General features: G+C 61.2%; 106 protein-coding genes, 1 pseudogene and 1 riboswitch (2 of these 108 only partly in view). Of the genes and pseudogenes, 41 read left to right on the forward strand and 66 right to left on the reverse strand.

What is annotated here, in order from left to right:
* Positions 1-578 carry the 5' portion of a YjbE family putative metal transport protein gene (locus M2360_RS13095; RefSeq protein ID WP_280775594.1) on the reverse strand. Its footprint begins 112 nt before the window's first position, so the window shows 578 of its 690 coding nt (coding positions 1-578); it begins with the start codon at positions 576-578; its stop codon lies off the left edge, out of view.
* 153 nt (positions 579-731) lie between these two features.
* On the opposite strand from M2360_RS13095, the gene M2360_RS13100 reads away from it, so the two are divergent.
* Positions 732-1,259, forward strand: a complete 528-nt coding sequence (locus tag M2360_RS13100) for a gamma carbonic anhydrase family protein (RefSeq protein ID WP_280775595.1) — start codon at positions 732-734, stop codon at positions 1,257-1,259.
* 4 nt (positions 1,260-1,263) lie between these two features.
* On the opposite strand, the gene M2360_RS13105 is transcribed toward M2360_RS13100, so the two are convergent.
* The 5 genes from M2360_RS13105 to M2360_RS13125 all read right to left on the reverse strand — a co-directional run bounded on the left by M2360_RS13105 (position 1,264) and on the right by M2360_RS13125 (position 9,129).
* Complete coding sequence (locus M2360_RS13105; RefSeq protein ID WP_280775597.1) at positions 1,264-4,296, reverse strand: EAL domain-containing protein; 3,033 nt, start codon at positions 4,294-4,296, stop codon at positions 1,264-1,266.
* 271 nt (positions 4,297-4,567) lie between these two features.
* Entirely contained in the window at positions 4,568-6,916 is a 2,349-nt protein-coding gene (locus M2360_RS13110) for a heavy metal translocating P-type ATPase (protein WP_280775724.1), read from the reverse strand.
* A gap of 92 nt (positions 6,917-7,008) precedes the next feature.
* Positions 7,009-7,410, reverse strand: coding sequence for a Fur family transcriptional regulator (locus M2360_RS13115; RefSeq protein ID WP_280775598.1), 402 nt, complete (start codon positions 7,408-7,410; stop codon positions 7,009-7,011).
* Entirely contained in the window at positions 7,410-8,222 is an 813-nt protein-coding gene (locus tag M2360_RS13120; protein ID WP_280775599.1) for an iron chelate uptake ABC transporter family permease subunit, read from the reverse strand. Before M2360_RS13120 ends, M2360_RS13115 begins: the two co-directional genes overlap by 1 nt.
* Positions 8,215-9,129 (reverse strand): metal ABC transporter ATP-binding protein, encoded by a 915-nt coding sequence (locus M2360_RS13125; protein ID WP_280775600.1) that lies wholly within the window; start codon positions 9,127-9,129, stop codon positions 8,215-8,217. The genes M2360_RS13120 and M2360_RS13125 overlap by 8 nt, the downstream gene beginning before the upstream one ends.
* A 116-nt stretch (positions 9,130-9,245) precedes the next feature.
* Here M2360_RS13125 and M2360_RS13130 point away from each other — a divergent pair, with 116 nt between their 5' ends.
* From M2360_RS13130 to M2360_RS13150, 5 genes are all read left to right on the forward strand, one after another.
* Positions 9,246-10,283, forward strand: a complete 1,038-nt coding sequence (locus M2360_RS13130) for a zinc ABC transporter substrate-binding protein (protein ID WP_280775601.1) — start codon at positions 9,246-9,248, stop codon at positions 10,281-10,283.
* Between the two features lie 86 nt (positions 10,284-10,369).
* On the forward strand, positions 10,370-11,575 hold the full coding sequence (locus M2360_RS13135) for a GTP-binding protein (RefSeq protein ID WP_280775725.1): 1,206 nt from the start codon (positions 10,370-10,372) through the stop codon (positions 11,573-11,575).
* The gene (locus M2360_RS13140) at positions 11,572-11,766 is read left to right on the forward strand and encodes a hypothetical protein (RefSeq protein ID WP_280775602.1); all 195 of its coding nucleotides are present in this window, start codon (positions 11,572-11,574) and stop codon (positions 11,764-11,766) included. Before M2360_RS13135 ends, M2360_RS13140 begins: the two co-directional genes overlap by 4 nt.
* Before the next feature lie 59 nt (positions 11,767-11,825).
* Positions 11,826-13,721 (forward strand): hypothetical protein, encoded by a 1,896-nt coding sequence (locus M2360_RS13145; protein ID WP_280775603.1) that lies wholly within the window; start codon positions 11,826-11,828, stop codon positions 13,719-13,721.
* 198 nt (positions 13,722-13,919) lie between these two features.
* Positions 13,920-14,159 carry a hypothetical protein gene (locus M2360_RS13150; protein ID WP_280775605.1) on the forward strand — a complete coding sequence of 80 codons (240 nt, stop codon included), beginning with the start codon at positions 13,920-13,922 and terminating at the stop codon, positions 14,157-14,159.
* A gap of 60 nt (positions 14,160-14,219) precedes the next feature.
* Here the strand turns inward: M2360_RS13150 and M2360_RS13155 are convergent, their stop codons facing one another.
* The 9 genes from M2360_RS13155 to M2360_RS13195 all read right to left on the reverse strand — a co-directional run bounded on the left by M2360_RS13155 (position 14,220) and on the right by M2360_RS13195 (position 26,260).
* Positions 14,220-15,833: a glycoside hydrolase family 43 protein gene (locus M2360_RS13155; RefSeq protein WP_280775607.1), complete on the reverse strand. Its 1,614-nt coding sequence runs from the start codon at positions 15,831-15,833 to the stop codon at positions 14,220-14,222.
* 201 nt (positions 15,834-16,034) lie between these two features.
* Entirely contained in the window at positions 16,035-17,087 is a 1,053-nt protein-coding gene (gene mgrA, locus M2360_RS13160; RefSeq protein WP_280775608.1) for an L-glyceraldehyde 3-phosphate reductase, read from the reverse strand.
* Positions 17,088-17,243: 156 nt separating this feature from the next.
* Entirely contained in the window at positions 17,244-18,377 is a 1,134-nt protein-coding gene (locus M2360_RS13165) for a Gfo/Idh/MocA family oxidoreductase (RefSeq protein WP_280775609.1), read from the reverse strand.
* 12 nt (positions 18,378-18,389) lie between these two features.
* A complete protein-coding gene (locus M2360_RS13170; RefSeq protein ID WP_280775610.1) occupies positions 18,390-19,151 on the reverse strand; it encodes a sugar phosphate isomerase/epimerase in 762 nt (253 codons plus the stop codon).
* A 218-nt stretch (positions 19,152-19,369) separates the two neighbouring features.
* A complete protein-coding gene (locus tag M2360_RS13175) occupies positions 19,370-21,811 on the reverse strand; it encodes a glycoside hydrolase family 2 protein (RefSeq protein ID WP_280775611.1) in 2,442 nt (813 codons plus the stop codon).
* A gap of 188 nt (positions 21,812-21,999) precedes the next feature.
* Entirely contained in the window at positions 22,000-23,082 is a 1,083-nt protein-coding gene (locus tag M2360_RS13180) for an ABC transporter ATP-binding protein (RefSeq protein WP_280775612.1), read from the reverse strand.
* Positions 23,083-23,086: 4 nt separating this feature from the next.
* Complete coding sequence (locus M2360_RS13185; protein ID WP_280775613.1) at positions 23,087-23,977, reverse strand: carbohydrate ABC transporter permease; 891 nt, start codon at positions 23,975-23,977, stop codon at positions 23,087-23,089.
* Positions 23,978-23,981: 4 nt separating this feature from the next.
* The gene (locus tag M2360_RS13190; RefSeq protein WP_280775614.1) at positions 23,982-24,875 is read right to left on the reverse strand and encodes a sugar ABC transporter permease; all 894 of its coding nucleotides are present in this window, start codon (positions 24,873-24,875) and stop codon (positions 23,982-23,984) included.
* A 140-nt stretch (positions 24,876-25,015) separates the two neighbouring features.
* Positions 25,016-26,260: an ABC transporter substrate-binding protein gene (locus M2360_RS13195; RefSeq protein ID WP_280775616.1), complete on the reverse strand. Its 1,245-nt coding sequence runs from the start codon at positions 26,258-26,260 to the stop codon at positions 25,016-25,018.
* Between the two features lie 431 nt (positions 26,261-26,691).
* Between M2360_RS13195 and M2360_RS13200 the strand changes: the two genes are divergently transcribed.
* On the forward strand, positions 26,692-27,732 hold the full coding sequence (locus tag M2360_RS13200; RefSeq protein ID WP_280775618.1) for a LacI family transcriptional regulator: 1,041 nt from the start codon (positions 26,692-26,694) through the stop codon (positions 27,730-27,732).
* On the opposite strand, the gene M2360_RS13205 is transcribed toward M2360_RS13200, so the two are convergent.
* The 7 genes from M2360_RS13205 to ccoG all read right to left on the reverse strand — a co-directional run bounded on the left by M2360_RS13205 (position 27,720) and on the right by ccoG (position 35,229).
* Positions 27,720-28,532, reverse strand: a complete 813-nt coding sequence (locus tag M2360_RS13205; RefSeq protein WP_280775619.1) for a helix-turn-helix transcriptional regulator — start codon at positions 28,530-28,532, stop codon at positions 27,720-27,722. The genes M2360_RS13200 and M2360_RS13205 overlap by 13 nt on opposite strands.
* Positions 28,533-28,581: 49 nt before the next feature.
* On the reverse strand, positions 28,582-29,118 hold the full coding sequence (locus tag M2360_RS13210; RefSeq protein ID WP_280775620.1) for a YbhB/YbcL family Raf kinase inhibitor-like protein: 537 nt from the start codon (positions 29,116-29,118) through the stop codon (positions 28,582-28,584).
* 91 nt (positions 29,119-29,209) lie between these two features.
* Entirely contained in the window at positions 29,210-30,652 is a 1,443-nt protein-coding gene (gene gndA, locus M2360_RS13215) for an NADP-dependent phosphogluconate dehydrogenase (protein ID WP_280775622.1), read from the reverse strand.
* Between the two features lie 78 nt (positions 30,653-30,730).
* Positions 30,731-30,886 (reverse strand): cbb3-type cytochrome oxidase assembly protein CcoS, encoded by a 156-nt coding sequence (ccoS, locus tag M2360_RS13220; protein ID WP_137157384.1) that lies wholly within the window; start codon positions 30,884-30,886, stop codon positions 30,731-30,733.
* The gene (locus M2360_RS13225; RefSeq protein ID WP_280775624.1) at positions 30,883-33,162 is read right to left on the reverse strand and encodes a heavy metal translocating P-type ATPase; all 2,280 of its coding nucleotides are present in this window, start codon (positions 33,160-33,162) and stop codon (positions 30,883-30,885) included. The genes ccoS and M2360_RS13225 overlap by 4 nt, the downstream gene beginning before the upstream one ends.
* A gap of 1 nt (position 33,163) precedes the next feature.
* Positions 33,164-33,649, reverse strand: coding sequence for a FixH family protein (locus tag M2360_RS13230; protein ID WP_280775625.1), 486 nt, complete (start codon positions 33,647-33,649; stop codon positions 33,164-33,166).
* Positions 33,646-35,229 (reverse strand): cytochrome c oxidase accessory protein CcoG, encoded by a 1,584-nt coding sequence (gene ccoG, locus M2360_RS13235; RefSeq protein ID WP_280775627.1) that lies wholly within the window; start codon positions 35,227-35,229, stop codon positions 33,646-33,648. Before ccoG ends, M2360_RS13230 begins: the two co-directional genes overlap by 4 nt.
* Positions 35,230-35,808: 579 nt before the next feature.
* Between ccoG and M2360_RS13240 the strand changes: the two genes are divergently transcribed.
* The 3 genes from M2360_RS13240 (at position 35,809) to M2360_RS13250 (ending at position 38,542) form a co-directional block, all read left to right on the forward strand.
* Positions 35,809-36,528, forward strand: a complete 720-nt coding sequence (locus M2360_RS13240) for a hypothetical protein (protein ID WP_280775628.1) — start codon at positions 35,809-35,811, stop codon at positions 36,526-36,528.
* Between the two features lie 15 nt (positions 36,529-36,543).
* The gene (locus tag M2360_RS13245) at positions 36,544-37,419 is read left to right on the forward strand and encodes a hypothetical protein (protein WP_280775629.1); all 876 of its coding nucleotides are present in this window, start codon (positions 36,544-36,546) and stop codon (positions 37,417-37,419) included.
* Between the two features lie 292 nt (positions 37,420-37,711).
* Positions 37,712-38,542: a sulfotransferase gene (locus tag M2360_RS13250; RefSeq protein ID WP_280775631.1), complete on the forward strand. Its 831-nt coding sequence runs from the start codon at positions 37,712-37,714 to the stop codon at positions 38,540-38,542.
* Positions 38,543-38,558: 16 nt separating this feature from the next.
* Here the strand turns inward: M2360_RS13250 and M2360_RS13255 are convergent, their stop codons facing one another.
* From M2360_RS13255 to ccoN, 7 genes are all read right to left on the reverse strand, one after another.
* Positions 38,559-39,554, reverse strand: a complete 996-nt coding sequence (locus M2360_RS13255) for a glycosyltransferase family 2 protein (RefSeq protein ID WP_280775633.1) — start codon at positions 39,552-39,554, stop codon at positions 38,559-38,561.
* Between the two features lie 37 nt (positions 39,555-39,591).
* Positions 39,592-41,343, reverse strand: coding sequence for a beta-1,6-N-acetylglucosaminyltransferase (locus tag M2360_RS13260; protein WP_280775726.1), 1,752 nt, complete (start codon positions 41,341-41,343; stop codon positions 39,592-39,594).
* A gap of 233 nt (positions 41,344-41,576) precedes the next feature.
* On the reverse strand, positions 41,577-42,569 hold the full coding sequence (locus M2360_RS13265) for a hypothetical protein (RefSeq protein ID WP_280775634.1): 993 nt from the start codon (positions 42,567-42,569) through the stop codon (positions 41,577-41,579).
* Between the two features lie 65 nt (positions 42,570-42,634).
* On the reverse strand, positions 42,635-43,495 hold the full coding sequence (gene ccoP, locus M2360_RS13270) for a cytochrome-c oxidase, cbb3-type subunit III (RefSeq protein WP_280775635.1): 861 nt from the start codon (positions 43,493-43,495) through the stop codon (positions 42,635-42,637).
* 3 nt (positions 43,496-43,498) lie between these two features.
* Positions 43,499-43,651 (reverse strand): cbb3-type cytochrome c oxidase subunit 3, encoded by a 153-nt coding sequence (locus M2360_RS13275; RefSeq protein ID WP_280775636.1) that lies wholly within the window; start codon positions 43,649-43,651, stop codon positions 43,499-43,501.
* Positions 43,652-43,661: 10 nt separating this feature from the next.
* Positions 43,662-44,399: a cytochrome-c oxidase, cbb3-type subunit II gene (gene ccoO, locus M2360_RS13280; protein WP_280775637.1), complete on the reverse strand. Its 738-nt coding sequence runs from the start codon at positions 44,397-44,399 to the stop codon at positions 43,662-43,664.
* Positions 44,400-44,411: 12 nt separating this feature from the next.
* Entirely contained in the window at positions 44,412-46,034 is a 1,623-nt protein-coding gene (gene ccoN / locus M2360_RS13285) for a cytochrome-c oxidase, cbb3-type subunit I (protein WP_280775638.1), read from the reverse strand.
* A 199-nt stretch (positions 46,035-46,233) separates the two neighbouring features.
* Here ccoN and M2360_RS13290 point away from each other — a divergent pair, with 199 nt between their 5' ends.
* Positions 46,234-46,737, forward strand: coding sequence for a hemerythrin domain-containing protein (locus M2360_RS13290; RefSeq protein WP_280775640.1), 504 nt, complete (start codon positions 46,234-46,236; stop codon positions 46,735-46,737).
* A 348-nt stretch (positions 46,738-47,085) separates the two neighbouring features.
* Here the strand turns inward: M2360_RS13290 and M2360_RS13295 are convergent, their stop codons facing one another.
* From M2360_RS13295 to hemN, 3 genes are all read right to left on the reverse strand, one after another.
* The gene (locus M2360_RS13295; RefSeq protein WP_280775641.1) at positions 47,086-48,009 is read right to left on the reverse strand and encodes a glutaminase; all 924 of its coding nucleotides are present in this window, start codon (positions 48,007-48,009) and stop codon (positions 47,086-47,088) included.
* A gap of 128 nt (positions 48,010-48,137) precedes the next feature.
* Entirely contained in the window at positions 48,138-48,812 is a 675-nt protein-coding gene (locus M2360_RS13300; RefSeq protein ID WP_280775643.1) for a PAS domain-containing protein, read from the reverse strand.
* Between the two features lie 217 nt (positions 48,813-49,029).
* Positions 49,030-50,379, reverse strand: a complete 1,350-nt coding sequence (hemN, locus tag M2360_RS13305) for an oxygen-independent coproporphyrinogen III oxidase (protein WP_280775644.1) — start codon at positions 50,377-50,379, stop codon at positions 49,030-49,032.
* A gap of 185 nt (positions 50,380-50,564) precedes the next feature.
* Here hemN and M2360_RS13310 point away from each other — a divergent pair, with 185 nt between their 5' ends.
* The gene (locus M2360_RS13310; protein WP_280775645.1) at positions 50,565-51,293 is read left to right on the forward strand and encodes a Crp/Fnr family transcriptional regulator; all 729 of its coding nucleotides are present in this window, start codon (positions 50,565-50,567) and stop codon (positions 51,291-51,293) included.
* A 10-nt stretch (positions 51,294-51,303) separates the two neighbouring features.
* Here M2360_RS13310 and M2360_RS13315 read toward each other — a convergent pair whose 3' ends face one another.
* Positions 51,304-52,272, reverse strand: coding sequence for a quinone oxidoreductase (locus tag M2360_RS13315; protein WP_280775646.1), 969 nt, complete (start codon positions 52,270-52,272; stop codon positions 51,304-51,306).
* A 99-nt stretch (positions 52,273-52,371) separates the two neighbouring features.
* Between M2360_RS13315 and M2360_RS13320 the strand changes: the two genes are divergently transcribed.
* Entirely contained in the window at positions 52,372-53,289 is a 918-nt protein-coding gene (locus tag M2360_RS13320; RefSeq protein ID WP_280775647.1) for a LysR family transcriptional regulator, read from the forward strand.
* On the opposite strand, the gene cbiB is transcribed toward M2360_RS13320, so the two are convergent.
* From cbiB to M2360_RS13360, 8 genes are all read right to left on the reverse strand, one after another.
* The gene (gene cbiB / locus M2360_RS13325; protein ID WP_280775648.1) at positions 53,240-54,220 is read right to left on the reverse strand and encodes an adenosylcobinamide-phosphate synthase CbiB; all 981 of its coding nucleotides are present in this window, start codon (positions 54,218-54,220) and stop codon (positions 53,240-53,242) included. The two genes, M2360_RS13320 and cbiB, sit on opposite strands and share 50 nt — an antisense overlap.
* The gene (gene cobD, locus M2360_RS13330) at positions 54,221-55,240 is read right to left on the reverse strand and encodes a threonine-phosphate decarboxylase CobD (RefSeq protein WP_280775649.1); all 1,020 of its coding nucleotides are present in this window, start codon (positions 55,238-55,240) and stop codon (positions 54,221-54,223) included. It abuts the gene before it with no gap.
* A 3-nt stretch (positions 55,241-55,243) separates the two neighbouring features.
* The gene (locus tag M2360_RS13335; protein ID WP_280775651.1) at positions 55,244-56,527 is read right to left on the reverse strand and encodes a cobyrinate a,c-diamide synthase; all 1,284 of its coding nucleotides are present in this window, start codon (positions 56,525-56,527) and stop codon (positions 55,244-55,246) included.
* Positions 56,524-57,363 (reverse strand): uroporphyrinogen-III C-methyltransferase, encoded by an 840-nt coding sequence (cobA, locus tag M2360_RS13340; RefSeq protein WP_280775653.1) that lies wholly within the window; start codon positions 57,361-57,363, stop codon positions 56,524-56,526. Before cobA ends, M2360_RS13335 begins: the two co-directional genes overlap by 4 nt.
* 662 nt (positions 57,364-58,025) lie before the next feature.
* A complete protein-coding gene (locus tag M2360_RS13345) occupies positions 58,026-58,631 on the reverse strand; it encodes an amino acid transporter (RefSeq protein WP_280775654.1) in 606 nt (201 codons plus the stop codon).
* 307 nt (positions 58,632-58,938) lie between these two features.
* Positions 58,939-59,889 (reverse strand): nucleoside hydrolase, encoded by a 951-nt coding sequence (locus M2360_RS13350; RefSeq protein ID WP_280775655.1) that lies wholly within the window; start codon positions 59,887-59,889, stop codon positions 58,939-58,941.
* Positions 59,890-59,965: 76 nt separating this feature from the next.
* A complete protein-coding gene (locus M2360_RS13355) occupies positions 59,966-60,355 on the reverse strand; it encodes a cobalamin biosynthesis protein (RefSeq protein WP_280775656.1) in 390 nt (129 codons plus the stop codon).
* 1 nt (position 60,356) lies between these two features.
* A complete protein-coding gene (locus M2360_RS13360) occupies positions 60,357-61,286 on the reverse strand; it encodes a hypothetical protein (protein WP_280775657.1) in 930 nt (309 codons plus the stop codon).
* 152 nt (positions 61,287-61,438) lie between these two features.
* On the opposite strand from M2360_RS13360, the gene M2360_RS13365 reads away from it, so the two are divergent.
* Genes M2360_RS13365 through M2360_RS13375 form a run of 3 tightly spaced genes read left to right on the forward strand, consistent with a single transcriptional unit; the run spans position 61,439 to position 62,828 of the window.
* Complete coding sequence (locus tag M2360_RS13365; RefSeq protein ID WP_280775658.1) at positions 61,439-62,224, forward strand: TSUP family transporter; 786 nt, start codon at positions 61,439-61,441, stop codon at positions 62,222-62,224.
* Between the two features lie 53 nt (positions 62,225-62,277).
* A complete protein-coding gene (locus M2360_RS13370) occupies positions 62,278-62,538 on the forward strand; it encodes a type II toxin-antitoxin system ParD family antitoxin (RefSeq protein ID WP_280775659.1) in 261 nt (86 codons plus the stop codon).
* Positions 62,535-62,828, forward strand: coding sequence for a type II toxin-antitoxin system RelE/ParE family toxin (locus tag M2360_RS13375; RefSeq protein WP_280775661.1), 294 nt, complete (start codon positions 62,535-62,537; stop codon positions 62,826-62,828). The genes M2360_RS13370 and M2360_RS13375 overlap by 4 nt, the downstream gene beginning before the upstream one ends.
* 11 nt (positions 62,829-62,839) lie before the next feature.
* Here the strand turns inward: M2360_RS13375 and M2360_RS13380 are convergent, their stop codons facing one another.
* Positions 62,840-63,262: a helix-turn-helix domain-containing protein gene (locus M2360_RS13380; protein WP_280775662.1), complete on the reverse strand. Its 423-nt coding sequence runs from the start codon at positions 63,260-63,262 to the stop codon at positions 62,840-62,842.
* A 69-nt stretch (positions 63,263-63,331) separates the two neighbouring features.
* Between M2360_RS13380 and M2360_RS13385 the strand changes: the two genes are divergently transcribed.
* A complete protein-coding gene (locus M2360_RS13385) occupies positions 63,332-64,003 on the forward strand; it encodes a cation transporter (protein WP_280775663.1) in 672 nt (223 codons plus the stop codon).
* Positions 64,004-64,023: 20 nt separating this feature from the next.
* Here M2360_RS13385 and cobO read toward each other — a convergent pair whose 3' ends face one another.
* The 9 genes from cobO to M2360_RS13430 all read right to left on the reverse strand — a co-directional run bounded on the left by cobO (position 64,024) and on the right by M2360_RS13430 (position 74,174).
* Complete coding sequence (cobO, locus tag M2360_RS13390) at positions 64,024-64,659, reverse strand: cob(I)yrinic acid a,c-diamide adenosyltransferase (RefSeq protein ID WP_280775664.1); 636 nt, start codon at positions 64,657-64,659, stop codon at positions 64,024-64,026.
* A gap of 137 nt (positions 64,660-64,796) precedes the next feature.
* Positions 64,797-65,066, reverse strand: coding sequence for a type II toxin-antitoxin system prevent-host-death family antitoxin (locus M2360_RS13395; protein ID WP_280775665.1), 270 nt, complete (start codon positions 65,064-65,066; stop codon positions 64,797-64,799).
* Positions 65,067-65,098: 32 nt separating this feature from the next.
* Positions 65,099-69,271, reverse strand: a complete 4,173-nt coding sequence (gene cobN / locus M2360_RS13400; RefSeq protein WP_280775666.1) for a cobaltochelatase subunit CobN — start codon at positions 69,269-69,271, stop codon at positions 65,099-65,101.
* 110 nt (positions 69,272-69,381) lie between these two features.
* Positions 69,382-69,606: a hypothetical protein gene (locus M2360_RS13405; protein ID WP_280775667.1), complete on the reverse strand. Its 225-nt coding sequence runs from the start codon at positions 69,604-69,606 to the stop codon at positions 69,382-69,384.
* Positions 69,607-69,659: 53 nt separating this feature from the next.
* Positions 69,660-70,709: a cobalamin biosynthesis protein CobW gene (gene cobW / locus M2360_RS13410; RefSeq protein WP_280775668.1), complete on the reverse strand. Its 1,050-nt coding sequence runs from the start codon at positions 70,707-70,709 to the stop codon at positions 69,660-69,662.
* 3 nt (positions 70,710-70,712) lie between these two features.
* Complete coding sequence (gene cobU / locus M2360_RS13415) at positions 70,713-71,228, reverse strand: bifunctional adenosylcobinamide kinase/adenosylcobinamide-phosphate guanylyltransferase (protein WP_280775669.1); 516 nt, start codon at positions 71,226-71,228, stop codon at positions 70,713-70,715.
* On the reverse strand, positions 71,225-71,950 hold the full coding sequence (locus M2360_RS13420; RefSeq protein WP_280775670.1) for a CbtA family protein: 726 nt from the start codon (positions 71,948-71,950) through the stop codon (positions 71,225-71,227). The genes cobU and M2360_RS13420 overlap by 4 nt, the downstream gene beginning before the upstream one ends.
* A 101-nt stretch (positions 71,951-72,051) precedes the next feature.
* Positions 72,052-72,228: a CbtB domain-containing protein gene (locus M2360_RS13425; protein WP_280775671.1), complete on the reverse strand. Its 177-nt coding sequence runs from the start codon at positions 72,226-72,228 to the stop codon at positions 72,052-72,054.
* A gap of 37 nt (positions 72,229-72,265) precedes the next feature.
* A riboswitch (cobalamin riboswitch) is annotated at positions 72,266-72,640 on the reverse strand.
* Positions 72,641-72,716: 76 nt separating this feature from the next.
* Positions 72,717-74,174, reverse strand: a complete 1,458-nt coding sequence (locus M2360_RS13430) for a cobyric acid synthase (protein ID WP_280775672.1) — start codon at positions 74,172-74,174, stop codon at positions 72,717-72,719.
* Positions 74,175-75,112: 938 nt separating this feature from the next.
* On the opposite strand from M2360_RS13430, the gene M2360_RS13435 reads away from it, so the two are divergent.
* From M2360_RS13435 to M2360_RS13460, 6 genes are all read left to right on the forward strand, one after another.
* Complete coding sequence (locus M2360_RS13435; RefSeq protein WP_280775674.1) at positions 75,113-76,708, forward strand: ABC transporter substrate-binding protein; 1,596 nt, start codon at positions 75,113-75,115, stop codon at positions 76,706-76,708.
* Positions 76,709-76,826: 118 nt separating this feature from the next.
* Entirely contained in the window at positions 76,827-77,783 is a 957-nt protein-coding gene (locus M2360_RS13440; RefSeq protein ID WP_280775676.1) for an ABC transporter permease, read from the forward strand.
* A gap of 1 nt (position 77,784) precedes the next feature.
* Positions 77,785-78,618 carry an ABC transporter permease gene (locus M2360_RS13445; protein ID WP_280775677.1) on the forward strand — a complete coding sequence of 278 codons (834 nt, stop codon included), beginning with the start codon at positions 77,785-77,787 and terminating at the stop codon, positions 78,616-78,618.
* Positions 78,619-78,621: 3 nt separating this feature from the next.
* Entirely contained in the window at positions 78,622-80,232 is a 1,611-nt protein-coding gene (locus M2360_RS13450) for an ABC transporter ATP-binding protein (RefSeq protein ID WP_280775678.1), read from the forward strand.
* Positions 80,233-80,537: 305 nt separating this feature from the next.
* Complete coding sequence (locus M2360_RS13455) at positions 80,538-81,524, forward strand: aldo/keto reductase (RefSeq protein ID WP_280775680.1); 987 nt, start codon at positions 80,538-80,540, stop codon at positions 81,522-81,524.
* 373 nt (positions 81,525-81,897) lie between these two features.
* A complete protein-coding gene (locus M2360_RS13460) occupies positions 81,898-83,733 on the forward strand; it encodes a calcium-binding protein (protein ID WP_280775681.1) in 1,836 nt (611 codons plus the stop codon).
* A 60-nt stretch (positions 83,734-83,793) separates the two neighbouring features.
* Here the strand turns inward: M2360_RS13460 and M2360_RS13465 are convergent.
* Both M2360_RS13465 and M2360_RS13470 read right to left on the reverse strand, forming a co-directional pair.
* Positions 83,794-84,082, reverse strand: a pseudogene (locus M2360_RS13465) (ISAs1 family transposase); the annotation flags it as partial.
* Positions 84,083-84,152: 70 nt separating this feature from the next.
* Positions 84,153-84,998 carry a DUF3313 domain-containing protein gene (locus M2360_RS13470; RefSeq protein ID WP_280775682.1) on the reverse strand — a complete coding sequence of 282 codons (846 nt, stop codon included), beginning with the start codon at positions 84,996-84,998 and terminating at the stop codon, positions 84,153-84,155.
* A gap of 354 nt (positions 84,999-85,352) precedes the next feature.
* Here M2360_RS13470 and bmt point away from each other — a divergent pair, with 354 nt between their 5' ends.
* The 3 genes from bmt to M2360_RS13485 all read left to right on the forward strand — a co-directional run bounded on the left by bmt (position 85,353) and on the right by M2360_RS13485 (position 88,553).
* On the forward strand, positions 85,353-86,360 hold the full coding sequence (gene bmt, locus M2360_RS13475; protein ID WP_280775683.1) for a betaine--homocysteine S-methyltransferase: 1,008 nt from the start codon (positions 85,353-85,355) through the stop codon (positions 86,358-86,360).
* A gap of 162 nt (positions 86,361-86,522) precedes the next feature.
* A complete protein-coding gene (locus tag M2360_RS13480) occupies positions 86,523-88,190 on the forward strand; it encodes a hypothetical protein (RefSeq protein ID WP_280775684.1) in 1,668 nt (555 codons plus the stop codon).
* Between the two features lie 15 nt (positions 88,191-88,205).
* Positions 88,206-88,553 (forward strand): hypothetical protein, encoded by a 348-nt coding sequence (locus tag M2360_RS13485; protein WP_280775686.1) that lies wholly within the window; start codon positions 88,206-88,208, stop codon positions 88,551-88,553.
* 35 nt (positions 88,554-88,588) lie between these two features.
* On the opposite strand, the gene M2360_RS13490 is transcribed toward M2360_RS13485, so the two are convergent.
* Together M2360_RS13490 and M2360_RS13495 are read right to left on the reverse strand one after the other, a co-directional pair.
* On the reverse strand, positions 88,589-90,616 hold the full coding sequence (locus tag M2360_RS13490) for a VWA domain-containing protein (RefSeq protein WP_280775688.1): 2,028 nt from the start codon (positions 90,614-90,616) through the stop codon (positions 88,589-88,591).
* 11 nt (positions 90,617-90,627) lie between these two features.
* Positions 90,628-91,143, reverse strand: coding sequence for an RNA polymerase sigma factor (locus tag M2360_RS13495; RefSeq protein WP_280775690.1), 516 nt, complete (start codon positions 91,141-91,143; stop codon positions 90,628-90,630).
* Positions 91,144-91,306: 163 nt separating this feature from the next.
* Between M2360_RS13495 and M2360_RS13500 the strand changes: the two genes are divergently transcribed.
* The gene (locus M2360_RS13500) at positions 91,307-92,182 is read left to right on the forward strand and encodes a DMT family transporter (RefSeq protein ID WP_280775691.1); all 876 of its coding nucleotides are present in this window, start codon (positions 91,307-91,309) and stop codon (positions 92,180-92,182) included.
* Entirely contained in the window at positions 92,179-93,057 is an 879-nt protein-coding gene (locus M2360_RS13505; RefSeq protein ID WP_280775693.1) for a DMT family transporter, read from the forward strand. The genes M2360_RS13500 and M2360_RS13505 overlap by 4 nt, the downstream gene beginning before the upstream one ends.
* On the opposite strand, the gene M2360_RS13510 is transcribed toward M2360_RS13505, so the two are convergent.
* The 6 genes from M2360_RS13510 to M2360_RS13535 all read right to left on the reverse strand — a co-directional run bounded on the left by M2360_RS13510 (position 93,058) and on the right by M2360_RS13535 (position 98,619).
* Positions 93,058-93,387 carry a DUF5615 family PIN-like protein gene (locus tag M2360_RS13510; RefSeq protein ID WP_280775695.1) on the reverse strand — a complete coding sequence of 110 codons (330 nt, stop codon included), beginning with the start codon at positions 93,385-93,387 and terminating at the stop codon, positions 93,058-93,060. It lies immediately after the preceding gene.
* A complete protein-coding gene (locus M2360_RS13515) occupies positions 93,387-93,611 on the reverse strand; it encodes a DUF433 domain-containing protein (protein ID WP_280775696.1) in 225 nt (74 codons plus the stop codon). Before M2360_RS13515 ends, M2360_RS13510 begins: the two co-directional genes overlap by 1 nt.
* A gap of 55 nt (positions 93,612-93,666) precedes the next feature.
* Positions 93,667-94,350: a ferredoxin gene (locus M2360_RS13520; protein WP_280775697.1), complete on the reverse strand. Its 684-nt coding sequence runs from the start codon at positions 94,348-94,350 to the stop codon at positions 93,667-93,669.
* A 98-nt stretch (positions 94,351-94,448) separates the two neighbouring features.
* Complete coding sequence (locus M2360_RS13525) at positions 94,449-96,017, reverse strand: trimethylamine methyltransferase family protein (RefSeq protein WP_280775699.1); 1,569 nt, start codon at positions 96,015-96,017, stop codon at positions 94,449-94,451.
* 152 nt (positions 96,018-96,169) lie between these two features.
* Complete coding sequence (locus tag M2360_RS13530) at positions 96,170-98,152, reverse strand: bifunctional diguanylate cyclase/phosphodiesterase (protein ID WP_280775700.1); 1,983 nt, start codon at positions 98,150-98,152, stop codon at positions 96,170-96,172.
* On the reverse strand, positions 98,149-98,619 hold the full coding sequence (locus M2360_RS13535; protein WP_280775701.1) for a hypothetical protein: 471 nt from the start codon (positions 98,617-98,619) through the stop codon (positions 98,149-98,151). Before M2360_RS13535 ends, M2360_RS13530 begins: the two co-directional genes overlap by 4 nt.
* A 208-nt stretch (positions 98,620-98,827) precedes the next feature.
* Between M2360_RS13535 and M2360_RS13540 the strand changes: the two genes are divergently transcribed.
* Entirely contained in the window at positions 98,828-99,529 is a 702-nt protein-coding gene (locus M2360_RS13540; RefSeq protein ID WP_280775702.1) for a B12-binding domain-containing protein, read from the forward strand.
* Positions 99,530-99,609: 80 nt separating this feature from the next.
* Here the strand turns inward: M2360_RS13540 and M2360_RS13545 are convergent, their stop codons facing one another.
* Entirely contained in the window at positions 99,610-99,756 is a 147-nt protein-coding gene (locus M2360_RS13545; protein ID WP_280775703.1) for an EncA/B family entericidin, read from the reverse strand.
* A 128-nt stretch (positions 99,757-99,884) separates the two neighbouring features.
* Here M2360_RS13545 and M2360_RS13550 point away from each other — a divergent pair, with 128 nt between their 5' ends.
* From M2360_RS13550 to M2360_RS13580, 7 genes are all read left to right on the forward strand, one after another.
* Positions 99,885-100,490, forward strand: a complete 606-nt coding sequence (locus M2360_RS13550; protein ID WP_280775705.1) for a DUF1638 domain-containing protein — start codon at positions 99,885-99,887, stop codon at positions 100,488-100,490.
* 91 nt (positions 100,491-100,581) lie between these two features.
* On the forward strand, positions 100,582-101,256 hold the full coding sequence (locus tag M2360_RS13555; RefSeq protein WP_280775706.1) for an exopolysaccharide biosynthesis protein: 675 nt from the start codon (positions 100,582-100,584) through the stop codon (positions 101,254-101,256).
* 180 nt (positions 101,257-101,436) lie between these two features.
* On the forward strand, positions 101,437-101,739 hold the full coding sequence (locus tag M2360_RS13560; protein ID WP_280775707.1) for a virulence factor: 303 nt from the start codon (positions 101,437-101,439) through the stop codon (positions 101,737-101,739).
* Between the two features lie 29 nt (positions 101,740-101,768).
* The gene (locus M2360_RS13565) at positions 101,769-102,638 is read left to right on the forward strand and encodes a methylenetetrahydrofolate reductase (RefSeq protein ID WP_280775708.1); all 870 of its coding nucleotides are present in this window, start codon (positions 101,769-101,771) and stop codon (positions 102,636-102,638) included.
* 19 nt (positions 102,639-102,657) lie between these two features.
* The gene (locus tag M2360_RS13570) at positions 102,658-103,626 is read left to right on the forward strand and encodes a methyltetrahydrofolate cobalamin methyltransferase (protein ID WP_280775709.1); all 969 of its coding nucleotides are present in this window, start codon (positions 102,658-102,660) and stop codon (positions 103,624-103,626) included.
* 181 nt (positions 103,627-103,807) lie between these two features.
* On the forward strand, positions 103,808-104,221 hold the full coding sequence (locus tag M2360_RS13575) for an MbcA/ParS/Xre antitoxin family protein (RefSeq protein ID WP_280775710.1): 414 nt from the start codon (positions 103,808-103,810) through the stop codon (positions 104,219-104,221).
* Positions 104,215-104,913 carry an RES family NAD+ phosphorylase gene (locus tag M2360_RS13580; protein WP_280775711.1) on the forward strand — a complete coding sequence of 233 codons (699 nt, stop codon included), beginning with the start codon at positions 104,215-104,217 and terminating at the stop codon, positions 104,911-104,913. The genes M2360_RS13575 and M2360_RS13580 overlap by 7 nt, the downstream gene beginning before the upstream one ends.
* Positions 104,914-105,061: 148 nt before the next feature.
* Here M2360_RS13580 and M2360_RS13585 read toward each other — a convergent pair whose 3' ends face one another.
* On the reverse strand, positions 105,062-105,988 hold the full coding sequence (locus M2360_RS13585; RefSeq protein WP_280775712.1) for a manganese catalase family protein: 927 nt from the start codon (positions 105,986-105,988) through the stop codon (positions 105,062-105,064).
* Between the two features lie 210 nt (positions 105,989-106,198).
* On the opposite strand from M2360_RS13585, the gene M2360_RS13590 reads away from it, so the two are divergent.
* On the forward strand, positions 106,199-108,238 hold the full coding sequence (locus M2360_RS13590; protein WP_280775713.1) for an ASKHA domain-containing protein: 2,040 nt from the start codon (positions 106,199-106,201) through the stop codon (positions 108,236-108,238).
* A gap of 253 nt (positions 108,239-108,491) precedes the next feature.
* Here the strand turns inward: M2360_RS13590 and M2360_RS13595 are convergent, their stop codons facing one another.
* Positions 108,492-109,268 (reverse strand): hypothetical protein, encoded by a 777-nt coding sequence (locus M2360_RS13595; protein WP_280775727.1) that lies wholly within the window; start codon positions 109,266-109,268, stop codon positions 108,492-108,494.
* On the opposite strand from M2360_RS13595, the gene M2360_RS13600 reads away from it, so the two are divergent.
* A complete protein-coding gene (locus M2360_RS13600; RefSeq protein ID WP_280775729.1) occupies positions 109,177-109,470 on the forward strand; it encodes a hypothetical protein in 294 nt (97 codons plus the stop codon). The genes M2360_RS13595 and M2360_RS13600 overlap by 92 nt on opposite strands.
* A gap of 239 nt (positions 109,471-109,709) precedes the next feature.
* Here M2360_RS13600 and M2360_RS13605 read toward each other — a convergent pair whose 3' ends face one another.
* Positions 109,710-111,782: a calcium-binding protein gene (locus M2360_RS13605; RefSeq protein WP_280775714.1), complete on the reverse strand. Its 2,073-nt coding sequence runs from the start codon at positions 111,780-111,782 to the stop codon at positions 109,710-109,712.
* Between the two features lie 149 nt (positions 111,783-111,931).
* A complete protein-coding gene (locus M2360_RS13610) occupies positions 111,932-112,846 on the reverse strand; it encodes a LysR family transcriptional regulator (RefSeq protein ID WP_280775715.1) in 915 nt (304 codons plus the stop codon).
* 271 nt (positions 112,847-113,117) lie between these two features.
* On the opposite strand from M2360_RS13610, the gene M2360_RS13615 reads away from it, so the two are divergent.
* From M2360_RS13615 to M2360_RS13625, 3 genes are all read left to right on the forward strand, one after another.
* Positions 113,118-114,557 carry a coniferyl aldehyde dehydrogenase gene (locus M2360_RS13615; RefSeq protein ID WP_280775716.1) on the forward strand — a complete coding sequence of 480 codons (1,440 nt, stop codon included), beginning with the start codon at positions 113,118-113,120 and terminating at the stop codon, positions 114,555-114,557.
* A 125-nt stretch (positions 114,558-114,682) separates the two neighbouring features.
* Positions 114,683-114,883, forward strand: a complete 201-nt coding sequence (locus M2360_RS13620) for a hypothetical protein (protein ID WP_280775717.1) — start codon at positions 114,683-114,685, stop codon at positions 114,881-114,883.
* A 237-nt stretch (positions 114,884-115,120) separates the two neighbouring features.
* Positions 115,121-115,343, forward strand: partial view of a GlxA family transcriptional regulator gene (locus M2360_RS13625; RefSeq protein ID WP_280775718.1) — the start only. 824 nt of this gene lie beyond the right edge of the window; only the first 223 of its 1,047 coding nucleotides appear in the window; the start codon lies at positions 115,121-115,123; its stop codon lies beyond the right edge, outside the window.

The following is a 115,343-nucleotide window of genomic DNA, read 5'->3' on the forward strand; positions in this document are numbered from 1 at the left end:
ACCAGCAGACCGACCCAGGCGATCCAGCGGAAGCGGTGCAGCAGCTTGGCGATGGCGGCGGAGGCGGCGCCCATCAGCACCACGGACAGACCGAGACCGAAAATCAGCGCGGTCATGTGGTCGCGGGCGGCGCCGGCGACGGCGAGCACATTGTCGAGCGACATCGACACGTCGGCGACGATGATCTGGAACACCGCGTCGCGCAACGACTTGCGCGGCTTGCCGCCCACCACGCCATCGGCGTTCTGGTCGCTGTCCGTCAACGCCTCTTCGGCGTTGACCACCTCTTCTTCCTTGACCGTGAGTTCGCGATACATCTTCCAGCTCACCCACAACAGCAGAATGCCGCCAATCAGGATGAGGCCGATGATCTGCAGGAGCCAGGTCGTCGCCAGGGCGAAGACGATGCGGAGCACCGTGGCGGCGAGAATGCCGATCAGGATCGCTTTCTTGCGCAGATCGGGCGCGAGCCCGGCCGCTGCCATGCCGATGACAATGGCGTTGTCCGCAGCAAGAACGAGGTCGATCATCACGACCTGGGCGAAGGCGGCGAATGCCGCATAGTCGATGCCAAACATCTGAACTCCGGTTTCGGGATCACGTCAATGGGATGGCTTGCTGATTGGACGCAAACGGCTGGACTGTCAACCTCGGGCGCGTTCAAAGGCTTGCATTACCGGCTACCTAACGAAAAACTACGCGCATGAGTTCAAAAGGAATCGGAGGATGCAATGCCCATTTACGCGCTGGACGAGGAAACGCCTGTCACCCCGGCGGCGGGACGCTTCTGGATCGCCCCCGATGCGCATGTCATCGGCCGGGTGACGCTGGGCGAAGATGTGGGCGTCTGGTTCGGCGCGGTGCTGCGCGGCGACAATGAACGCATCAGCGTGGGAGCGCGCACCAATATCCAGGAAGGCGCGATGATCCATACCGATTGGGGCCATCCGGCGACGATTGGCGAAGGCTGCACCATCGGCCATCACGCCATCGTCCATGGCGCGGAGATCGGCGACAATTCGCTGATCGGCATGGGCGCGACGATCCTGAACGGCGCGAAGATCGGCCGCAATTGCCTGGTGGGCGCCAATGCGCTGGTGACGGAGGGAAAGGTTTTTCCCGACAACTCTCTCATCGTCGGCTCCCCGGCCCGCGTGGCGCGGACGCTCGATGAAAAGGCGGAGGACGGCCTGCGCCGCTCCGCCGACAGCTATGTCGAAAACTGGAAACGTTTCGCCAAGGGGCTCATGACGCTTTGACGGCTCAGGCGATCTTGCGCTTGTCCGGCTCGACGAGTTCGAAGGTCGCATCGCCAGGCGTCGGCCGGCCGAAGAAGTAGCCTTGCGCCATCTCGCAGCCGATAGACCGCAGCATCGCCGCCTGCTCGGCGGTTTCCACCCCTTCGGCGGTGGTCATCATGCCAAGGTCGCGGCAGAGATTGGTGACGGCCCTGATGATGGCGATCGATTCCGGATCGGCGTCCATCCCGCGCACGAAACTCTGGTCGATCTTGATCTTCTGGAATGGAAATTTGCGAATATAGCTGAGCGACGAATAGCCAGTGCCGAAATCGTCCATGGCGAAGGCCACGCCCAGGGCCTTGAGTTCGTTGAGCACCGCCATGGTGGCCTCGGTGTCGTTGAGAAACACGCCTTCGGTGATTTCGAGCATCAGCCGGTTCGGGGCCAGGCCTGCCCGCTCGAGCGCGCCGGCGACCACCGCTGGCAGATCGCCCGCATCGAATTGCAAGGGAGAGATGTTGACGGCCACCACCACATCCTCGGGCCAGCGCGTCGCCATCTGGCAGGCGGCGTCGAGTATCCAGGCGCCGAGTTCGCAAATCAGGCCCGTCTCCTCGGCCACCGGAATGAATTCCGCGGGCGACACGAAACCGCGCCGCGGATGCTTCCAGCGCGCCAGCGCCTCGAAACCGACGATCCTCTCGCCTTGCAACATCACCAGCGGCTGGTAATGGAGTTCGAACTGGCGGGCGCTGATAGCCTCGCGCAGATCATGCTCCATTTCGCGCCAGTCGCGCATCCGCCGGTCCATGTCGGGCTCGAAGAAGCGATGCTTGCCACGCCCTTCCTGCTTGGCGCAATACAGCGCGAGGTCGGCGTTTTTCGCCAATTCGTCCGCATCGGCTCCATCGCGGGGCGCAAGCGCGATCCCGATCGACGTGCCGATGACGATGTGGTGACCGTCGATGTCGAAGGGCGCGTTGACAACCGCAATGATTCTTTCGGCAAGCGCCCGCGCGCCTTCCGGCTGGGCCACGCCCGTCTGCAGGATGGCGAATTCATCGCCGCCGAGCCGGGCGGCAAAGCAGCCGCCGCCCAGGGCGCCGCGCAGCCTGTCGGCCACTTGGACGAGAAGCACGTCGCCGACCGGATGGCCCAGCGTGTCGTTGACGATCTTGAAGCGATCGAGATCGAGGTAAAGCAGCGCCGCGTCCCGAGCGTCGGCGGCGTCGAGCTTTTGCGCCATGACATGACTGCGAAACAATGTGCGGTTGGCGAGATTGGTCAGCGCGTCATGCAGCGCCATATGGGTGATCTTCTGCTGCGCCGCCTGCTTTTCCGTAATGTCCTCATGGGTGACGACGTGACCGCCATCCGGCAGGCGGGTCACCGTCATCGTCATGATGCGGCCGTCCTCGAGTTCCACCATGCGCTGGGAATGCTGATAGCCCTTGCGGAGATCTTCGGCTTCGCCCAGCACGTCGTCCGACAGCGTGCGCTTGATCCCGACGCCGTTGCGGCGGCAAATAGCGATGAAATCACCGACGGGCATGCCGACGAGATCGATCTCCTCGCCCCTCATATAAAATTCATGCAGGCGGCGGTTGGCGACGATGATCTTGCCGTCGTGATCGAGCATGAACAGAGCCTGCGGCATGTTTTCGACCGCGCCATAGAGACGGTCGCGCTGGATCGACAATTCATGCCGGCTCGCTTCCTGCAATTGGCTTCGCGCCTTGGCCAGCGCCTGGAATGTAGAGGCGAACTTTTTGGCGAGATCGCCAATTTCATCCGCCCGCGACAACAGCGCCGGATCGATCGGGTCCGCGTCGAAATCTTCCTTATTGGCGAGGGCGCTGACATCCGCAGTCAAGGCTTCAAGCGGCTCGGTGACCGCGCGGCGGAAATACATGCCGGTGATCAGCAAAAGCGTCGCGCTCAGGAAAACGCTGAGCGCGATTTCCCAGGAGGCTGCAATCGACTGCTGTTCGGTTCTGAGCTGTGCGTTGCGGTTGATCCGCTGCGCGACATCCATGATGTTCAGCAGAGCGACCGAATATTGTCCCTGCTCGCGCTGGAGCCGCGACACCAGCGCCTGCTTGGCGATCTCGCTCTGCACCACACTGGTTTGCGCATTGAAGATCGAGGCCGGCGCAGTGTGGGACACCAGTTTCGCCTTGGCCACCAATGCATTCAGCCGGTCGAATTCCTCAATCCTGCCTTCGCGCTCAAAATGGCCGCGCGCATCGGTGAGCACCCGTTGTATCGCCTCAAGCCGACCCCAGAAACTCTTGCGCAACCGGTTGAGATCGTAGAGCCGCGGCGCGTTGGCGAATTTGGTGTTGATGCCGCCCAGTTCGATCGCCAAAATCTTGAGCTTGTAGAAATTTCGCAGATCGCCGGAAACCGTGCGGCTGGCGGGATCTTGCGGCGCGGACGATCCGATCGCCGGATTGCGGATCGCGCCTTCATAGCTGAGTTCGGGGCCCCAGGAATCGGCGGCCTTTTTTTCGATTTCCATGATTTCGGTCGAAACCTCGACCTCAAGGAGATTGACGATGCCGCGCAACGCGTTTTCGCCGATCGCCACCTGCGCCTTGCCCGCCGTCACGCGATGGCAGACATCGAGCAGGGCGCTGCGTGTCTTGAAGATTTTCGAACCCGAAAACTCGTAGCGCCGCAATTCCTGCGCCGCATCGGCCTGCTCGGCCATGGTGGTGAGAAATTTCAGCTTGCGGGTCTGGTTTTCGGAGGATTGCTTGAGATAGCGCTCGGCGCCTTCAAGGCCCACGCAGTTCTTCATCACCGGATCAAAAACGCTTTGCAGCTTCTGATAGCTCTCAGACAGCGAAATGACGCCGATCAACAAGGGAGACGCAGCGGCCGACGAGAACTTCACCGCATCCTCGACCTTGTTGATGTTGTAGATGGCGTTGACGCCGCCGGCGAGCGAGGCGATCACGCTCAGCCCGACGCCGAACATCACCTTCTTGCGAAAGCGTATGTTCGTCTCCAGGGAAAAACTGAGAAACCTCTTGGCGAAAGAGCGTTTCATCAACGGCGCATCCTCATCTCTCACGTAGCGGCATCCTATGCGCCACTACTTGAAAATGAATTAAGCGCGAGGCAAACTTTCACGCGACCTTAAGAAAGCGCTGACTTTCATTCACGCACAGGCATGCACGAGATTTCGTCGCCATTTTTCTGGATTCTTGGTGTTTTCCTCGAATTTTGACCGCGTATTGCCATCCCGATCCCGGGCTTTGGAATGCACAAAGCTCCCGCGCGAGACTTAAGCATGTGTAAACTGCGTCATTTTCAGACAGTCAGACAGGCGTGCGTTTCAACCTCAAGGCGTTGCCGATGACCGAAACGGACGACAGGCTCATCGCCGCCGCCGCCGCCATGGGAGACAGAAGCGAACCGGTGAAGGGGTAAAGCAAACCCGCCGCCAGGGGTACGCCGACCGCATTATAGGCGAAGGCGAAAAAAAGATTCTGGCGGATATTGGCGAGCGTCGCCCGCGCCAGCCTGCGCGCCCGCCCAAAGGCGGCAAGATCGCCCTTGACCAGAGTGACGCCGGCGCTTTTTAGCGCGACATCGGAGCCCGCGCCCATGGCGAGACCGACATGGGCGGCGGCGAGCGCAGGCGCGTCGTTGACGCCATCGCCGGCCATGGCGACGATGAGCCCCTCGGCGCGCAGGGCGTCGACCAAAGCCTTCTTGTCTTCCGGCGACTGCCCGGCGCGAACATCCTTGATTCCCAGCGCGGCGGCGACATATCGCGCTGCAGGCAGGCTGTCTCCGGTCGCCATGACAACACGCATGCCCTCCGCTTCAAGACGGCGGATCATCTCGGCGGCTTCGGGTTTGATCGGATCTCGCACTGAAACAAGCCCCGCGAGCCGACGCTCGACAACCAGAAACACCACCGTGTCGCCCTTGCCGGCGAGATCGTCGGCAATTTTGGCGAGAGGATCATCCTTGCCGAGATATTCGCCGGCCAACGCCGCATTGCCGAGCCCCAGCGCCTGGCCCTCGACCTGGCCCGTCACGCCCTTGCCGGCCAAGGACGAGAAATCCGTCGCGGCCAGACGGGCGAGCCCCCGCGCTTCAGCGCCTTTCACGATTGCCGAGGCGATCGGATGTTCCGATCCGGCCTCGAGCGCGGCCGCGAGCTGCAGGATGCGATCCGCGTCGAAACCCGTATTGGCGACGACATCGCCGAGCGCGGGCCGCCCTTGCGTCAGCGTGCCGGTTTTGTCGATCACCAGGCAGTTGGCGGCGGCAAGCGCTTCGAGACTGGCTGCGTCACGCACCAGCACGCCCGCCGCAGCGCCTCGCCCCGCCGCGATCATCACCGACATCGGCGCAGCAAGGCCGAGCGCGCAGGGGCAGGCGATGATCAGTACGGAGACAGCGGCGATCAGAGCGTAGATCAGGCTGGGTGACGGGCCGTAGATCAGCCAGGCGCAAAAAGCGACCGCCGCCACCGCGACAACTGTCGGCGCGAACCAGGCAGAAACGCGATCGGCCAGCTTCTGGATCGGCGCGCGCGAACGTTGCGCCTCCGCCACCAACGCGACGATGCGAGACAGCAGCGTGTCCGCGCCGACATTCGAGGCCGTCATCACGAATGTGCCGGATCGATTGACCGTGCCGCCGGTGACCGTCGAACCCGGCTCTTTGTCGACCGGAATGGGTTCGCCGGTGAGCATGCTCTCATCGACCGACGATCGCCCTTCGATCACGACGCCATCGACCGGCGCCGCCTCCCCCGGGCGCACCCTGAGCTTGTCGCCCGGCAGGATGTTTTCGAGCGGCGCGTCGAATTCGGAACCATCCGGCTGGATGCGGCGCGCGGTCTTCGGCGCCAGGCCGATCAGCGCCCGAATGGCGTCGCCGGTTTTCGCCCTCGCCTTCAACTCCAGGATCTGGCCGAGAAACACAAGCGTCACGATCACCGCCGCCGCCTCGAAATAGACAGGCGGCAGCCCGCCATGGCCAGCGACGTCATGCGGGAAGATCTGCGGCGCGACGACGGCGACGAGGCTATAGGCGAAGGCGGCGCTGACGCCCAACATGATCAGCGTCCACATATTGTAGTGGCCTGTTCTGAGCGAGGCCCAGCCGCGCTCGAAGAACGGCTTGGCCGCCCAGAGAACCACGGGCGCGGCAAGCGCCAGCTCCACGATGGCCGCCAGTCTTTCACCGACCCAGTCGCGAACCGGCAGGCCGAGCATTGGTCCCATCGCCACGACGAGCAACGGCAAGGTCAATGTCGCAGACACCTGGAAACGGCGAGTGAAATCGATGAGCTCGGGATTGGGGCCGTCTTCCGCAGACGGCGTCATCGGTTCCAGCGCCATGCCGCAGATCGGGCAGGCGCCCGGCTCGGCGCGAATGATTTCCGGATCCATCGGGCAGGTGTATTGCACGGCCGCCTTGGCCTGCTTCGGCTTGTTCTTCGAATGGCCCGACAGATAAAACCAGGGATCGGCGGCAAAGCGGACGCGGCATTTCGGATTGCAGAAATGATAGTCGACGCCCTCATGCGAGAGTGTTGGCTTGCCGATCCCGAGCTTCACCGTCATGCCGCAAACGGGGTCGATCGCCGTCGGCGGATCGCTGGTTTCACCCGACGGCGCAGCCGCGTCGAACAACCGGTCGAACATGCCGCCCTCGAATTTCTGCATCTCGTCGTCTCCCGCTCATGCCTGCGCCACTCTCTCCTAGCCGGTCGGGATGGCCGGAGTCTTGACGCATATCAAGCGCAATTCTTGCAGGCGCCGCGGATTTCGATCGTGGTCTTCTCAGCCTTGAACTGGGTGGCCGCCTGCCATTGCTTGAGCTGATGCTCGATGGTGTGATCGTGAAACTCGGTCACCTGTCCACAGGTTTCACAAATCGCAAAGGCGATGACGCCGTGATGGTGGTCATGATGATCATGCGGATGCGCGCAGGCGACGAATGCGTTGAGACTTTCCAGCCGATGCACCAGCCTCTGCTCGACGAGCTTCTCAAGCGCCCGATAGACTTGCAGCGGCGCGCGAAAACCGTCGCCGCGCAGCCGGTCGAGAATGTCATAGGCGCTGAGCGGGCCTGCCGCGCCATTCAGCGCGCCGAGCACCAGCGCCTGGTTCTTGGTGAGCGTTTGCTCTGTTTTCATCATGTCCTCCCTTCCTCGGCCAGCCGATCGCGACCCACCGGCAGCAGGCTGACGACAAACAGCGCGAGCGCGGTCACCACGATGGACGGGCCCGACGGCGTGTCGAATTGCAGCGATCCATACAGCCCGCCCCACACCGCGACAACGCCGATGACCGCCGAGAGCGCCGCCATGATCTCCGGCGAGGTCGAAAAGCGCCGCGCGGCTGCAGCGGGGATGATCAGAAGCGAGGTAATCAGCAGGATGCCGACGATCTTCATGGCGATGGCGATGACCACGGCGAGCAGCAGCATGAAGATCAGCCTCGCCCGTTTCGGCTGCAAGCCTTCTGCCTCGGCCAGATCCTCCGAGACGGTCGAGGCCACCAAGGGCCGCCACAGATAGACCAGCGTCATCAGAACGAGAATGCCGCCGCCCCAGATCAGGTCGATATCGCCCTCGCCGATGGCGAGAATGTCGCCGAACAGAAAGCTGACGAGATCGACGCGCACCCAGGACATGAAGGCGAGGATCACCAATCCGACCGACAGCGAGGCATGCGACAGGATGCCGAGCAGCGAGTCCGCCGACAGAGACTGCACTTTCTGCAACAGCAGCAGCAAGAGCGACACCGCCGCCGCCACCACGAACACTGCGATCATGATATTGAGATTGAACAACAACGACAGCGCCACGCCAAGCAAAGCCGAATGCGCCATCGTGTCGCCGAAATAGGCCATGCGCCGCCAGACGATGAAGCAGCCGAGCGGCCCCGTGGTCAAGGCGAGCCCGGTGCCGCCGATCAGCGCGCGGATGAAGAAGTCGTCAAGCATCGCGGCCTCCTGCAGTCATGGTCTTGGGCAGAACCAGCCGGTTGCGTTCATGGCCGCAGCCGCAATCGGGACCATGAACATGGTCCTCATCCTCGTCGTGATCGTGATGATGCCCATCCTCTGGATGGCAATGATCCGTGACGGAGCCGTCGGCATGCTGCACCCGGCCATCGGGCAGATGGGTGTGATCATGATGATGAGCGTAGATCGCCAGCGCGCCTGCGCCGCGCTGGCCGAACAGGCGCTGATATTCCGGGCTTTGGGTCACCGCTTGCGGCGTGCCGGTGCAGCAGACATGGCCATTCAGGCAGATCACCGTATCGGTCGCCGCCATCACCACATGCAGGTCGTGCGAGATCAGCAGCACGCCGCAGCCGATGCGGTCGCGGATCTCGCCGATCAATTCGTAAAGGGCAATCTCGCCCGAAAAATCCACACCCTGCACGGGCTCGTCCAGCACCAGCAGATCGGGCCGGCGGGCGATGGCGCGGGCCAACAACGCGCGCTGGAACTCGCCGCCCGACAGATGCTGCACCTCCGCCTTGGCGAGGTGACTGACGCCGGTTTCTGCGAGCGCATTGGCGATATCGCGCCGGGGCAACGGACCGGTCAGCGTCATCAGCCGCTCGACGGTCAGCGGCATGGTGCGGTCGATGCTCATCTTCTGCGGCACGTAGCCGACCCGGAGTCCATCTCGCTTCGACACCTTGCCCTCGTCGGGCTTGATCAGCCCCAGCGCCATGCGCGCCGAGGTCGATTTTCCCGAGCCATTGGGGCCGATCAGCGTGACGATCTCGCTTTTGCGCACGGAGAAGCTCACACCGCGCACCAGCCAGCGGCCATTGCGCGAGATCCCGGCGCCATCAAGGCCAACCAGCTGATCATGTTGAGGTATTCTGTCGAGCATAGAATTTTCCAGAGTCGGGACTTGGCAGGGGTTATGTCATACGTTATAGCGTAACGCAATTTATGTAATAACATTACAGCGACATTCCAGTCGTAACGGGTTAAAAAGGACCGCCGATGCGTTCAATGCTTGCCACCGCCCTCGCCTCCGCCTCGATTATAGCCCTGTCCGCCTTCGCGGCCCAGGCAGCGCCGAAGGTGGTGGTGTCGATCAAGCCCATCCACTCGCTGGCCGCCTCGCTGATGAAAGGCGTAGGCGAACCCGAACTGTTGGTCGACGGCGTCGCCTCTCCCCACACCTATCAGATGCGCCCCTCCGACGCCTCACGCCTTCAGAACGCCGATGTGATCTTCTGGGTCGGCCACGACATGGAGAAATTCATGGAGAAGCCGCTGGAAACGCTCGGCGGCAAAGCGCGGATCCTCGAACTCGACGAGGTCGAGGGGCTGTTGAAACTTCATACCCGAGAAGGCGGCGCTTTCGAAGGTCACGACCATGGCGAAGAGGACCACGACCACGCCGAAGCGGGCCATGAGGAGGGTGAGCACCACCATGACGCCGAGGAAAAGGCGGCAGAAGGTCACGATCACGGCGCCGAAACTCATGAGGGCCATGAAGGCCATGATCATGAGGAAGAAACGGACCTGCATCTCTGGCTCAATACAGGCAACGCCAAGCTGATGGCCGCCGCGATGACCAAAACCCTGGTCGAGGCCGATCCGGAGCATGCCCAGACCTATGAGAAGAACCTCGCCGATCTCAACGCCAGCTTCGACGCCTTGGCGGTTAAGATCAAGGCCGAGCTTGAGCCGGTGAAGGACAAGCCTTTCATCGTCTTCCACGACGCCTACCAGTATTATGAGAAAGAGTTCGGCGTGAAAGTCGCAGGTTCGATCACGGTTTCGCCGGAAACGATGCCGGGTGCGGCAAGGCTCAAGGAAATCCACGCCAAAGTGGCCGAACTCGGCTCCACCTGTGTTTTCGCCGAACCGCAATTCGAACCGAAACTGGTGAAGGTCGTGCTCGAAGGCACAAACGCCAAGAGCGGCGTGCTCGATCCTGAAGGCGGCTCCTACCAGAAGGGCGAAGCCCTCTACGGCGATCTCATGCTCGGCATCGCCCGTTCAATCAAGGATTGCCTCGCCGCGAAGTGACGAGGTCGAACAATCGAGGCGGGCGCTCGCACCCGCCTTTTTCGGACATCAACATGTAATGGTATAACATTATGAAAGCTCCAATCGTGGATACCCGTCTTCCCGTCACCGTGCTCTCAGGCTTTCTCGGCGCCGGCAAGACGACCTTGATGAACCATGTTCTCAACAACCGCCAGGGCCTGAAAGTCGCGGTCATCGTCAATGACATGAGCGAGGTGAACATCGACGCCGAACTCATTCGCGAAGGCGGCGCGGATCTGTCGCGCACCGACGAACAACTGGTCGAGATGACCAATGGCTGCATCTGTTGCACGCTGCGCGACGATCTCCTGAACGAAGTCAGCCGTCTCGCCCGCGAAAAACGCTTCGATTACCTGCTGATCGAAAGCTCCGGCATTTCCGAACCGCTGCCGGTGGCCGCCACCTTCGAATTTCGCGACGAAGCGGGCTTCAGCCTGTCGGATCTCGCCCGGCTCGACACGATGGCGACGGTGGTCGACGCGGCCTCGCTTTTGAAAGACTACGCCTCCGACGACTTCCTCGCCGATCGCGGCGAAACGGCGGGCGAAGGCGATGCGCGCCTGCTGGTGGATCTCTTGGTCGAGCAGATCGAATTCGCCGATGTGGTGATCATCAACAAAGTTTCGGACGCCAGCCCCGCCGATCTCGACGCAGCCCGCAAGATCGTCACAGCGCTCAATCCCGACGCTCACATCATCGAGACCGATTTCGCCCGCGTCGAGTCTTCGGAAATTCTCGGCTCCGGCCGCTTCGACTTCGAAAAGGCTCACACGCACCCGCTCTGGTACAAGGAGCTTTACGGCTATGCGGAGCACACGCCGGAGACCGAGGAATATGGCGTCCGCTCCTTCGTCTATCGGGCGCTCAGGCCCTTCGATCCCGCCAAGTTCAAGGCTTTCGTCAACCGCTCCTGGCCGGGCGTCGTGCGCGCCAAGGGCTTTTTCTGGCTGGCCACGCGTCCGCATTATGTCGGCGAACTCAGCCATGCCGGCGCGATCGTTCGCACCCAGAAAATCGGCCTGTGGTGGGCGGCCGTGCCGCAAGAGCGCTGGCCGACGGATGAAGGCAGCCGCTCGGCGATCTATGACCGTTTCGACCCGGTCTGGGGCGACCGCCGACAGGAGATGGTGTTCATCGGCGCCGATCCGATGAGCGAGGCCGCCATCCGCGCCGAACTCGACGCCTGCCTGGTGCCGGAAACCGATTTCCGCCCCGAGCGCTGGCGCGATCTCAACGATCCCTTCCCCGATTGGAGCGCGAAAGCGGCATGAACGAGGAGCGACCACGCCGACGCTATCACTGCTTTGAAGTCGATGGCGACGGCAAGATCATAAAACCGACCTTGCGGCCTGATCCCCCGGGCCGGCGGGCGGGTCCGGTTATCTGGCCGGGCGAAGCGGAAGCGCTGATCTTCAGGGATCGCGGAGCTGTGGAGCCGCAGACGCCAAAGCGGATGGCCTGAGAGACCTCCGCGCCAGCCACGATGCTGCATAATCGGGCGATTCGAACGGAGCGCCCGACATGCAAGACCGCCTCACCACCGCCCGCGCCGCTCTGGACGCGGGCGATCTCGACGCGGCGTTCAGTATCATCAACGCCGCATTGGCGGAGGGCGACGCGCGCGCCGAACTTATTGGCCTGTTCGGAGACGCCCTGCAGACGGTCGGGATGACGAAGGACGCCATCGGCGCCTATGACATGGCGGCCAGCGCCGCTGGCGCGAACGCATTTGTCTATTGGAAGAAAGCCGCCCTCGCCCATGACGCTCTCGGAGACAGCGACCAGGCGCTGGCTGCGGCGATCAAGGCGCAGAAGGCGCAGGATGGCGATCCCGACATCATTTTCCTGCTGGCGCGCGAATTCCACGCGCGCGGCGAGCGCGATCTGCTCGGCCTCGTCAAGAACCGACTGACGGCGAGCAATGATCCGAACCATCTCAATCTCGCCGCAGAACTCATTGCGGGCGAAATGCGCAATCCTTTCAATCTGCCGCTGTTCAAGAAACTGGCCGCGCTCAGGCCCGACGACGACGTCGCCCAGGCCAAGCTGATGGCGGTGGCGCGCGAATTCTGCGACTACGATACGATCGAGGCGCAGGAGCGCTGGATGGAGGAGCGGCGCGCCATGCTCGGGGACGCCGCCGCCCATGACGGCGAGACGCCCTACGCCAATCTCCTTCACTGCGGCGACCAAAGAGTGAACCGGCTGGCCGCCAACCGCCAGAATGTCGGCCCCGGCTACTCCCCAGATCGCGCCGCCGCCCGACGCGCCGCCGCGCATGTCTGGGGAGAGGGTCTTCGCATTGGCTACTTCTCCAATGATTTCAGCAGCACGCACGCCACAATGCGGCTAATGCGCGAGGTGCTCGAACGCCATGACGCAAGCCGCTTTGATGTCACCCTCTATTGCTACACGCCGGATGACCTGATCCGCCGCGACGATGGCGGTCGCTCCAAATGGGGCCGCATTGTCAGCGTCACCAGCCTGAGCGACACCGAAATCGCCGAACGGATGCGCGCCGACGGCGTCGATATTCTCGTCGACCTCAAGGGCCATACCGGCGGCTCGCGCAGCCAGGTGCTCAATTTCCCGATCGCGCCCGTTCATATCGCCTGGCTCGGCTATCCCGGTTCGACGCAGATGATCGATCTGGATTACGTGATCGGCGATCATTTCGTGCTGCCGGATGCGGCAAAACCATATTTCCACGAAAAATTCATTCGGCTGCCGGACAGCTATCAGCCCAACGACGCCAGCACGCGTCCGCAGCCGACCCCGACGCCGCCTTCGCGCGCCGCGCTCGGCCTGCCCGAAGATCGCTTCCTGTTTGCGAGTTTCAACGCCAATCGCAAGATCACGCTGGAAACGCTGGAACTGTGGTCCGAGATCCTGCGCAAGACGCCGGAGAGCCGTCTCTGGATACTGCTGGAAACGCCGTTGATCCGCGAGAATTTCGCAACGCGAATGGAGAAGCAAGGCGTGGCGCGCCACCGCCTGATCTTTGCCGAAAACGCAGATTATGCCCGGCATCTGCACCGCGCCGCAGCCGCAGACCTGCATCTCGACACCTTTCCCTATAACGGCCACACGACCACGTCGGACATGCTCTGGGCGGGCGTGCCGACGCTGACGAAAAGAGGCTCGAACTTCGCGTCGCGCGTCTCCGAAAGCCTGCTGAACGCGGCGGGCATGCCGGATCTCGTGGCGCCGGACGCCCAAACCTTTGTCGCAATGGCTGCAAGCTTCGCCACGGCCCCGGATAGCCTGAAACTCGTCCGCAAGCGGCTGGTCGAAACACGCCGAAAGGCGCCACTGTTCGACGCTGAACGTTTCCGACATCACCTCGAAAAAGCCTATATGCTTGCGGCTGACCGAGCCCGCCGCGGCCTCGAACCAACTGACCTCGATCTATTTTAGCGCGTATGGAAACTCATAGGCTATTCGGGTTGACGAGACGCCCGCGCGCCCCGTAACGTCGCCTTAGTTGCGCGATCGGATTCGGTCGCGGACATTGTTCTCGCGTTACAACTGACTTGTCGGCGTCACGTATAGGCTCGCGCCATTTCGCGCGACTTTCGCGTGACTTAGGGGCAATTAAGAGGGAAAGGAACGTCCATGAAATTCAAGACTCCCACGATCATCGCCATCTCCATGGCTATCGGCATCGCAACCGGCGCAGGCGTCACCGCAATCGCCGCCCAGCCCAATATGAGAAGCGCGCTTGACCATCTTGTCGCCGCCGACGCCTTTTTGGCGCAAGCGAATGACAACAAGGGCGGCCACCGCGTGAAGGCTCGCAGCTTGATCAGCATGGCGATCCAGGAAGTGCGCGCCGGCATCCGCTACGCCAACTGATTTTCTCGATACGTCGAGGACAAGCCCGGCTGCATGCGCGGCCGGGCTTTTTTAGTCCCCTCACATCTGGCGTTGATAGGTGAACCTGTCGAAATCCGCCGCCTTTGCGCTGCCGGTGATGTCATAGGCGAACATGCCGACAAAGGCGCCGGTAAACGATCCATGCTCGCCGGCTCCGCCTTCATCCGACACCACGCCCGCGTCGAGGACCGGGCCGATCGCGCGCCAAACCGCCTCGCCGTCACCTTTCCAGAAAAACTGGAGCGCATTGTCTCGGACATCGGCGGCCAGATGCACACGGCCAACAGGCAGCGCCTCGCCCGAACCAACCGGAAATGTCAGCCGTCCGCCGGGATAATTTCCTGGGCAAGACTGAATCGTCAGGCAACGCCCCAGCGTCTCATGCCAGGTCACCGCCAGCGCATGGAACTTGTAGCGATTGTAATAATGCGTCAGCCCCGCGACCTGCTGATAGGTTTCGGGTTTGAAATCAACCACGGTTTCCGCACGGAAACGGTGATGCTCCTGCCGTCTCGCCACCAGTGAGAATTCGAACCAGGAGCCGAGGCTTTCGCGGCCATAAAGCCTGAGATGGCTGGCCCGCGCGGTGAGCGAAAACAGCCTGTCGGGCTCGGGCGTCCGCAACCATTGGAACTCCCGGGGCAGTTCAACGCTGTCGAACTCCGCCTCGACGCGCTCCGGCGTCGATTTCTGCACGGCGCCCAAGGGCGCCTCGACCTCAAGCGCCGGAACCAGGCCGCCATGGGCAAGCCGTAGCCAGCCATCCTCACCCCAGACGCATTTCTGGATCGCCGTCTCGCGGCCCAGCGTGCAGCGCCGCAGCGGCGGCAGCGGCCGTCCAGTCAGATGAACCACATAGGGCTCGCCCTCTGGCGTCTCGACATATTGGCCATGGCCGGCGCGCTGAAGGGGCGCATCAGGCGCATCCTTAGAGGTCAGCAGATATTGGTCCGGATGCAGCGCGTAAGGACCAAGCACCTGCTCGGAGCGAGCGAATGCGATGGCGTGCTCATAGCCGGTGCCGCCCTCCGCAGCGGTTATGTAATAGTAGCCGTTCTTCTTGAACAGATGCGCGCCTTCGACCAGGCCGAGTTCCGTGCCGCCGAAGATGTTGTAAACAGGCCCGATCAGCTTTCCCGCCGCCGCGTCATATTCCTGGCAAAGAATGCCGTCGAAATGGCTATTGCCGCCGATGGTGTTGTGCGCCTCGGGGCGGTGGTTCCACAACATCTGCAGAAACCATTTGCGCCCGTCATCATCATGGAACAGCGACGGATCGAAACCGGAGGAATTGACATAGACGGGATCGGACCACGGACCTTCGATCGACGGCGCGGTGACGATATAGTTATGCGCATCCTTGAACGAACCGTCGAAGCGCTTCACATCGGTGTAGACGAGCCAGAACAACCCGTCGGCATAGGAAAGACACGGCGCCCAGACGCCGCAGCTGTCGGGATTGCCGCGCATGTCGAGCTGGCTTTTGCGGCTCAGCGGCCGGCAGACCAACTCCCAATTGGCGAGATCGCGCGAATGATGGATCTGCACGCCCGGATACCATTCGAAGGTGGAGGTGGCGATATAATAATCCTCGCCCACCCGGACGATGGAAGGATCGGGATTGAAGCCCGGCAGGATGGGGTTGTGAATCATGATGGTCTCCTCCTCGAAAATTCTAGGTAATATCATCCGCCGGAGGGACGCCCCTCATCCCCCTGCCGGGACCTTCTCCCCGCGCGAGCGGGGAGAAGGAGGATGTGGCAAGGACGGCGCTCCATCGCCCTTCTCCCCGCCTGCGGGGAGAAGGTGGCGGCAGCCGGATGAGGGGCTGACACCGACCAGACGAGCCTGAACTTACTTCTTCTTCCGCGCCGGGCCGTTGCGCTCGGCCGAAGCCGCCCAGATATTGATATCGGCCTCCTTGGCGTAGATATCGATCTCGGCCAGTTCTTCCGCCGTAAAATCGAGATTGTCGATCGCTTTCACGCAATCCTCCACCTGGCTCGCTCTGGACGCGCCGATCAGCGCCGATGTGACGCGGCCGCCGCGCAGCACCCAGGCAAGCGCCATCTGCGCCAGCGTCTGGCCGCGCTTTTCGGCGATGCGATTGAGCGCGCGGATATTCTCGACATTCTTCTCGTTGAGGAAATCGGGATTGAGCGACTTGTCGAGGCTGGCGCGGGCGCCCTCCGGAATACCGTTCAGATATTTCGACGTCAGCATGCCCTGGGCCAGCGGCGAGAACACGATCGAGCCCATGCCCAATTCTTCCCAGGCGTCGACCAGGCCATCTTCCTCGATCCAGCGATTGATCATCGAATAGCTGGGCTGGTGAATGATGCAGGGCGTGCCGAGATCCTGAAGGATCTTGTGCGCCTCGCGGGTGCGCTTGGTGTTGTAGGAGGAAATGCCGACATAGAGCGCCCGGCCCGAGCGGACGATATGATCGAGCGCGCCGCAGGTTTCCTCGAGCGGCGTCTCCGGGTCAAACCGGTGCGAGTAGAAGATGTCGACATAGTCGAGACCCATCCGCTTCAGGCTCTGGTCGCAGGAAGCAATGACATATTTGCGGCTGCCCCATTCGCCATAGGGCCCGGGCCACATCAGGTAACCGGCCTTGGACGAGATGATCAACTCGTCGCGATAGCCGTTGAAGTCGGTGCGCAGGATCTCGCCGAAGGCTTCCTCGGCGCTGCCCGGAGGCGGGCCGTAATTGTTGGCGAGATCGAAATGGGTGATGCCGAGATCGAAAGCGGTGCGGCAGATTTCCAGTTTGGTCTGATGCTTGGCGTCATGGCCGAAATTGTGCCACAGGCCGAGGGAGATCGCCGGCAGCTTCAGGCCGGACTTGCCGACACGGTTGTATTTCATAGTCTCATAGCGGTTTTCAGCGGGGCGCCATGCCATGGGGAATCCTCCAATATTCTTGTGCGGCCGGACTATGCCCCTCATGGCTTTGGGGAGGCAAGCCGTGATTGGAAACTTTGCCTCACGTACCTCAGTAAATGCGCCTGCGCGCCAAATGTCTCCCCGGCGAACCGGGGAGACGAGAAGGCAAGCGCCTCAGCGCAGCAGCGACCGGGCCTCTTCGATGCCGAAAGCGGCCGGCTGGGTGCAGGTGGTGCGGATATCGATCGCCTTGCCCTCTTCGGCGCTTTTCAGGATCGACGTCAGTACGTCAATCGTATGAAGCGAACGGTCGAGCGAGCAGCGGTAATCGCTGCCGGTCTCGATGCTCGCCATCATGTCCGACAGGCCGACGCCGCGGTAATTGGCCTGCGTTCCCCAGGCAAACTCGTAATTCTTGGCGGTCATCGGGTGGTCCCAGACATCGACTTCCTTCGGCTCGCGGTCGGTTCCCGCCACTTCCACCGTGCCGCCGAAGAAGTTGGGATCCGGAACGAAGATCGCGCCGTCAGTGCCGTAAAGCTCCATGTTCTGGTGGCGATGCGCCCAGACGTCCCAGCTCGCCATCAGCGCCACTTGCGCGCCGGAGACGAATTCGAGCACCGCATGCACATTGGTCGGCACGATGACGGGCACATTCTCGCCATTGCGCGGACCATTGGTGATGGTGCGCTCCTGCTTCGCCTTGTTGGCGAGCGCCACGACGCGCTTCACCGGACCGATCAGGTTGACGAGATTGTTGACGTAATAGGGTCCCATATCGAGGATGGGGCCGCCGCCTGGCTGGAAGAAGAAATCCGGGTTCGGATGCCACATTTCCATGCCCGGCCCCAGCACATGGCAGGTGCCCGACATGACCTTGCCGATCTGGCCGCTGTCGATGAGGTTGCGGGCGAACTGGTGCGAGCCGCCGAGATAGGTGTCCGGCGCCGAGCCGACGCGCAGACCCTTTTCAGTGGCGATGCGGCGGAGATCCTCGCCCTGTTCGATCGACAGCACGAAAGGCTTTTCCGAATAGACATGCTTGCCCGCTTCAAGCGCCTTCTTCGAGACGGGATAGTGCGCCTCGGGAATAGTGAGGTTGACGACCACATCCACATCGGGATTGGCAAGCAGCGCATCGACCTCTTGAGCCAGAATGCCGAATTGGTCGGCCTTGGCGACAGCTGCAGCCATATGCAGGTCGGCGCAGGCGACGACCTTGAGATTGTTGAACAGCGGGATCAGGCGGAAATAGGCTTCGGAAATATTGCCGCAGCCGATGACGCCAACGCCATATTCTTTTGTCATGGAATTCTGTCCTCAGAACGATTGGATCGATTGGATGGAGCGCGTCGCGCAACGGGTGATGTCGGACGGATTGTCGTGCTCGACGACGAAATGCCGTGCATTGGTCGCCTTCAGAGCATTCCAGATCGCAGGCCAGTCCATGACGCCGTGACCAACGTCGGCCCAGCCGCCTTCCTCGATATTTTCGCCGGCCGGCGCGATATCCTTGATATGGGCCGAGGTGATGCGGTCCTTATAGGCATCGATGAACTTTGCCGGATCGGCGCCGCCGCGCACCACCCAGGCGACATCCATCTCCCAGGACAGCGACGGACCGCCTTCGAAGATCCGGTCATGCGGCAGCGAGCCGTCGGCGAGCGCGACGAATTCGAAATCGTGATTGTGCCAGCCGAAATCGAAGCCGGCGTCGCGGAAGGGTTTGCCGGCCTTTTCAAGCCGCGCGCCGAAGGCCGTCCAGCCTTCTGCGTCCTTCGGACGGTCGTCGGGCATCACATAGGGGCAATAGACGGCGTCCATGCCGAGCGTGCGGGCGATATCGAGCATGCGGCCCGTTTCGTTCTCCAACTGGTCGAGACCGAAATGGCCGGTCGCCATGGTCAGGCCATTGGCGTCGAGATCGGCCTTGAGCGCCTTGACGGCGTCAGTGTCCATCGGCCCGTAAATGCCGCCGAAACCCTCGACTTCGTTATAGCCGAGTTTGCCGAGCAGCTTGAAGATTTCCGAAAGCGGCGGGAAATTGCGCGCACTGTAGAGCTGAAACGAGACTTTGGTCATGATGTCCTCCATTGATCGCCCGAAGGTGGAAATTGGGTGGAGATGATGGGATGCAGTCGTGCAATGCCCCTCATCCCCCTGCCGGGACCTTCTCCCCGCGCCTGCGGGGAGAAGGGGATTGTGGCGCGACCTCCGCTCCATCGTCCTTCTCCCCGCTATGCGGGGAGAAGGTGGCGCCAGCCGGATGAGGGGCGAAGCACGCCGTCTAAATCAAATGTTCACTCCACCGCCTGACACGACTGGAGATCCCGCAGCACGAAGCGCGGCGTCGCCGACGGATCTTCAGCAGTGAAGGTAATCACGCGACATTCTGCAGCGAGCAAGTCGAAGGCGTTGTCGGAAAAGCGACCGGCCACATCCGCCTCCAGCATCACGAACAGAGCGAGACCGGCGGAGTTCAGCGAAATCCGCCAACGCCCCTCGCCCACGGCCTGCGCTTCATAGACGAGGCCGGCGGGTGCGAGATCGAGCGTCTTGTAGCTTGTCGCCACATGGTGACCGCGACCTTCATTGCCGGCCGACGTGCGGAAATCCCAAAACAGCAGGTGATCCCCAGGGATTTCACTGGCGGAAATCGTCTCCAGCGTCATCGCCTTGTCGGGACGGCATGTCGCCTTGGCGGACCGCAGCGGATGCCGCGCGCCGGCGAGATCGACCGTATAGAAGTCCGCAGAAACCTCGATATTGTCGGCGAGATCGTTGACCATCCGCATCTCCACCCTATCACCCTCCGGTGACGGAATGGCGACCAGGGTCACGGGCTCGAAGAAGCGCCGCGCCTGATAATGCATGGCCTTCCAGTTGCCGCCGTAATCGAGGCTGGCCCAGGAGGCCACCGGCCAGGTGTCGTTGAGCTGCCAGATGATCGTGCCCATGCAATGCGGCTTGAGCGAGCGCCAGTAATCGATTGCCGTCTTGATCGCCAGTCCCTGCTGGATCTGGCTGAGATAGACGAAATTGGCGAAATCCTGGGGGAAGCGGAAATAGCGGAACATCGTGCCCGCGATCCGCTCATTGCCGCCCGGGTTCTTCTGATGCACTTCCATCACCGGCGAGGCGATGTTGATGTCCTTCTTCTCCGCGAACTGGCTGATCAGCAGATTCGACGTGTAGGACTGGAAGCCGAATTCCGAGCAGAAGCGCGGCTTGACGGTGCGATAGTGATCGAACGACTTGTTCTCGTGCCAGACCGACCAGAAATGCATATCGCCGGAGCCATCGGCATGCCAGGCGTCGCCGAAATTGAGATAGCCGCAGGACGGACTCGACGGCCACCAGAGCGCATCGGCGTCAGCCTTGCGCAGCGCCGTTTCGATGGTGCGGTTCAGCCGATCATAAGAGACGAGGTAGCGATCGCGATCCTTCTTCGAGCAGTCGAACCAGGTGAGAGCGCCGACCAGTTCATTGTCGCCGCACCAGAGCGCGATCGAGGCGTGATGGCCGAGCCGCTTGACCTGATACTCGACCTCATGCGCGACATTGTCCAGGAAATCCGGCGTCGAGGGATAAAGGTTGCAGGCGAACATGAAGTCCTGCCAGACCATCAGCCCCAGCCGGTCGCAGATGTCGTAGAACCAGTCATGCTCGTAGAAGCCGCCGCCCCAGATGCGGATCATGTTCATGTTCGCATCGACGGCCGATTGCAGCAGGGCTTCGGTCTTTTCACGGCTCGTGCGGGAAAACAGCGCGTCGGCGGGAATCCAGTTGGCGCCCTTGCAGAAAATCTCCGCGCCGTTGACACGGAAGACGAAGCGGTTTCCAGCCTCGTCTTTGTCCGTGACGAGTTCGATCGTGCGCAAGCCTATCGTCTTGACGATCGTCTCCTCGTCCAGGCTCACTTTCAGCGTGTAGAGATTCTGCGGCCCCGCACCGGCGGGATGCCAAAGCCTCGGCTTCTCGACGACGAAGACGTGATGCAGCACCGTCTCGCCCTGGGGCAGGTCGCAGTCGCGATTCAACGACCATCCATCCAGGTCGAACCGCACGACCGCCTGTCCGGCATCACGCGCATGGAGCGTCACGGCCACGTCGAGTTCGACGCTGCCATCCTTTTTGTGCGCCTGCTTGACGGTGACATGTTCGATCCGCGCCGTCTCGATGCGGCGAAGGGCGATGGTTCCGTAAAGACCTGAAGGGGCCAGCGCGATGTTCCAGTCCCAGCCAAAATGGCATTGCGGCTTGCGCAGCATGTTGCCGTAGGGGATAGGGCAGTTCATCTTGAGCCAAGGCACTTCGAACGGCTGGGCGTCATAGACCTTCTTGCCCTCGGCGACCGGCGAATGCAGCGTCACCGAAATTTCATTCGTTCCCGGCTTCAGCGCGCCCGTCACGTCGGGGCGATAGCGGCGGAAGCAATTGTCGGTGCGGGCGACGATGACGCCATTGATCCGGATCGTGGCGACAGTGTCGACATAGTCGAGGTCGAGATACCAGTCGCCATCAACAGGAGCCATCGGCATGTCGAAGCTGCGCGTCAGAGTCCAGTCCTTGTGGGCGACCCATTGCACCAGCGCTTCATTCTTGCCGAAATAGGGATCTGGAATAACGCCCTCGGCCTGAAGCGCCGAATGCACGTCGCCGGGCAGCGAAATCGTCAGCCCGTCGCGCTGGCCGTCGGCCGAAAGCGACCAGGAGCCGGAAAGGTCGAGTGTCTGGGTCATGCGTATATTCCTCTGAAGGGACCGAATAGGAGGGCGCGGCGTAAAGCCCCTCATCCCCCTGCCGGGACCTCGTCCCCGTCACGACGGGGACAAGAAAGATTGAGCGCCGTCCTTGCCCCCTATCGCCCTTCTTCCCGCCTGCGGGGAGACGGTGGCGGCTGCCGGATGGGGAGCAACTGGCGCTGGAGTCAAAGTCTCAACTCGCTCTCCGCGTCGAACACCGAAGCGAGTTCCATGTTGAAGGAGAGTTTCACCGGCGAGCCGGCGGCGTAGCGCCGCGCCCCGCCGACGCGGACCGACATTGTCTGCCCGGCGAATTTCAACCACAGCAGATTGTCTGCGCCCATCGGCTCTTCGATATCGACGACCGCGTCGAAATTCTGCACAGCGCCGGCTTCATCGACATGGATATGCTCGGGCCGAACGCCCAGAACCACCTTACGGCCCGGCGTCAACGCGTTCTCGCTCAGATAACCCGCGAGCGGGATCCGCGTTCCCTCGACATTGATGACCGGCGCGCCCTCGCCCGCCTCGATCACGCCCCTGAGGAAGTTCATCGCGGGCGAACCGATGAAGCCCGCGACGAACAGGTTTTTAGGCCGGTTGTAGATCGTCATGGGATCATCGAGCTGCATGATGATCCCATCTTTCATGATCGCGATCCTGTCGGCGAGCGTCAGCGCTTCGATCTGGTCATGCGTCACATAGATCATCGTGTTCTTCAGCGCCTGATGCAGCCGCTTGATCTCGACGCGAAGCTCCGAACGCAGCTTGGCGTCCAAGTTCGACAGCGGTTCGTCGAACAGGAACACATCCACGTCGCGCACCAAAGCGCGGCCGATGGCGACGCGCTGGCGCTGGCCGCCCGACAATTCCGCCGGCTTGCGATTGAGCAGCGGCTGGATCTGCAGGATCTCGGCGGCGCGCGCCACGCGCTTGTCGATCTCCGCCTGCGGCAGGCCGGCGATCTTGAGTCCGAAGGACAGGTTCTTGGTGACCGACATCTGCGGATAGAGCGCATAGGACTGGAACACCATGCCGATGCCGCGATCCTTCGGCTCAAGCCAGGTGACGTTCTTGTCCTTGATGAAGATCTGGCCGTCGGTCGGCTCCAGAAGCCCGGCGATGCAGTTGAGCAGCGTGGATTTGCCGCTGCCGGAGGCCCCGAGCAACACCAGGAACTCGCCATCGCCGATATCGAGATTGAGCTTGTCGAGAACCGTGACGGCGCCGAAGGAGAGCGTGAGTTCTTTGACGGAAACGGAGGTCATGCGGTTACCCCTTCACTGCGCCGGCGGCGATGCCGCGCACGAAATACTTGCCGGAAATGAAGTAGATGGACAGCGGCACGAGGCCGGTCAGAATGGTCGCCGCCATATTGACGTTGTACTCCTTCACCCCTTGCGTGGCGTTGACGATATTGTTGAGCTGCACGGTCATCGGCCAGTTGCGCATCCCGGCGAAGACCACACCGAACAGGAAGTCGTTCCAGATGCCGGTGATCTGCAGGATGACCGCGACCGTGATGATCGGCACCGCCATCGGCAGCATGATCTGGAAGAAGATCTGCCAGAAGCCCGCACCGTCGACGCGCGCCGCCGAAAACAGTTCACGCGGCAGCGAGGCGAAATAGTTGCGGATCAACAAGGTCAGGATCGGCATGCCGAAGATCGTATGCACGATGATGACGCCATGCAGCGTTCCATAGGAGCCGAGCGTGCGCAGAATGATCGTCAGAGGATAGAGCATCACCTGATAGGGGATGAACGAACCGAAGATCAGCATGGTGAAGAACACTTCCGAACCTCTGAAACGCCAGAAGGACAGGACATAGCCGTTCACCGAGGCGATCGCGATCGACACGATCGTCGAGGGCACGAGAATGATCATCGAATTCCAGAAGCCGACCTTCAGGCCTTCGCATTGCAGGCCGGTGCAGGCGGAATTCCAGGCCTTGTCCCAGGCATCGAAGGTGATTTCCACCGGCGGCGAGAAGATGTTGCCAAGACGGATTTCCGGCATGCCCTTCAGCGAGGTCACGACCATCACGTAAAGCGGCATCAGGTAATAGACCGCCACCACGATCAGCACGCCATAGAGCATGATCCGCGACGGATTGAGGATTTTTTGGGGTTTCGGGCCGCGCGGGCCTTCGATCATCGCCATGGGTCTATCTCCGCCTCGCGCCGCCATATTCATAATACATCCAGGGGATCAGGATGATCAGCACCGCCACCAGCATCACCGTGGAGCCGGCGAGGCCCTGGCCGAGATTGTTGCCGCCGAACATGTAGTCGAACACATATTTAGCCGGCACGTCGGAGAAATTGCCCGGGCCGCCCTTGGTCAACGCGACAATCAGGTCATAGGTTCGCACCACGCCCGCCGCCGAAATCACCAGATTGGTGATCAGCACCGGCCGCATGATCGGCAGCACGATAAAAATATAGGTCTTCCACTTGGGAATGCCGTCGACGCGGGCGGCTTTCCAGATCTCCTCATCGACGGTGCGCAGGCCAGCGAGCATCAGCACCATGGTCAGGCCCGTGCCCTGCCAGAGACCGGCAAGCAACACGCCATACATCACCGTGTTGCGGTTTCCGAGCAGGTTGAACTTGAAATCGGTGAAGCCCCAGCCCTGCACGACCTTCTGAAAGCCGAACATTGGGTCCAGCATCCATTGCCAGGCGATGCCGGTGACGATGAAGGACAGGGCGAACGGATAGAGGTAAATGGTCCTGAACGAATTCTCGAAGCGGATCTTCTGGTCGAGCAAAACGGCCATCAGGAAGCCGAGCACGAAGGAGACCGTCAGCGACGCCGCGCCATAGAACAGGATGTTGCGATAGGCGTAACCCCAGCGCGACGCCTTGAACAGGCGAATATACTGGTCGAAGCCGACAAAGGTCAGTTCCGGCAGCGTGCGCGAGGCGGTGAAGGAATAAAGGATGGTCCAGATGGAGCATCCGGTGAATACCACCAGCGCGGTGAAGATCATCGGCGAGGATGACACGAGCGCCATCCAGTTCCGAGATATCCATGACGGCTTTTGCAGCTCTGCCATGTCGCCTCCCCATATTTATCAAAACTTTGGGCGGCCGCGCTGCCTCGCGCGACATCAGACCTAGGCAACGGCGCATGGCCGTCGCGTGAAGCCGAAAACCCCGGCGCGGCCGCGCCGCGCCGGGGTCGATCGTCAAACGATCAATTGGCTTCCTTGATGATCTCGACGAAGCGCGCCTGCGCTTCTTCCGGAGTCATTTCGGGCGTGTTGAAGAACTCGACCCACATGTCTTCCATCTGCTTCTGCGTGTCGGATGAGAAGGACTGTTCGCCCGACGGCAGGATATTGTCGGGATTTTCGAGGATCTTGATGCCCTTCTGCATGCACGCGTTGGCGGCGTTCATGTCGATGTCGCCACGGATCGGCAGCGAACCCTTTTTGAGGTTGAAAGAGACCTGCGTCTCCTTGCTCACCAGGATGGAGGCGAGCTTCAACTGAGCGTCGATCTGCTCCTGATTGTCGCCCTTCGGCTTGGGGAAGTAGAAGGCATCGCCGCCGGTGTCGAGCACCGCCTGCATGCCGAGACCCGGCAAGCAATCGTAATCCTTGCCAGCAACCTGACCGGCCACGGAGAATTCACCCTGGGCCCAGTCGCCCATGATCTGCGCGCCGGCCTTGCCGGTGATCACCATGTTGGTGGCGTCATTCCAGGCCCGACCCACGAAACCGTCATCCACGAGACCGCGGGCGTCGGCGATGGCCTGAAACACCTTGGTCATTTCCGGAGACGCGGCCGCGTCGGCATCCTTGTTGATCTGGATCTTCTTGTAGAGATCGACGCCGCCGATGGCGATCTGGAACACGCCAGCCATGCCGTTGATCTGCCAGGGCTCACCACCCACCGCGAGCGGGGTGACGCCCTTTTCCTTGAGCTTCGGCGCTTCAGCGACGAATTCAGCCCAGTTGGTCGGCGCCTTCAGGCCGTTGTCTTCGAAGACATGGCGATTGACCCACATCCACTGGAAGGAGTGGATATTGACTGGAACGCAGAAGATCTTGCCGTCATAGGTGCAGCTGTCGAGCAGCTTGCCCGGGCGGATGAAGTTCTTCCAACCTTCTTTTTCGGCGATCGGCGTCAGGTCGGTCATCAGGCCGGCCTTGACGAGATCTTCGGCGTCGCGACCGGTGTTGAGCTGGGTGGCGCCCATCGGATCGCCGCCGGAGATGCGCGACAGGATGATCTGGCGGGCATTGTCGCCGCCGGCGATCGCGCCGTCCTTCCACTTGATGCCATTGGCCTCGGCGGCCTTGGCGAATTCGGCCACAGCAGCGGCTTCGCCGCCCGAGGTCCACCAATGGGTCACTTCAAGTTCCGCCGCATGGGCGACGCCGAAGGACAGCGAAACGGAAGCCGCTAGGGCCCCTGCAAAAAGGCGAATGTTCATGAGTCTCCTCCCTCACTGAAACGTTGCCGGAAAAACTTATTCGAAAGTCATCCGACCTGCAACCACCAAGACGTTATTTTTTTCGAGCCTCGACATAAACCCTGTTCAAACGGTTTAAACCCGTTAAACCTACCAACTTCTTTGTATTAAAATACAAGAATTCCTTAACGTCAAGCACGGCTCCAAGCCATTGATATTTATACAGTAACTTATATTTCCCACAACCTCCAAGCCCCTTCGCTGATATTGCGCCCGCGAATGACCTTAACTCTCCTCTCGCAAGTGCAACAATACAAGGTTGTGCATCGCCGCAACGAATATCTCTCGACAAATGAACTGTAACGTTACAGATTTTTCCAGTTTCGGGAGGATGGCGTGGCGCTCGCCGCCAAACTGGCGTAGGACGCGATCGGGGCATAAAGGAATAAACGATGAAGGGTGCTCAGCAAACGAGCAATGGTCCGGCGCCGGGGGAGCGCCCGACCTTGAAGACGATCGCATTCATGACGGGACTTGGGGTGACCACAGTGTCGAGGGCGCTGAAGGACGCGCCAGACATCAGTCAGGAGACCAAGGAGCGGGTGCGGCTGGTCGCAAGCCAGATCGGCTATTACCCTAACCGCGCCGGCGTGCGCCTGCGAACCGGCAAGACCAATGTCATCAGCCTGATCCTCAACCTGTCGGAAGAGTTGATGGGCCTGACCACCCATATCGTCTATGGAATTTCCGAAATCCTCGCCAACACCAGCTATCATCTGATCGTGACGCCCTATTCCGCCGATCGCGACCCGATGACGCCGGTGCGCTATATTCTCGACACAGGCTCCGCCGACGGCGTGATCCTGTCCTCCACCGAGCCCGACGATCCGCGCATCCGACTTTTGACCGAGCGCAAGCTGCCCTTCGTCACCCATGGCCGCACTGATATGGGGATTGCGCATCCGTTTCATGATTTCGACAATGACGCCTATGCCTATGAAGCAGTGCGGCGGCTGGTCGCCAAGGGGCGCAGACGCATCGCCATTCTCGAGCCGATGCCGCGCTACACCTATCACAGACATATGCGCTCGGGGTTCGAGCGCGGCCTGCGCGATTTCGGCGCCGAAGCCGCGCCATTCTCAGATGTCTATCTCGACAATTCGATGAACCAGATCCACAAAGCGGCGCTGGAGCTGTTTTCCCGCAAAGGCCGCATCGATGGCTTCATCGCCGGCTCCAGCGCCGGCGCCGTGGCCATCGCCTCCGCCGCCGAAGCGCTGGGACTGAAAATCGGCGAGGATCTCGACATGGTCTCCAAGCAGCCGGCGGACCTGTTGCGCTACATGAACCCAGATATCATGACGGTGAACGAAGATATCAGGCTCGCCGGCCGCGAACTCGCCAAGGCGGTGCTCGGCCGCATCGAGGGCGTGCCGCCGGAAAGACTTCAGACCATCAGCCAGCCGGACGGCAGCCTCGCCTATCCCGGCTGAACCTGACGATGGCCGCGAATGGCGCTCGGCGGAAAGCCGAAGCGATGGCGGAAACGGATGGCGAAACGGCTTTGCGATTCGAAACCGGCCCGCGCCGCGATCTCGGAAACCGAAAGCCGTGAACATTGCAACAGTTGCATCGCATGCGTCATGCGCACATCCGTCAGCACCGCGCGCAGGCTCGTCCCCTCCTCCGACAGCCGCCGCCTCAGCGTCGCCTCGCTGACGGCCAGCGTCGCGCAAATCTCCGGGCTCGACCAGACATCCTGCGGACGGGCGCCGACAAGCCGTCGGATGCGCGCCGTATAGCTTTCCAGCGCCACCGGCGGGAAGCGCCAGCCCGCGGCCGCGAGCCACGCCAACAGTTCGCCCAGCTTGTGGCGGGCGACGAGTTCGGGAACGCCGTCTTCGTCTGACAACGCTTCCACCGCCTGCTCATAGGCCCTCAACAGCCCCGGCGGCATGCATCCGAGCCTTTGCGCGGACGCGATCGGCAAGGCTGCGTCGGGCGGCGCGAAATCCGCGAGAACCATGGGATCGATCACCAGCCAGCGCGCTTCGTAATCGCCGTCCTCGGCGGCGATGTTCTCGAAATCGATCGCCTGGCCTGCCGCGATCGCCACCGCCTCGCCCTCGTCGATCCGGAGCGTCGCCCCGGATGACTGGATCAGCTTGCGGCCGCGCCGGACCATGATGATCAGCGGCAGGTCGTTGGTGATCGAGGTGTAGCCTAATCGCCCTGCCTGGGTGATATGGCCGGTGGCGCCGACGCCCGATCGGGCGGCCAGAAGATGACGCAAAGCCTGCTCCTTCTCCCCCGCGCGCGGCGGCGCGGTCTATCCAGATGTATCAACGCGCGCCAGTGGCGACAATGCTCGCTTCGTCCAGCTTCACCATATTGGACACAAAACCGACCAGCGCCGGTGTGGCGTTTTCAGGCACGGGCAGCTTGGCGACCTTTAGCGCCTTCACCGTCAGCACATAGCGGTGCTTCTGACCTTCCGGCGGGCATGCGCCGAGGAAATGCGCCTCGCCGGCATCGTTGCGAACCATATAGGAGCCTTTTGGCAATTTGGCCCCGTCATCACCCGCGCCTGATGACAGCGAACTCACATCAGCGGGGATATCGACCGCCACCCAATGCCAGAAGCCCGAGCCGGTCGGCGCATCCGGGTCATACAGTGTCACCACATAGCTCAACGTTCCCTCGGGCGCTCCCGACCAGCGGATTTCCGGCGACAGATTGCCGCCGGAGCAGCCGAAGACATTGGCAAATTGCGCAGGCGCCAGAACGCCCTTGGCCATATCGGGACTTTCGACGGTCAGCGACCCCGCCGAGGCGACGGTGGCGACACTCAAAAAGGACAGTAAATACAGGGCTTTCATAGGCATTCCTCTCATTCGTTGACAAGAGGAGCGTAAAAAGACGAAGGGCGGACCGATAGGCCCGCCCTCGTCAGTTTTGGCGCCGAAACGCTCAAGCGTTCTGGAAGTCGGCGAGACCCGAGCCCCAGGGGCCGTGATGCTTGTCGACACCGTCGAGCCGGTCGAAGCCATGCGCGCCGAAGAAGTCGCGCTGCGCCTGGATCAGGTTCGCCGTGCCGCGGCCGCGGCGATAGCTGTCGAAATAGCCGAGCGCCGACGCCAGCGCCGGAACCGGCAGACCCGACATCACGGCGGCGGAAACCACGCGGCGCAACGCGCCGTCGGTGTCCTTGACCATGGTCGCGAAAGCAGGGGTCACGATCAGGTTGGCGGCATCCGGCATGGCGGTGAAGGCCGAGGTGATCTCGTCAAGGAACTGCGAGCGGATGATGCAGCCGGCGCGCCAGATCTTGGCGATCACCGGCATCGGCAGCGACCAGCCGAATTCCTTCGAGGCTTCGGCCATCACGGCAAAACCCTGCGCATAGGCGCCGATCTTGCCGGCGAGCAGCGCCATTTCGAGATCGGCCAGAAAAGCGGCCTTGTCGGCAGGCTCGATCGCGCCCGCGCCCGGCAGCCCCAGGATCTTCTCGGCGGCTTCGCGCTGGTTCTTGAACGACGACAGGCTGCGGGCGGCGACGGCCGCTTCGATGGCGGTGGCTGGCACGCCCATGTTCTGCGCTTCGATGGCCGACCACTTGCCGGTGCCCTTCTGGCCGGCGGCGTCGACGATCAGATCGACCATCGGCTTGCCGGTGATCGGATCATTGGCCTTGAGCACCGCTTCGGAAATCTCGATCAGATAGGAGTTCAACCGGCCCTTGTTCCACGTGCCGAAAATCTCGGAGCATTCGGCGGCCGACATGCCGAGACCGTCGCGCAGCACGCCGTAGATTTCGGCAATCATCTGCATGTCGGCATATTCGATGCCGTTATGGATGGTTTTCACGAAATGGCCCGCGCCGTTCTCGCCCAGCCAGGCGACGCAAGGATCATCCTTGAAGGTGGCGGCGATGGAGGTCAGCACCGGCTCGACGCGCTTCCAGGAGTCTTCCGTGCCGCCGACCATGATCGACGGTCCGTGACGGGCGCCTTCTTCGCCGCCCGACACGCCCATGCCGATAAAGGTCAGGCCGGAATCTTCCAAGCCTTCGAAACGGCGGATCGTGTCGCGGAAATTGGCGTTGCCGGCGTCGATGATGATGTCGCCGGGCGACAGATAATTGCGCAGCGTGGCGATCAGTTCATCCACCGGCTCGCCGGCTTTCACCATGATGATGACGGGACGCGGCGGGCGAATCGCTTCCACGAATTCCTCAAGCGACTTGCAGGGAACCAGCTTGCCCTGGAGGTCGCCGGCTTCGGCGTAGAAGGTCTCGGTCTTGTCAGGAGACCGGTTGAAAACCGCGATGCGGTTGCCTTTCTCGGCAATATTGAGCGCCAGATTGGAGCCCATCACCGCCAGACCAATGAGTCCGATTTCCGCCTTTTCCATAGGGTCTTCCTTCCAAAACGGTTCTGTTTTGGCGGGACTATACGCGGCTTGTTCAAGCTGGCAAGGCTGGACGGTTGTTTATTCGCCGGGTTTGCCGTCCCCGTCATCCAGCACTCGCCAGGCCGCCCCATCGAGATCGTCATATTGCCCGGACTTCAGCGACCAGAGGAAGGCGAACAACCCCAAAGCGCCGAGCCCGAGGGCAACTGGAATCAGATAAATCAGCATATTCATGGCGAAAGCACCGCCTTTCCGATCGCCGGCCGCGCATCGGCAACCGGCGCCGGCGCACGACTCCGGCCATTCAGCCTGAGCGAATTGGCCACCACGATGATCGACGACGTCGACATGGCGATCGACGCGACGAGCGGAGTGGCGAGCCCCGCAATCGCCACCGGCACCGCAATGAGATTGTAGCCCACCGCCAGCGCGAAATTCTGGCGGATCAGCCGCCCGGCTCGCCTGGACACATCGATCGCCAGCCAGACGGCGTCGAGATTGTCGCGCATGAACACGAAATCGGCAGCCTGCCGACCGATATCGGCTGCGGTGGAAGGGGCGATCGACACATGCGCCGAACTGAGCGCCGGCGCGTCGTTGATGCCGTCGCCGACCATCAGCACCTTGCCGCCCTGCACTGACGCCTCTTCGACGGCGCGGACCTTGCCCTCCGGCGTCAGCCCCGAGCGCCAGGCGGAAATGTCAAGACGCCTGGCGAGCGCCGCCACCACCGGCTCCCGATCGCCGGACACGATCGCGGTGGGCATATTGTGCCGCGCCATGAGCCGAATGGTCTCCGCAGCGCCCGGGCGTTGCGCGTCCTCGAAATGGAAGGCGGCGATTTCACGCCCGTCGAGCGACAGCACGCTTTCGGTATAGGGTAGATCTGCATCGAGTGCGCCGTCCGCGTCCAACGCGAAGGCGCGCGCGCCCAGCCGCCACAGGCCCTCGGCTGTCCTGGCTTCCAGCCCGCCGCCGGGGATCTCGCTGATCGTCTCGACCGTCAGCGCGATCGGCGCCGCCGCCAGAATGGCCTTGGACACCGGATGGCGCGAATGGGCGGCCAGACCGGCGGCCATGGCGAAGGCTTTGGGCGATATATCCTGTGCATTGACCAGGCGCGGCTTACCGAGGGTCAGCGTGCCGGTTTTGTCGAACAGCGCATGCGTGGCCTCGGCCAGCCGCTCCATGGCCGAGCCGTCCTTGACCATCACGCCCTCGCGAAACAGCCGCCCGGCGGCGATGACCTGCACCACAGGCACCGCGAGACCGAGCGCGCAGGGGCAGGTGATGATCAGCACCGAAATCGCCACCAGCAGCGCCTGATGCCAGTCGCCGCCGATCACGCCCCAACCCAGGAAGGACAGGAAGGCGGTGAGATGCACGACGGGCGAATAAAGCTGCGCCGCCCGGTCCGCCAGACGGCGATAGCGCGCCTTGCCGCCTTCGGCGGCTTCCATAAGGCTGATGATCTCCGCAAGGAAGGACTCCTTGGCTTCTGCGGCGGCCTCCACCGTCAGCGCCCCGGTCAGGTTCATCGTGCCGGCCAGCAGCCTGTCCCCTGCCCGCGCCGGCTGCGGCGCGCTTTCGCCGTTGACGATCGACCAGTCGATGTCGCTTTCGCCGGTGAGCACCACGGCGTCCACCGCCAGCCGTTCACCCGCCGCCACCGACAGGCGATCTCCACGCCGGATGTCGGCGACAAGGCGATATTCAGGTTTGCCGTCGACGCCGATCGCCATCGCGCCTTTCGGCGACAGCCGCGCCAGCCCGATCACCGCCGACCGCGCCCGGTCGCGCATCAGATGATCGAGCGTGCGGCCGATCAGCAGGAAGAACAGCAGCGAGGCGGTGGCGTCGAACCAGGCATGGTCGCCGTGATGGATGGTTTCCCACAGCGACATGAAATAGGACAACGTGATGGCGAGCGCGATCGGCACATCCATATTGGTGCGGCCGCCCTTCAGCGCGTTCCACGCCGAGCGGTAGTAGAACCGACCGGAATAGATGAGCGCCGGCGCGCAAATCATCGCCGAAATCCAGTGAAACAGATCGCGCGTCGAGGCCTCGGCGCCGGACCAGACCGACACCGACAATAGCATGATGTTGGTGGCGGCGAATCCGGCCACTGCAAGCGCCCGCAAATGTTCGCGGCGTTCGGCGTCGGCGCCCGCCTCAAGATCCTGGAACAGATGCGGCCGATAGCCGACGCCAAGTATGGCGGATACGAAACGATCAGGATCTGCGCGACGACCGTCGGTTTCTTCCCTCCACACCACCGACACCCGCTTGGTTGAAAGGTTCACCCGCGCCCGCTCCACTTCCGGCAGCTTGCGCAACGCGCTTTCAATGGCGGTGATGCAGGCGCCGCAATGAACGTCGGGCACGCTGAGATCGGTCTGGCGCCGGCCTTCGCCGAGCGCGCGCGACGACAGCCAGATCTCCTCGGCCGGAGGCAGCCCGGCCTCGGCGTCGATCGCGCCCTCTGTGCCCGGTGCGCAGCAGCTCATGTCACTTCTCCGGCTGATAGATGCGGACGGCCTGATGATAGACGGTCTCGCCGGCATCGACGGCGGCGAGATCGACGATCCATTGCCCAGGCGCGAGCCTGTGTTCGATCGCGTAGACGCCCGGCGCCATGCGCGGCAGCGTCAGGCTGAAATCCTGCTTGTCGCCCACCGGCCGGTGAAACAGCGCGGTGATCTCGGCCAGACGGCCAATTTCATCGGCGGGTCCCTCAAGCCGGTATTCGAGGCGACCGCCCTCGACCTTGAACGCGCCGGAAAAGCCGCGCTCGGCCCAGTGGCGCGCTTCCGCCGCCTTCATGTTGAAATCCTGGCTCGCGACATAGGTATTCTTGGCCAGGATGCCGCTCCAACTCGCGCTCGCCATATAGGCCATGAAGACATTCACCGAAATGATGACGCCAAAGAAGGCGATCATGATCGCCAGCATGTGGCGGCCGGTGAAAGGTTTGGGTTCAGCCAGATTGCTCATTTGCGTTTCTCCGGAACGACGAAACTCGCCGTGTAATCATCCGCCTCGCCCGAGGTCCGATATTCGACATGGAATGTGAAATCGCGTGTCTCTTCGGGCAAGACGTCTTTGGGCATGCTCACATAGATCTTCATGGATTTGACCGTATCCGGCTCCAGCTCCACGCCGATGAATCGGCCCTGCGACCAGGATTCGCCGGCGATGCTCATTGTCGCGCCCGGCATGTCGCGCAGCGACAGCATCACCAAGCGCGGTTCCGGCACCATGTTGAGGATCTTGACGGTGTAGCCGTTGCGGATCGAGCCGTCCGATTCCATGACATATTGCGGATTGCGGTCATGCAATACATCCATCTCCAGCCGTTCCCGCACCATCAACGCGGTGACCAGACCGACCCCGATCAGCGACCAGAGCACTGTGTAAAGAAGGATGCGCGGCCGGAAAATGATGCGCCAGTCGAAGTGGCGGATCTTGTCGTGATAGCGGCCATCGGGATCGCGCACGCGGGTCGGATCGATCGATGCGGCGCCGTCATTGGTGGCGATCGCCATATTGGTCGAATAGTCGAACAGGGTCGAATAGCCGATCAGCCCCTTGTCGCGACCAAGCTTGTCCATCACCCCGTCACAGGCGTCGATACAGAGCGCGCAGGTGATGCATTCGAGCTGCAGCCCGTCGCGAATGTCGATGCCCATGGGACAGACCGCCACGCAGGCGTTGCAATCGACGCAATCTCCCACCGCCTGGCCGGCGGCGGCCGTTTTCTTGGAGTGGCGCGAACGCGGCTCGCCGCGCCAGTCGTTATAGGTCACGACCAGCGAATTCTCATCCAGCATCGCCGCCTGAATGCGCGGCCAGGGGCACATATAGGTGCAGACCTGCTCGCGCATCAGTCCGCCAAACACATAGGTTGTCGCCGTCAGGATGGCGATGGTGAAATAGGCGACCGACGGCGCTTGGAAAAAGACCAGGTCATGCAGAAGCATGGGCGCATCTGCGAAATAGAACACCCAGGCGCCGCCAGTCAGCACGCCGATCAGGATCCAGATTGCGTGTTTCGACACGCGCTTCCAGATCTTGTCGAGACTCCAGGGAGCCGAATCTAGCTTGATACGGGCGTTTCGATCACCTTCGACGGCGCGCTCGACCACCAGAAAGAGGTCGACCCACACCGTCTGCGGACAGGTATAGCCGCACCAGGCCCGGCCAACGGCCGTGGTGACGAGGAACAATCCGAGACCCGCCATCATCAACAGGCCGGCGACGAAATAGAATTCCTGCGGCCAGATTTCGATGAAGAAGAAATAGAAGCGCTTGTTGGCCAGATCGATCAGGATCGCCTGATCGGGCGCATACGGTCCGCGATCCCAACGAATCCAGGGCGCCAGATAATAGATGCCGAGCGTGATCGCCATCACCAGCCATTTGAACCGTCTGAACGCGCCCTCGGCGCGTTTCGGATGGATCGCCTTGCGTGCGGCGTAAAGCGGCTGGCGAACCTTGGCGGCGTTGACCGGTTGCGCCTCAAGGCGTTCGATCGACGCCTCGTCGGCGGGCTGCACTTCCGGGCGGACATTCATGGCGAAAACCCCTTCTCCTGAGGTTTCCCGTTTTAGTCCCTGCTCGCAAAGCCTCCTTGATATAAGTCAAGGCCGGGCAATGTGCCGCATCGTAGGTGGCCACAGGATGCGGATCAGCGCGACGGCGTCCCCATCATGCCAGGGATTGTGCATCAGCGCTCATGTGACCGGATCGATCTCATCTTCGAGCGAGGAGAACACTCCGGCTTGCGCTTCGGATGACCAGAAAATCGGTCAGCAAAGGATGCCGGAACCGACGATCGATGCTCGGGCCGTCGATCCGCAGTTGCACTTACACGGATGCCCGCTTCCGGGCCAACACATAGCCGCGTGTCAACGAATATCGGCATAACTTCGTCGAGAAGAGCGGCAGCGACAGGCGCGGGATGTCCACGTCTTCTTCCGGCCGGGCAAGAGTCTTCTCAAGCAGCCAGATAGAATCTATTGCCAAAATCAATCGGGGATGCGATGGGAGCGAAAATGCGATGTCGTCGATAAATCCGTCATGACGTTGAAAGCAGTTGCCGTTGCCTATTCTCATGAAGATGGAATTTCGCAAGGCAATAGATGAGGTGCAAAATGAAACACCTGTGCGTGTTGGGAATGTTCAGGTCCGGCACTAATTTCATCCGTGCAGCCATGGAATTAAACTATGATTGCAGAATCAAATATGATGTTTTCGGATGGAAGCACGGGTTTTACCCCATCCTGAACAAGGGATCGGGCATAGTTTATCCAGACGACGAAGTTATATTTATAACAAAAAACCCATTTTCATCCCTTCATTCACTGTATAAATACAGCATGACGGGGCAACCCAATATGATTTCCGAAAACAAACAATCCCTGAAAGAATTCATTCGTAGCCCGTTAAATATCAGGGACGGCGGCAATCCAAATTCTGTGGAATACTATTTTTCCTCTCCGGTGGATTTTTGGAATTCCATGAACTGGAACCTGGAATCCGTGGTGAGCCGACGCGGCCGTGCGATTCACATACAATACGAAAAATTGCTGGACGGCCCGGAACGCGAAACCGCGAAGATTGCGGCGGCATTTGGCTTGGCCCGCAAAGACGGCGACTTTTCTGTTCCGGAAACCCGGATGAAGAATCTGGGAAATAACCAACACAATCCGGCTAACTTTACTCAACAAGTAAAATTTGACGCCGACGCGGTAAAAGAGCTTTCTTATATGAGCCATTACGATCAGGAAGACAGGAAATTCGTGCTCGACCGCGTGAGCGCAAAGCTGATCGAGAAACTGGGTTACAGCAGTTCGCTCGCAGAAATCCTTTAATCCCAGAGATACGCCATGAATCGCAATGACTTGACAATGTTCTTCATTACGCAGCCGGGAGTATTGTCATTCAAATCCCGATTGTTGGCGGCGTCGCTTCGCAGATTTGCGCCGGAAGGCGTGAAACTGGTCGCCTGCGTGCCCGCGCATCTGAACAAGCTTGATGCACTGACCGTCGGCACGTTCGACCGTCTTGGCGTTCAGATCAAGGAATTCAATGCTGACCTTTGGTCCAAATACAACTATCCGATCGGAAACAAGCTGGACGCCTCGGTCCTCGACTTTTCAACACGCTACGCCATGTTTCTGGACAGCGACATGTTGGCGATGCGGAAGCTGGAAATCTGGCGGCTCCCGGATTGCGCGATGTCTGCGCGCTCAATCATGGGACGCCGGGAATTCACCCTGGAAAATGCGCCGGTTCTGAAAGATTTTCTTCTTAAGAACTGCAAACTGGATGAAAGCGCGTTTGCAAACGCCAGTGATGATGGCTTTACGTCGGAGGTTGGATTTCCGGTTTACAATTCCGGCCTCGTCATTTTCGATGTCACATCCGGCTTTCAGCATCGCTGGCGAGAACTGACATGCGCTGTTCTTGAGAACGAACAGCTTCCAAAGGGGTTTAAATATCCCCTTGCCGACCAAACCGCCTTGGCGGCGACGGCTTTGGAAATCGGCTCATCCTTCACTCTCCTGAAGAACGTTTGGAACATGAACATCAATGTGCGGAAAAAAGTCCCGTTCATTTATCACTATTTTGGATTCATGCGCCTGTTCCAAGACAAGAACGCCTTCAATCTGGTGAAGGAACTTCAGAAAGAATCCAGCAAACTTGGCCTTCCCATACTCGGAGAAATCGGAGAAAAGGATCTGGTTTTCACGGGCCAGTAAATCCTCCGCTTTCTATCGAGCAGCGGTTGACGTGAACCCGCAGTCGCGGGCCTGGTTGGTGAAGCGTCTGAAGCAAATGCGGATGGGGGCATTGCACGAGCACACAGTGCTAGGCAATCCATCGGACACCGTCGAAGAACCGAATCGGAATGAAGAAGTTCGACGATGGAAGCAGAGCGGGGCATCTCAGGAGCAATGGCTGCGCCGTTGATGTCGCTTCTCGGACCCCGCAGACCTCAGATTCGCGCATCGAGAGCTAACTGGAACGACAAATTCAAGTGACGAGGTAAAAATGGCCCTGCCGCAATTTCTCTGTATCGGCGCTCAGAAAGCCGCGACGTCCTGGCTGTATGTCAATTTGCAGCGGCACCAGCAGATCTGGATGCCGCCGGTCAAGGAACTCCACTACTTCAACCACTTGTTCGTGCCAGAGAACCGTTCCTGGACAAATTACCACATCAGGACCAACACATCCGCCGCCGTTCGCCATCATGTCAAGAATGGCGACTACGTCGATTTCGGCTATCTACGCTATCTCTGCGGACTGATGACCGAACCGTTTACGGAAGCCTGGTACCGCAACGCCTATGATCGCCCGAACGCCAAGGGCAAGGTGCTGGGCGATATAACGCCGGAATATTCGACCATCCCGGAACAGGGCATCGACTATGTCCGGAGCCTGCTCGGCGGACCGCGGCTGATCTACATCATCCGTGATCCCGTTTCCCGCGCGATGTCACAGCTGCGCATGGCGCTGGAGCGCCAGCCGCGTGAAAACATGCAGGAAGCAGCTTGGCGGGAGATGGTTGAAGATTGGGACGTCAACAATCGTGGCGACTATGCGACGTTTATTCCGCGTTGGCGCGCCCGGTTCGCCGATCGGGATTTCCTGTTTCTGCCCTTCGGCAAAGTCAACCAAGATCCGCATGGCGTCATGCGCGAGGTGGAAACCTTCCTGGGCGTCGACCCCGCCAAGAGCTATGAGGGCGCCGAAGAAAAAATCCACAAGACCAAATCAGCGCCGATCCCGACCTTCGTTCAGGACATGCTGAGGGATCGCTTCAAGGGTCAGTACGCATTCCTGGAAAAGGAATTCGGCAGGGACTTCGTGTCGCAGCTTTAAGCTGCGACCGTTTTTCTCAAAACCAATTGCCTCTATTGATGAGTCCTAGCCGGATCAGTTGCTCCGGACTTTCATAGGCGACGCTCAATCCATCGCAAAAGAACACCGGATCTTGCGTATCGACATATTTCCGGTACTCAGCGCTAGCATTGTAATGCTCCTTGCGGTGCATTTCTTCTTTGGCCTTGTCCTGCAGGGACGCCAAGAATTTGAAATGAAACAGCGCGCCGGTGATGGCGGGACGACCGTCATTGCCGACCTTGTGCAGACGCCGGGGACGGATATCGTGCATGGAACTGGTATAGCGATAGGTCCAGCGCCACCAAACGACCGGAACCTTGTTGAGCGCCGGCGAATTTTGCGGCGAATTTCGGTTATAGACCCGCATTCGCGGCCCACCCCGGGTATAGGTATCGGTGTCGATGCGGGCCTCCTGAACATAGCCGTCGCGATCGAAATAGGGGCAGACCTTGAATGGATCCTCTCCGGTGGCGTAACCTGCCTGGCTGAGCGGCCCTGCCCCATAAGCATCGAGCATCACGCAGTGCAACGCGTCGCGCTTTTCGTTTTTCATGAACTCCCCGAGATCGCGCAGATCCCTCGTCTCCATGTTGGGATAAACGAGGAATTCATCGGGATCGACGGTGACGCAAAGCCGCCCGCAGCCATATTTCCGCAGCAGGTAGTTGCACCACTCCATGCCGAAATTTGAGGCTCGGTAGCTTTCCTTAGTGTGCCAGACGGACACGTCCTTCTGGTTTCGCGCCCAATCGAGCAAGCCGTCATTCGAGTCATTGTCGACGATGAGAAAATGCCGCACGCCGAGCTTGCGGTAATAATCAGTGAAAAACGGCAGGCGAAACAGTTCGTTCCGCAGGCAGGTCACCAGAATGATGTCGTTCTTGCTGAGGGCGGCGGTGTTGTCGACAGTCAGACGAAGCTGACGTCCGAACTTGAACAGGGCCCAATGCCGGCCAAACTGATTCTGGATGATTGTGCGTAAGCGGCTCATGAAAAATACCCGTTACAAGAAGCAGGAAGCAATGCTGTCAAAGTGGGAAAGCCCGTCTCAGGATTTCCCACTTTCCTTCACTGCCCAGAAAAGCGCTCACCAGATGCCGTTCTGCCGGCGGCACCGAAGACAGGATGTCCTGCTTGCCGACGGATTGGAGCGAAGCGTCCATCCGGGCGATATACTCGCCGATGACGTCGCCAACATGGTTGTAGACACCCGCGCTGATCTGGCGGAACTGATCGTCATTGGCGATTTGCTTTTCACGAGACCGCAGCAACTGCTTGGCGATTTCTGTCCGCGTCTCCGGCTTCGAATGACTGTCTATGGTTTTCCACAGCGCCCGCAGTCCCGATCCGTTCATGTCTTCTCCGGTCGGCTTGCTCACCACGAAATTCGCGCAAAGCAGCCAGTAGAGCAGCCAGGCTTCATCGGCGGCGCTGGACGGGACGATCGGCAAGAGCATGCCGGCGCCGCTTTGCAGCAAGGCGCGTTCCGCGATCGGATTTTCTCCCGGGCACAACTCGAACACGAGCGGCGAGGCGCAGCGGCTCAAGATCCGCGAGAAATAATTCCCGCCATCGAGATTTCGGATCTCGACGTCATCTGGCTTCAAACCCTGAAAATCCTTCACGCCCGGGCCGAAATCCACTTTTTCCGGATGCATGATGCGCCCAAGCACCGTCAGGTCGGTTTCGGCCCGCAACAGCGAGGCAATCTTGGCGGTGAACACCGGCGGTCCATACAATACCGCGTAAGGTTGCTGGCAATAAGCTAGCGTGGCAGCCAGTCCCTTGCGTCCCAATTGGTGAAACAGGCTCGGGCCGTTGACCTCGGATTTCGGCAGTTCGTCGAGTAGCCGTTCGGTTCTCAATGGGAATTCGCCACGCGCTGGCACATGGGGGATGGGCTTGGGCGCCGGCTGCAAAGCGACATTGCGAAAATACTCGCGTAAAACCGTTGCCCGTCCGCCGATCTTGCGGGCAAAGAAGAACGGCAGATCTTCCAGAATTTTCTGATGATCATTCAAGAAGACGAATGGCTTTCCCCAGTCGTTGAATTCAAAGAATGTCAGGGTCCGGTCAGAAATTTTGTCGTGTGGCGTGTACCGGTAAGCCATGGTTTGAAAAAAGGACTCATCCGGTATCCAGGTATTCTTGAAGAAGCGATATACTGATCGGTGTTTTTTGACGTAGTTGAGGATCTTTGCGCACAGATCCCAGCTCAGGCACCACCATTGCGATCCCCAGCGCGGCTCAAGACCGCGGGGAAAACGACGCTTCGGAAACAGCGCCCGCTGGATCAGGTAACTCCAGTGAAACAGTTTGTAGCGCCGTTGGAAATTGAAAACATGCCGGTACTGGTAGCGCTCGTGCCGCAGCCCGCCCTTGATCCAGTTTTCATCCCGGCTTTCAATGAACTCCATGTTCGGATGGCGATCCAAAAATTCCGACAATTCGGCGAGCGGACGGATCGGCATGCAGGCGCCGCTGATCAACATGACGCGATCGCAATCGATTTTCGCGGACTGGATGTAGCGCAGCGCCCGCATCGGCGCTTCCACCAGACTGAAGTCGCCCCATCCACATTTCACCCTGTCCTTCAGGATATGAATCTGTTCATTGCCTGCAAAACGGGATGACAGTTTTACGAATTCGGCTTTGGAGGCGTTGAGGTCATAGTGGATCACGACATGAGCGTCATCGCTCCAGGACGCCAGGAGACCGGCGAGATCGCCCACCTGCTCCGCGTTTTCGTGCGCCAGTATAACAAACGCCAGCTTAGCCATTATGTCCCACTCACATACGCCGTCAGAAGCAATCTTGTCCGAGCGTGGATATAACGAATGAACGCTCGAGCGCAAACATCTATGTAAAATTTTATTCTAAGTGCGCTAACGCCGCCAGGATCGCGCCGCTTAAAGCCTCAAGGCTTTGATGCGGCCCCAAGCCAATCAACGGGTCGGGAAGCGCGGACCATGCCCCCTCCTGCCCCGATTGAGCCGTTTGCCGCTACGGCGAATCACACGATAAACGAAACGCCTTCCATTTCCCTGGAGATGAAGGCGAGGTCGTCGGCGTATTTTTTCTGAAAGAACTCAGTCTCTTGATCCGACAGGGGCTTAAAGGCGGGATATTGTTCGCCCCTTGGAAATGCCGCCGAGAGGTGCTGCAGCATTTTGCGATGTTCCTTGCCTTCCAAGACGGGGGCGAGCGCCTCATAGGCGTCCATCGCAATGTTAGAAAACGATTCCCGGACGCTTTCGTCCTGGCTGTTCAACAGCGCCGCGTCGAAGCCGATCATGTGGGACAAGATCTCTTGTTCACAACGCCTGAACTTGGCGAAGTCCCAAAGATGGATTTCTGATTTTGGCGCGCTGGCGCGCACGTCCCGTATCACCTGAACCCAGCTGAAGCCGGACTGCCGAAACGTATCCATATAGGTTTCAAACTTGATAAAATTCTGATGTCGCAAATATTCGCAATACATCGACACAACGAAGCCGGAATATTCGCGCAAACAGATATAAATGACTGGCGCTTCGACATTCAACTTCTCGATCACGAGAGCGACACGGGAGGCGACATCGGGATAAAAATTCCCCTTCTTCACCAACTCACCGGCCATGCCCAGGATATTTTCTTCGGAAATGAGGACATTGCCTGATGCCGCCATTTCCGCCATCTGAGCGATGAAGGCGACGTTTTCTTTCTTGTTTCCATACACCAACGGCGTGAACGATTTCCGCAATTGCTCAAGCTTGTAGAAATGCACGTCGTGCCGTTTCAGGATCCCACGGCTCTGCGCGAATTTTTTCTGGATATATGTCGTCGCGGTTTTGTGCGCGCCGAGATGCAGCACCGTCCTGGGCATCAGCCAACTCCCTGTATTGACCATGAGTCCTGTAGCTCCCGCACATGTACGTTTCAAGCGGCGCGATGCGCCCGCGCCCGGGAATAGTGGAGCGTCCCCATAAAAAAACCGCGCCTTTTCAGGGGCGCGGCAGGTGAGCATGACCGGAAGATCCGGCTGATCATGCTGGAGAGATCGTTTCGCCCGGAAAATACCGGACGAGAGAATTATTCGCCGCCGCCCAGCGCGTGGACATAGACCGCGAGCTGCTTGATCGTGGCGTCCGACAGACGACCGCCCCAGGCGGGCATCATGCCGTGCTTCGGCGCGGAGATCTGGCGGATGACGGCATCCTCGCCCTCGCCCTTCAGCCAGATGGCGTCAGCGAGATTCGGCGCGCCGAACTCGCGATTGCCCTGGGCATTTTCACCATGGCAGGACGCACAATTGTCGGCGAAGAGCTGCTTGCCGGGCTCGACCATGGCTGCGTCCGCCGGCGTGCCGGTGAGGCTGACCACATAGGCGGCGACCTGCTTGATCTCGTCAGGCTGCAGCATATCCGCGAAAGCCGGCATTTCCGATATCCGCGTGTCGGGATCTTCCGAGCGAATGCCATGGGCGATGGTCGCATAGATATCGTCGACCTTGCCGCCCCACAGCCAGTCATTGTCATTCAGGTTGGGAAAGCCCGGTCCACCCTGCGCGCCCGACCCGTGACAGGGCGCGCAATTGACCTTGAAGGCAGCCGCGCCGCCATTCATGGCGAATTCGTTGAGCGCGGCGTCCTTGGCGATGTCGGCGACCGGCATCGCGGCGATCTTGTCGAGATACACTTTCTGCCCCTCGGCGGCCACGTTCACCTCCTGGGCAAGTTCGGCGCGGCTCGAATAGCCGAGCACGCCGCGGGTGGCGTCGCTGAGCAACGGCCAGGCCGGAAAGGCGATGGTGTAGCCGATGGCCCAGACGATGGTGGCGTAGAAGGTGTAGACCCACCAGCGCGGCATCGGATTGTTGAGTTCCTTGATGCCGTCCCATTCATGGCCGGTGGTTTCGACGCCGGAGAGTTCGTCGATATGTTTTTCTGCCATTGTTCAATCCTCCTTGAGAGGGATCTGCGCGGCCGCGTCGGCGTGCTTCTTGGCGCCGGGCCGAAGGGTGAAAGCGATCGCCACGATGAAGAAGGCCAGCATGGCCAGCATTCCCCAACTGTCGGCGAAGGCGCGCATGGCTTCGTAGGTTTCCATTGCGCCCTCCTCAGCGATAGCCCGAGGCGTCGTTATAGGTGGAGAAGTCGACCAGCGAGCCGAGCATCTGGAGATAGGCGACAAGCGCGTCCATCTCGGTCAGCTTGGCGGGATCGCCGTCGAAATCGCCGACCTTCGCCTTGGGATAGCGGGCCAGGAGTTCAGCCGTATCCGCATTCGGATCGGCCTGCGCCTTCAGATCATCCACAGCCTTGTCCAGCATCTCCGTGGTGTAAGGCACGCCGACAATGGCGTTGGCCTTGAGGTTGGCGGTGACGTTAAGGTCCTTCACGTCGAGCGCCGTCGTCTTGAGATAGGAGTAGCTCGGCATGATCGATTCCGGCACCACGTCGCGCGGTTCGGTCAGATGCTGGACATGCCATTCGTTCGAATAACGTCCGCCGACGCGGGCGAGATCGGGGCCTGTGCGCTTGGAGCCCCATTGGAACGGGTGGTCGTACATCGATTCCGCCGCCAGGCTGTAATGGCCGTAGCGTTCGACCTCGTCGCGGAACGGACGGATCATCTGGCTGTGGCAGACATAGCAGCCTTCGCGGATATAGATGTTGCGTCCGGCCAGTTCGAGCGGGGTGTAGGGGCGCATCCCCTCCACCTTTTCGATCGTGTTCTCGAGATAGAACAGCGGCGCGATTTCCACGATGCCGCCGATGGTGACGACGAGCAGCGAGCCGACCAGGAGAAGCGTGGCGTTTTTCTCGAGGATTGCGTGTTTATCAAGCAAAGCCATGAGTGTGCTCCCTTACTCGGCCGGAACGGCCGCAGGCATGGCGCCCGGAAGCGGCGCTTCCTTGCGTTCGTAGCCCATGATTGTCATGAAGATATTGAAGCCCATCAGCAACGAGCCGGTCAGGTAGAGAACACCTGCAAGCACGCGCAGCAGATAGTAGGGGAACATGGCGGCGACCGATTCCGCGAAGGAATAGACCAGGAAGCCCTGCTCGTTATATTCGCGCCACATCAGGCCCTGCTGGATGCCGGCGACCCAAAGAGCGGCCGCATAGATCACGATGCCGATCGTGGCCAGCCAGAAGTGCCAGTTGACGAGACGCAGGCTGTACAGGCGCTGACGGTTCCACAGTTTGGGCGTCAGATAGTAGATGGCGCCGAAGGTGATCATGCCGACCCAGCCGAGCGCGCCGGAATGCACGTGTCCGATGGTCCATTCGGTATAGTGGCTGAGCGAGTTGACCGCCTTGATCGACATCATCGGGCCTTCGAAGGTCGACATGCCGTAGAAGGCGATGGCCATGACCATCATGCGGATGATCGGGTCGGTGCGGATCTTGTCCCAGGCGCCCGAAAGCGTCATCAGACCGTTGATCATGCCGCCCCAGGAGGGCATCCACAACATGATCGAGAACACCATGCCCAGCGTCTGCGCCCAGTCCGGCAGCGCCGTGTAGTGCAGATGATGCGGGCCGGCCCAGATATACATGAAGATCAGCGCCCAGAAGTGGATGATCGACAGCCGGTAGGAATAGACAGGACGGTTGGCCTGCTTGGGCACGAAATAATACATCATGCCGAGGAAGCCTGCGGTCAGGAAGAAGCCGACCGCGTTATGGCCATACCACCATTGCGTCAGCGCATCCTGCACGCCGGCAAACACCGGATAGGACTTCACGCCGAGGAACGACACCGGCATGGCGAGATTGTTCACCACATGCAGCATCGCGATCGTCACGATGAAGGCCAGGTAGAACCAGTTCGCCACATAGATATGCGGTTCCTTGCGGATCAGCAGCGTCCCGAGGAACACCAAGAGATAACAGACCCAGACAATGGTCAGCCACAGATCGACATACCATTCGGGTTCGGCGTATTCCTTGCCTTGGGTAATGCCGAGCAGATAGCCGGTGGCGGCCATCACAATGAACAGCTGATAGCCCCAGAACACGAACCAGGCCAGATTGCCGCCGAACAGGCGAACGCGGTTGGTGCGCTGGACCACGTAGAAAGAGGTCGCCAGCAGCGCATTGCCGCCGAAGGCGAAGATGACGGCCGAGGTGTGCAGCGGGCGCGTGCGGCCGAAATTCAGCCAGGGCTCGATGTTGAGGTCCGGAAAGGCGAGCTGCAGCGCCACGACGACGCCGACCAGAAAGCCGACAATACCCCAGAAGGTGGTGGCGATGACGCCGTAGCGCACCACGCCGTCCATATATTCAGTCTTCGCCTGGGCGGCGGAGACCGGAGCCGCCGTCGCAAATTTCGCGTGGCGTAGCAGAAGGATCGTTCCCAGCGCGAGCGATATGAACGCCACGAACATATGCTGCTGGAACAGGTGGTCCTGGGCGAACCCGGCGGCAAGCAGCGCCAGGAAGGCGCCCAGCGCCACGAGTATTGTTTCAAGTGTATAATTCATTGTTGGCATCCCCCAACGTCCCTGGATTTCTTCGTCCGATGCCGGACCAAGACGCAAAGGAGCCCAAAGACGAAGATTCCTCTGCGGTCCCTCGACACATCTCAGGAAGGGGCAAAAGCAGCCTTGATCTGAATCAAGGCCAGATCGGCTTTTTCCAGCAATTGTGGATATACGCGACAATGCCCGAGGGGTGACCAACATGTCCGAACTGATCCGCGAGAAAGCCGCCAACGGCGCGATACCGAACCCAGCCATCGCACATCTGTCGCTCGACTGGTGGCGTTCCGCCCATCAGGAGCAACTCTGCCTTTGCGCGGAGCTTGAGCAGATCGCCGATTCCCTGCCCGCCAATGTCAATCGGCAAAAATGCATCTACGCCGCCAAGGCGCTGGGGCCGATGATCAAGGGCCTGCATCATTATGAGGAAAATGTTCTGTTTCCCGCGCTGGAGACTCGCGGTCTTGCGGGCGACCTCGCCAAGACGCTCGCCCGGCTCAAATTCGAACATTTCGAAGACGAATGCTTCGCCGAGGAATTGTCGGAGCGGCTGCTTTTGCTGGGTTCGGGCGATGGCGAAGTCAATATGGAGGCCACCGGTTACATGTTGCGCGGATTTTTCGAGGCCATTCGCCGCCACATCGCCTTCGAACGCGAGCATCTGCTCGACAAACTCGGCGATGCCCGGTTCGAAAAGGCGGGATGAACGAAAAGGCGCGCTGTAAGAAAAAGTCCCCGGCTCCTGGAGGGCGCGCCGGGGACTTTTCTTTTGGACCGCCCAGGGAAGAGGCGGTCATGACGCAGTCAAGGTTTCGGGCGCGGACCATATGGCTTGCAGGGTTAAGCCAGGTTTTGCGCCGAATGTCGAAGCGAGGATTGCCTACCGCCCGCGTCACTCAGATTGGTTAGCATACTCATTATATTTCCGGCAACCGGGATAATTTGATCACAACCGAGTTAACGAAGCAAATTCAGCAGCTTATGTAATATTTTGTCACCTGGATTCTCCAGATCACAGCACAAACCCGGACAACGAACGCTCTTTTCAGGCGCTTTACCCAAAAACAGACCAGCCGGTGCGACGCGCCAGATAATCCAGGGCGCGGGTTCCCGTCGCGGAATTGCCGTTGCCATTGAGGCCAGGCGACCAGACCGCGATCGCGGCTTTTCCCGGCGCGATACACAGGATGCCGCCGCCGACACCGCTTTTTCCGGGCAGGCCGACATGAAAAGCGAAATCGCCCGAGGCGTCGTAATGACCGCAGGTCATCATCAGCGCATTGATGCGGCGCGCCCGCTCCGCCGATACCGCATTGGGTCCGCGGGATGAAATGCGACCGTTATTGGCGAGAAAAAGGCCGGCGCGCGCAAGTTGGACGCAATTCATGGCCAGTGCGCATTGATGATAATAAACGCCGAGCGTCTTCTCCACTGGATTGTGAATATTGCCAAAGGAACTCATATAGTTGGCGAGAGCGGCGTTGCGAAAGCCGGTCATTTGCTCGGACCGCGCCACCTCTGCGTCGATATAGATCGATTCGTCATTGGCGAGGCCGCGCATGAAGCTGAGGATTTCCCCCAGCGTTTCTCTCGGCTGATGGCCTGACAGAAGCGTATCGGCGACGACGATGGCGCCGGCGTTGATGAAGGGATTGCGCGGAATGCCGTGCTCGTTTTCGAGCTGAACGATCGAGTTGAACGGCGTGCCGGAGGGCTCGCGTCCCACCCGCTTCCACAGCCCTTCCCCCACTCGGCCCAGAGCAAGCGTCAGAGTGAACACTTTCGAAATGCTCTGGATTGAAAAGACATCCTCCGCATCGCCGATCGTATGGACGTTCCCGTCGATAGTCACGACAGCCATCCCGAATTTTCGAGGATCGACTTTGGCGAGAGCGGGAATGTAATTTGCGACCTTACCTTCGCCGATATAGGGGAGGATATCCCCGTAAACGGCGGACAAAATGTCGTCGATCTGCAACGTCTTTTCTCCGAATGACAGCGTCGGATCTCGCTTCTAAAGCAATTTCAGCCAGAATGGGAACGTGTTTTACGTTCAAAAGCGCCGATCGTTGAAAAGTTGGCGCAGTGCGGGAAGGCGCCCTGCGGTCAATGCTCGGTCGTCATTATGGTCCGGATCAAAAGCATGACGCCCATCGACTTGTCTCCGTCCAGTTCAAATGGCTTTATGTCGAGCAAATACCGATCGAGACGAAGCCCTACAGTCACCTCTCCCATGTTGAAGGCTCGCTCCACATACGGGGTCAGGTCTTGGAAGTGGCTATCGTTGCAGAAAAAACTCTGCAGCGGCAGACCGACGCAGTCTTCGGGATCACAGCCGTAACGCGCGCAGAAACGTTTGTTGGCAAATATCAGTTTGCCGTCGCGGCCGACAAGCAGGACGCTATCGGGCAACTGATCGAGAAGCGCCTGATTGATTGCGCCGCTGGCGCGCAAGACGCTGCTTCCCCTGGATAGAGCTGCGTTCTGGCTGGCGCGATCGCGAAACATCCGGTCCAACACCTGCATCATCGCGCTGGCCTTGTCCGCCACGCTGGAACGGTCGCCGGCATCATCCCGCAACAATTCGCAAATCGCCCGCAATTGCTGATAATCTTCCTCAGGGCATTGACCGACATCCCAGAGAACCTGGCGGATCATCGGCTTTATCTCGCTGTCGAGTTGCTCCACGAGATCGTCTTCGCCCAGAGCGACCGCATGCGACAACTGCCTGCACTTGTGACGAAGCGTATCCATTAAAGATTGCAACTTCGCTCTCCCCATCCAATCCTTCCAGCGAACGCGATACAATCGCAAGCTTCCAAGTCTATCTATATTTCGGACTGGCTATCTGTAAAGTTTCATATTCTAAAAATCGGACCTGGCCCGACCTGTGAGTTGTTTTTCAATACACTTTTTCTGGGTGCATATGATTTTTTCAAGCATCGGCCCAACGGACACGGGCCTATTTCCCAGCCGGCCGGATCTCCGTGCGCCGCCATCATACAGCGGCGGAATGCCGGCCTCGTCCCTGCGCGAGATAGGCGTCAAAGCAGGCCGCAATCGAGCGAACGAACGGCTTTGCCTCGTCAGCCACGATAAGCCGGTCTCCGACGAGCGCCACATGTCCCTCGTCGTCGCCGGCAACCAGCGACTGCGCCTCCGCCAGGATTGTTCCAGCGGCCGCGCCGAAACGCTGAGACAGGTCTGCGAATGACAATTGGTAGTCGCACATCAGGCGTTCGATGACATGGGCGCGCAACAGGTCGTCCTCGGTAAACGCAACGCCGCGCAGCGTCGTCAGGCCGCCGGCGAGCGCCTGCTTTTGATAGACGCCCGTCGCCGGATTGTTCTGGACATATCCCTGCGGCAGCTTGCCGATCGACGATGCGCCGAGACCGATCAACGCCGTCGCGTTTTCATCGGTATAGCCCTGAAAGTTCCGCGTGAGCCTTCCCTCCCGCGCGGCGATGGCCAGCCGATCCTCCGGACGGGCGAAATGGTCGATGCCGATGGCGACATAGCCCGCGTCGCGCAACATGGAGCCCGCGCGGTTCATCAGGCGGTAGCGCATGTCCGGCCCCGGCAGGGACGCTTCGTCGATCATGGTCTGGTGCTTCTTCATCCACGGCACATGCGCATAGCCGAACAGCGCGACGCGGTCCGGATTGAGATGGATTATGTCATCGATCGTTTCGGCGAGCGTTTCCATCGTCTGGTGCGGCAAGCCGTAGACGATATCGCAGTTGAGTGACCGCACACCCCGTTTCCGGACCTCTTCGACCACGCTGCGGGTTTGGGCGAAGGTCTGGATGCGGTTGATCGCCTGTTGGACCTTGTCGGTGAAATCCTGAACGCCGAGGCTCGCCCTGTTCATGCCGATAGCCGCCAGCGCGTCGTAACGCGGGCCGTCTAGATCGTTCGGATCCATTTCCACGCTGATTTCAGCATCCTCCGCGAAGGAAAAAGCGGAGGAAAGGCGGGCCTTCAGTTCGATCAGATCCTCGGGTTCGAGCATGGTCGGCGAGCCGCCGCCAAGATGCAACGCCGTCACGCGCGCTTTGTCCGAAACGAGCGCCCCTACGGTCTCGATCTCGCGATAGAGCGCATCGAGATAGGCGCGCACGGGCTCGTATTTATGCGTCTGCTTGGTATGGCAGGCGCAGAACCAACAGAGTCTGTCACAATAGGGAATGTGGATGTAGAGCGACACCGTGTCGCGCGCTCCGAGCGCGCCGAGCCAGGTCGCATAGGTGGAGGGGCCGACCTCTTCATGAAAATGCGGCGCGGTGGGATAGGATGTGTAGCGTGGCACATTGCCGGAATATTTGCGCAGGAGATGCTGGGCCATGGGATCCTCCATTGCCCCGAACCCTAATGCTGACAGCCGCTCGCAACTTTGATCTCAATCAATTCACGAGTCCGATAATTTACATATCGTCAAGTTCACAATCAAAACGGACCACGGAACATTGGTCGCATTTCGCAAGCCAATTTAGGCGTTTATAAGCACTGCAGAAAAACGGGTCGAGGGCGATGGACAATCCGCGTAGGGACATTCACAACTCCGAAATTCCGGTGGTTTGCCGGGCCTGCGAAGCACGACATGGCGGTGTTTGCGGCGCGATGAACCCGCAACAACTGACCGAACTCAGCAAATACACCACGCGCAAGAAGCTGTCTTCCGGGGCCGAACTGCAAGGCCAGGGCGAAAAGATCGCCTCCTACGCCAATATTCTCAAAGGCGTGGTGAAACTGACCAAAATGCTCTCGGATGGTCGCCAGCAGATCGTCGGCCTGCAATTTGCGCCCGATTTCCTCGGCCGCCCCTTCTCCACCGAAAGCACATTGACGGCGGAAGCCGCGACCGAGAGCGAAATCTGCTCCATGCCGAAGGCGGTGCTCGACCGCCTCGTGGCGGGCTCGCCCGAACTCGAACATCGCCTCCACAATCAGGCGCTCGCCGAACTCGACGGCGCGCGCGACTGGATGCTGACATTGGGCCGCAAGACGGCGCAGGAAAAGGTGGCGAGCTTTCTCTACATGATCGCCACGCATTTCGATCCAGAAAGCGTCGACGAATCGAGCTTCGACCTGCCGCTATCGCGCGCCGACATCGCCGATTTCCTCGGCCTGACCATTGAAACCGTCAGCCGCCAGATGACCAAGCTGCGCGCCGACGGCGTGATCCAGGTGGAAAACAACCGCCATGTCAGCGTGCCCGACATGGATCGCCTGGCCGAAGTCGCCGGCATGGATTTCTGAACCGGGCGGATCACGCAATGAGCACTGCGCTTCCTTGAAGGACGCCGCCTTCAAGGTCGTCATGCGCTCGACTGACATCCTCAAGACGATAGCGGGCCGGGTCGGTCCCGAGCGCGCCGGACCCGATCATCTGCAGGCAATCTTCAGCGGCAGTCGTGTAGTCCCGTTCGTGCGCCGCATAGGCCATCACCGATGGGCGCGCCAAAGAGATTGAACGGCGAGGGCCGAGTTCATAAACCGATACCGGCGGGATTGAACCTGCAGCTTCACCAACGCTTGCCACAACGCCAAATCGCTTGACGGTCTTAAGCGTCTTCGCAAGCGTCGCGCCGCCAATGCCGTCAATGGCGAAGTCCACACCGTTGCCGCAGGTCAACGCCGCAACCTCGCTTTCCAGATCCGCATCGCGTCCAATGATGACATGAAGCGCGCCATGTCGCCGCGCTATCTCGGCCTTGTCTTCCGAGCCGACCACGCCGATCACCGTCGCGCCCAAATGGCGTGCCCAGCGCGTGGCCATTCCGCCCAACCCGCCGGCTGCGGCATGCACGAGAACCGTGCTTTCGGCCGAAACCGGATAGACGCGCCGAAACAGCATATGCACGGTCAGCGCCCTGAGAAGCGCCCCCGCAGCCGCCTCAAAGCTAACCGAATCGGGAAGCCGAACCGCCCTCCAGGCAGGCAGCAGCCGCGTAGCGGCATAGGCTCCGATTTCGCCCGCATAAGCAATGCGGTCGCCGACCGACAGCGTGTCCACCCCCTCTCCCAGCGCCTCCACCATGCCGGCCGCCTCGACGCCGATGACCGCATTGGCGGCCAGCGGATATTGTCCGCGCCGATGATAGATGTCGATGAAATTGAGCCCAATGGCGGCCTGGCGAATGCGGATCTGCCCCGGGCCCGGATCCCCAACCGGGCAGTCGACAATTGTCAGCATATTCGTTCCGCCAGGGGCCGTCAGCCGCACCATTCTATCCATGCCCAAACTCCTTTTCGCTGGATGTGCATTTCGAGGATGCGGCTATTTTCATTGTGAGAAAATTCCCTATATTTCTACAGCGCATGGGAATTTTCGCACATGAATTGGGAAGACCTTCGACATTTCGCAGCCTTCGCCCAGGCTGGAAGCCTCGCTGCGGCGGCAAGGCTTCTGGGTATGGAACACGCCACCATAGCCCGCCGAATCGCCCAGCTTGAGGCGCGACTGGGGCTGAAGCTGATTGATCGGCGCGAGCGGCGCATCGTCTTGACGGAAGAAGGCCACAGGCTGAGCGATATCGCCGGGCGCATGCAGCGCGAAGCGGACGCCGCATTGCGCGTTGCTGCGCACGCCTCCGCCACACTGACCGGCTCGGTGACGCTGAGCGCGCCGCCCGCTTATGCCGCGGCGATCCTCGCCCGGCCCTTGACCGAACTCGCAGAGAAAAATCCTGGCCTGCGCATCCAGATCATCGGTGAGGTGCGCTACGCGTCACTCGACAAGCGCGAGGCCGATCTGGCGTTGCGTCTTGGACGGCCAGAAGAAACGGAAATGATCGCGGTGAAACTCGGGGAATTGCCCTTCCGGCTATACGCCAGCAGCGCCTATCTGGCGCGCACGCCGCCTGAAGATCGCCGCTACATCGCCAATGCCGGGGCAATGGCCCATTCGCCGCAACAGGGGCTGCTTGAAAAACTCAACAAGGGCGCGAACTTCCCGATGGGCGCAAGCAATGTCGAACTGCAAAAGGCGCTGGCCGAAGCCGGCGCCGGGATCGCCGTCTTGCCGGATTTCATGGTGGACGCGAATGGCGCGTTGATGGCGGTCGAACCCGGCGCCGTGCTGCTCACCCGCGACATCTGGCTGGTCGTGCATCCGGACATGCGCAGCGCCCGTCCCGTGCGGGCCGTGATCGACTGCCTCAAGGACGCCCACCGCCGCTTCGTCGCCCGCGACGGCGAAGACTTCAGAACCAGAACATCAACAGAAGCGCCAGCAGCGCAACCGCCACATTGAACACAGTGCAGGACGACGCGTAGACGCCAAGCGCCTCGTCGATGTCGGCTGCGTCGATGTCGCGGCGACCGGCGGCGTTTTGCAGGGGTTCGGACACGGTTTCGCCGGCATAAACGCGCGGCCCCGCCAGCGCCACGTCGATCGCCCCCGCCATGGCCGATTCGGGCCAGCCTGAATTCGGCGAGCGATGCAGTCCGGAATCAGACACCGCCGTCGTCATCGCCCGCCGGGCGGCCTTCGGTCCTTTCTGGAAAAAGGCGGCAAGCGCAATCACCAGCGCCGACAGCCGGGCCGCCGGCCAGTTGGCGAGGTCGTCGAGCCTGGCCGAGGCCCAGCCGAATTGCAGATAACGGGGCGTCTTGTGGCCGATCATCGAATCGGCGGTGTTGAGCATCTTGTAGGCGAAAATGCCGGGCAGGCCGAATACCGCGTAGTAAAGCGCCGGCGCGATGACGCCGTCCGAAAAATTCTCCGCCAGTGTTTCGATCGCGGCGCGCGAAACTCCCGAGCGGTCGAGCCTGTTGGGGTCGCGCCCGACGATCATCGCCACCGCCTTGCGGCCGCCCTCCAGCCCCTCGGCCCGCAATCCGGCCGAGACGGCGGCGACATGGTCCGACAGGCTCTTCTGGGCGAGCAGGACCGCCACGATCAGCACTTCGAGGATGACGCCAAACGGCCCGAGCGCCATCAACAGGCGGTGAAAGAACCAGCCGACCAGAATGCTGCCGAACAAAAGCGCGACGATCGCCAAGACACCGTAGGAGCGGCGGTCGCGCTCACTGAGCCCCTTGCCGTTGAACTGCTTGTCGAAAAAGGAAATCGCCTTGCCGAAGACGACCACCGGATGCGGGATTTTCGCCCAGAGCCAGTGCGGATCGCCGACGAGCCGGTCGAGCGTCAGCGCGACCGCCAGCATGATCAATGTGAGCATCTATCCCTCGAAGGAGGCGAGCGCTTGGGCCAGCCTCCGGTCCCCTTCCTCATCCGGCGCAAGTCCGACCCTGAGCCAGTCGGCGGCATAGTCAAACTTGCGGACCAATATATGGGAGCGTGCGAGATGTTCAAAGAGCGCTGCGGCATTTTCATGCGCGACCGTCTGGAACAGATCCGTGGAGCCGACGCGCTTGAGGCCCGCATCGTCAAGCACCGCCGCAAGCGCCGCCGACCGCGCGGCTATGCCCTGCGCGACACGGCTGGCGTCGCCCGACATCAGTTCGGCGGCGAGATGCAGCGCAGGGCCAGAGACGGCCCAGGGTCCGAGCTCAGTCTCGATGAAATCGAGCGTCGACAGCTGGGCGAAGACGAAACCGAGCCGCACGCCCGCCAGGCCGAAGAATTTTCCAAACGACCTGCTGACGGTGACATTGGCGGTCGTGGCCGCGAAGCCGGCCAGCGTCGCCTCGGGATGGGAATCGCCGAAGGCTTCGTCGACATGCAGCCGCGCGCCGGACGCCTCCAGCCTCCGCGCCAGCCCCCTGAGGTCATCACAGTCATGCAGGCGGCCGGTCGGATTGTTGGGATTGACGACGATGACCAGGCCGTGGTCGGGCCGCAGATCAGCCAAGTCAGCGATCTCGTCGACCCGAAAGCCGGCGCGGCGGAAGCAGAGGCCATATTCGCCATAGGTCGGCGACAGGATCGCGATGGGACGATCGGCCGGCGCGAGACGCGGCAGGATCTGGATCAGCGCCTGCGTGCCGGGAACCGGCAGCGGCAGAGCTCCGCTGGTCGAATCGATGGGAATACCGCGCAGATACCAGCCGCGCGCGGCAGTTCGCGCCCGCTCGATCAGATCGGCGTCCGGAAGCCGGTTCCAGATATGCGTCGGGATGTCGGCAAGCGCGGGAGGATTGGGATTGATACCAGTCGACAGATCGAGCCAATCGCCGGGCTCGCCGCCATAAATCCGCGCGGCCGCTGCGATCGCTCCGCCATGCAGGATGCGCGTCATGGCTCAGCTGCTCCCGAGATCGATGAGATGCATGTAGGAGCCGGAAACATTGCCGCGCGTGAGCCCGACCGCGCCGAGATCGGTTCCTTCGGCGTCGCTCACCGCAAACAGCCTGTCGGCCTCGCCCTCATGCGCCGCCTTGGAATAATGGAATTCATGGGCGTTGAACCGAACGCCGGCATAGGGACCCGAAAGCGCCCTCGCCCGGCGATAGCCGAGATGTCGCTTGCGCTCCGCAAAAGTCGTCACCAATGGCAAGAGGCCGAGCATCTCGTGCTGGCGCCCCTCGGCGTCGATCAGGCCCTCGCCCAGCGCCATATAGCCTCCACATTCGCCATAGATCACCGCGCCCGCCGCCGCACGCGTCGCCATGCCCGCCTTGAAGCGGGCGGCGGCGGCCAAGCGGCCGGCATGCAATTCCGGATAGCCGCCGGGCAGATAGACGGCGTCGGCATCCTCATCAGGGGCTTCGTCCGCAAGCGGCGAGAAGAAACGGATTTCTGCGCCCTCGGCCCGCCACCCATCGAGAAGATGCGGATAGGAGAAGGCGAACGCCTCGTCGCGCGCCACTGCGATCCTCTGACCGAGCGGCGGAATACGGCAGACGATCGCCTCGGCCGCAGCCGTCGGACGCTGAGCGAGCCTGAGCAGCGCGTCGAGATCCACGCGCTCCGCGACCCTTTCCGCAGCGTAATCCATGAAAGCGTCGATCGCGCCGATCTCGCCCGCCTGCACCAGTCCGAGATGCCGTTCCGGCAGGCTGAGCTGCTTGTCGGACGGCATCACGCCGAGAATGGGAATATCGAGCCCTTCAAGCCCGTTGCGCAACAATCGCTCATGCCGGGGGCTGCCGACCCGGTTGAGGATGAGGCCGGCAATCCTGACGTCTGGATCATGCGTCGCGTAGCCGCGCACCAGCGCGCCGACCGATTGCGACATGCGTCCGCAATCGACCACGAACACCACGTTCAGGCCCAGCATTTTCGCCAGATGGGCGGGAGAGCCGACACCATCAGCGGCGCTGTCGAACAGGCCCATCATCGCTTCGATGATCAGTGGTCCCGACGACGCCTGCCGAAGCAGCAATTCGGGCCGCATGGCCCAGGGGTCGAAATTCACGCAAGGGCCGCCGGATGCGATAGCGTGGAAAGCGGGGTCGATGTAATCGGGGCCGGCCTTGCCGGCATTCACCGTGACGCCGCGACGCTTCAGCGCCCTGAGCAGGCCGAAGGTGATCGTGGTTTTGCCCGATCCCGACGACGGCGCCGCGATCAGAAGACCGCTCATGCCGGATCCTTGAGGCCGACAGGCCCAAGCGGATCGCCGACCAAAGTCCGTCCGGTCAGCGCGCCGAGCCAATCCAGCCCACCGCGCAGGCGCACGACTTCGCCAAGCACGATGATGGCCGGCGGTTCGATGCCGTTGGCCTTGATGACGCCGTCGGCATTAACCAGCGTCGTCTCATGCACTGTTTGCTGGCTTGTGGCGGCGTTGCAGACGATCGCCACGGGCTCCAACGGCTTGCGACCGGCGGCGATCAACTTGCGGGCGATTTCGGCCATATGTTTCATCGCCATATACATGACAATTACGGGCGAGCCGCGCCCGACCGCCTCCCAGTCGATCCTGTCAGGCACGATGCCCGAAGAATCATGGCCTGTGAGGAAGGTGACGGTGTGATTGACCTCGCGATGGGTCACCGGAATGCCGGCATAAGCGAGCCCGCCGATCCCTGCTGTCACGCCCGGCACGATGCGGAAATCGACGCCGTGATCCACCAGCGTCAGCGCCTCTTCGCCGCCGCGCCCGAACACGAAGGGATCGCCACCCTTCAGGCGCAGCACGCGCTTGCCCTGCTTGGCGAGATCGACGAGACGAAGAGAAATGTCGCGCTGCTTGGCCGATGGCTTGCCGCCGCGTTTGCCGGCATATTCGAGTTCGGCTCCGGCATGGGCGAATTTGAGGCAGGATTCGTCGACGAGCGCGTCATAGACGATCACATCGGCCTCGCGCAGCGCCTTGACGGCGAGCAGCGTCAACAGGCCGGGATCGCCGGGACCGGCGCCCGTGAGCCAAACGGTTCCGGGCAGGAATGCCGGCAAATGCGAAAAGAGTTCGTCCATCCCTGCTTCCTAAAGCGCCTCGGCGCCATTTGCAATCGAGCCACCGTCATTGAACCGTCACATGGGCCGCGCCCGCATATCTCTCCACACTAACGCGTTCACGTCCGCGCCGCCTAGCCCCTTTGCGACAGTCCGTTCGTCGTTCACGCAACAGGAGGAGGTGCGGCGTTTTCAGGTGGAGTGGAAGAAGGGTGATTCCAAACGAAAGGAAATTCGGGTAAACTGCTGATTTTTTTGGTCTTTAGCGCACACCGCGCTGCACTCTTCATCCGACTGCCGCCACCTTCGCCACGCATGACAGGGAGAAGTGCGAATGTGGCAAGGTCGGCGCCCCATCCTCCTTGGTCTTGGCGGCCCGAACCTAAGATTTTGGCCGACGCGACGAACAAACGTGGAAACCATAACTATAGGCGGCGTCCGCGTCCGCTTGTGGCAGAATGGCAAAATTAACCCTAATGTGACGGAAGGGAACGCCACATTCGACTGTCACTGTTAGCCACACCAAAATGCGCCACAGGTTGGAATCCTGTCGCAAAAATCTCCTGCAATTCACTCAATTTTGCGAGCGAGTTTTGCAACAAAAATTCTCGACTGATTTCAACGAACGGCTGATACGCTGACAAATCAGGATTTTTGCGACAGACCGAGGGATAAGCGGACGGTCAGCTGGATTGAAGTTCTTGAATCCAAGTATGCCCCGGATGCAGCACCTCCAGCCATCGACAGAGGGCGAATTTCTCGTTGAATTCGAGGCGAGGTAAGGCGTTGCGGAAGTCCCGATGATCTTTCTCGCGGGCGTGCCTAGCTTTGAAGAGCAGGACGATATGCGGCGCCAGATATCGGATGCCGCCGGCTGTTGCGCGTATGGCTTTGGCTCTCGGAAGAGTGAAGGATGGATCGCGCTTGTAGACCCACATGTCCGACGAACCCCGATCGACCATCATGTCGACGCGCCAGCGCCCGGCGCCAACATCCGCGCCCCAGTGCTGCCAAACATCCGTGGGCAGCGGTTCCACTAGAGGGATATGGTCAAGTTTGCCATCCTTCGCGGTGAAGAATTCCAGATCCGACAGGACGCCGCGATAGCGTTGGGCCTGGCAGGCAAGTACCGAGAACTCCAAGTCTTCATGCGCACGGGTCGGCTCACCGTGCCAAAGATCCAGGGCCCAGCCGCCTACGACATACCAGTCGGTGTCTGATACGCCGAGACGGGCAAACAATTCATCCGGGGACCATGGTTCCCAAGCGTCATCTGGTGGTGGCTGCAATGAAGCGGTGCTCCTGAACGGACGAAAACGCCTGATACTTCAACTGATCCCCCATGTTCAATAGCGGCTTTGGGCTCAAACTGGCTGTCGCAAAACTCCCAATTAAAATTTCAATTTTGCGCCTGATATTTGCAACGCAAGACACAGGCGCCCACGACCATCAAAATCCCAGGTTCGAGCCGACTGGGCCACCTTCGCCCCGCATGCGCGGGGGAAAGGTGGCGGCAGCCGGATGAGGGGCCGGGGACGCCACAATGAAAATATCCCCGCAGCCCAAAAAGCGCAGGCGCGCTTGGGGAGCCGGATTTCAAGTCCGGACCAGCGTCTCGCACACAAGCGTCATCGCGCCTTCGGCATCGATGCCGACGCAGCCGAGCTGGCTTTTCTGGCCGTCCCAGGCGCTCGGGCCAAAACCCATGCCGTCGGGCTTCTGCATGGTCTTGCCTTCGCCCAGGCCTTCGGTGAAGACGCGGATCACGCCGGAGCGGGTGGTGAACAATTCGGGGGCGACGACATAGAGGCAGGCGCAGGTGTCGTGCACCACCATCGAATCCTTGAAATGGCCGTCGTAGAAATCGATGTAGAACTGGCTCAGACGGTCGAGCAGCTTGACGGCGTCGTCGCCCTGACGGGCGAGGTCGCCGAGCTGGCTGCGGCTCATCACCAGCTTCAACGTCACGTCGAGCGGCACCAGCACGACATCCCAGGGCGCGATCATCACTGCGTCGGCCGCAGCCGCGTCGCCGTGGATATTGGCTTCAGCGGCGGGCGTGACATTGCCGGGAACATCGAGCGCGCCGCCCATAATCACCACCTGCTTGACGAGGCCTGTGATCTCAGGCGCTTTTTTCAGCGCATTGGCGAGATTGGTCATGCGGCCCACGGCCACCAGCGTCACCTCGCCCGGATTCGCCTTCACCGTCTCGATGATGAAATCTTCGGCCGCGCGCGGGTCGAGAGGAACGTCGGAGACGTCGGGCACGCCGATATTGCCGAGCCCGTCATCGCCATGGATATGCTTGGGGTAAGGATGAACCTCTTCGCCTGGCAGATATTTGACGCCCGCGCCTTTGGCGACGGGGGCGGCGATCTTCCATTCACGCTTGAGATAGAGCGCGTTGCGCGTCGTCGTCTCGATTGCGGCGTTGCCGAAGGTGGTGGTCACACCGATCAGGTCGATGTCGGGATGTTTCTCCAGCAACAACAGCGCCATCGCGTCGTCGACGCCCGGATCCGTGTCGAATATCACCTTATGCATGCCTGACCTCTTTCTGTCGTCGTTTCCCGGCGAGCATTGGCAAAGGGCGAGCAAAAACGCCAGCAATTTTTACCGATCAGTCAAAAGACCGCGCCAGCGCCAGGGTCACGCGGCGCATCAGCCGTTTTTCAATCAGCAGTTCCGCCCCCTCTCCCGCCAGCGCAAGCGCTGCGGCTTCGGCGACGCCATGGCACCCCATCAGACGAAAGATGGTTTCGGACGGTTTTTTGAGACGCGGCGTCTCGCGCTCCAGCCGCTCGGCGGAGAACAACATGACGGGACGCCCAAACAGGGTCTCGACGCGACCCACAGCAGGGTGGTCGGCCCGGCGGTCGATCGTGCTGACACCAGCGAGATCGGCCGGCGTCAGACCGAGTTCCGAGAACAGCTCGGCGATGGCGTCGACGGCGTCACCTGCCGCAGCGGCTTCCGACAAGCCGAAACCGAGCCAGAGCCGAGCCGCCATGTCAGACTGCCGAACTGAGGGCCGGCTGCACCCGTCGCGGCGCAATGGCGTCGCGATCCGTCTGATAACGCGCCTTCAACGTCGCCGCCATGTCTTCCGGCATCACCAGTTTCGGCGACCGCGAAAAACGTTCGAGCGGCAACAGCGCGTAACGCCGGCCGATCTGATGAATGCGCGCCCGCCAGCGTGGATTGGGCGAAATCCGCGTCGCCAGCGCGCTCCAGCGCCGATAGCGCTCCACCATGCCGGAGCCGATGGAGATATTCTTGTTGGGCAATTCGCGACCCTTGTCGCCGAGCGCGGCCATCACATCCGGAAACATTGTCCGGAGAAACCCGATGGGATCGGCGATCATGTCGGCATGGTCGAAAATGCCGACCCGGCCAGGCTCGAAATGCCGGCGCAGCGCCGAAACGGGCGCTTCCCAACTCATGCCCTTGAAATCATAGCCGCGTAGAAACTCCGAAAAGCGCATGGCGCTGCCCATGCGCACCTGCTGCACATACCAGGACGGCAGGAAACCCGCATAGTCGCGGATCACGAAGCGGACATCAACATCGTAATCCTGCAGCGCCAGATGCAGGCGCTCGGCCCGCTCTTCGGCGCTTTCATAGAATTTCCGTCTCGGCCCCATGAAGGGTTTGCCAAGCAAGTTCTCGTTGGAGATGATCAGCGTATGACAGCCGGTTTCGGCGCGAATCTGCTCGATCACTTCGCCGATTCGAAAACGATAGGCCTGATTGTCGTTTTCCGGCTTCGACATTTCGCCGAGCAGGATGCGGATATCGTCCTTGACCCGCTTTTTGCGCGACACCGCGGGACAGTAAAATCCCTTTTCCAACAGGAGCGGTCGGTTGGCGTAAAGCAGGTGCTGGAAACTCGTGGATCCCGTCTTGGGCGCCCCGCAATGCAGGATGATCCTGGCCTTCATTCACATCGTCTTTCCTATTCCAGTGTGGCGCTTTTGACACCGGTCAGGCGCCGGGGTCAAGAGAAAGCCGGTTTCCTCCTCCGACACGGTGAACGCGCTTGAAACGGCTCGTCGCGGGTGGCATGGGACGGACAGCCACAGGATGTACATCTTTGCCCGAAATCACGCTTGCTCTCCTCGCCTTTCTGTTCGCCGCCGCCTTCCTCGCCGGCTTCATCGACGCCATCGCCGGCGGCGGCGGCATGATCACCGTGCCGGCCATGCTGATCGCCGGCTTTGCGCCGATCGAAACGCTCGGCACCAACAAGCTGCAGTCGCTGTTCGGCTCAGGTTCGGCGACACTGGCCTATGCGCGCGGCGGCCATGTCGAGCTGAAGACGCAATTGCCGATGGCGCTGATGTCGGCGCTCGGGGCGGCGCTCGGCGCTGTGCTCACCACCTTCATTCCGGGCGATGTGCTGAAAGCGCTGATGCCGCTTCTGTTGATCGCCATCGCGCTCTATTTCGGCTTCAAGCCGAGGATCAGCGACGACGACCAGCATCGCCGCATCACCCCCTTCCTGTTCGGGCTGACCATCGTGCCGCTGATCGGCTTTTACGACGGCGTGTTCGGCCCCGGCACCGGCTCCTTTTTCATGCTGGCCTTCGTGACGCTGGCCGGTTTCGGCCTGCTCAAGGCCACGGCGCATACCAAAATGCTGAACTTCGCCTCCAATATCGGCGCCTTCCTCGTCTTCGCGATCTCCGGCGTGATCTCCTGGAAAACCGGCCTGGTGATGGGCGCAGGTCAGTTTCTCGGCGCCCAGCTCGGCTCGAAGCTCGCGATGAGAAGCGGCGCAAAGATCATCAAGCCGCTGCTTGTGGTCACCTGCATCGCGCTGGCGGTCAAGCTTCTGTCCGACCCCGCCAATCCTGTCAGGATCTGGCTGGGAGTTTGATTGCCGGAACAGCGTATAATGCCTATATTGGCTGAGAATTCAGGGAGCGCGCCATGCCCTTCACCATTCATCTCGACACAGAACTGAAAACCTTCGTTGACGAGGAGGTGAAATCTGGCCGTCATGAAAGCCCCGACGAAGTGATCAGCAACGCGCTCCGCGAGATGAAGCTGAGGCAGGAAGCGTTTACAGCGCTTCGCGCTCATGTTTCCCAAGGCGCGCTCGAGGCGGATCTGGGACATTTCGAAGACGACTTCGACCTCGAACAGCTCATCGCCGATCTTGATCACCATGGCGGTCAGGCCGCCGAATGACGCGGTTCAGGCTGACCAGAACAGCGGCAGCCGATCTCAGGAGCATCGGCCATTACACCGAAGCGAAGTGGGGCAGGAAGCAGCGCAACGCCTATCTGCGGGCAATGAATGCGCGCTTTCTTTGGCTGGCCGAAAATCCTCATTTGGGTCGCCGGAGAGACGACGTGCGTGAAGGCTGTTTTTCGTTTGCGCAGGGACAGCACCTGATATTCTACAGACTTGGCGCCGAGTGCATCGAGATCCTTCCCATTCCCCAAGCCCGCATGGACCATCCTTTGCGTGTTCCGTAGCGACCGTCGCCTCAATGCTCCCCGTGGCAGCGCCGATGATCGCTCAGCACCTCGATGATCCGGCACTCTCCCGCCGTCCCGCCCCGATGATCTGACAGCATCCGCTCCAGCTCCGCCTCCAGCCGTTTCAGTTTTTCGATCCGCCGCCTCACGTCGTCGAGACGGTCGCGGGCGATGGCGTCGGCGCGTGAGCAGGGCTTTTCCGGATGTTCCGACAAGTCGAGCAAGCCGCGGATCGCCTCGATCGAAAAGCCCATGTCACGGGCATGGGCGATGAAGCCGAGACGATCGCGCGCCGTCTCGCCATAGCGGCGCTGGCCACCCTCGCTGCGCGGCGGCGCCGTCATCAGGCCGATCTCCTCGTAATAGCGGATGGTGGGAACCTTGACGCCCGTCAATTTCGCCAGATCGCCGATCGAAAATTCTTTGAGCATGCGCTTGACCCTCTAGTCACTAGAGGGATTATGGGTAGCGTCCGCAGCAAATACAAGAGGAAGACCGATATGGGCGCCGGACACGACCACAACCATTCCTTCGAAGGGCTCGACCCCATCTATCAGCGCCGACTGAAAATCGTCATCGCTATCAATGCTCTGGGTTTCGCCGTTGAAATGGTCGCGGGGCAACTCGGCGGCTCGCAGGCGCTGAAAGTCGATTCGCTCGATTTTCTTGCCGATGCACTCACTTATGCGCTGTCTTTCGCCGTGATCGGCATGAGCTTGAAGATCCGCGCCCGCGCCGCACTGGTCAAAGGCGTATCGCTGGTGTTGATCGGCCTCTGGGTGGCCGGCTCGACTGTGTATCGCATCTTCTATCTCAACCAACCCAGCGCTGAGACGATGGGGCTGATCGGCATGCTGGCCTTCGCCGCCAATCTCGCCACCGTGCAGCTGTTGATCCGCTACAAGGATGGCGACGCCAATGTCCGCTCGGTCTGGCTATGCTCGCGCAATGACGCGATCGGCAATGTCATCGTTGTCATCGCCGGCCTCGGCGTCTGGGGCACCGGCACGCCCTGGCCCGATCTGATCGTCGCCGCCATCATGGCCGGCCTGTTCCTCTGGTCATCCGTCCAGATTCTCACCCAGGCCCGCGAGGAACTGAGGGAGGCGGAACAGGGCGGACACGATCACGATCATCACGATCATGCGCATGGCCACGACCACGCGCATTGAGCATAACCAATGGCGGGGCGTCAGAATTCAACGCCCTGCTGGCCCTTGATGCCCGAGCGGAACGGATGCTTGATCAGCTCCATTTCGGTGACGAGATCGGCGATCTCGATCAACTCGTCCTTGGCGTTGCGGCCGGTCAGCACGACATGGCACATCGGCGGCTTCTCCTGCGTGAGGAACTCGACGACCTCGGCGATGTCGATATAGTCGTAGCGAAGCGCGATATTGATTTCGTCGAGCAGCACCATGGATTTCTCGCCCGAGGAAATCAGCTCCTTGGCCTTGGCCCAGGCCTTCTGGGCATGCGCCACGTCGCGGGCGCGGTCCTGGGTTTCCCAGGTAAAGCCCTCGCCCATGGTGTGGAATTCGCAGATATCGGAAAAATGCGCCTCGATCAGGTCGCGTTCGCCAGTGGCCCAGGCCCCCTTGATGAACTGGATCACCGCGCAGGGCATCTGATGGGCGATGTGGCGGAAGATCATGCCGAAACCGGCTGTCGACTTGCCCTTGCCCTTGCCGGTGTTGACGATGATCAACCCCTTCTCGCCGCTCTTGCCGGCCATGATCTTGTCACGCGCCGCCTTCTTCTTGGCCATCTTCTCGGCATGGCGGGCGTCGTCTTGGGGAGCGATAGTTTCGGAGGGGAGCTCGGTCACTCTGTCAAATTCCTTGTCAATTGGTCCGCGTGCAAACGGGTCAGGTTTGGTTGGCGTGTGCGCACGCTGTAGGCTGCCAGCAATTCCGGCTTCTAACGTTGCGCCGCCACAAACGATTTTTGCATATCGTCAGCCGACTATGCAGTCCTATCATCAGGATCGATCAATGTGCGAACGTCACCCTGCGCCGCGTTTGCTTCGGCGATAGACGCGCGCAGCCGCCCGGCATTGGCGGGGCTGGATAGAAGATGACATGTCTCCATCATGCTTTCGAACTCATCTTCCGAAAGGATGACGACAGCCTTCTTCCTGTTGCGCGTGACGAACAGGGGCGCGCGATCAAGCTCGACCGCATCAAGATGAGCCGAAAGATTCTGGCGAAAGTCACTCATGCTGATATGGGGCATGACACGGTCCTCCTGCACATGTTCACCTCCTGCTATAGGTCTGCATTTACCATTATCCCAGCGAGTTCCTCCAACTCAAACCGAGCCGAGTTGGATTTCGGGGACCAAAGTTTGCGATCCATCGCCTCGATCAGCTTCTGGGCCATTTCGCGCAGCGCCGCCTCGTTCTTCTCACTGAGAAAATCGCGCACCGTCTCGTCCATCAGATAGGCCTGATAGGCCGCCTCGAAGTGGTGGCTTTTCACTGCGCCCGTGGTCGCGGCATAGGCGAACATGAAGTCTACGGTGGCCGCCATTTCGCTGGCGCCCTTGTAGCCGTGGCGCATCGCGCCGGCGATCCATTTCGGATTGACGACGCGGCCGCGCACCACGCGCGAAATCTCTTCTTCCAGCGACCGGATCACCGGCTTTTCCGGCCTGGAATGGTCGTTGTGGTAGATGGCGGGTTTCTGGCCCGACAGATGCTCCGCCGCCGCCGCCATGCCGCCCTGGAACTGGTAGTAATCGTCGGAATCGAGCAGGTCGTGCTCGCGATTGTCCTGGTTCTGCACCACGGCCTCAATCTGCGACAAGCGCGTCTCGAACAGGCCGCGCTCGGCCTCGCCGTCCTCTTCGGCGCCATAGGCGTAGCCGCCCCATTCGACGAAACTCTCGGCGAGGTCGGCCTTGTCCTCCCAACCGCCTTCGTCCATCAGCGCCTGCAGGCCTGCGCCATAGGCGCCCGGTTTGGAGCCGAACACGCGGTAGCCAGCCTGTCGCGCCGCCTTCTTGTCGTCCGCTTCGCCCTTTGCCGAAATCGCCTGCGCTTCCGCTTTCATACGCGCCGCGATCGGATTGTCGGCCTCGTCCTCGTCGAGCCCGCCGATGGCGCGGACCGCCTTGTCGAACAGCGCGATCTGCTCGGGAAACGCGTCGCGGAAAAAGCCGGAGATGCGAAGCGTCACATCCACGCGCGGGCGCCCAAGCATGGATACCGGAATGATCTCATAGCCGATGACCCGCGCCGAGCCCATATCCCAGACCGGCTTGGCCCCGATCAGCGCCAGCGCCTGGGCGATATCATCGCCGCCGGTGCGCATGTTGGAGGTGCCCCAGGCGGTGATGCCCAGGCTTTTAGGCCAGTCGCCGTGATCCTGCGCATAACGCGTGACAAGTAGATCCGCCGATTTGCGTCCGAGTTCCCAGGCGGTCGGCGTCGGCACCGCGCGGGTGTCGACCGAGTAGAAGTTCTTCCCCGTCGGCAGCACATCCGGCCGCCCGCGCGTCGGCGCGCCGGACGGTCCGGGGGAGACGAAGCGACCAGCGAGACCCCGCATCAGCGCCTCGATCTCCGCATGACCACAGGCTTCGATCGACGGTTTCAGCCGCGTCTCGACCTGATCGAGGACAGCGCGGGTGCGGAGCCAGGTTTCGGGGCAAGGGATTTCGCCGGAGACGAATTTCGCGGCCAGCAATTCGATGCGCTCCACCGTGTCGCCATTGGTGCGCCAGGGGGCATAGAGGAGATCCGCGAGGATTGCCGGACGAGGACCGGTCCAAGGGGCGGCCATGTCGCAGTCCAGCGGGTCGAAGGTCGAGCCAGGATTGCCCCCCCCTGTCCTGCCGGACATCTCCCCCTCAAGGGGGGAGATTGGCTGGGGGCGGACACTCGCTTCAACGGCAGACACCTCGTGATTATCGCCGACGCCAGTGGGTCGGGAAGAGCCCGCTCCATCTGATCTGCCCCCTTGAGGGGGAGATGTCCGGCAGGACAGAGGGGGGTGAGCCACCCTCTCAGTGAGAGGCGCTTCCTCCGCCATATCCAAAGCCATCGCCCGCTGCAGGCTGGCGTTGCCGTCTTCGCCATCGCCACGCGGAACCCGCGCCAGCGCCACGGTCAGGTCCGTCAGCAACCGTCCCTCCGGCGCGACGCCGAACACATGCAGCCCGTCGCGGATCTGCAATTCCTTGAGATCGCACAGCCAGGCGTCGAGCTTCTGCAGCGCCGCGTCCTCGTCGAGCCCGGCGATGCCGACATCCTCGCCGAGGCCGGTGTCGGTGGCGAGATCGAGGATCTGCTTCTTGAGCAGCACGATGCGGCGCGGATCAGACCCCTGGGCGAGAAAATACTCGTCCACCAGCGCTTCGAGATCCTTCAGATAACCGTAACTCTCCGCCCGCGTCAGCGGCGGCGTCAGATGGTCGAGAATGACGGCCGAAGACCGCCGCTTGGCCTGCGTGCCCTCGCCGGGATCGTTGACGATGAAGGGATAGAGATGCGGCAGGGGCCCGAACACCGCTTCGGGATAGCAGGTCTCCGACAGCGCCAGAGACTTGCCCGGCAACCACTCCATATTGCCATGCTTGCCCATATGGATGGCGACATCAGCGCCGAACGACTCGCGGATGAAGGCGTAGAAGGCGAAATAACCATGCGGCGGCACGAGGTCGGGAGAGTGATAGGTCTCCTTCGGATCGATATTGTAGCCGCGCGCCGGCTGGATGCCGGTGAGCACCTGCCCGAAACGGCAAAGCGGCAGGGCGAAGGCGCCATCGAGGAAAAACGGATCATCCTCCGGCCCGCCCCAACGCGCCGTCACCTCATCCTGAATCTGAGCCGGAAGACGGGCGAAGAAGTCGTTGTAAAGATTAAGCGACAGCGTCTCGCGGATCTCGCGGCCATCGGTTGCGGCATTGGTCGGCCCCGCCATCAGATAGTTGATCAGGCCGTCGCCGCTATCAGGCAGATCGCCGATCACATAGCCCGCCGCCTTCATCGCCTTCAGCGATTCCAGCGACCCAGCCGGCGTATCCAGACCCACGCCATTGCCGAGGCGGCCATCGCGATTGGGGTAATTGGCGAGGATCAACGCCACTTTCTTCTGACTGTTTTGCAGATGCCGCAGCCGCGCCCAGCGCGCCGCCTGTTCCGCCACGAAGGCGATGCGCGACGGCTCGGGTTCGGGACCGACAATATTGACCTGCGCGCGCGGATCAAACCGCGCCGCTTTCTTGAACGACACCGCCCGGGTCAGCACGCGACCGTCCACTTCCGGCAGCGCCACATTCATGGCGAGGTCGCGCGTCGCCAACCCCATCGTGGAGCTTTCCCAGGCCTCGCGCGTCAGCGCCGAGAAGATCACCTGCAGCACCTGCGCGCCGGTCTCATCCAGCACCGTGCCGGTCTTTTCCGCGCCGGGAGAGACGACCGCGAAACTCGTGGCGTTCAGCACGACATCGGGCGCGTAGGTTTGAAACAGCGCCCGTATAGTTTTAGCCGACACCGGCTCCTTGAGGCTGGAAACGAAGATCGGCAGCACCCGCAAGCCGCGCGCCTGCAAGGCCTCGATCAGCGCTTCTACCGGGGCGGTCTGGCCGGATTGCACCAGCGCCTTGTAGAAAGTGATGACGGCCAAAGGGGTTTTGGCGGGGCGCTGGACTTGCGGCGCACTCTCCTCCGGATGGCGTAGCGCCTGCGGGATACCCCCCTCTGTCCTGCCGGACATCTCCCCCTCAAGGGGGGAGATTGGCTGGGAGGGCGCTCCCTGCCCCAATCTCGACGTCTCAATGCTGGGCGAGGCGTCGCCTCCTTCGATCTCCCCCCTTGAGGGGGAGATGCCCGGCAGGGCAGAGGGGGGCAACCCACCCACCGACGCCTCTTCCCACACATCCGCACTGACCACGCCCCTGCCCGGCCACCAGATCCCGGCCTTGTCGAGCTTGACCGGCGCCGCAGGCTTTTCCCCGCGCCCGATCAACGCCTCGCAATAGCGCGAAAACCCCGCCACATTCTCAGCCCCCGCCTCGACCAGATAGGTCCACAGCGTTTTGACGTCCTCGGCGGCAATCGTCGACCACGCGTCGACGCCGGCATCCGGGCGATCGTCGCCTGGCAGCGTGGCAAACTGGAAGCCATGCCGCTGCGCCGCCCCCATCAGCGCCTCGATCAGATAGGTGAAATAGCCGTAGCCGCCGAGCGCGCGCAGCACCACGAGTTTCGAATGCCGCGCCGTTTTCTCGACCCAGAGATCGATCGACATCGGATGTTTGAGGCTGGCGAGATTGACGATGCGCCAGTCGACCGCGCTCTCAGCGGTCGCCCGCGCCACCGATGCAATCTCGGTATCGGCCGCCGACAGGAACACGATCTCCCCCGGCGTCTGGCCGAGATCGACGGCGTCTTCGCTATCGGAGAGCGAGCCTTTCTGGGCGAGGAGGAGATGCATCAGAACCCTATTCTACCAATAAGCTGCAGGCGTTCGCAGACGCATCTCGCTATGATCTGATGCTGGGGGCGTAGAAATTGCATAGGCGCGATATCCCGCATGTCTCTTGTTCAGGAGGGAAGCAGGATTCCCTGGCCGAAAACATCGGTGAGCGCGGCGATCAGATCCGCCTCCCGCCTGCTGAGTTGGGACTGGTCCAGATGGCGCCAGTTCCGTTCGTAAATCGAAAATGCCTCCTGCGCCGGAATGGCTCTGTCAGGTTCGCCATTCCAGATCAGCCGCGAAAGAGCGGGATAGTCTGCCGGTCGGACCATGCTGGCGGCGTCGATCATCATGGATCTATCCTACCATCAAGAGCCCCGTCGGCAAAGACATCCCGCTCTACCACTCAACCCAGCGCTTTGATCTCCGCCATGATTGCAGCATCGTCCATCTCGTCATGCAGGCCGATGACCACGAGACGGGTTGCACGGGCCTCGCCCGGCGCCCAGGGGCGGTCGAAATAGGTCTCGATCCGCGAGCCGACCGCCTGGATCACCAGCCGCATCGGCTTGCCGGCGACATCGGCAAATCCCTTGAGGCGCAGAATGTCGTGCTTGTTGATCACCGGCTTCAGCGCTTCGACAAAAGCGCCAGCATCCTTGAGCGCGCCAAGCTCCACAATGAAGCTTTCGAACTCGTCGTGATCGTGATCGTGCGGCGCGCCCTCATGCTCGAGTTCGTGATGCGACTTGCGGTTCTCAATATCGCTTTCGGTGCCGACGCCCAGGCCCAGCAGCACGGAAGCCGGGATCTCGCCATTCCTGGCTTCGATCATCTTGGGCTTGCGGCTAGTGGCGGCATTGACGGCGTCGCGCACCGACTGGATGCCGGCGGCGTCGAGCAGATCGGTCTTGTTGAGCACGATGAGATCGGCGGCCGTCAGTTGATCCTCGAACAGTTCCTCGATCGGGCTTTCATGGTCGAGGCCTTCATCTTCCTTGCGCTGCGCGTCCAGCGCATCGTGATCGTCAGCGAAACGGCCGGCGGCCACGGCGGCGCTGTCGACCACGGTGATGACGCCGTCCACCGTGACAGCCGTCTTGATGCCGGGCCAGTTGAAGGCGGCGACCAGCGGCTGCGGCAGCGCCAGGCCAGAGGTCTCGATGACAATATGATCGGGCTTCACGTCGCGGGCGAGCAGCTTTTCCATGGTCGGGATGAAATCATCGGCGACGGTGCAGCAGATGCAGCCATTGTTGAGTTCGATGATGTCGTCTTCGGTGCAGGCCTCGGCGCCGCAGCCCTTCAGCACGTCGCCATCGACGCCGAGATCGCCGAATTCATTGATGATCAGCGCGATCTTCTTGCCGCCGGCGTTGGACAGCAGATTGCGGATCATCGTCGTCTTGCCCGCGCCGAGAAAGCCCGTGATCACGGTGGCCGGAATCTTTTGCATCTCTTAACCCTTCATTTTCAGCGGCAGTCCCGCCGCGACGAAATAGACGTCCCGCGCGATCTGCGCGATCATTTGGTGGAGGCGGCCGGCGTGGTCGCGGAAGTCCCGCGCCATCTTGTTGTCAGGCACGATGCCAAGACCGACCTCGTTGCTGACGAGCACGATCCGCGCTCTTGGCGCTGACACGGCTTTCGCCAGCGCCTCGAATTCGACAGCGCCCGCCCGTTCTTCCATCATCAGATTGGTGACCCACAGCGTCAGGCAATCGACGAGCACGATATTGCCGGGGGCGTCTATGGCCGCGAGCGCCTCAACCAGGTCGGTCGGGGCCTCATGCGTGGTCCAGGCCGGTCCGCGATCGGCGCGATGGGCGGCGATGCGCGCTTCCATCTCACCGTCCCAGGCCCGGCCCGTGGCGATGTAATGCAGCGTCAAACCGCTGTCGCGGCAGATCTGCTCGGCGAAACGGGATTTTCCCGATCGCGCCCCGCCGAGCACCAATGTCGCAAAGCCGCTCAAGCCGCCCGTTCCACATAGCGCTGATTGAGCGCGCCGATGCCGAGCCCGATCATCACCCAGAAGAACAGGCCTGTGGCCAGCGCCGCCGAGGCGTATTCGGCCGCCAGCAGGGCCGGAACCGAGGTCGAGATATCCTCAGGCTGCGGCGCGCCGATCGCATGCGGAGCGAGCATCAGCACGACGCCAAAGGCCTTGGCCCAGATTTCCGGACGCAGCAGGAACAAGGCGAGCGCGCCTGCAGTCGCCGCTGCGCAACCGATCCACCAGATCTGCCGGGCAAACAGGTCGCCGGCCGGGAAGCCGGGCAGTTCCGGCGGCAGGCCGAGCGCCGGGGCCATCTGGAAGACCAGCCAGCCGAGGACGCCCCAGATCGCGCCGTTGGCGAGCGTCACGCTCCGGCCGCTGACCAGCGACGCCGCCATCAGGATGAGCGCAAAGCCCGTGCCGGTGACGAGATTGGCCATCAGCGTGCCGGTGAGACGGTCGACGCCAAACAGCATGCCGGCATCGTCTTCGCCTTCGGCCGCATGTTCATGCGCCTGGGCTGGCGTGAAGAGGCCGAGATCGAGCGCGGACGAATGTTCATGCGCCGCGTCCGGCGCCGTCTCATATTTCTCGGCTTCGAGAATGAGCGGCACGACGCGCGCCTGCTGCGCCACCGTCGCCAGAACGCCAGCAAGCAACCCGGCCACCAGAGCGACCAGAAGATATCGAGTTATCATGACAGTCCCTTTCGAAAGACCAGCAAGACCGAATGCTCAAACGACGTTTGCGCCTGGGGCCGATTGGCCCCGGCGCATGCCGTCAAGCTGGGATCGGCGTCTTAGTGGCAGGGAAAGCCATTGGCGTGGCGAACGTCGTGCGCCGTGTCATGCAGCACGTTCGAATGCGCAAAACCGGCGCCGAACACCAGGAAAGCGCCCAGAGCGGCGGCAAAGATCCCGGCGACGAGACGGTCGGACAGAGAAAGGGGAGAAGAAATCGTGTTCGTGCGGGCCATAACAACCTCCGTGCTGCTGGCAAGAAAATATGCGCATCTCTGCGCGGCTGTGTCTGGCAGGTCTCCTGGCTCACGGCTTTCGCATGGGCGAACCCATGCAACGACATCCCCTCGCCTTCCCGGAACGTGTGGCTGATGCGCAGAACGGACGATTCGTAGAAATAGAGGCGTCCAGGACCGTGTTGTCGCGTCAGTCATTCCAGTGGCTTTGAACGCCATCCTCTGTCTTTTCCGCGCCGGCCCCATGCCGGCTGCCCAGAAAACACGTCGAAAGACGTCCCGGAAATGCCTCTGCCGCTCTACAGTCGCGGGGTCGGCCGGGATAAAGATGCCCGCTTGGGTCCATCCTTCCCATTCCCTTTTGATCCCTTGGACTTTGCGCCCTCCGGGAACCAAACAAGGCGATCATAATGTAGGGCGTCGAACCGCGTCAATCCAAATGCGACATAAACGCCGCCGCCCTCAACAAAAGACGGGGATCGCCATGGTCATGGGCGCATCAACCCGTTGAGCCAGGCCGGATCGAGCGCCGCTTCGAGTTCGATCGCGACATCGTCGAGCGCACGCTCCACTTCGGCGCGATAGTCGAAACCGCCGCCCGCGACGCCGAAGCTCGCCAACAGCGCCCGCCGGAAGCCATCGGCGTCGAAAATACGGTGAAGATAGGTGCCGACGATACGCCCATCGGCGGACATGGCGCCGTCGGGTTTGCCGTCGATCTCGACATAGGGACGCAGGCAATCGGCGCCCGACGTCTCGCCGAGATGAATCTCATAACCCTGAAGCGCCGCGTCATAGGCAACCGAGCGGGCTGTGCTGTTGGCCAGACGCTTTTCCGGCGCCATCACGGTCTCGACATCGAGAAGACCGAGACCGTCCACCTCGCGGTCCTCCCCCTCAAGGCCGAGCGGATCGCAAATCTTGCGGCCCAGCATCTGGTAGCCGCCGCAGATCCCCATCACGCGCCCGCCGCGGCGAACATGCAGCGCGATGTCTTTATCCCAACCATGGACTCTCAGCGCCTTGAGGTCGCCAATCGTCGACTTGGACCCCGCCAGCACGACAAGGCCAGTATCCGCCGGGATCGGATCACCCGGCTTCACATAGATCAGGTCCACTTCGGGCTCAGCCGCCAGCGCGTCGAAATCATCGAAATTGGCGATCCGCGGCGTCACCGGCACGGCGACCTTGAGAGCCCCGCTCTTTCCTTTCACCAGTCGCTCCAGCGTCACCGAATCCTCGGCCGGCAGGCGCGCGGCGGCTTTCAGCCAGGGCACGACGCCGAAGCAGGGCCAGTCTGTAAAGCGCTCGATCGCTTTGACGCCATCGTCAAACAGGCTGACATCGCCGCGAAACTTGTTGATCAGATAACCAGTCACCATGGCCCGATCTTCGGGATCGAGGATCAGATGGGTGCCTGCGACAGAGGCGATCACCCCGCCCCGGTCGATATCACCCACCAGAGCCACGGGCACGTTGGCGGCGCGGGCAAACCCCATATTGGCGATGTCGCCCGGACGTAGATTGATTTCCGCCGGCGAGCCCGCGCCCTCGACGATCACCAGATCGGCGTCCTCGGATATACGCGCAAAACTGTCCAGCACATGCGAAAGAAGTTCCGGCTTCAGCCTCTGATAGTCCCGCGCCTTGGCCTGCCCATACACCTTGCCCTGCACGATGATCTGGCTGCCGGTTTCCGATTGCGGCTTGAGGAGCACCGGATTCATATGCACGCTGGAGGCAACGCCTGAGGCCAGCGCCTGCAGCCATTGCGCCCGGCCGATCTCGCCGCCATCGTCGCTGACGGCGGCGTTGTTGGACATGTTCTGCGGCTTGAACGGCTTGACCCTTAGTCCACGCCGGGCGGCGATGCGGCAAAGACCCGCCACCAACACGGTCTTGCCCACATCCGAGCCGGTTCCCTGCAGCATGATCGCCCTGGCCATGTCGTCGCTCCCTGAATTGCAACACATGGAATGCCACCGCCTGATGGCGCAGGCAAGGTCAGCCAGCGACGCCATCAGGTCCGAGCGCGCGAAGCGAGCATCCCAGCCTGTGGGACGCCCGCGCATCATCAATAAGAAAGAAGTTGCGGCGCGAGGTGCTCCGGAACGCACTACCTGATCCGGAGAAGCGGTGCCTCGGCCCGCCGCGAATAGAGATTTATAGCCACAATCTTACTGGATGGTTTATGAGCGGCCCCAGTTTCAAAAAAAGCTTCAATGAACTCCCGGCAAATTTTTTTTGAAGATCCGCCAACTTTTTTTTGCGGGTCGGTAGACGACGCATTTTCGACACATTAGGTCTCACCCCGAATAACATTTGCTCTGTGCGACGTATCTGGACACCGCAGAACACTCATTGGTGGCGCTTTATTTCCACAATCGCAAAAAGAGATACGACATGCGGCGGCAATACGTCGCATTTGGAATAGGAATTTTTTAGCCCGGGGCTCCTCCACCATTGGGGGTGTTGATTTATTCATTTGAAGCCGTACAGTTCATTTTCGCGAACGCAAACAATCTGGAATGGCGCAAAACGCCGTTTAGAGATAAATAAAAAATGCTCGCGCCTGGGAACGAGAGACTTGTGGAATATCGCCGCGCGTAAGCATACGCCACGCGGGCGATCATTCAACGCAGACCGGAGGGGCGACCGCTCCGGACAACTGGGAGACGTGCTCTGTATGTATGACAGCGGCAAGCAGCATCTCGGCGGAAGCGCAGATTCTGCTTTCGAATCCTTCCCGACAATCTATGCCTTTCGCCTGACGGATCGGCGCGCCGCCTTCAAAGCCGCGTCGCTCGGTTTCACCACAATCGCTGGGGCCCTTTGGGGAACAACCGGCCTACAGCCATTCGCAGCATAACAAGGGAGACCACATATGAATGATTTCGAAAGCAAACTGAAAGCGGCTGAAACGCTCGCCCGCAAGGGCAGCCTGTCGCGCCGCGATTTCATGCAGCTGGCTTTGGCGACCGGCATCGCCATCCCCGCCGCATCAAGCATGTTCTCCAAGGCCCAGGCGGCTGAACCCAAGAAGGGCGGCACGCTGCGCCTCGGCATGGAAGGCGGCTCCGCCTCCGATTCGCTCGATCCGCGCACCTATGCGGACTCGGTGATGATCGCCGCTTCGCTTTGCCTGATGAACGGCCTCGTCGAATTCGACAGCGAAGGCAATCCGACCGGCGAACTGTTCGAAAGCTGGGACGTTGAGCCGGGCGCGCAACAGTGGACCTTCAACGTCCGCCAGGGCATCAAGTTCTCCAACGGCAAGACGCTCGACGCCGACGATATCATCTACTCCATCGGCCTGCATCGCGGCGAAACCAAGTCGCCGGCCAAGGGCATTCTCGAGCAGATCGCCGATATCAGCGCCGCATCGCCAAGCCAGGTCAGCATCACCCTGTCGGCCGGCAACGCCGACTTCCCGGCAATCCTCGGCGATTACCACATCCTGGTGGTTCCCAAGGACTTCGCTGACTGGTCCAACCCGATCGGCACCGGCGCCTTCACGCTCGAAAGCTTCGAGCCGGGCGTGCGCATCGCCTTCAAGAACCGCGGCGATTACTGGAAGCCGAATCGCGGCAATTTCGACTCCGTCGAAATCATCTACATCCAGGATCCGGCCGCCCGCACCGCAGCGCTGCAGTCCGGCCAGGTGGACGCGATCAACCGTATCGACGCCCGCACCGTCGACAATCTGATGAAGGATCCGAACGTCGCCGTCGTCCGCACCAAGGGCACCGGCAACCGCTTCTGCTTCGTCTCCCGCGTGACCGACGCCCCCTTCGACAACAAGGACCTGCGTCTGGCGCTGAAATACGGCATCGACCGCCAGGCGATCATCGACCAGGTCTATTCGGGCTACGCCATCCCGGGCAACGACCATACGCTCGACCCGCTCAACCCCTATTACAACGCCTCCATGCCGCAGCGCGCCTATGATCCCGACAAGGCCGCCTTCCACTTCAAGAAGGCCGGTCTCGCCGCAGGAACCAAAATCGAGCTGCAGACGTCGGAAGGCGCCTGGGGCACTGCGGTCGACTGCGCCACGATCTACCAGGAATCCATCAAGAAGGCCGGCATCGACCTCACCATCAACCGCGTGTCCCCCGATGGCTACTGGGACAATGTCTGGCTCAAAGTGCCTTTCTGCGCCGTCTATTGGGGCCGTCGCCCGACCGCCGACCAGACCTTCACCCAGGTCTATGGCTCGGCTTCGGACTGGAACGACTCCAACTGGAAGCGTCCGGAATTCGACGCGCTGGTCGCCGAAGCCCGCATCGAGCTCGACGACGCCAAGCGCAAGGAAATCTATGGCAAGTGCCAGGAAATGATTTCCGACGATGGCGGCATGATCTGCTTTGCGATCACCGACTACCTCGACGGCTACGCGCCGAAGGTCCAGGGCGTGAAGCCGCATGCGCGCTACGACATGGACGACAACCGCGTCGCCGAAAAGGCCTGGTTCGCCTGATAGGGATTTCGGGCGCGGAAAGGTTTTTCCGCGCCCGTATTCTATCCATTGTCCAGCCGCGCGGGGATGTGGGGACGGACATGGGATCTGCCCATAAGACTATAAAGGGGGCGACGAAATGCTTCGCTTGTTAACCACGCGACTCGCTCTTGCGGTCGTGACTTTGTTCGCTGTCAGCGTGCTGATTTTCGCCGCGACGGAAATCCTGCCGGGCGACGTCGCCTCGGCGGTGCTCGGACAGGGCGCCACACCCGAAACGCTCGCGGTGTTCCGGGCCGAGCTCGGCCTCGACCGCCCCGCTTACGTCCGTTACTTCGAATGGTTCACCAACGCCTTGCAGGGCGATTTTGGCAAAGCCATGACCAACAAGCGCGATATTCTGCAATCGATTGCGCCACGCTTCGAAAACACGCTTTTCCTCGCCGGCTTCGCCGCCTGCATCGCCGTGCCGCTGTCGGTAGGGCTCGGCATTCTCGCCGCGATCAACGAAGGAAAATGGCCGGATCGGCTCGCCAACATCGTCTCGCTCGCCACGATCTCGGTTCCCGAATTCTTTATCGCCTATGTTCTGATCCTGGTGTTTGCGGTGGAGCTTCGCTGGCTGCCCTCGCTGGTCATGGTCTATCCGGGCATGTCACTCGGCACCAAGCTGTGGACGACGATGCTGCCGGCTATCACGCTGACCCTGCTGGTCGCCGCGCATATGTTGCGCATGACGCGGTCGGCGGTTCTGTCAATCATGTCGCAGCCCTATATCGAAATGGCCTTCCTCAAGGGCCTGCCGCGCAGCCGCGTCATCGTCCGGCATGCCCTGCCAAACGCTGCGGCGCCGATCATCGCGGTCATCGCGCTCAATCTCGCTTATCTCATCGTCGGCGTGGTCGTTATCGAGAAAGTCTTCAACTATCCGGGCATCGGCCAGTTCATGGTCGATGGCGTGACAAAGCGCGACCTGCCGGTGGTGCAGGCCTGCGGCCTGGTCTTCGCCGGCGCGTTCATCGTGCTCAACACGACAGCGGACATCATCAGCATTCTGGTCAATCCGCGCCTGCGCAAGCCTTCTCTGGGGAAGTGACATGACGATATTCGGTTACAAACCAAACGGCGCCGCATGGGTCGGCATCGCCATCGTGCTGATCTTCGTGATTCTCGCGATCTTCGCGCCCTGGATCGCGCCCTATTCGGAATCAGAATCGGTCGGCTCGCGCTGGGAAACCATGTCTGTCGCCCATTGGCTGGGCACCGACCAGAATGGCCGCGACATGCTGTCTCGCATCATCTTTGGCGCGCGCATGACCATCGGCGTGGCGTTGGCCACCACGATCCTGTCCTTCACCATGGGCACGATCGCCGGTCTGCTCGCCGCCACCGGCGGCGCGGTGATCGACCAGATCCTGTCGCGCTTCGTCGACATCATGCTGTCGATCCCGCTGCTCGTCTTCGCGCTGATCGTGTTGTCGATGTTCGGTTCGTCGATCCCGACGCTGGTCATCACCATCGCCATTCTCGATTCCACCCGCGTCTTCCGCCTCGCCCGCGCCGTGTCGATGAACATCGCCGTGCTGGAATTCGTCGAGGCTGCCCGCCTGCGCGGCGAAGGCCTGTGGTGGATCATGCGCAAGGAAATCCTGCCGAACGCGCTGCCGCCGATGATTTCCGAATTCGGCCTGCGCTTCTGCTTCAACTTCCTGTTCGTGGCCGGCCTCTCCTTCCTCGGCCTCGGCATTCAGCCGCCGCATGCCGACTGGGGCGGCATGGTGTGGGAAAACCGCGGCGCGATCGTCTCGGGCCTGCCGGCGCCGCTCTGGCCCGCGCTGATGATCGCCATCATGACCATCGGCGTGAACCTCGTCGTCGACTGGATCCTGTCCATCAATGCCCGTCCCTCGGGCGCCTCGGCGGAGATGTGAGCCATGGCCTATCCCATCCTCAAGATCACCGACCTGCGCATCGAATCCGTCTCGGGCAATGTGCTGGTTGATAATGTTTCGCTGCAATTGCAGCGCGGCGAAGTGCTCGGCCTGATCGGCGAATCGGGCGCCGGCAAATCCACCATCGGCCTCGGCTCCATGGTCTATGCCCGCGCCGGCTGCCGCATCACCGGCGGCAAGATCGAGATCGACGGCGTCTCCGTTCGCGATCTCTCGCCGGAAGGCCGCCGCGACATGCGCGGCCAGCGCATCGCCTATATCGCCCAATCGGCGGCGGCGTCGTTCAACCCGGCCCATACGATCATGGACCAGGTCTGCGAAATGCCGATCCAGCACGGCCTGATGAAGCCGGATGAAGCCAAGAAGAACGCCGTGGACCTGTTCCGCTCGCTCGGCCTGCCCGATCCGGAAAATTTCGGCTCGCGCTATCCGCATCAGGTGTCCGGCGGCCAGCTGCAGCGCGCCATGGCGGCGATGGCGATCTCCTGCCGTCCTGACATTCTGGTCTTCGACGAACCGACCACTGCGCTCGACGTGACAACCCAGATCGAAGTGTTGGCGCTGATCAAGAAACTGATCAAGGAGCTCAACACCGCCGCCCTCTACATCACCCACGATCTCGCGGTGGTGGCTCAGGTCGCCGATCGGATCATGGTGCTGCGCGGCGGCAAGATGGTCGAACTCGGCGGCACAGAGCAGATCCTGATGCGGCCGGAAAAGGAATACACCGCCGCCCTTGTCTCCGAACGCAAGGCCGCCGACCAGCTCGACGAAGACACGATCGAGGAAGTTCGCGGCGAGATCGTGCTGAAGGTCGACAATGTCGTCGGCTGCTATGGCGACTTCACCGTTCTCAAGAACGTCTCCATCGACGTCGCCAAGGCGGAAACCGTGGCCGTGGTCGGCGAATCCGGCTCCGGCAAGAGTTCGCTCGCCCGCCTGATCACCGGTCTTCTGTCGCGCAGTTCCGGCTCGGTGAATTTCGGCGGCAAGGAGATGTCGCCGTCCTATAAGAGCCGCTCGAAAGAGGAGCTTCGCCGGATACAGCTGATCTATCAGTTGCCGGACGTCGCGCTCAATCCGCGCCAGACCATCGGCGATATCATCGGCCGTCCCTACGCCTTCTATTTCAACAAATCGAAGGCCGAGGTCGATGCGCGCGTCGCGGAACTCCTGCGCCAGGTCGGTCTGCCGGAGGATTACGCCGGCCGACTTTCCACCGCGCTTTCGGGCGGCCAGAAGCAGCGCATCTGTATCGCCCGCGCGCTTGCCGCCAATCCCGATCTGATCATCTGCGACGAGCCCACATCCGCGCTCGACCAGCTGGTGGCCGAGGAAATCCTAAAGCTGTTGAAGCGTCTACAGGACGAATTGGGGATCGCCTATCTGTTCATCACCCACGACCTCGGCATTGTCCGGCGTATCGCTCACCGCACCACGGTGATGCTGCGCGGCGAAGTGGTGGCCGATGGGCCGACAGCGCAGATCTTCTCGCCGCCCTTCCACCCCTATACGGAAAAGCTGATTTCCTCCGTTCCGGAAATGCGCACCGACTGGCTCGACGACGTGCTGGAGAAGCGCAAAGTCATCTGAGTTATAAAAAACGGGGACTCGAAACTCGGCCGCGCCCACAGGGCGCGGTTTTTTTTCCTCTCCGCCGTGCTCGGGCTTGTCCCGAGCATCTGCCGCCGCCAGATTTTTCCCCAACGATATCGAGTGAAGACTCGAAGGCGTAGCAGACCCTCAGGACAAGCCCGAGGGAGACGACAGACAGGTAAGTGAGCTTCATCCACAATCCACACGTCGTTCCATCCTTCATTTTTATATCTCCATTATTTGTCTCTCATTGACACCGGGCCGTGCGGCTGAAAAATGCGCCGGCAAAGAGGAGAGACGACATGCAATCACGTCAGTTCAGCCGCACGCCATGGTCGGTGTCGGAAATCGGCTTCGGCGCCTGGGCCATCGGCGGCTCCTGGGGCGACGTCACGGAAAACGACGCCAAGACCGCGCTCAACGCCGCGCTCGACGCCGGCATGACCTTTATCGACACCGCTGACGTCTATGGCGACGGCCGCTCGGAAAAGATCATTCGCGACGTGCTGAAGGAGCGCGGCGGCGAGCGCCCCATGGTCGCCACCAAGGCCGGCCGGCGACTGAACCCGCATGTGGCCGACGGTTACAACAAGGCCAATATAGAAGCCTTCATCGATCGCTCGCTGACCAATCTCGGCGTCGAGACGCTGGATCTCGTCCAGCTGCATTGCCCGCCGACAGAAGTCTATTACCGCCAGGAGATGTTTGAGGCGCTCGACGACCTCACCGCCAAGGGCAAGATCCGCTATTACGGCGTCTCGGTGGAAAAGGTCGAGGAAGCGCTGAAAGCGATCGAGTTCCCCAATGTCGTCTCGGTGCAGATCATCTACAATATCTTCCGCCAGCGCCCGGCCAGCCTGTTCTTCCGTGAAGCCAAGGCGAAAAACATCGCCACCATCATCCGCGTCCCCCTCTCCTCCGGCATGCTGACCGGCAAGATGAGCGCCGCAAGCCAGTTCGCCAGCGACGACCACCGCGCCTTCAACCGCAATGGCGAAGCCTTCGACATGGGCGAAACCTTCTCGGGCGTCCCCTATGATGTCGGCCTCGCCGCCGTCGAGCGCCTGCGCCCGCTGGTTCCTGGCGGCGCGACCATGGCGCAATTTGCGCTGCGCTGGATCCTGATGAACGACGCCGTCACCGTCGTCATTCCAGGAGCCAAGAACAAGGCGCAGGCCGAGGACAATGCGCAGGCGTCCGCCCTGCCCGGGCTCACGGATGATGTCATGGCCGAGGTGAAGGCGATCTATGATGAGATGATCGCGCCGCACGTTCACCAGAAATGGTGACGTAATCGCGCCCGCGTGATTCGCGCCGCCTGGCGCCGCAAACACTGCGGCGTCAGGCGGTAGACACTTTTTCTGATGATTATTTTAACTATTTCAACCCCAGAAATCTCGGCATTTTTGCGCGATGTTTTTTCGAGAACATGTTCGCCTTCCCATCGCGACTTCGACGAAGCACGACATATCCGACCTTCGAGATAATTAGAAAGTCTTTGTAAACAAAGCTTTTTTGCGCCAGGGCGCGAAATATAGTTTCTTATTTTGGCCCTAATTGCTTTCTCACTTGCGACGGCAGCGGTGCGTTCGGAAATGACAGCGCTTCAACAGCACTCATTTTTCCGGCGCACTTTTCGACGTGAAGAAGGAAGGAGTTCAGATGTCCACAACCATTCCAGGCGATACGTCCACCACCGTGACAATCACCCAAGGCCAAGAGCTGAACGGCGAACTGACATTTTCCGGCGACAGCGATTGGTATCGCGCAGAGCTGACAGCGGGCCTTGACTACGGCTTCAAGGTGTCTGGTGACGGATCAGGGTCGTCGCTTCCCGATGCTGATCTCTATCTCTACGACAGCACAGGCAATCGCCTGACCGGCGAGACAAATTATTCTCAGACCAGTACGAGCATCACCTACAAGGCAGCGGCATCCGGCTCCTTTTATGTCGGCGTCACCGACAGCAGCGATCTCGGCAACTACAAGCTGACCTGGGTCGGCAACGACACCGTACTGCGCAACACCGCCACCACCGCGACGCTGTCCAAAGGCGAAACATTCGAGAGCGCTATCGACGTGGCGGGAGATTCCGACTGGGTCAAGGTCGAGCTCAAAGCTGGCCTGAATTACGGATTCAACGTCTCTGGCGACGGTTCCCAGAACAGCCTGCCGGATGGCGATCTCAATCTGCGCGACGCCGATGGAAATGTCGTCGTGTCGGGCGCCAATTACAGCAATTCAAGCTATTCGATCTACGATGCGGCGGAACGAACCGGCGCCTATTACCTGGAAGTCGTCGACAGTTCCGACACTGGAAACTACAAGCTGTCCTGGCTTGGCAACGACACAATCCTACGCAACAGCCAGACGACAGTTTCTCTGGGATCCACCAAGACCCACACCAGCGCCATCGAGGTGAGCGGCGATTCCGATTGGTTCAAGGTCAAGCTCGAAGCCGGCATCAGCTACGCATTTCGCGTCGATGGAACAGGCGCAAACAAATTGCCGGACGGCGATGTCAATATTCGAGATGCCGACGGAAACATCGTGTCCTCTGGAACCAACTATTCCTATTCAAGCTTCGCCAACGCCTATACGGCAGAGGATGATGGCGTGTACTTCGTTGAAGTCGCAGACAGCGGCGGCGATACCGGAAAGTACAAGATCACCAATGTCGGGCGCGATACGATCGTCAACAACAGCGATACAGGTAGCATGATCGTCGAAGGCGGCGTCTTGCAAAGCAAGATCGACGTGAACGAGGACAGCGACTGGCATCAATTGACCGTTCGTAAAGGCCGAACTTATGAGTTCGACCTTACCGGAACGGGCGGCAAAAACGGCGCCGATGACGTCTATCTGGCGCTGCATGACAAGAACGGCGACCGGCTTGCATATGACGGCGGCGATTCCGCCACCATCACCTGGAAAGCGGATACATCCGGCAAGGTCTATCTGGAAGCCGCAGGCTATTCCTTCAACACCATCGGCGACTATAAACTATCTGCGATTTCGAACTCGCCGACGCTGAAAGGCACGGCCAAGGACGACAACCTGACGGGCGGCGACAACAAGACGACGATTTCGGGTCTCGGAGGCGATGATCGGCTGAATGGCGGCGGCGGAAACGACAGGATTATCGGCGGCTCCGGCGTCGACACGCTGATCGGCGGCGGCGGTAAGGATGTATTCGTGTTCGCAGCTTCGGATACCGGGTCTACAGTCAAATCCGCCGATACGATCCTCGATTTCAGCCTCAGGCAGAAGGACGTAATTGATCTCAGCGGCATCGACGCCAATAGCCACAAGTCAGGCAATCAGGCCTTCACATTCATTGGTGACGACAGCTTCTCCAAACATGCCGGCGAATTGCACGTCGACAGGGCGAAAAGCGACACCTGGATCAAAGGCGATATGAATGGCGACGGCAAGGTTGATCTTCTCATCCACCTCGACGACAGCTTCAAGCTGACCCAACAGCACTTCGATCTCTGAAAAATTTGGGGCGGAGGCAAAACGCATCCGCCCCGATCAAGCAGGGCAATCGCTTCAAAGTTATCTCCAAGTCTGAGAGACGGTTTTGAAGAGATAATCATCGTTCCAAGATGCGGTTTTCTTCCTGATCTTGAGACTTGCCTTGTCGGGAATCTGCTTGAAGAGGTTGAGGGGCGCATGTTTGATGGTCGCCATGTTGGCGGGACCGTTTTGCGTTCTCAACCGCATGAGATCGTCGTCGAAGACGACGTCGAGCACCTATTGGAGACGGTTTTCGACGCCCCAATGGGCGCGCCGCGTGCGCAAATTGGGCGGCGAACAGATGGGCTGACGACAGACAATAGCGTCTCGACATGCTGGTATGGTGAGCAGCCTTTGACGGACTCCGGAGGCGTCCAACGCCTCCGGATCAAGAGAGATCAATTGGCCGGTGCAGTGGGTTTCTGCGCGCCAGACTTGTCGGTCCAGGCTGGCGGCGCGCCCACCATGCCCGCCACCATGCCGGGAACGCCCGGCGCGCGACCGAAGGCTTCGCAAGCTGCGTATTTCGGCTTGCCGCCGAAATAGGACTTGATGCGCTGGCCGGACGGGGCCTCGAGATCCAGCATCGCCGGCGGTTTGCCCTTTTTGATAATGGTCGAGAAATCCGAGCCGAACGACGCCGCCAGGCTGTAGGCGTCGCCGATCTCGGACACTCTCGGCGCGGAAGTGATCGAATTGGCGCCGCGCGACCAGATGATCGCGGCGCGCTGAACGCCGGCCGCATCGAGCGCTTCGCCTTCCACCGCTATGGCGCCAAGTCCCACCGGCAGGCGCGGCACGCTGACCGGCAGCACGAAATTCGACCCCAGGCTGAGAGCCGCTGAGACCCCCGCCGCGGTCTTGCCGGTCGGGACCAGTTTGGTGACCGTGGTCTTGACGGTGAGATCAGCCGGTTGGCCATAGGGAACGATGGTGTATTTGTCGCTGAGCGCCACACATATCGCGCGGCTCAGCGTATTGACCACCAACTCCCTGTCCTCGTCTTTCTTGACCCTGCTGGCCGCCAGCGCGGTGAAACTCGCCGGGGCGATCGCGACCGTTCTCGCAGACAGGACCACGGAACTGTCGACGAATGTCCGCTCCTTGGTCAGCCGGCCGCTTTGCGGGCCGAGATTGCTCGACGACGACAGCGATGCGCCATCCGAGAGGTCGACGCTGCCGCAGGACGACAGGAGCGCCAGGCAGAGCGACGCCATGACGAGCGACAGGCTTTGCCGAAACATACTGAGGCCATGCCTCGATTCCGGGCGATTCATTCGCATAGACAAACCCTTACTGAAGCGTCCCGCCGATCCGGCAGCCGCCATGGTTTCCGAAGCCTCCTCCACCGCGCGACGATAAGCGCCGGCCCCGCCGGACGCCCATCGCCGTCTCTCGGTCGGCTTGGCGCGGTTATGCGCCGCCCCCACCCGGCGTACAAGGAAACTATTCCTGCAAGTCGAGGCGCCTTTGTGCGGATGCGCGTCTCGTTCGGCGACAAAGACCAAATAGGAAACACGGGCACCCGTCGTTTATCCTTGCCATCACATAAAGATATCTTTATATCTTTGTCTACCAACCATCGCAAGGACTCACCCATGACCGCCAATCCGCTTTCAGATCTGCTCGCCCAGAAGGGCGTTCTCCTCGCCGATGGCGCGACGGGCACCTCGCTGTTCGCCATGGGGCTGGAAGCCGGCGAAGCGCCGGAGATGTGGAACGAGGCCAAGCCCGACAACATCACCAAGCTGCATCAGGATTTCGTCGACGCCGGCGCCGACATCATTCTCACCAACTCCTTTGGCGGCACCCGCCAGCGGCTCAAGCTGCATCACGCCCAGGATCGCGTCCATGCGCTCAACAAGAAGGCCGCCGAAATCGCCCGCGCCGTCGCCGACAAGGCGCCGCGCAAGGTGATCGTGGCGGGTTCGGTCGGTCCGACCGGAGAATTGCTGATCCCGCTCGGCGCGATGTCCTATGAGGAGGCGGTCGACGCCTTCGCAGAGCAGATGCGCGGCCTGAAGGAAGGCGGAGCCGACGTCGCCTGGATCGAAACCATGTCCTCGGCCGAAGAAATCCGCGCCGCCTGCGAAGCGGCGGTCAAGACCGGCATGCCCTATGTCTATACCGGCTCCTTCGACACCGCCGGCAAGACCATGATGGGGCTCGCGCCCAAGGACATCCATGGCGTTGCCGCCGATATCGGCGAAGGCCCCGTCGCCGTCGGCGCAAATTGCGGTGTCGGCGCTTCCGACATCCTCGCCACATTGCTGGCCATGACCGAGGCCAAGCCGGACGCCACCGTTGTCGTCAAGGGCAATTGCGGCATTCCGGAATTCCGCGGCGAGAAGATCTTCTATTCCGGCACGCCGCCGCTGATGGCCGATTATGCGCGGCTGGCCATGGACGCCGGCGCGAAAATCATCGGCGGCTGCTGCGGCACCTCCTGCGAGCATCTCGCCGCAATCCGCGAAGCAGTGGACAGCCACACGCCCGGCCCCCGTCCGACGCTGGACATCATTGTCGAGCGTATCGGCCCGCTGCGCAACAAGACCGCAGAGGATGCCGCGCCCCCGCGCGAACGGCGTGGCCGCAGTCGCGGCTGACGCGGAAATCGGTAAAATTTCCCAGGGGCCCGGCGACGGGCCCTTTTCACATGGGGTCGACGGGGTCAGGGTCGGACAAGCATAGGTGGCGATATCCTTTAGCAACAGGAGAAACACGGCGCCGATGATTCCATTTCAGCCGCGATCGAAAACGGACGCTCCATGACATCGGCGCTTGAGGACGCGCTCCGACGTTATCAGGCGGGAGACTATCAGGGCGTCATCGCCGATTTCGGCGTGCTGGCCCAGGAAGCCTCTTGCCCGCAGGCCCTGCTCGTCATCCTGGCGCAATGTCATTTACGGACCGGTTCGCCGTTACGGGCCGCACGGCATTTCCGGCGCGCCGCCGAAACCGAGGGCCGCGATCACGCTGCGTTCATGCTGATCGCCGGCCATCTCTTCCTCGAACATCTCGCGATCAACGAAGCCTATCAGGCCGGCCTCAACGCCCGCGATCTCGCCCCGATGGACCCGCGGACCCATCGGTTTTATTACCGGGCCTTGCGCCATACCTGCCTGTTCCGCGACATTGCCGAGGAAAATGACGCGTTGCTGGCGCGATTGCGCGGCGGCGATCCCTTCTGGCGGGCGGCGGAAGATCCCTATAGCCATATCGACTGGTCCGAAGACGAAGCGTTGGCGGCGGAATTGCGGCTGTTCCCCACCGGCCTGACAGAACAGCCGAGACCATCCGTTCTGGCGGGACGGTCAAAACTGCGGATCGGCTATCTGCTCCCCACAGTTGCGCCCGAAGCGTCGCCGATGCGCCTGATAGCGCCGGTGATCGCCTGTCACGATCCCGCACGGGTGGATGTCCGGCTGATCACCCTCGATCCAGTGGCGCCGACCGAGACGCCGTTGCCGGTGCTGGCCATCGGTGGAATCAATGACGACAGCGCCGCAGCCGCCATTCACGCCATGGAACTCGACATGATCGTCGATCTTGTCGGCCACGGACAGACAGGCCGCCAGAATTTACTGGCCGAAAGTCTGGCGCCTCTGCGCGTCGGCTTTCTCGGCGTCACAGGTCCGAGCGCCGGCTTGAACTATGACTATATCATCGCCGACACCATCGTCGCGCCCCCGAATGCCGACGGACGGCGCGGAGAGAAGTTCTGCCGTCTCCAAGGCGTCTTCACACCGTTTCCACCAAAACCCGGCGACATCGAACGCCGCAGCCGCGCGGCGCTGGATTTGCCCGATGACGCCGTGGTCGTCGCATTCTTCCACGAGAAGCGCAGGCTTTCGCCCGCCTGCTTCGCGAGCCTGGCCGCGATCCTGAAAGCGGATGAACGCATCGTGCTATGGCTGCAATTCGCCAACCGGTTCAGCCGCGACAATCTCCTGGCCTCAATGGTGGAAGCTGGCGTTGCGGGCGAGCGGATCCGGTTTTCGACGCCGGCCGCCACACGCGCGGAGCGCATGGCGCGGCTATCGGCGGCGGATCTCGTGCTTGACAGCTTTCCCCACAACGGAACGGCAATGATCGCCGAGGCCTTGCAACTCGGCCTGCCAGTCGTCGCTCGGCAAACGCCCGCCTTCTGGGGGCGGATGACAGAAAGCTTGCTCACGGAACTCCGGCTGGAGGAATTGATCGCCGCGGACGACACAGCCTTTGTGGAGCTTGCTTTGGCGCTCGCACGCGATCCCGACAGACGAGCGGCGCTGTCCAGAAAAATCCGCGGGAAAATCGAACAATCGTCCCTATTCGACCCCGCCGTTTTCGCTCGAAAGCTCGAATCGGCGTATGAGCGAATGATGATGCTCGCGCGGGCCGGATTGGCCCCGGAGGATCTCGATCCGCCGCCGCCGGCGGCAAAGACGAACTGAACGGATGAGAACGCCATGACCGCCGCCCCCTTTCCAGACCGCGACGCCGTCGCCGAAAAAGCGCAAAACTTCCAGGACGCCGACCAGAGCTTTCTCAAGCTGCTCATGGAAAATCCGGTGCAGGACGACAATCTCATCGAAGGCCTGACGCTCTGGCTGAACCGCGCGGCGGGAGCCCGTTTCCTGAACTCGCTCAAGCTCGAAAAAACCGGAGAATGGTTGGGTCACAACGCCCCGGCGCGGCTGCAGGTGCGACTGACGGAACTCGCCAAATCGTCCCAGCACCCTGCCTTTGCAGCCTATCGCGAGGGGCTGAAGAAATCCGGAGGCCTTGAGCGCGCCTTTCCCAAGGCCTCCGTTTGAGGTCTGACGGCTGGCGTCAGGATATCGGCTTTTCCTCAGCGAGACCCCAGCGATTTCGCGATCGACAGCAGTCGGATGAACTCCGCTCTGTAACCGAAGGGATCAGCGCCGCGCGCACCCTGGGCGAGTGATCGGATCTCGTCCCAGCCATAGTCCGACAGTTCTGGATCGCCGCGAAGTTTGCGGGCGAAAGCCGCCACCGCGACGGAAAAGCGGATGTCGGTAGAGACCTCGTCGATTTTCTTCAGCGCTGATCCCGCCATCACCGGAAACGAACTCAACCGGCTCTGCTTTTCTCCCAGTCGCTTGTAGCGCAGCTTCACATACGCCAGTTCATCCGAAGCAGGCTTGGCGGCGTCTGGCGCGCCGTAGCGCAGGTCGTCGATCCGCGTTGCCGGGCTGCCCTTTGGCGTGATCTCGTAGATCGCCGTCACCTCGTGACCAGAGCCGATTTCGCCGGCGTCGACCTTGTCGTCATTGAAATCCTGACGGTTGAGCGCCCGGGTCTCATAACCGATCAACCTGTATTCGGAGACGCGGGCGGGATTGAATTCCACTTGGATCTTCACATCTTCGGCGATCGGAAACAGCGCCGACATCGCATCCTGCGACAGCGCTTTTTCCGCCTCGGCGAGCGTGTCGATATAGGCGGCAACGCCATTGCCGTTCTGCGCCAGCGTCTGCATCAACCCGTCATTGTAATTGCCGGAACCGAAGCCGAGCACCGATAGATAGACGCCGCTCTTGCGCTTAGTCGTGATCAGCGATTTCAGCGCGTCGTCGCTTGCGGCGCCGACATTGAAATCACCGTCAGTGGCGAGCAGCACGCGATTGACGCCATCTTTGACGAAACTCTTTTCCGCCAGCGCATAGGCAGTTTCAATGCCCTCGGCGCCTGCCGTCGAGCCGCTGGCGCCAAGCGCATCGATGGCGGCAAGGATCTTGGACTTGTCGCGCGCCGAGGTCGGCTCCAGCGCCACGCCCGAGGCGCCGGCATAGGTGACGACCGACACCGTATCCTCGGGCGTCAACGTGTCGACTAGCATCCGGAACGCGGTCTTGAGCAGCGGCAATTTGTCGGCCTCGTCCATTGACCCGGACACGTCGATCAGGAAGACCAGATTGGCAGGCTTGCGCTGAGCCGCGGTGAACTGATAGCCGCGAAGCCCGATATGCAGAAGCTCGGTCCCGGTATTCCAGGGATTGGGCATGACGGTGGCGGTGGCGCGGAACGGCTCCTCCGGCGAGGCGGGCGCAGGCCAGTCATAAGGGAAATAATTGATCATCTCCTCCGGCCTGACCGCGTCGGGCGGCGGCAGCGCGCCATCGAGCAGCATACGCCGCGCATAGGCGTAAGATGCGGTGTCGACATCGATGGAGAAGGTGGAGACCGGTTCCTCCGCCACACGCTTGATCGGCGAGGCGTCTTTGCCGGAAAAACGGTCGCCGAGCGAATCCGGCTCTAGCGGTGGAGCGTCACTTTCGGCGTCTGGATCGATCAAGATGCGCAAACGACTGACTTGGGCGTTTTCAGGCCTCGGCGATCTCTGCACATGACCAGTGGGCGAAAGGCTTTGAGCAGCGATGTCTGAGATGGCGACGCCTGGCGCGGCGGCAGGAGCCTCATGCGCCGAGTCTATATCCAACGCCTGTGGTTTTGCAGGCGACACCGTCTGAGGCGGCTGCGCCAACAGGCCCTGAACCTCGGATGCGCTGAACTCGCTTTCCCGTCTTGACGGCGCGCCAGTCACCTTCTTCGCGTTTGGTTCAGCGGCCGGCACGACTGCCGGCGGTTCAGCCTGCCGGGCGAGATAAAGGCCGGCGGGAACCAGCGTCAGCATGGCGATCGCCGAACCGGCGAAGAGTGGTCTGGGCATGTCGAACATCCTCATCATGGTTTTGACGAGGCTTGGACGACGGTCATCTCTGAAAGCTTGGGGCGCCGTCGCGGATTTTTGCTGCGTGTCGAACGCGGCCATGGCGGCGTCGAGGGCCGCTGCGCGCGCAGCTTCGGACGCTTCCGGGGGAGCCAGATGGGAAAGACGATCGAGATCTCGTGTCATGGTCAGTCTCCTTACGCCGCGTTCAGGCCAAGCAACGCCCGCAATCGCTTGCGGGCGGCATGCAGATGCCAGGCGATGGTGCTTTCCCCGCATCCAAGGATCTTGCCGGTGGTCGCATGATCCAGCCCCTCGGAATAAACGAGCAGCACGGCGTCCCGCTGTCGCGGCGACAGGTTGAGCGTCGCCTGCCACAAGGCTTCCAACCGCTCGTCGTCCGACGCCTCTTCCTGATTTACCCAATCCGCCTGCTGGTCGCGTCTGACATCGCGGGCGCGCTTGCGCGCCTGATCGCGGACCGTGTTGAGAACCAGCGCATAGAGCCAGGTGCGAAACGCTGCATCGCCGCGAAACTGAGAGAGCACGCTTGCCAGCCGTATACAGACATCCTGGGCTGCGTCTTCCGCATCGGCTTTGTTGCCGGTCCATTTCCAGGCTGTCGCGTGAATGAAGGCGTAATGCCGGTCAATCAGCGTCCTGAACGCCTCCCGGTCCCCGGCGCCGGCGCGGCGCGCCAATTCCTTGTCCAAGCGCCCCTCCCTTTCTGTCTGAGCTCTCGAACACTGAGACGTTTCATCTTCAAAAAAGCTTGGGGCTCGGATCAAGAAAATTTAGCAGCGGTTTTCTACCACCTGCGCTAGCAAGGTTGCGACGTTTGTTCTAACTTTGTTCGAACTCTCCGCAAAGGCTCCCATGACACCGCGCCGCAACTATCAACTCGGGCTTATCCTGGTCACGCTTTCCGCCGTGGCCTGGAGCACCGCAGGCTTCTTCACCCGTCTCATCCCGCATGACAGTTTCACGCTGCTGGCCTGGCGCGGCATTTTTGGCGCGCTCAGCCTGCTTATTGTGGTCATGCTGATGCATGGCCGCGGCTGGACGCGTGAATTCACCCGCATTGGCAAGCCAGAACTCGCCTATATCGGCATCACCATCTGCGGCATGATCATGTTCATCACCTCCTTCGCCCACACATCGGTGGCGCATGGCGCGGTGATTTATGCGACCATTCCGTTCATCGCCGCGCTTCTCGGCTGGTTCTTTCTCAAGGAGATCCCCGACCGCGGCGCGATCGCCGCCAGCGGCGCGGCTCTGGTCGGCGTGGCTGTCATGGTCGGCTTCGGCGCCGATGGCGGACTGTTCGGCGATGCGCTGGCTCTGGGCATGACGCTGTGCATGGGCTTCTCGATCATCATCGTGCGCAAGAACCCGACAATGGCGGCCGCACCGGCGGCGGCCATCGGCGCGCTTCTGAGCGGGCTGATCTGCTGGCCGCTCGGCGATCCCCTGTCGGTCACCACGGTCGAACTCTGGCAGCTCGCAGCCTTCGGCGCGGTCAATTCCGCCATGGGGCTCGCCTGTTTCGCCTGGGGCTCCAAGCGCCTGCCGGCGATCGAGACGGGTCTGATCGGCGCGCTCGACACGCCGCTCGCCCCCCTCTGGGTGTGGATTGCGTTCGGCGAGACGGTCGGCCCGCAAACGCTGATCGGCGGCGGCGTCGTCATGGCGGCCGTAATCACCCATGTGATGTGGAGCCAGCGCCGCCGGCCCGTAGGCAGCCCGGCATGACCGATCTGCCGCTCGAACAGATCCACCGCGACCGCCAGATCGGCGTGCTGTTTATCATGCTGGCGGCCATCACCTGGAGCACCGCCGGCTTCTTCACCCGGCTGATCGGCCTCGACTACGCCGCCATGATCGCCGGTCGCGGCATTTTCGGCGGTTTGGGCTTGTTTGCGATCATCGTGATGACGGAAGGGCGCAACTGGCCGCGCCTGTTCCGCAGCATGGACCGCGTCTCGATCGTCTATATCGGGTTTGTGGTCGCCGGCATGACCGCCTTCGTCGCCTCGCTGGGGCTGACGTCAGTGGCGCACAACGCCGTCATCTTCGCCACGCTGCCGCTGATGGCCGGTTTTCTCGGCTGGATGATCCTCCGCGAAACGCCGACGCTAGCCTCGATCGTCGCGGCCGGCCTGGCGCTGATCGGCGTGGCGATCATGGTGGGTTTCGGCGCTGACGGCGGGATTTCGGGCGACGCGCTATCCGTCATCTCGACGCTGTGCATGACGCTCTGCATCATCGTCATCCGCCGGCATCCTGAGCAGTCAATCTTTGCCTGTTCCTGCGTGGGATCGCTGACCAGCGGCCTGATCTGCCTGCCCTTCGCCGATCTCTCGGTCGCGGCACCCCATCAACTCCTCCTCCTTGTCCTGTTCGGTCTCGTCAATTCCGCCGCAGGCCTGACGCTGTTTGCGCTCGGATCCCGCAAACTGCCAGCCATACAAACGGCGCTGATCTCGACGCTCGACACGCCGCTCGCGCCTTTGTGGGTCTGGATCGCATTTCAGGAAAACGTCACGCCGCAGACGCTTGTTGGCGGCGCGATCGTGCTGGCGGCGGTGATCGGCAATATTGTGTGGAGCAGGCGCGCGGTGGGGTGATCAACGCGCAGTTATGATGGTTTCACCGGCAAGCAGACTTCGTTCAATCTCTGTGAATATCTCGGCAAACCGGGCAAGCAAGGCGGCCTTGCGCGAATTTTGAATTCTGATCCACACCACTTGAGGTCCCATTTTCGCTCGTGCGCGGCGATCAGCGAAATCCTGATCTTTAGAGACGATCACGGCAGATTCGCGCAGCGCCAAGTCCCAAATAACGCTGTCGCTGGCATCTTGAAGATGAAGGTCGGAAATGTGGATCGCATCATGTCCTCTCGAAGCGATCCAGCGCGCAACAGCCGTAGGTAATTGCGCGTCGACTAGAAAACGCATCAGGCGACGCGTGGAACGGGTTGTTCAGCTTGTCGGGCTGCATATTCCAATGCTGCAGTTATGTCTTCGGGTTCAAGCAGCGGATAGTCTTCAAGAATTTCTTCTCTGCTGGCTCCGCAAGCAAGGAGGTCCAAAACGTCGACAACGCGGATGCGCAACCCCCGGATGCTGGGTCGGCCACCGTTCTGATCCGTACTGATCGTGATCCTGTGAAGTTCGCTCATTGACCCTGTCTCGCAATCCAATGACGATCCTAGCACAGTTTACATACGTGTCACCTCACAGCGACAACGCCTGCATATGAAACCGCAACTGCTCGACCGGATACCGAGACCCCGCCCCCACCGGACAGGCGGCGCGGGAGAGGCATCCGGCGGCCATACAGCCCGACTGCCCCTCATCTGAGGCGAGATATCCCCGACAGGCTGCATAGCCAAAGCCTGTAGACGTGATCGCCCCTGCCGGACAGGCTGGCATGCAGGACTTGTCGGGACAGTGATCACAGGGATGATGATCGAACGGAACCGTGGCATCGCCGATCCTTTCGGAAAAGCCGATCGCGCCGCGATAGCCATGCCACAGCCCATGGACCGGGTGGATGAGGATGCCGAGCGGCGAGGCCTTCAGCCCCTCTGCCCGCATCGCCCATTGTTGAAACGGCTTCCACGGCGTCTCCGAGGGAAACCAGGCCTCGCCGGAGACGGATGCGGCCAGCGGACGGATGACCGCCTCCGACCAGACGTCGAGCGGATGGTCGAGCCCCACCCCTTTCTCGTCCCGCCAGCGCGAAAAGGCAGGCCACAGCGATCCGCCGACATTGCCGATCAGCACAACTGTTCGCGCGCTATGGCCCGACGCCATCTCCGGTCCTTCGCCGTCGACATGCAGAACGCCGCGCAAAAAAAGTCCGTGCGGCGCAAGCGCCGCACGGATGTTTTCGAGTGTGTCCGAGGAGTCTGTCATCGCATCCAGTCGGGCTTGTAGTGCGGACGCCAGACGTCCCGCTGGATCATATCCTCAACCTGCATCCGCCCGCCGCTCTCCCTGGCTACGGGACCCCTTCACGTGAAGGCGTCGGGCATGGAGTCCTTGCGCTCCTTGATATAGGCGAGCAGGGCTTCGTCGATGGCCGGGTCGAGCGCGGGCGCTTCATACTGTTCCAGCCAGGAACGGCACAGGGCGTTGGCGCGCTGTTCGATGCGCTTTTCGCCTTCGACTTCCCACTGTTCATAGGAATTGTTGTCGGCCAGCGCCGAACGATAGAAGGCGGTCTGGAAATTGGCCTGTGTATGGGCGCAGCCGAGATAATGGCTGCCGGGGCCGACTTCGCGGATCGCATCCAGCGCCTGGGCCTCGACGGAAAGATCCACGCCCTGGGCCATTTTCTGCATCATGCCCAGCTGGTCCTGATCGATCATGAACTTCTCATAGGACGACACAAGGCCGCCTTCGAGCCAGCCAGCCGCATGCAGCACGAAATTGGTGCCGGCCAGAAGCGTCATGTTGATCGTGTTGGCGCTCTCATGCGCGGCCTGCGCATCGGGAACCTTGGAGCCGCACAGCGAACCGCCGGTGCGGAAGGGAATACCCAGGCGACGCGCGAGCTGGGCTGCGCCATAGGAGACCAGCGACGGCTCCGGCGTGCCGAAGGTCGGCGCGCCCGATTGCATCGAGATCGAGGCGGCGAAGGTGCCGAACAGCACCGGCGCGCCCTTGCGGATCAGCTGGGTGAACGCAGCGCCGGCCAGCACTTCGGCGAGAATCTGCGTCAGCGTGCCGACCACCGTCACCGGGCTCATCGCGCCCGACAGGATGAACGGCGAAATCACCGTCGCCTGATTGTGGCGGGCATAGACCTTGAGCGCGCCCACCATGGTCTCGTCAAACACCATCGGCGAATTGGCGTTGATGAGGTTCAGCGTCACGCAGTTGTTCTCGACGAAGTCGTCGCCGAACACCAGCTTCGCCATGGCGATCGTGTCTTCGGCGCGTTCCGGCGCGGTCACCGAGCCCATGAACGGCTTGTCGGAATATTTGATATGGCTGTAGATCATGTCGAGGTGACGCTTGTTCACCGGCACGTCGACAGGTTCGCACACCGTGCCGCCCGACGAATGCATCGACGGCGCCATATAAGCGAGCTTCACGAAATTGCGGAAATCCTCGATCGTCGCATAGCGACGCACGCCTTCGAGATCGCGCACGAAGGGAGGGCCGTAGACGGGCGCAAACACGGTGGCCTTGCCGCCGATCTGGCAATTGCGCTCGGGATTGCGGGCGTGCCAGGTGAATTCCCTCGGCGCCGTCTTCAACAGTTCGCGGCACAGGCCTTTGGGGAAATGCACGCGTTCGCCGCGAACATCGGCGCCGGCTTCCTTCCACAGCGCCAGCGCTTCCGGATCCTCGCGGAATTCGATGCCGATCTCTTCGAGAATCGTGTCGGCGTTCTTTTCGATCAGCGCCAGACCTTCCTCGTCGAGCACCTGATATTCCGGGATCTTGCGGGTGATGTAAGGCAGAGACGGGTTGGGACCTCCGCCCGCGCGCGACGCTCTGCGCGCCGCGGCGCCGCGTCCGCGACGTCCGCCGCCTTCTCCCTGAGCGGCTACTGGTTCGACTGTCTCATCCATGGTCTCGTCCTCTGCGATCGCCGCGTTCGCGGCCCATTGTTTGGTTTGATCCTAAAGCATGCCGCAAAAGGGACATTCCTAAAAGCGCCACCCATGTCGCTGGAAGCGAAGCGCGGCGGAGATGGAACAGCGTCCGGGAGCCGACGCCCCATTCAGCCGGAGAGCAGGCGCGGACCAGGACGATCGGCGCGCCGTTCTCCCAGCCAGGCCATCAGCGAAAGATCCGACATCGGCCGCGCGAAATGATAGCCTTGGCCAAACGGCGCGCCTAGTCCGAGCAGGACGGCGCGATCGGCTTCGGTCTCCACGCCTTCGGCCACCACTTCCATGCCGAGATCCCCCGCCATGCGGGTGATATGACGAACGATGTCATAAGTGCGGTTGCACACGACAATGCGGCGGATCAGCGACTTGTCGATTTTGATCTGGGCGAATTCGAGTTCCGCAAGACGGCTGAGATTGGAATAGCCAGCTCCGAAATCGTCCACCGACAGGCGCACTCCAGCCGCCCGCAGCGCTTCGAGATTCTCGACCACGGTTTCGCTGAGCGACATGGCCGCATCCTCGGTGAGTTCGAGAATGATGCTTTCGGTTGGGCATTTGCGCTTGGCGAGAACGCCGGTGATCGATCCGGCGAGATCTGGCATCGACAGCAGCGCCGGCGACAGGTTGACCGCCATGCGCGGCGCATCGCCCGAAAGCGCCAATTGCGCGCGCAGCACGCAGGCGCGATCGAGCATGACCAGCGTCATCGGTAGGATGAGATTGGCGCCTTCCGCCGCCTGGACGATATCAGGCGCGGCGATCGCCCCGAAGCGTGGATGCGTCCAGCGCACCAACGTTTCGACGCTATGCGTCTCCCCCGTCTTCAAAGACACGATCGGCTGGAACGCGGCCTCAAGGTCGCCATCGGCGATCGCCGTGACCAGATCCCGGGCGAGGCAGCGCTTGCGGGCGCTGTCGGCGATCATTTCGGCGGTGGTGAAGCGTGCGCAATTTCGTCCCTCCGCCTTTGCGGAATAGAGAGCGAGGTCGGCATGTTTCATCAGCGTTTCGGCAAAAAGCGCGTTGTCGCGGGCGTCGCTGGAATGGGCCAAGCCGATCGAGGCCGTCACCTGCAGGCTCTTGCCTTCCACCGAAATCTGGCGGGCGATGTCCTTCAGCGCGGCGTCAGCGTAATCCATGGCGCGATGTCGAGATCCCTTGAGCAGAACGGCGAACTCGTCCCCGCCGAGCCGCGCCACAACGCCTCCCAACGGAGCCGCATTGGCCGCAAGCGCCGCCGCCACATGACGCAGCAGCGCATCGCCGGCCGGATGGCCCATCGTGTCGTTGACCTCCTTGAAACTGTCGAGATCGACGAGAAGCAGCGAAAATTCGCTGAAAGGCGGTCGCGACGCCAATTCCGTCTCAAAACCGCGTCGATTTCCGATGCCGGTCAGGCCATCGGTGACAAGCAACGCCTCCTTCTCGGCCATCGCCCGCTTCAGGCGGACATTCACCCGCTGCGAGATGAACAATTCGAAGATCACGAAGAGCACCAGAAAGCCGACCAAGCCGGCAAATTGCGACTGCATCGACTTCAGCGAATCGAGGCTATGCAACTCGCGCTCGATCATCTTCTGCATCTGGAAACGCCGCGCCAGATAGGCGTCGCTGCTCATATCGTTGACGCGGGTTTGAAACTCGCGGATCAGCGCGAGCAGCGGACGAAGGCTTACTCTGTCGCCGGGGGTGAGCTTGGCGATCGCCGCCTCGAATTCGGGAAGCCGCGCCTTCATTTCCACCGCGACTTTCGCGTCCATTATATTCGCGTCGCGCAAGGCTTTTTGATAATTTGGCGTCGCCACCACGTTTGTGCGCGACCAGAAAATGTCGAGCGCGACATCGACGTCCCGGCGCCGGATGTCCCGGTCGCCATAGGAATATCGATGCGCCTTCACCAGGAGATCCGACAGCTCCATTTCAAGCCGCGTCGCCTCCTCATAGCGGGCTGAATTGAACAGATGCATGCCGAGGCCGTCGGCGATGCCGGAAATATTGCCGATTGTGACGACCAGCATTGCGCTCATTGCCAGTAGCATGACGGGAAAGCGCAACAATGCGAGATTTTTGAGCGCGCGACGATCCATCATCGAACGGAAATCTCCTTGAGTTGCCAAACGCTGCGTGCCTCATAGATCGGATTGAACCGCAGATTTGGATGCGCTTCGGACGGATAGACGATCCAGAGCGGCCCCTTGTCTCGCAGCGTCAACGCCTTGCCGTCGACCTCGCGCGCCGCCAAAAGCGCGTAGTCGTCGAGATCAGAGATTGGAATTTCCGCATGATAGCGGTCATAGGCGGTCGCCAGCAAGGTTTCGCCGGAGAACCCGGCCAATGCGAGTACATCCTGTAGCAGGGGTCCGCGGACGCGATGCGGCGCGTCATCCATACCTGGAAGAATCGCGACATATTCGACCTGAGGCAGCGCTTCGATTTTGGCGAGAGGAATCTCGACGCTGCTTGCGCCATGACGGATCACCAGGATCGGCTCTTCCGCCCCGCATGCCGCCGCCCAAAGGAAAAAAACTAGAAACCCGCAAATCCGTCCAACGCGCATCACCATTCTCCATCAGCAGAGCCTTAAGGGAGACGCGTTAAAAACGGCTTATGCGAAAATAATTAAATTCGGCCTGCAGTAAGACCCCGTCGCTTTCGTGCGGGAGAGCGTCGCTTTCGAAAACGCTTTGCAAACGTCCAAGGCTAACTATAGTGAAACAGAGGGTTTCGCCGAATCCGGCGCCCGCAGATTGATGACGAGGAGCGCCATGGCAGACGATGAAATCATTCTCTCCGAGCTTTCGGACGAAGAGCTTGTGCAACAGATGCACGACGATCTCTACGACGGACTGAAGGAAGAGATCGAGGAAGCCACCAACATCCTTCTCGAGCGCGGCTGGGCGCCGTATGACATCCTGACCGAAGCGCTGGTCGAGGGCATGCGCATCGTCGGCGTCGACTTCCGTGACGGCATTCTCTTCGTGCCGGAAGTGCTTCTGTCCGCCAACGCCATGAAGGCCGGCATGTTCATCCTGCGTCCGCTGCTCGCCGCCACCGGCGCGCCGAAGCTCGGCAAGATGGTTATCGGCACCGTCAAGGGCGACATCCACGACATCGGCAAGAACCTCGTCGGCATGATGATGGAAGGCGCTGGCTTCGACGTGATCGACCTCGGCATCAACAATCCTGTCGAAAACTATCTCGAAGCCCTGGAGCGGGAAAAGCCGGATATTCTTGGCATGTCCGCGCTGCTGACCACCACCATGCCTTACATGAAGGTCGTCATCGACACGATGAAGGAAAAGGGCATTCGCGACGATTACGTCGTTCTCGTGGGCGGCGCGCCGCTCAACGAGGAATTCGGCAAGGCAGTCGGCGCCGACGCCTATTGCCGCGACGCCGCGATCGCTGTCGAAACCGCCAAGGACTTCATCAAGCGCAGGCATAATCTTCTCGCTGCGGGCGTCTGATTTCGGCCTTTCATATGTGATAAAGAATGGCCGCAGCGGCATCCCGCGCGGCCATTTTTCATGAGGGATACGCCCCCGTTTTAGTTGGCGACATCCTTGGCCGCGTCTTCGGTGGCGTCGACAGTGTTGGACGCGTCCTTGCCCATGCCGCGAATAGTGTTGCCGCAGGACGACAGCGCCAGAGCCGCGATGAGAATGAGTGCGATGCGGGAATGAACTTTGGTCATGAATGCTCTCCGTGACGGGGTTTTGGTCTGGGAAGCCGGCTGATATCCCGGATCACCGGACGATAAACGCGCGAAACGCCGAAATGTTCGCGCTCGGAACGGAACCGAAAGAACGGAAGGAAGACGCGATGAACGACCATCCGGCCCAGGCGGAAAAACTGCGCGTCATCGCTTGCGGCGCAATTGCCCGGGAAGTGCTGGCGATCCGCAGTCAGCACGGCCTCGATCACATCGATCTCCAGTGTCTTCCCGCCATCTGGCACGTCTTTCCAGACAAGATCGCGCCCGCGATGCGCGAGAAGATCGCCGAGGCCCGCGCCGAGGGTTTCCAGAAGATTTTCATCGGCTATGCCGAATGCGGCACGCAAGGCGAACTCGACAAGATCTGCGCCGAGGAAGGCGTCGAGCGCATCGAAGGCCCTCATTGCTATGCCTTCTTCACCGGAAATGACAAATTCCTTGCCGAATGCGAGACGGAATTCACCGCCTTCTATCTGACCGACCTGATCACTCGGCAGTTCGAAGCCTTCGTGATCGAGCCGCTCAAACTCGACAAGCATCCGGAACTGCGCGACATGGTGTTCGGCAATTACACCAAGATCGTCTATCTCGCCCAGACTGAGGACGAGGAGTTGCAGAAGAAGGCCAAATGGGCCGCCGATTACCTCAAGCTCGATTACGAATATCGCTTCACCGGCTATGGCGACCTGACCGACGCCCTTAAACGCGCGTGACCGTAACGAAAAAAAAGCGACATTGTTGTTTGATAGCCTGCGCCCGACCGTTACATGGGAGCGGATCAGCAATCGGAGACAGTGTGACCGAATGGATATGAGCGCGGCTAAGCCCCATCAGCCCCATCATAGGCAGAGCCTGTCGCAGCTGTTGCGCGAACTCTCCGACAATGCCGGCGAGAAGATCACGCTCGGCGAAATCGCCGACGGCATGGAGCACCGCTCCTTCGGCGCGTTTTTGGTGGTTTTCTGTCTGCCGAATCTCATTCCGCTGCCGCCGGGCGCCACCTTCATTCTCGGCCTACCGCTGGTGTTCGTGTCCTTCCAGATGGCGTTTTCAAGGCTCGACACCATCTGGCTGCCGCGACGGCTGCACGAATACGCCTTCGACAACCGCGCTTTCGCCAAGGTTCTCGACAAGTTCCTTCCCTGGATCGGCTGGACGGAACGATTCATCAAGCCGCGATTCTGGGTTGGAGAAATGCGTCTCTATGAACGTTTCCTCGGCCTGTTCGCCCTACTGCTCGCATTGATCATCTTCCTGCCGATCCCGCTCGGCAATATGGGGCCGGCCTATGCGCTGGCGTTGATCGGCCTTGGCCTGACCGAACGCGACGGACTGACCATGATAGCCGGGGTTGCGCTCGGGCTGATCTTCACCGCCGTCATCGGCTATGTCGGCTACGAGATCCTGTCCGCCATCCCCGAGGTCATCAGACAAATCCCCGCTTATTGGGCGAGCTTCAAGGCCTTTTTCACCTTCTAAAACGCATCCGCGCCTGCGCTTTGTCAAAAGGCCGACAGGCGTGTCGCATTAAGACCAAAGCGACGTCGTGACTAGCCGGGCCACATCCCCCTTCCCGCTTCATTGTAACGTCATCGGAGGAGAGCGGATCGGCGGCGAAAGCCGACCCGCGACGAGACATCCTGACAGGAGAATTCGGGAATGGCGGACCGCATCATCGTTTACTGGCGCGATATCCCCGCGCAGGTGATCATCAAAAAGGGGCGGCAGAACGCCAAGCGCGAATTGTCGCTGCGCTTCACCGAGGCGATTGACATGTGCGCCATGCGCACCGGCGCCGCCGAGACGGACGATTACCTCGCCGAATGGCGCAAGGCCGCCCCCGTTCCGGTCTCCGACGAACTCGAAGCCGAGGCCGATAAGGCCGCCGCCGAGCTCGAAGCCGCTTATGACCGCGATCGGCTCGTGGCGCTGGTGAAAGCCGGCGGTCGCGAACAGAACTAATCCAGGCCCCGCACGCAAGGACCCCATTCATGTCCAGAATTCCCGCTTCCATTGAAGTCGCCCCGAAGCAGGCGATCGAATCCGCTGACCTGCCTGGCCTGTTTCCCGCCGGAAGCCGCGTCTACATCACCGATATCGGCACCGACACGACCGACACGCTGGTCGCCGCCGCCCGTCGCGTCACCGGTCTCGGCTACACCGCCGTGCCGCACTTCGCCTCGCGTCGTCTGTCCACCAAAAGCGCGCTCGAAGAGCGCATCAAGCGCACTGTCGGCGAAGCCGGCGTCAGGGATGTGCTGATCATCGGCGGCGGGCTGGACAAGCAGGCAGGTGAATTCGGCTCCACCATGCAGGTTCTCGAAACCGGCTTCTTCGACAAGAACGGCGTGATGGACATCGCAGTCGCCGGCCATCCCGAAGGTTCGCCGGACTTTTCGGAAGCCGTGGCGATCGAAGCGCTCAAGCTCAAGCAGGCTTTTGCCGAACGCACCGGCGCGCGCGTGCGCATCGTCACCCAGTTCGGCTTCGACGCCAAGAAATTCATCGCCTGGGCCGACGGCCTGAAGGCTGCGGGCGTCGACCTGCCTGTTCATCTCGGCGTCGCTGGCCCCGCCAAGATCACAACGCTGATCAAATACGCGGCCATGTGCGGCGTCGGCAATTCGATCTCCTTCCTCAAGAAGAACGCCATGTCGCTGACGGCGCTCGCCACCAGCCATTCGCCTGAAGACGTGGTCGGCCCGATCGAAAAGCACTTCCTCGCCAACCCCGACTCTGCCATCAAGCAGATCCACGTTTTCCCCTTCGGCGGCTTGAAGAAATCCGCTGAATGGCTTGTCGAGCGTGGCTCTTGGGATATGAACTCTTCCGCAGCCGCTTCGGCGCGCGCCGCATCTTAATTTCGAGGATCAGACGGACATGACCCGCACCATCGTTGCTTCCGCCACCAAGGAAATCATCATCGGTTTCGACCAGCCCTTCTGCGTCATCGGCGAGCGCATCAACCCGACCGGCCGCAAGAAGCTGGCCGCCGAAATGCAGGCCGGCAATTTCGACACCGTCATCAAGGACGCGCTCGAACAGGTCGCTGCCGGCGCCACCATGCTGGACGTCAATGCCGGCGTCACGTCGGTCAACCCGAACGAGACCGAGCCGGCCCTTCTGGTGCGCACGATGGAAATCGTCCAGGGCCTCGTCGATGTGCCATTGTCGATCGACAGCTCCGTCACTGCCGCCATCGAGGCAGCCCTCAAAGTCGCCAAGGGCCGTCCGCTGGTCAATTCCGTGACCGGCGAGGAAGAAAAGCTCGAAGCCATCCTGCCGCTCTGCGCCAAATATAACGTCCCCGTCGTCGCCATCTCCAACGACGAGACCGGCATTTCGCAGGACCCGGACGTCCGCTTCGCCGTCGCCAAGAAGATCGTCGAGCGCGCCGCCGATTACGGCATCAAGCCCTATGACATCGTCGTCGATCCGCTGGTCATGCCGATCGGCGCCGTCGGCTCGGCCGGTCTGCAGGTTTTTGCGCTGGTGCGCCGCCTGCGTGAAGAACTCAAGGTCAACACCACCTGCGGCCTGTCCAACATCTCCTTCGGCCTGCCGCATCGCCATGGCATCAATGCCGGCTTCATCCCGATGGTCATCGGCGCCGGCATGACCAGCGCGATCATGAACCCCTGCCGCCCGGCCGAAATGGAAGCCGTGCGCGCCGCCAACGTGCTCAACGGCACCGACGAAAACTGCTACAACTGGATCAAGACCTATCGCGACTACAAGCCCGCCGAAGGCGGCGCTGCCCCTGCTCCGTCGCCGGCATCGGCCTCGACCGGCGGCGGCCGTCGCGGCGGCCGCGCCGCTCGCGTCGGCGGCGCTGCGCCAACGGAATAAGCGAAAGCCTTTGATTTTTGGAAAGCCCGGTTGCGAAAGCGCCGGGCTTTTTTGATTTCGGAATGATCCTGCCCCCATACGACAACGTCGCACCCCAATTTCTCGGCAAGACCAACGTCTGCGCATCATATTTGCCATTTGGCAGAAATGAGCTATATATACGCCAGAAAGCGAGGATGCCATGCAACTCCAACGCATTTCAGCGACCCCTATTCAAAACGGATTGACCGAAATCTCCGACGAGGAAGCAGCCGCCCTCGCCCGGACGACGGTAAACCTCTTCAACGCCTGGAAGCTGACGGACGCGCAGTCCTGCATACTGCTCGGCGGACTGTCCCCGCGCACCTGGGCGCGATGGAAAGAAGGCAATGCGGGTCGCATCCCCCGGGACCTGAAGATGCGCATGGCGCATCTGATGGGCATCCACAAGGGACTGCGCCATCTCTTCAAGGATCCCGCGAGAGGCTATGACTGGATCAAGACCCCCAATGCGGCCTTTGGCGGCAAGTCGGCGCTGGACATCATGCTGGGCGGCGAACTGTCCGATCTAGCCGTGATGCGTGAATGGCTCGACGCCGAGCGAAGCGCATGGTGAGCGGCCTCGCTGTCCCCACGCGCATAGAATGGCCGAAAACCTACCGAATCATCCGATCGATCTATCCGCCGATCAATCTTTTTGAGGATATCGCCGATCCGCATGACTGGGAGCTCCTTGTCGCGGTGGAGGCAAAAACCAACCCGCGGATCCGGCACGAGGTCGGCGACCTCGGGAAGGTGCCGGCGCATCGTCGCGTAACGGGGATCGGCGCCAGCTATGTGATGGCCCCATTCGTCCATTGCTCGACAGCGCGCCCCGGACGCTTCACAGACGGGAGCTATGGCATTTACTATGCCGGCGAAAGCGAAGACGTCGCTCTGGCCGAAACGATCCATCATCATCAGCGCTTCATGCGTGCAACCTCTCAATCCCCGGGATGGACTTCGGACTTTCGGGTCCTGGTGGGTAGCATCGATCAAGTCCTTTATGACGTGAATGCCGTGCCTGACGTCCTGCATCCCGATGTTTACACCGCGTCGCATGTCGAGGGACGTGGGCTTCGGGCGCAGGGAAGCAACGGCCTCCTGTGGAACAGCGTCCGCATGACGGGTCAACGTTGTATTGGTGTCTTCTGGCCAGATGTCATCCCTATTCCCGTCCAGGGACGACACTACTGCTATCACTGGGACGGTGCGCGGGTGGATTTCGTCCGTCAGTATGACACCGGGACGATCCTGGCCGTTACCTGACTGGCGTGTGTCTCGCATATGGGGCATGCAGACCATGAGGTTTCGACAGCCGATCCGTCAGGAGCCTCACGTCGAAGCGCCCACTGAGCTCTCTTGAACATAAATTGAAGGAAAGCTCGGGGCGCCGAACACAGCGCCCCGTTCTCAGTTAGCGAGACTTTTTGTAAAGCTTCTCGGCGATCTCGAACATTTCCTCAGGCGCATAGTCGGGCGTAAAGGCCGAGGGAACGCCGACAAACTGATGGATCTTGCCGCCTTCCGGCATCCCGTCGACGACCTCAAGTTCGCCCGGCGGATCGCCCGGCAGCGCAACCTCGTCATTGCTCCAGATGCCGGCGATCTCCTTGTAGTCATTGGGGCTCCACGTATAGAGCCGGCGATGGGAGCCTTCATCCAGATATTTCTGGCATTCCGGGATCTTGTCGAGCGGGATGTTGGGCGTGGGCAGGAATTTCTTGACGTCAACGCCGGTTATCTTTTGCAGGGCAAGCGCATAGGCATGCGCATGGACGGATCCGCGCACAAGCAGATAGCCGCAGACTTCGCGGCCGGTCGGATCGGTGACCGTTTCATAAACCCGGAGCTTGTGAAGGCGCGCGCCGCATTCGAGATGGAAGTTATGCAGAAGATCAACGACGATATTGCCGGTCGTGGTGATGAAATCGTTGTTCCACGACGCTCCGTTGCTGTTGACCGGGGTCGCGCCGCCGCCATTTGAGAGGAAGGCGGCAGCCAGCCGAATGTCCTTCATGTCCTCGAAGGGCGCGCCGGAAATGTCCCCGCCATCGCCCGTGTCGCCGTCCGGAATTTCCGGCCCGTTGTTGAGCATGGCGACGCCGTTGCTGACGAGTTCCACATGGCCGAGTTCTTCGGCCGTGATGCTCGCCACGAGACTGTAGAACGGGCGCAGCTTTGATTTGGATCGAAAATTGAAGCTCTGGAACATGTAGTTTCCAAGCGTCGACATCTCGCCATATTTCCCGCCAAGCAGTTCCTGAAGCGCAGCGGCGGCATTCGGATCCGCGCGCTTCGGCGCAGGCAGCTCCGCCTGGAGCTGATCTATTCTCATGAACATGGACGTCCCTTTCGGTTGGTGGCCCCGTCCAACTGCGCGCTCTCCCGATCGTTCCTCGCCATTTCAGAGTTTGCCTGCCGCGCCTGCGACCAATTTTCCGCCCGGTGATCTTTTCATGTCGGGAATAGACAACTATCACAGCGTCATCGCGGGCATCCTGCTTGCGTGCCAGATCCATCCCCGTCCCTTGAAGACGCCGGAAAGACAATCATGACAGACGCATTCGAAAAAGATCCCCTCGTCCTCTTCATGCCCTCGGGCAAGCGCGGCCGGTTCCCGGTCGGAACGCCGGTTTTGGAGGCGGCGCGACAATTGGGGGTCTATGTCGAAAGCGTCTGCGGCGGACGCGCCACCTGCGGGCGCTGCCAGGTCGAGGTTCAGGAAGGCCATTTCGCCAAGCATGGCATTTCCTCATCCAACGATCACATCTCGCCCGTCGGTCCCAAGGAAGAACGCTACGACCGTGTGCGCGGCCTGCCCGAAGGCCGCCGCCTGTCCTGCTCGGCCACCGTGCAGGGCGATCTCGTCATCGACGTGCCGCAGGACACGGTGGTCAACGCCCAGGTGGTGCGCAAGGCAGCCTCTGATCGCGTCATCGAGCGTAACGCCGCAGTCCAGCTCTGTTATGTCGAGGTCGACGAGCCCGACATGCACAAGCCGCTCGGCGATCTCGACCGCATGAAGGTGATGCTTGAGAAGGATTGGGGCTGGAAGAATCTGCTGATCGCCAATCATCTCATTCCCGATGTCCAAAAGATCTTGCGCAAGGGCGAATGGGGCGTGACCGCCGCCATCCACCGCGACATGGATTCCTCGCGCCCCTTCATCGTCAGCCTGTGGCCGGGCTTGAAGAACGAGGCTTACGGCATCGCCTGCGATATCGGCTCGACCACCATCGCCATGCATCTGGTGTCGCTGCTGTCGGGCCGCATCGTCGCCTCCTCAGGCGCCTCCAATCCGCAGATCCGGTTTGGCGAGGATCTGATGAGCCGCGTCTCCTATGTGATGATGAATCCCGACGGACGCGAAGCCATGACCAAGGCCGTCCGCGAAGCCATCAACGATCTGATCGGCAAAGTCTGCGCCGAGGGCGAGGTCGATCGCCACGACATTCTCGATTGCGTCTTCGTCGCCAATCCGATCATGCATCACCTGTTTCTCGGCATCGACCCGACCGAGCTCGGCCAGGCGCCGTTTGCGCTGGCCGTTTCCGGCGCGCTGCAATATTGGGCCCACGAGATCGATCTCGATATCAACCGGGGCGCCCGCGTCTATATGCTGCCCTGCATCGCCGGCCATGTCGGCGCCGACGCCGCCGGCGCGACCCTGTCGGAAGGCCCCTACCGCCAGGACAAGATGATGCTGCTGGTCGATGTCGGCACCAATGCCGAAATCATCCTCGGCAATCGCGAGCGGGTCGTCGCAGCCTCCTCCCCCACCGGCCCGGCCTTCGAGGGCGCGGAAATCTCCGGCGGCCAGCGCGCCGCCCCCGGCGCGATTGAGCGCGTCCGCATCGATCCCGTGACGCTCGAGCCGAAATACCGCGTCATCGGCATCGAGAAATGGTCCGATGAAGAGGGCTTTGAGGAAGAGGCCGCCAAGATCGGCGTCACCGGCATTTGCGGCTCGGCCATCATCGAGGTCGTGGCTGAAATGTATCTCGCCGGCGTCATCTCGGAAGATGGCGTGGTCGATGGCGCAATGGCCGAGAAAAGCCCGCGCATCATCGCCAACAACCGCACCTTCTCCTATCTGCTGCGCGACGGCGAGCCCCGCATCACCGTGACGCAGAATGACATCCGCGCCATCCAGCTCGCCAAGGCCGCCCTTTACGCTGGCATCAAGCTGTTGATGGAGAAGCAGGGCGTCGACAAAGTCGACACCATCCGCTTTGCCGGCGCCTTCGGCTCGTTCATCGATCCGAAATACGCCATGGTGCTGGGCCTGATCCCCGATTGCGATCTTGCCGAAGTCAAGGCTGTCGGCAACGCCGCTGGCACCGGCGCGCTGATGGCGCTGCTCAACCGCGACCATCGCCGCGAAATCGAGCAGACGGTCACCCGCATCGACAAGATCGAGACCGCGCTCGAGCCGCACTTCCAGCAGCTGTTCATCGACGCCATGGCCATGCCCAACAAGGTCGATCCCTTCCCGGAACTCTCCAAGGTGGTGACCTTGCCCGAGAAGAAGGCCGTCAATCAGGATGGCGGCGAGGATGGCGGCCGCCGCAGACGCCGCAGCCGGGGCTGACGACGCGGTGCGGCCAGATGCAGGCTAGGCCGGCGCCACACGGCGGCTCCACCGTGCTGGCGGCGGCCTGGCGCAGGCCATGCTTTCGATGATCAAGCGAAGAGGGGTTCCCCTTTAGACACGACTGTCGGGAACCGCATAATGCATTGTCAGCGATACTCGGCGCCACCGCTTATGGCTGCGGGCAGAACAAGGTCGAGCTGCGGCCGTGCAATCAAAAGGCGACGTGGCGCCCTAAGAGCGGCGCGGCAAATCATTTGACCTGAATGTGAATATGATCGTCGTGGCGAGCAGCGCGGCAGCCCTGAAAGCGGATCGCGCCGCCCTCCACTCCAAGCGCTTTCTTGAGGTGCGGCTCGACAAAGACCTTCTCCAAACCGAACCGTTCGACGCCCTCGGTGGTTAGCCATTCGAGACTGAAGGCCGTGCGCTTTTCCTCAATATGGTAGGCGGGAAAGAACGGTTGGAGCCAATCGAAATTCCATCGCGTGGTCAGGATGTCGCGCCGTCCGTCACAAGGCTGCTCGTCGTCCGAAGACGGCTGCTCGAACGCGAAGTAGCCGATAGGCGATCGTGTCGCCCGGTTGACGAAGTTGCCGCTGGAATCCTTGTAAAAGAAGGCAATATCGAGTTTGCGTCCATCCGCATGGGAAAGATGCGGCAGCAACGGAAACCCGTCCCAAAAGGGGAAGTTGCCGTCCAGCACGACTGTGGTTGTGCCGGGAAACCGTTGGTCTACTTGATCAGCGAGCGCCGAAACCAGAGTGAGCATGGAAGGCGTCACATAGTTGCGGTTCAGCATGCAATACATCGCCGACCGCACCGCGACATTGCCTGCGCCGTCCCCAAGGCACGAAATAGGAACCCGCCCGAAACTCGGCGCGATGATATTGGCTGAAACCGTGGCGACTGCATAAAAGGCAATAAAGACGGAAAATTTGGCGAACCAGCTCCGCATCCTCATCCGCGATGCAGCGATTGACGACATCAGATACGCCAATCCTCCAATCTGCGTCAAAGCAGTCAGCAAGATGAAAATGAAAAACTGGCAAAAGCGGCGGAGCCAATTCATCGACCCGAATAACCCTGACCGTTTTAAAAATCGCATTTACGAGCCCAACCGCGCAATAGCGGTATACGCTTTCCTGAATATTCCAGAAGTCGACATGCGAGCGCGGCGCCTTTTAATGGCAAAGCGGGACGGCCAGCGTGGTCTCGCGGCAGCCGCCTGACGTCAATCAGCAGCCCGACCCCGTTCTAAAGATAACGGCGGTCGCATCCCGGGCGCCTTGTGACAGACGGATGCGGTCTCGTCCAGCATGAATTGCGCGCGTTCTTGCAATCACCGTTGAGATCTCCAACGCCAGCGCAGCGCAAAGCCGCCGGGCAACGCTCCGAACGCGGCTATCGCTGAACGACGAACTCCCCGACCGACGCCGGGGAGCCCTGATATCCAGATTGCGCCCGAGCTTTAGAGCAGCAGGATGTCGTTGAAGTCGAAGCCCTGCAGCTTCTTGCCGATGAAGGCGATCGCATCGGCGGCGTCGCCGCCCTTGCCGTCGTCGTCATAAGACAGGATGCCGGTCTTGGAATTGTAGATGATGGCGGCCTCGTCGGCGATTTTGGCTGCGGAGCCCGCAACGAAATCGGACGCGACCAGATGGCCGGAGGTGCGGGCGAGCCCGGTGAACACCGAGCGATCGAGCGCGACGGCGTCATTGCCGTCGAAATCCAGCACCCGGTCGGAATTGTCGACCCCATAGGCGGCGAAGTGGAACACATCGCTGCCGCCTTCGCCATAGAGCTTGTCATTGCCGAGGCCCGCATGGATGTCGTTCGAGCCGCTGCTGCCGCGCAGCGCATTGTCGAGATCATTGTCGAAGATGTCGACAGCGACCTTGCCCTGCAGATCGACATTCTCGACATTGGCGTAATCGTCGAGATTGATGGTGAGTTTGGTGATGATCGTGTCGACGCCGGCGCCGCTGTCTTCGAGGATGACGTCGCCATCGGCATTGGTCAACTGATAGGTGTCGTTGCCGGCGCCGCCTTGCAACGTGTCGTCGCCGAGACCGCCATTCAGCGTATCCTTGCCTTCTCCGCCGAGAAGCGCGTCATTGTCAGCGCCGCCGAAAATGGTGTCCGCGCCCGCGCCGCCCTGAAGCGTGTCAGCGCTGGCCGAGCCGGTCAGCGTGTCGGCCAGTGTCCCGCCCACGACGATCTCGAAGCCCGAAATCGCATCGATCGCGGTTGCCGCGCCCGTGGCGAGATTGACTGTCACTGCGCCCGTGTAGCCGCTATAGTCGAGAGTGTCAGCGCCGTCGCCGCCGGTGACGCTTCCTTCGACCAGAGCATGATCACCGGTCATAGCAAACAGATTGTCGCCTGCGCCGAAGATCACCGCCATGCCATTGCCGCCGGTGATCGTGCCGGAATTGCTGATCGTGTCGTCGAGATCGCTGATGATCTGGATGCCGGTATCCTCGACGCCGGTGATCGAACCTTCGTTGACGATTTCGGTGAGGTAGAAGGCGTTGCCCTTGGAACTGTCGTCGATCAGGATGCCGAGGCCGAGACCGCTGATCGTCGCGCCTTCATAATTGGTGATGGAGCCGCCGCCGGCCGCAATGCCTTCGGACGTGTTCTCATAGCCATCCGAACCATTGCCATTCGCGCCCAGGCCCTGAATCACCCCATAATTGAGGATCGTCGCCTGAAAGTCGATGTCGACGCCATCGCCGTCGCCGTCATCGATTCCATCGGCGACTTCCCCTTCGGGGCCGTTGATGTCGACGCCTGCGGTGAAATTGCCGCTGATCACCCCATGATTGGTGACGGTGGCCGAACCGTCCGAACCCACGCCCGAACCGTTGCTGCCGGTGATTTCGGCGCCTTCGGCATTGTCGACGGTGATCACGGTGTCTTCATCGGCATTGACGCCGTGGCGGTCGCCAAGGATGACGCCGGCCAGATTGTTGACCGAGCCGGACGAGCCTTCCTCGAACTGGACGCCATCGGCGTTTTCGATCAGATCGTCGCCGCTGCCGCCATAGATCGTGCCGGAATTGTCGATGTCGCCGACGCCGCCGATGCGGACGCCGTCATTGACTGCGCCGAGAATATTGCCGCTGTTGACGATGGCGGCGATGAAATCCGTAGTCCCGCCCGCGAAATCGATCGCCTGGCCGCTGGCGGATTCGATATCGCCGGTGTTGGTGATGGTCACCTGCCCCGCTGTCACCGCGCCGGACTGGATCTGGATCGCGTCGTCATCGCTTTCAATCTGGCCATTGTTTTCGATCGTGGCGACGAGCGTCGCGCCGACCGATGACTCGAAGCGGATGGCGCGGCCTTCGTCCGCAGTGTTCTCGATCAGCCCGTTATTGACGATCGACGCGCCGTCGGTCGCGCCGTTGAAGCGCACGGTCTGCGAACTTTCGGAGACGCTGAACACGCCGCCGGCATCGACAGTCAAAATGTCTTCTCCTGACATGCTGAGGCGAGCGGCAAGGGTCGTGGAGGCGGCAACAGTGGTGGTGGTCATCGTATACCTATATGTTAAGCAAGGGTTAACTAGGGAAACGATGGTGATGTAGGCAGACTGGATGACAGCTTGATGACTATCAGCGTCGCGGAACTGTCCAAACATGAACGCCGCGCGGACTCATGGAGCCGATTGCGACGCGGCCCTGCTCAGGCCGCGGCGGCCGTTGCTCTTTCCACGCCGCGATTTGCGAGCGTCATCCGGATATAGTCGGCGACGGCCTTGACCGGCGCCGATGGCTCCTCGCCCACCGCCAGCCCGATATCGTAATGGCCCATATTCGGAAGCCCCTCCGCCTCGCCGAGCACGGTCATGTCGCTCTGCACCATGAAGCGCGCAAGCGGCGCGATGGCGAGATCGGCCTGAATGGCGGCGAGTTGCCCCATGTGATGGCCGCAGAAATAGGCGACGCGGAAGTGCCGACCGGAACGGGTCAATTCCTCGATGGCGCGCTTGCGCCAGATGCAGCCCTCATCCCACACCGACAAAGGCAGCGGCTCGCGCAGATGCGCCTGGCCGTTCTTCTTGCCAACCCAGACCAGTTGCTCGGTCATCACCCGCTCGGCGGGATTGGGCGAAATGCTCGGGTCGAGAAAATTGAACAGCGTCAGATCCAGCTTGCCTTCCGCCACCGCCCGTTTCAGCGGTACAGAATTGTCGATCATGACGTCGACGGCGAGCGACGGAAACATTTCCGCGAAATGACGCAGGACCGCCGGCAGCATCAATGTGCCGATGTCGTCCGGCGAACCAAGCCGAACCACGCCCGCCATATCAGGCGTGACAAAACGCGACACGACTTCGTTGTTCATCGCCAGCATCCGCCTGGCGTAGCCGAGCAGGATCTCGCCGTTATGGGTGAGCGACACCGAACGCGCGTCACGACGAAACAGGCTGACGGCGAGTTGTTCTTCCAGCTTCTTGATTTGCATGGACACGGCCGATGGCGTCCGAAACACCCGTTCGGCGGCGGTGGTGAAATTGCCGGTGTCGGCGATCGCCACGAAGGTCTTGAGAATATCGAGTTCGAGCGTGGGAAGGCTGGAGGCGATCGGCGAGACCATCGGTTTAATCCTTCAGAAAACCTGACAAATGAAGTCGCTTCATCGCGTTTCATTGAACCTGAAATCCGGGTTTTCGTCAATCCCTTGTTGGATCCCCCATCTTGACGGCGGCGAAATTGGCTGAGCAATTCCCCATAGCGGCGATTTTTCCGCGACGGCGCCCGCCGGCATTGACGAAACCCGCCTTTGCCGCGCAAATACTGACACATGATCAGATTTTGAACCATGCGCCGCAGAGGATCGACGCAATTGAGAACCGGGAGGAGACGACATGACGATCCAGCAAGATAGGCCGCAGGCCGACGACGCCACGCAGGTGCTTGCCCTCACCACCCTGCTGGCCCGGCAGCAGGCGGCTTATCGGGCGGAGATGACGCCGTCGCTCGGCGCACGCCGCGATCGGCTCGACCGGCTCGAAGCCATGCTCATTGCCCATCAGGACGAATTTGCCCGCGCCATCGACGCCGATTTCGGCCGCCGCGACGCCGTCGTCACCGGCCTTACCGAAACCATGACCGTGCGCGCCGCCATCCGCCATGCCCGGCGTCACCTGAAATCCTGGATGAAGCCGAAACGGGTCGGCGTCTCCTGGGCGTTCCAGCCTGGCCAGGCCAGGATCCAGCCACAGCCGCTCGGCGTCGTCGGCATCATCGCCCCGTGGAACTATCCGCTCCAACTCCTGTTGAACCCGCTGGTCGGCGCGCTGGCGGCCGGCAACCGCGCCATGCTGAAACCGTCTGAATACACGCCCGTCTTCGGCGAGGCGCTCCGCCGGGCGGTCGCAGGCGTTTTCCGGGAGGACGAGGTCGCCGTCGTCACCGGCGGAGCGGAGGTGGCCACAGCCTTCACCGCCCTGCCCTTCGATCACCTGATCTTCACAGGCTCGACCAGCGTCGGCCGTAAAGTCGCCGAAGCCGCTGGCCGCAACCTGACGCCGGTCACGCTCGAACTCGGCGGCAAGTCTCCCGCCATCATCGACAATTCGGCCGACATGAAACTGACGGCAAGCCGGCTGGCCTGGGGCAAACTGCTGAATTCCGGCCAGACCTGTGTCGCCCCTGATTATGTGCTGACCCCGCGCAACCGCCTTTCGGAAACGGTCGAGGCGCTGAAGGCGGCGATGCTGACCCAATATCCAAGCTTTGCCGGCAATCCCGATTACACCAGCATCATCGCGCCGCGCCATTACGAACGTCTGAAGCGCCTTGCGGCAGAAGCCGGGCAAGCCGGCGCCGAGGTGATCTGGTTGGGCGAACCCGACGACGCCAACCGCGTTCTGCCCCCCGCCCTGATTTTGGGCGCGACGCCCGACATGGCGGTCATGCGGGAAGAAATCTTTGGCCCGCTTCTTCCCGTACTGCCCTATGATGGCGTCGACGAGGCAATCGCGCGGGTCAATGACGGCGACCGCCCGCTGGCCCTCTACTGGTTCGGCGCAGACGCCGGCGCCCGCGAAAAGATCCTGGAAAACACCATCTCCGGCGGCGTCACCATCAATGACGTGATCCTGCATCTCGCCCAGGACGGCCTGCCCTTCGGCGGCGTCGGCGCGTCGGGTTACGGCCATTATCATGGCGAACACGGCTTCCGGGCGCTCAGCAAGGAAAAGCCGGTGTTCATCCAGTCGCGCTTTTCGGCGGGCGGGCTGCTTTATCCGCCCTATGGCGCCCTGGCCCGGCGAATGCTCGAAATTCTCAAACGATTTTCGTAAGCGCCACCCGAACTCCAGCGCGACGCTTCAATAATCCTGATGCCAAGGTTCACACATATTCGTTTGTCTTATGGGTGAGCCGGCGCGATACTCCAACCGTCAGCAAAGCGGAAAGGAGCTTTATCATGGCATTGTTCAGTCTCGACGCCGGTCACACCGGCTCTCGCAGCCTATTGGGGTCTTATCTCAGCCCCGTCACCACTCTTCTCGGCGGCCTTGCGAGCCGTTGGCGCGCTTATCGCGATTTGCAGGCGCTCGACCATGTTCCCTTCGACGTCATGAAGGATGTGGGTTTTCCGGGCGCGGAGCGAATGAATGAAAAGTGACGCCGCATGCCAGCATCGATATTGGGGATCCGGAAGCAAAACCGGATCCCTTTTTCTTTTGGAGAAACCAATTTTCCTGTCGTGAATTTTCTGACCGTCGGCGCGAATATTTGCGTCGAAACATGGAACAAAAGATCCCTGCCGCAAAAAAGATAAAAACTGTCGCCCAAAGGCTATTGCAAAGTGACGCATTCAGACCACTTTGTTTCTCAGCGACAGACGAGGATTGACCCTGCCATGCGGCCCGAAAGCTACTCCGTTACCAAGAAGACCCAGCAGGTGAAGCGGACGATCGTCTTCTTCCTCGTGCCCAATTTCACCATGCTGCCCTTCTCCGCCGCCGTGGAGACGCTGCGCATCGCCAACCGCATGCTGGGCTATGAGGCCTATCAGTGGCGGCTCTGTTCGGTGGATGGACAGAAGGTTTACTCCTCCTCCGGCATCGGGCTGGAAGCCAAGA

Source organism: Rhizobium sp. SG_E_25_P2, assembly GCF_029892285.1.
In the GTDB taxonomy this organism is placed as follows: Bacteria; Pseudomonadota; Alphaproteobacteria; order Rhizobiales; family Rhizobiaceae; genus Rhizobium_E.

Excerpts from the sequence above, each read along its gene's own strand:
- M2360_RS13100 (WP_280775595.1), top strand. The coding sequence starts at position 732 with ATGCCCATTTACGCGCTGGACGAGGAAACGCCTGTCACCCCGGCGGCG.
- M2360_RS13105 (WP_280775597.1), bottom strand. The coding sequence starts at position 4,296 with ATGAAACGCTCTTTCGCCAAGAGGTTTCTCAGTTTTTCCCTGGAGACG.
- M2360_RS13110 (WP_280775724.1), bottom strand. The coding sequence starts at position 6,916 with ATGTTCGACCGGTTGTTCGACGCGGCTGCGCCGTCGGGTGAAACCAGC.
- M2360_RS13115 (WP_280775598.1), bottom strand. The coding sequence starts at position 7,410 with ATGAAAACAGAGCAAACGCTCACCAAGAACCAGGCGCTGGTGCTCGGC.
- M2360_RS13120 (WP_280775599.1), bottom strand. The coding sequence starts at position 8,222 with ATGCTTGACGACTTCTTCATCCGCGCGCTGATCGGCGGCACCGGGCTC.
- M2360_RS13125 (WP_280775600.1), bottom strand. The coding sequence starts at position 9,129 with ATGCTCGACAGAATACCTCAACATGATCAGCTGGTTGGCCTTGATGGC.
- M2360_RS13130 (WP_280775601.1), top strand. The coding sequence starts at position 9,246 with ATGCGTTCAATGCTTGCCACCGCCCTCGCCTCCGCCTCGATTATAGCC.
- M2360_RS13140 (WP_280775602.1), top strand. The coding sequence starts at position 11,572 with ATGAACGAGGAGCGACCACGCCGACGCTATCACTGCTTTGAAGTCGAT.
- M2360_RS13145 (WP_280775603.1), top strand. The coding sequence starts at position 11,826 with ATGCAAGACCGCCTCACCACCGCCCGCGCCGCTCTGGACGCGGGCGAT.
- M2360_RS13150 (WP_280775605.1), top strand. The coding sequence starts at position 13,920 with ATGAAATTCAAGACTCCCACGATCATCGCCATCTCCATGGCTATCGGC.
- M2360_RS13155 (WP_280775607.1), bottom strand. The coding sequence starts at position 15,833 with ATGATTCACAACCCCATCCTGCCGGGCTTCAATCCCGATCCTTCCATC.
- mgrA (WP_280775608.1), bottom strand. The coding sequence starts at position 17,087 with ATGGCATGGCGCCCCGCTGAAAACCGCTATGAGACTATGAAATACAAC.
- M2360_RS13165 (WP_280775609.1), bottom strand. The coding sequence starts at position 18,377 with ATGACAAAAGAATATGGCGTTGGCGTCATCGGCTGCGGCAATATTTCC.
- M2360_RS13170 (WP_280775610.1), bottom strand. The coding sequence starts at position 19,151 with ATGACCAAAGTCTCGTTTCAGCTCTACAGTGCGCGCAATTTCCCGCCG.
- M2360_RS13175 (WP_280775611.1), bottom strand. The coding sequence starts at position 21,811 with ATGACCCAGACACTCGACCTTTCCGGCTCCTGGTCGCTTTCGGCCGAC.
- M2360_RS13180 (WP_280775612.1), bottom strand. The coding sequence starts at position 23,082 with ATGACCTCCGTTTCCGTCAAAGAACTCACGCTCTCCTTCGGCGCCGTC.
- M2360_RS13185 (WP_280775613.1), bottom strand. The coding sequence starts at position 23,977 with ATGGCGATGATCGAAGGCCCGCGCGGCCCGAAACCCCAAAAAATCCTC.
- M2360_RS13190 (WP_280775614.1), bottom strand. The coding sequence starts at position 24,875 with ATGGCAGAGCTGCAAAAGCCGTCATGGATATCTCGGAACTGGATGGCG.
- M2360_RS13195 (WP_280775616.1), bottom strand. The coding sequence starts at position 26,260 with ATGAACATTCGCCTTTTTGCAGGGGCCCTAGCGGCTTCCGTTTCGCTG.
- M2360_RS13200 (WP_280775618.1), top strand. The coding sequence starts at position 26,692 with ATGAAGGGTGCTCAGCAAACGAGCAATGGTCCGGCGCCGGGGGAGCGC.
- M2360_RS13210 (WP_280775620.1), bottom strand. The coding sequence starts at position 29,118 with ATGAAAGCCCTGTATTTACTGTCCTTTTTGAGTGTCGCCACCGTCGCC.
- gndA (WP_280775622.1), bottom strand. The coding sequence starts at position 30,652 with ATGGAAAAGGCGGAAATCGGACTCATTGGTCTGGCGGTGATGGGCTCC.
- ccoS (WP_137157384.1), bottom strand. The coding sequence starts at position 30,886 with ATGAATATGCTGATTTATCTGATTCCAGTTGCCCTCGGGCTCGGCGCT.
- M2360_RS13225 (WP_280775624.1), bottom strand. The coding sequence starts at position 33,162 with ATGAGCTGCTGCGCACCGGGCACAGAGGGCGCGATCGACGCCGAGGCC.
- M2360_RS13230 (WP_280775625.1), bottom strand. The coding sequence starts at position 33,649 with ATGAGCAATCTGGCTGAACCCAAACCTTTCACCGGCCGCCACATGCTG.
- ccoG (WP_280775627.1), bottom strand. The coding sequence starts at position 35,229 with ATGAATGTCCGCCCGGAAGTGCAGCCCGCCGACGAGGCGTCGATCGAA.
- M2360_RS13240 (WP_280775628.1), top strand. The coding sequence starts at position 35,809 with ATGAAACACCTGTGCGTGTTGGGAATGTTCAGGTCCGGCACTAATTTC.
- M2360_RS13245 (WP_280775629.1), top strand. The coding sequence starts at position 36,544 with ATGAATCGCAATGACTTGACAATGTTCTTCATTACGCAGCCGGGAGTA.
- M2360_RS13250 (WP_280775631.1), top strand. The coding sequence starts at position 37,712 with ATGGCCCTGCCGCAATTTCTCTGTATCGGCGCTCAGAAAGCCGCGACG.
- M2360_RS13255 (WP_280775633.1), bottom strand. The coding sequence starts at position 39,554 with ATGAGCCGCTTACGCACAATCATCCAGAATCAGTTTGGCCGGCATTGG.
- M2360_RS13260 (WP_280775726.1), bottom strand. The coding sequence starts at position 41,343 with ATGGCTAAGCTGGCGTTTGTTATACTGGCGCACGAAAACGCGGAGCAG.
- M2360_RS13265 (WP_280775634.1), bottom strand. The coding sequence starts at position 42,569 with ATGCTCACCTGCCGCGCCCCTGAAAAGGCGCGGTTTTTTTATGGGGAC.
- ccoP (WP_280775635.1), bottom strand. The coding sequence starts at position 43,495 with ATGGCAGAAAAACATATCGACGAACTCTCCGGCGTCGAAACCACCGGC.
- M2360_RS13275 (WP_280775636.1), bottom strand. The coding sequence starts at position 43,651 with ATGGAAACCTACGAAGCCATGCGCGCCTTCGCCGACAGTTGGGGAATG.
- ccoO (WP_280775637.1), bottom strand. The coding sequence starts at position 44,399 with ATGGCTTTGCTTGATAAACACGCAATCCTCGAGAAAAACGCCACGCTT.
- ccoN (WP_280775638.1), bottom strand. The coding sequence starts at position 46,034 with ATGAATTATACACTTGAAACAATACTCGTGGCGCTGGGCGCCTTCCTG.
- M2360_RS13290 (WP_280775640.1), top strand. The coding sequence starts at position 46,234 with ATGTCCGAACTGATCCGCGAGAAAGCCGCCAACGGCGCGATACCGAAC.
- M2360_RS13300 (WP_280775643.1), bottom strand. The coding sequence starts at position 48,812 with ATGGGGAGAGCGAAGTTGCAATCTTTAATGGATACGCTTCGTCACAAG.
- hemN (WP_280775644.1), bottom strand. The coding sequence starts at position 50,379 with ATGGCCCAGCATCTCCTGCGCAAATATTCCGGCAATGTGCCACGCTAC.
- M2360_RS13310 (WP_280775645.1), top strand. The coding sequence starts at position 50,565 with ATGGACAATCCGCGTAGGGACATTCACAACTCCGAAATTCCGGTGGTT.
- M2360_RS13315 (WP_280775646.1), bottom strand. The coding sequence starts at position 52,272 with ATGGATAGAATGGTGCGGCTGACGGCCCCTGGCGGAACGAATATGCTG.
- M2360_RS13320 (WP_280775647.1), top strand. The coding sequence starts at position 52,372 with ATGAATTGGGAAGACCTTCGACATTTCGCAGCCTTCGCCCAGGCTGGA.
- cbiB (WP_280775648.1), bottom strand. The coding sequence starts at position 54,220 with ATGCTCACATTGATCATGCTGGCGGTCGCGCTGACGCTCGACCGGCTC.
- cobD (WP_280775649.1), bottom strand. The coding sequence starts at position 55,240 with ATGACGCGCATCCTGCATGGCGGAGCGATCGCAGCGGCCGCGCGGATT.
- M2360_RS13335 (WP_280775651.1), bottom strand. The coding sequence starts at position 56,527 with ATGAGCGGTCTTCTGATCGCGGCGCCGTCGTCGGGATCGGGCAAAACC.
- cobA (WP_280775653.1), bottom strand. The coding sequence starts at position 57,363 with ATGGACGAACTCTTTTCGCATTTGCCGGCATTCCTGCCCGGAACCGTT.
- M2360_RS13350 (WP_280775655.1), bottom strand. The coding sequence starts at position 59,889 with ATGCATAAGGTGATATTCGACACGGATCCGGGCGTCGACGACGCGATG.
- M2360_RS13355 (WP_280775656.1), bottom strand. The coding sequence starts at position 60,355 with ATGGCGGCTCGGCTCTGGCTCGGTTTCGGCTTGTCGGAAGCCGCTGCG.
- M2360_RS13360 (WP_280775657.1), bottom strand. The coding sequence starts at position 61,286 with ATGAAGGCCAGGATCATCCTGCATTGCGGGGCGCCCAAGACGGGATCC.
- M2360_RS13370 (WP_280775659.1), top strand. The coding sequence starts at position 62,278 with ATGCCCTTCACCATTCATCTCGACACAGAACTGAAAACCTTCGTTGAC.
- M2360_RS13375 (WP_280775661.1), top strand. The coding sequence starts at position 62,535 with ATGACGCGGTTCAGGCTGACCAGAACAGCGGCAGCCGATCTCAGGAGC.
- M2360_RS13380 (WP_280775662.1), bottom strand. The coding sequence starts at position 63,262 with ATGCTCAAAGAATTTTCGATCGGCGATCTGGCGAAATTGACGGGCGTC.
- M2360_RS13385 (WP_280775663.1), top strand. The coding sequence starts at position 63,332 with ATGGGCGCCGGACACGACCACAACCATTCCTTCGAAGGGCTCGACCCC.
- M2360_RS13395 (WP_280775665.1), bottom strand. The coding sequence starts at position 65,066 with ATGCCCCATATCAGCATGAGTGACTTTCGCCAGAATCTTTCGGCTCAT.
- cobN (WP_280775666.1), bottom strand. The coding sequence starts at position 69,271 with ATGCATCTCCTCCTCGCCCAGAAAGGCTCGCTCTCCGATAGCGAAGAC.
- M2360_RS13405 (WP_280775667.1), bottom strand. The coding sequence starts at position 69,606 with ATGATGATCGACGCCGCCAGCATGGTCCGACCGGCAGACTATCCCGCT.
- cobW (WP_280775668.1), bottom strand. The coding sequence starts at position 70,709 with ATGCAAAAGATTCCGGCCACCGTGATCACGGGCTTTCTCGGCGCGGGC.
- M2360_RS13420 (WP_280775670.1), bottom strand. The coding sequence starts at position 71,950 with ATGATAACTCGATATCTTCTGGTCGCTCTGGTGGCCGGGTTGCTTGCT.
- M2360_RS13425 (WP_280775671.1), bottom strand. The coding sequence starts at position 72,228 with ATGGCCCGCACGAACACGATTTCTTCTCCCCTTTCTCTGTCCGACCGT.
- M2360_RS13430 (WP_280775672.1), bottom strand. The coding sequence starts at position 74,174 with ATGGCCAGGGCGATCATGCTGCAGGGAACCGGCTCGGATGTGGGCAAG.
- M2360_RS13435 (WP_280775674.1), top strand. The coding sequence starts at position 75,113 with ATGAATGATTTCGAAAGCAAACTGAAAGCGGCTGAAACGCTCGCCCGC.
- M2360_RS13440 (WP_280775676.1), top strand. The coding sequence starts at position 76,827 with ATGCTTCGCTTGTTAACCACGCGACTCGCTCTTGCGGTCGTGACTTTG.
- M2360_RS13445 (WP_280775677.1), top strand. The coding sequence starts at position 77,785 with ATGACGATATTCGGTTACAAACCAAACGGCGCCGCATGGGTCGGCATC.
- M2360_RS13450 (WP_280775678.1), top strand. The coding sequence starts at position 78,622 with ATGGCCTATCCCATCCTCAAGATCACCGACCTGCGCATCGAATCCGTC.
- M2360_RS13455 (WP_280775680.1), top strand. The coding sequence starts at position 80,538 with ATGCAATCACGTCAGTTCAGCCGCACGCCATGGTCGGTGTCGGAAATC.
- M2360_RS13460 (WP_280775681.1), top strand. The coding sequence starts at position 81,898 with ATGTCCACAACCATTCCAGGCGATACGTCCACCACCGTGACAATCACC.
- M2360_RS13470 (WP_280775682.1), bottom strand. The coding sequence starts at position 84,998 with ATGTTTCGGCAAAGCCTGTCGCTCGTCATGGCGTCGCTCTGCCTGGCG.
- bmt (WP_280775683.1), top strand. The coding sequence starts at position 85,353 with ATGACCGCCAATCCGCTTTCAGATCTGCTCGCCCAGAAGGGCGTTCTC.
- M2360_RS13480 (WP_280775684.1), top strand. The coding sequence starts at position 86,523 with ATGACATCGGCGCTTGAGGACGCGCTCCGACGTTATCAGGCGGGAGAC.
- M2360_RS13485 (WP_280775686.1), top strand. The coding sequence starts at position 88,206 with ATGACCGCCGCCCCCTTTCCAGACCGCGACGCCGTCGCCGAAAAAGCG.
- M2360_RS13490 (WP_280775688.1), bottom strand. The coding sequence starts at position 90,616 with ATGACACGAGATCTCGATCGTCTTTCCCATCTGGCTCCCCCGGAAGCG.
- M2360_RS13500 (WP_280775691.1), top strand. The coding sequence starts at position 91,307 with ATGACACCGCGCCGCAACTATCAACTCGGGCTTATCCTGGTCACGCTT.
- M2360_RS13505 (WP_280775693.1), top strand. The coding sequence starts at position 92,179 with ATGACCGATCTGCCGCTCGAACAGATCCACCGCGACCGCCAGATCGGC.
- M2360_RS13510 (WP_280775695.1), bottom strand. The coding sequence starts at position 93,387 with ATGCGTTTTCTAGTCGACGCGCAATTACCTACGGCTGTTGCGCGCTGG.
- M2360_RS13515 (WP_280775696.1), bottom strand. The coding sequence starts at position 93,611 with ATGAGCGAACTTCACAGGATCACGATCAGTACGGATCAGAACGGTGGC.
- M2360_RS13520 (WP_280775697.1), bottom strand. The coding sequence starts at position 94,350 with ATGACAGACTCCTCGGACACACTCGAAAACATCCGTGCGGCGCTTGCG.
- M2360_RS13525 (WP_280775699.1), bottom strand. The coding sequence starts at position 96,017 with ATGGATGAGACAGTCGAACCAGTAGCCGCTCAGGGAGAAGGCGGCGGA.
- M2360_RS13530 (WP_280775700.1), bottom strand. The coding sequence starts at position 98,152 with ATGATGGATCGTCGCGCGCTCAAAAATCTCGCATTGTTGCGCTTTCCC.
- M2360_RS13535 (WP_280775701.1), bottom strand. The coding sequence starts at position 98,619 with ATGCGCGTTGGACGGATTTGCGGGTTTCTAGTTTTTTTCCTTTGGGCG.
- M2360_RS13540 (WP_280775702.1), top strand. The coding sequence starts at position 98,828 with ATGGCAGACGATGAAATCATTCTCTCCGAGCTTTCGGACGAAGAGCTT.
- M2360_RS13545 (WP_280775703.1), bottom strand. The coding sequence starts at position 99,756 with ATGACCAAAGTTCATTCCCGCATCGCACTCATTCTCATCGCGGCTCTG.
- M2360_RS13550 (WP_280775705.1), top strand. The coding sequence starts at position 99,885 with ATGAACGACCATCCGGCCCAGGCGGAAAAACTGCGCGTCATCGCTTGC.
- M2360_RS13555 (WP_280775706.1), top strand. The coding sequence starts at position 100,582 with ATGGATATGAGCGCGGCTAAGCCCCATCAGCCCCATCATAGGCAGAGC.
- M2360_RS13560 (WP_280775707.1), top strand. The coding sequence starts at position 101,437 with ATGGCGGACCGCATCATCGTTTACTGGCGCGATATCCCCGCGCAGGTG.
- M2360_RS13565 (WP_280775708.1), top strand. The coding sequence starts at position 101,769 with ATGTCCAGAATTCCCGCTTCCATTGAAGTCGCCCCGAAGCAGGCGATC.
- M2360_RS13570 (WP_280775709.1), top strand. The coding sequence starts at position 102,658 with ATGACCCGCACCATCGTTGCTTCCGCCACCAAGGAAATCATCATCGGT.
- M2360_RS13575 (WP_280775710.1), top strand. The coding sequence starts at position 103,808 with ATGCAACTCCAACGCATTTCAGCGACCCCTATTCAAAACGGATTGACC.
- M2360_RS13580 (WP_280775711.1), top strand. The coding sequence starts at position 104,215 with ATGGTGAGCGGCCTCGCTGTCCCCACGCGCATAGAATGGCCGAAAACC.
- M2360_RS13585 (WP_280775712.1), bottom strand. The coding sequence starts at position 105,988 with ATGTTCATGAGAATAGATCAGCTCCAGGCGGAGCTGCCTGCGCCGAAG.
- M2360_RS13590 (WP_280775713.1), top strand. The coding sequence starts at position 106,199 with ATGACAGACGCATTCGAAAAAGATCCCCTCGTCCTCTTCATGCCCTCG.
- M2360_RS13605 (WP_280775714.1), bottom strand. The coding sequence starts at position 111,782 with ATGACCACCACCACTGTTGCCGCCTCCACGACCCTTGCCGCTCGCCTC.
- M2360_RS13610 (WP_280775715.1), bottom strand. The coding sequence starts at position 112,846 with ATGGTCTCGCCGATCGCCTCCAGCCTTCCCACGCTCGAACTCGATATT.
- M2360_RS13615 (WP_280775716.1), top strand. The coding sequence starts at position 113,118 with ATGACGATCCAGCAAGATAGGCCGCAGGCCGACGACGCCACGCAGGTG.
- M2360_RS13620 (WP_280775717.1), top strand. The coding sequence starts at position 114,683 with ATGGCATTGTTCAGTCTCGACGCCGGTCACACCGGCTCTCGCAGCCTA.